The organism is Pseudomonas sp. DP-17, from assembly GCF_022380625.1.
In the GTDB taxonomy this organism is placed as follows: domain Bacteria; phylum Pseudomonadota; class Gammaproteobacteria; order Pseudomonadales; family Pseudomonadaceae; genus Pseudomonas; species Pseudomonas nitroreducens_A.
Genome location: NZ_JAKSXG010000017.1, coordinates 1 through 113,129, shown reverse-complemented (window position 1 = coordinate 113,129; position 113,129 = coordinate 1). Strand labels below are relative to the sequence as shown.

The 113,129-nt window shown below is 64.8% G+C and carries 104 protein-coding genes and 1 tRNA gene (1 of these 105 running past the window's edge); 61 read left to right on the top strand and 44 right to left on the bottom strand.

All coding sequences use genetic code 11. The annotated features are described in order from the left end of the window. The 4 genes from ntrC to MJ122_RS26650 form a co-directional block, all read right to left on the bottom strand. Positions 1 to 1,134, bottom strand: partial view of a two-component system response regulator NtrC gene (gene ntrC / locus MJ122_RS26665; protein WP_239746756.1) — the 5' portion only. The gene continues 297 nt to the left of window position 1, outside the view; only the first 1,134 of its 1,431 coding nucleotides appear in the window; it begins with the start codon at positions 1,132 to 1,134; the stop codon falls past the left edge of the window. Between the two features lie 2 nt (positions 1,135 to 1,136). After that, positions 1,137 to 2,213 (bottom strand): nitrogen regulation protein NR(II), encoded by a 1,077-nt coding sequence (gene glnL / locus MJ122_RS26660; protein WP_026078815.1) that lies wholly within the window; start codon positions 2,211 to 2,213, stop codon positions 1,137 to 1,139. Positions 2,214 to 2,419: 206 nt separating this feature from the next. Continuing rightward, positions 2,420 to 3,010: a DUF4124 domain-containing protein gene (locus tag MJ122_RS26655; RefSeq protein ID WP_239746754.1), complete on the bottom strand. Its 591-nt coding sequence runs from the start codon at positions 3,008 to 3,010 to the stop codon at positions 2,420 to 2,422. Positions 3,011 to 3,012: 2 nt separating this feature from the next. Further along, a complete protein-coding gene (locus MJ122_RS26650; protein WP_088420239.1) occupies positions 3,013 to 3,561 on the bottom strand; it encodes a DUF4124 domain-containing protein in 549 nt (182 codons plus the stop codon). 192 nt (positions 3,562 to 3,753) lie between these two features. On the opposite strand from MJ122_RS26650, the gene MJ122_RS26645 reads away from it, so the two are divergent. Further along, positions 3,754 to 5,961, top strand: a complete 2,208-nt coding sequence (locus tag MJ122_RS26645; RefSeq protein WP_239746752.1) for a mechanosensitive ion channel domain-containing protein — start codon at positions 3,754 to 3,756, stop codon at positions 5,959 to 5,961. 12 nt (positions 5,962 to 5,973) lie between these two features. On the opposite strand, the gene MJ122_RS26640 is transcribed toward MJ122_RS26645, so the two are convergent. Both MJ122_RS26640 and glnA read right to left on the bottom strand, forming a co-directional pair. Next, positions 5,974 to 6,384 (bottom strand): hypothetical protein, encoded by a 411-nt coding sequence (locus MJ122_RS26640; RefSeq protein ID WP_239746751.1) that lies wholly within the window; start codon positions 6,382 to 6,384, stop codon positions 5,974 to 5,976. 120 nt (positions 6,385 to 6,504) lie between these two features. Further along, positions 6,505 to 7,914, bottom strand: coding sequence for a glutamate--ammonia ligase (gene glnA / locus MJ122_RS26635; protein ID WP_017517179.1), 1,410 nt, complete (start codon positions 7,912 to 7,914; stop codon positions 6,505 to 6,507). A gap of 331 nt (positions 7,915 to 8,245) precedes the next feature. Here glnA and thiI point away from each other — a divergent pair, with 331 nt between their 5' ends. The 9 genes from thiI to MJ122_RS26590 all read left to right on the top strand — a co-directional run bounded on the left by thiI (position 8,246) and on the right by MJ122_RS26590 (position 21,902). Beyond that, entirely contained in the window at positions 8,246 to 9,700 is a 1,455-nt protein-coding gene (gene thiI / locus MJ122_RS26630; protein WP_239746750.1) for a tRNA uracil 4-sulfurtransferase ThiI, read from the top strand. A gap of 170 nt (positions 9,701 to 9,870) precedes the next feature. Beyond that, a complete protein-coding gene (typA, locus tag MJ122_RS26625) occupies positions 9,871 to 11,691 on the top strand; it encodes a translational GTPase TypA (RefSeq protein WP_017517181.1) in 1,821 nt (606 codons plus the stop codon). 339 nt (positions 11,692 to 12,030) lie between these two features. Beyond that, positions 12,031 to 15,747 carry a DUF2339 domain-containing protein gene (locus tag MJ122_RS26620; protein WP_239746749.1) on the top strand — a complete coding sequence of 1,239 codons (3,717 nt, stop codon included), beginning with the start codon at positions 12,031 to 12,033 and terminating at the stop codon, positions 15,745 to 15,747. Next, positions 15,744 to 17,108 (top strand): DUF3999 domain-containing protein, encoded by a 1,365-nt coding sequence (locus MJ122_RS26615; RefSeq protein ID WP_239746747.1) that lies wholly within the window; start codon positions 15,744 to 15,746, stop codon positions 17,106 to 17,108. Before MJ122_RS26620 ends, MJ122_RS26615 begins: the two co-directional genes overlap by 4 nt. Positions 17,109 to 17,209: 101 nt before the next feature. Next, a complete protein-coding gene (estP, locus tag MJ122_RS26610; protein WP_239746745.1) occupies positions 17,210 to 19,117 on the top strand; it encodes an esterase EstP in 1,908 nt (635 codons plus the stop codon). Between the two features lie 232 nt (positions 19,118 to 19,349). After that, positions 19,350 to 20,363 carry a class 1 fructose-bisphosphatase gene (locus tag MJ122_RS26605; protein WP_017517185.1) on the top strand — a complete coding sequence of 338 codons (1,014 nt, stop codon included), beginning with the start codon at positions 19,350 to 19,352 and terminating at the stop codon, positions 20,361 to 20,363. After that, positions 20,363 to 20,968 (top strand): DUF924 family protein, encoded by a 606-nt coding sequence (locus tag MJ122_RS26600; protein WP_239746742.1) that lies wholly within the window; start codon positions 20,363 to 20,365, stop codon positions 20,966 to 20,968. The genes MJ122_RS26605 and MJ122_RS26600 overlap by 1 nt, the downstream gene beginning before the upstream one ends. Before the next feature lie 73 nt (positions 20,969 to 21,041). Then, entirely contained in the window at positions 21,042 to 21,296 is a 255-nt protein-coding gene (gene bamE / locus MJ122_RS26595; protein WP_017517187.1) for an outer membrane protein assembly factor BamE, read from the top strand. A 33-nt stretch (positions 21,297 to 21,329) separates the two neighbouring features. Continuing rightward, the gene (locus MJ122_RS26590; protein WP_239746741.1) at positions 21,330 to 21,902 is read left to right on the top strand and encodes a lipocalin family protein; all 573 of its coding nucleotides are present in this window, start codon (positions 21,330 to 21,332) and stop codon (positions 21,900 to 21,902) included. A gap of 120 nt (positions 21,903 to 22,022) precedes the next feature. Here the strand turns inward: MJ122_RS26590 and MJ122_RS26585 are convergent, their stop codons facing one another. After that, positions 22,023 to 22,901, bottom strand: a complete 879-nt coding sequence (locus tag MJ122_RS26585) for a LysR substrate-binding domain-containing protein (protein ID WP_239746740.1) — start codon at positions 22,899 to 22,901, stop codon at positions 22,023 to 22,025. A gap of 100 nt (positions 22,902 to 23,001) precedes the next feature. Between MJ122_RS26585 and MJ122_RS26580 the strand changes: the two genes are divergently transcribed. Together MJ122_RS26580 and MJ122_RS26575 are read left to right on the top strand one after the other, a co-directional pair. Continuing rightward, positions 23,002 to 23,709: an MOSC domain-containing protein gene (locus tag MJ122_RS26580; protein WP_192435969.1), complete on the top strand. Its 708-nt coding sequence runs from the start codon at positions 23,002 to 23,004 to the stop codon at positions 23,707 to 23,709. A 206-nt stretch (positions 23,710 to 23,915) separates the two neighbouring features. Further along, a complete protein-coding gene (locus tag MJ122_RS26575) occupies positions 23,916 to 25,889 on the top strand; it encodes a PhoX family phosphatase (protein WP_239746739.1) in 1,974 nt (657 codons plus the stop codon). A gap of 64 nt (positions 25,890 to 25,953) precedes the next feature. Here the strand turns inward: MJ122_RS26575 and fnr are convergent, their stop codons facing one another. Further along, complete coding sequence (fnr, locus tag MJ122_RS26570; RefSeq protein ID WP_239746738.1) at positions 25,954 to 26,664, bottom strand: fumarate/nitrate reduction transcriptional regulator Fnr; 711 nt, start codon at positions 26,662 to 26,664, stop codon at positions 25,954 to 25,956. A gap of 327 nt (positions 26,665 to 26,991) precedes the next feature. On the opposite strand from fnr, the gene MJ122_RS26565 reads away from it, so the two are divergent. From MJ122_RS26565 to MJ122_RS26545, 5 genes are all read left to right on the top strand, one after another. Continuing rightward, positions 26,992 to 27,711: a hypothetical protein gene (locus tag MJ122_RS26565; RefSeq protein ID WP_239746813.1), complete on the top strand. Its 720-nt coding sequence runs from the start codon at positions 26,992 to 26,994 to the stop codon at positions 27,709 to 27,711. A 106-nt stretch (positions 27,712 to 27,817) separates the two neighbouring features. Next, the gene (locus MJ122_RS26560) at positions 27,818 to 29,107 is read left to right on the top strand and encodes an FAD-binding oxidoreductase (RefSeq protein ID WP_239746736.1); all 1,290 of its coding nucleotides are present in this window, start codon (positions 27,818 to 27,820) and stop codon (positions 29,105 to 29,107) included. Positions 29,108 to 29,120: 13 nt separating this feature from the next. Then, the gene (locus MJ122_RS26555) at positions 29,121 to 29,672 is read left to right on the top strand and encodes an XRE family transcriptional regulator (protein WP_017516587.1); all 552 of its coding nucleotides are present in this window, start codon (positions 29,121 to 29,123) and stop codon (positions 29,670 to 29,672) included. Between the two features lie 76 nt (positions 29,673 to 29,748). Beyond that, positions 29,749 to 31,098, top strand: a complete 1,350-nt coding sequence (locus MJ122_RS26550) for a glutamine synthetase family protein (protein WP_088420267.1) — start codon at positions 29,749 to 29,751, stop codon at positions 31,096 to 31,098. Between the two features lie 297 nt (positions 31,099 to 31,395). Then, positions 31,396 to 31,554 (top strand): YqaE/Pmp3 family membrane protein, encoded by a 159-nt coding sequence (locus MJ122_RS26545; protein WP_017516589.1) that lies wholly within the window; start codon positions 31,396 to 31,398, stop codon positions 31,552 to 31,554. A 9-nt stretch (positions 31,555 to 31,563) separates the two neighbouring features. Here MJ122_RS26545 and MJ122_RS26540 read toward each other — a convergent pair whose 3' ends face one another. The 10 genes from MJ122_RS26540 to rpsU form a co-directional block, all read right to left on the bottom strand. Further along, positions 31,564 to 32,034, bottom strand: coding sequence for a hypothetical protein (locus MJ122_RS26540; protein WP_239746735.1), 471 nt, complete (start codon positions 32,032 to 32,034; stop codon positions 31,564 to 31,566). Between the two features lie 123 nt (positions 32,035 to 32,157). Beyond that, positions 32,158 to 33,726, bottom strand: a complete 1,569-nt coding sequence (locus tag MJ122_RS26535; protein WP_239746733.1) for a PAS domain-containing methyl-accepting chemotaxis protein — start codon at positions 33,724 to 33,726, stop codon at positions 32,158 to 32,160. Further along, positions 33,723 to 35,903 (bottom strand): EAL domain-containing protein, encoded by a 2,181-nt coding sequence (locus tag MJ122_RS26530; protein WP_239746731.1) that lies wholly within the window; start codon positions 35,901 to 35,903, stop codon positions 33,723 to 33,725. Before MJ122_RS26530 ends, MJ122_RS26535 begins: the two co-directional genes overlap by 4 nt. Before the next feature lie 166 nt (positions 35,904 to 36,069). Next, positions 36,070 to 36,393: a hypothetical protein gene (locus MJ122_RS26525; RefSeq protein WP_017516592.1), complete on the bottom strand. Its 324-nt coding sequence runs from the start codon at positions 36,391 to 36,393 to the stop codon at positions 36,070 to 36,072. Between the two features lie 350 nt (positions 36,394 to 36,743). Beyond that, positions 36,744 to 37,229: a Bro-N domain-containing protein gene (locus tag MJ122_RS26520; RefSeq protein ID WP_239746729.1), complete on the bottom strand. Its 486-nt coding sequence runs from the start codon at positions 37,227 to 37,229 to the stop codon at positions 36,744 to 36,746. Positions 37,230 to 37,640: 411 nt separating this feature from the next. After that, positions 37,641 to 37,717: transfer RNA gene (locus MJ122_RS26515), tRNA-Ile, on the bottom strand. Between the two features lie 16 nt (positions 37,718 to 37,733). Then, complete coding sequence (locus tag MJ122_RS26510) at positions 37,734 to 41,468, bottom strand: EAL domain-containing protein (RefSeq protein WP_239746727.1); 3,735 nt, start codon at positions 41,466 to 41,468, stop codon at positions 37,734 to 37,736. A 103-nt stretch (positions 41,469 to 41,571) separates the two neighbouring features. Next, complete coding sequence (rpoD, locus tag MJ122_RS26505) at positions 41,572 to 43,425, bottom strand: RNA polymerase sigma factor RpoD (RefSeq protein ID WP_026078826.1); 1,854 nt, start codon at positions 43,423 to 43,425, stop codon at positions 41,572 to 41,574. Positions 43,426 to 43,503: 78 nt separating this feature from the next. Then, positions 43,504 to 45,537, bottom strand: coding sequence for a DNA primase (dnaG, locus tag MJ122_RS26500; protein WP_239746726.1), 2,034 nt, complete (start codon positions 45,535 to 45,537; stop codon positions 43,504 to 43,506). Between the two features lie 202 nt (positions 45,538 to 45,739). Beyond that, positions 45,740 to 45,955: a 30S ribosomal protein S21 gene (rpsU, locus tag MJ122_RS26495; RefSeq protein ID WP_003085057.1), complete on the bottom strand. Its 216-nt coding sequence runs from the start codon at positions 45,953 to 45,955 to the stop codon at positions 45,740 to 45,742. Between the two features lie 200 nt (positions 45,956 to 46,155). Here rpsU and tsaD point away from each other — a divergent pair, with 200 nt between their 5' ends. After that, on the top strand, positions 46,156 to 47,181 hold the full coding sequence (gene tsaD, locus MJ122_RS26490) for a tRNA (adenosine(37)-N6)-threonylcarbamoyltransferase complex transferase subunit TsaD (protein WP_239746724.1): 1,026 nt from the start codon (positions 46,156 to 46,158) through the stop codon (positions 47,179 to 47,181). A gap of 94 nt (positions 47,182 to 47,275) precedes the next feature. Here the strand turns inward: tsaD and plsY are convergent, their stop codons facing one another. Next, complete coding sequence (gene plsY, locus MJ122_RS26485; protein ID WP_239746722.1) at positions 47,276 to 47,845, bottom strand: glycerol-3-phosphate 1-O-acyltransferase PlsY; 570 nt, start codon at positions 47,843 to 47,845, stop codon at positions 47,276 to 47,278. A gap of 80 nt (positions 47,846 to 47,925) precedes the next feature. Here plsY and folB point away from each other — a divergent pair, with 80 nt between their 5' ends. After that, the gene (gene folB, locus MJ122_RS26480) at positions 47,926 to 48,279 is read left to right on the top strand and encodes a dihydroneopterin aldolase (protein WP_138525588.1); all 354 of its coding nucleotides are present in this window, start codon (positions 47,926 to 47,928) and stop codon (positions 48,277 to 48,279) included. Further along, positions 48,270 to 48,806 (top strand): 2-amino-4-hydroxy-6-hydroxymethyldihydropteridine diphosphokinase, encoded by a 537-nt coding sequence (gene folK, locus MJ122_RS26475; RefSeq protein WP_088420311.1) that lies wholly within the window; start codon positions 48,270 to 48,272, stop codon positions 48,804 to 48,806. Before folB ends, folK begins: the two co-directional genes overlap by 10 nt. Before the next feature lie 116 nt (positions 48,807 to 48,922). On the opposite strand, the gene MJ122_RS26470 is transcribed toward folK, so the two are convergent. From MJ122_RS26470 to MJ122_RS26415, 12 genes are all read right to left on the bottom strand, one after another. Beyond that, a complete protein-coding gene (locus MJ122_RS26470; RefSeq protein ID WP_239746720.1) occupies positions 48,923 to 50,152 on the bottom strand; it encodes a multifunctional CCA addition/repair protein in 1,230 nt (409 codons plus the stop codon). A 91-nt stretch (positions 50,153 to 50,243) separates the two neighbouring features. Next, the gene (locus MJ122_RS26465; protein WP_088420315.1) at positions 50,244 to 50,753 is read right to left on the bottom strand and encodes a DUF4136 domain-containing protein; all 510 of its coding nucleotides are present in this window, start codon (positions 50,751 to 50,753) and stop codon (positions 50,244 to 50,246) included. Positions 50,754 to 50,811: 58 nt separating this feature from the next. Continuing rightward, positions 50,812 to 52,365 (bottom strand): SpoVR family protein, encoded by a 1,554-nt coding sequence (locus MJ122_RS26460; RefSeq protein WP_017517291.1) that lies wholly within the window; start codon positions 52,363 to 52,365, stop codon positions 50,812 to 50,814. Beyond that, a complete protein-coding gene (locus tag MJ122_RS26455) occupies positions 52,362 to 53,633 on the bottom strand; it encodes a YeaH/YhbH family protein (protein WP_088420317.1) in 1,272 nt (423 codons plus the stop codon). The genes MJ122_RS26460 and MJ122_RS26455 overlap by 4 nt, the downstream gene beginning before the upstream one ends. Positions 53,634 to 53,736: 103 nt before the next feature. After that, the gene (locus MJ122_RS26450; protein WP_017517293.1) at positions 53,737 to 55,659 is read right to left on the bottom strand and encodes a PrkA family serine protein kinase; all 1,923 of its coding nucleotides are present in this window, start codon (positions 55,657 to 55,659) and stop codon (positions 53,737 to 53,739) included. Between the two features lie 288 nt (positions 55,660 to 55,947). Continuing rightward, positions 55,948 to 56,277: a thiosulfate sulfurtransferase GlpE gene (glpE, locus tag MJ122_RS26445; protein WP_017517294.1), complete on the bottom strand. Its 330-nt coding sequence runs from the start codon at positions 56,275 to 56,277 to the stop codon at positions 55,948 to 55,950. Positions 56,278 to 56,319: 42 nt separating this feature from the next. Continuing rightward, on the bottom strand, positions 56,320 to 57,144 hold the full coding sequence (locus MJ122_RS26440; RefSeq protein ID WP_239746718.1) for a symmetrical bis(5'-nucleosyl)-tetraphosphatase: 825 nt from the start codon (positions 57,142 to 57,144) through the stop codon (positions 56,320 to 56,322). Continuing rightward, positions 57,144 to 57,524: a Co2+/Mg2+ efflux protein ApaG gene (gene apaG, locus MJ122_RS26435; protein WP_017517296.1), complete on the bottom strand. Its 381-nt coding sequence runs from the start codon at positions 57,522 to 57,524 to the stop codon at positions 57,144 to 57,146. Before apaG ends, MJ122_RS26440 begins: the two co-directional genes overlap by 1 nt. Next, a complete protein-coding gene (gene rsmA, locus MJ122_RS26430) occupies positions 57,521 to 58,348 on the bottom strand; it encodes a 16S rRNA (adenine(1518)-N(6)/adenine(1519)-N(6))-dimethyltransferase RsmA (RefSeq protein ID WP_239746716.1) in 828 nt (275 codons plus the stop codon). The genes apaG and rsmA overlap by 4 nt, the downstream gene beginning before the upstream one ends. A 116-nt stretch (positions 58,349 to 58,464) precedes the next feature. Beyond that, entirely contained in the window at positions 58,465 to 59,466 is a 1,002-nt protein-coding gene (pdxA, locus tag MJ122_RS26425; RefSeq protein WP_239746714.1) for a 4-hydroxythreonine-4-phosphate dehydrogenase PdxA, read from the bottom strand. 130 nt (positions 59,467 to 59,596) lie between these two features. Further along, positions 59,597 to 60,889 carry a peptidylprolyl isomerase gene (locus MJ122_RS26420; protein ID WP_239746712.1) on the bottom strand — a complete coding sequence of 431 codons (1,293 nt, stop codon included), beginning with the start codon at positions 60,887 to 60,889 and terminating at the stop codon, positions 59,597 to 59,599. Beyond that, complete coding sequence (locus MJ122_RS26415; RefSeq protein WP_088420327.1) at positions 60,870 to 63,638, bottom strand: LPS-assembly protein LptD; 2,769 nt, start codon at positions 63,636 to 63,638, stop codon at positions 60,870 to 60,872. Before MJ122_RS26415 ends, MJ122_RS26420 begins: the two co-directional genes overlap by 20 nt. Positions 63,639 to 63,767: 129 nt before the next feature. On the opposite strand from MJ122_RS26415, the gene MJ122_RS26410 reads away from it, so the two are divergent. From MJ122_RS26410 to MJ122_RS26400, 3 genes are read left to right on the top strand one after another with little or no spacing between them, the layout of a single operon-like run. After that, complete coding sequence (locus tag MJ122_RS26410; protein WP_239746710.1) at positions 63,768 to 64,790, top strand: phosphotransferase; 1,023 nt, start codon at positions 63,768 to 63,770, stop codon at positions 64,788 to 64,790. Beyond that, positions 64,787 to 65,461 carry an N-acetylmuramate alpha-1-phosphate uridylyltransferase MurU gene (gene murU, locus MJ122_RS26405; protein WP_239746709.1) on the top strand — a complete coding sequence of 225 codons (675 nt, stop codon included), beginning with the start codon at positions 64,787 to 64,789 and terminating at the stop codon, positions 65,459 to 65,461. Before MJ122_RS26410 ends, murU begins: the two co-directional genes overlap by 4 nt. A gap of 1 nt (position 65,462) precedes the next feature. Beyond that, positions 65,463 to 66,227: a DnaJ domain-containing protein gene (locus MJ122_RS26400; protein WP_239746708.1), complete on the top strand. Its 765-nt coding sequence runs from the start codon at positions 65,463 to 65,465 to the stop codon at positions 66,225 to 66,227. Here the strand turns inward: MJ122_RS26400 and MJ122_RS26395 are convergent, their stop codons facing one another. Further along, complete coding sequence (locus MJ122_RS26395) at positions 66,228 to 67,277, bottom strand: alpha/beta hydrolase family protein (protein WP_239746707.1); 1,050 nt, start codon at positions 67,275 to 67,277, stop codon at positions 66,228 to 66,230. A 154-nt stretch (positions 67,278 to 67,431) separates the two neighbouring features. On the opposite strand from MJ122_RS26395, the gene MJ122_RS26390 reads away from it, so the two are divergent. From MJ122_RS26390 to MJ122_RS26360, 7 genes are all read left to right on the top strand, one after another. Then, entirely contained in the window at positions 67,432 to 69,843 is a 2,412-nt protein-coding gene (locus MJ122_RS26390) for a sensor histidine kinase (protein ID WP_239746706.1), read from the top strand. 51 nt (positions 69,844 to 69,894) lie between these two features. Further along, complete coding sequence (locus MJ122_RS26385) at positions 69,895 to 70,524, top strand: response regulator transcription factor (RefSeq protein WP_026078829.1); 630 nt, start codon at positions 69,895 to 69,897, stop codon at positions 70,522 to 70,524. Positions 70,525 to 70,688: 164 nt separating this feature from the next. Next, positions 70,689 to 71,726 (top strand): ABC transporter substrate-binding protein, encoded by a 1,038-nt coding sequence (locus MJ122_RS26380; protein ID WP_239746705.1) that lies wholly within the window; start codon positions 70,689 to 70,691, stop codon positions 71,724 to 71,726. Positions 71,727 to 71,905: 179 nt separating this feature from the next. After that, positions 71,906 to 73,015, top strand: coding sequence for an ABC transporter ATP-binding protein (locus MJ122_RS26375; RefSeq protein WP_017517308.1), 1,110 nt, complete (start codon positions 71,906 to 71,908; stop codon positions 73,013 to 73,015). Between the two features lie 68 nt (positions 73,016 to 73,083). Further along, positions 73,084 to 74,133 carry an ABC transporter substrate-binding protein gene (locus tag MJ122_RS26370; RefSeq protein ID WP_017517309.1) on the top strand — a complete coding sequence of 350 codons (1,050 nt, stop codon included), beginning with the start codon at positions 73,084 to 73,086 and terminating at the stop codon, positions 74,131 to 74,133. A gap of 131 nt (positions 74,134 to 74,264) precedes the next feature. After that, positions 74,265 to 75,512: an ABC transporter permease gene (locus tag MJ122_RS26365; RefSeq protein WP_239746704.1), complete on the top strand. Its 1,248-nt coding sequence runs from the start codon at positions 74,265 to 74,267 to the stop codon at positions 75,510 to 75,512. A 16-nt stretch (positions 75,513 to 75,528) separates the two neighbouring features. Then, entirely contained in the window at positions 75,529 to 76,356 is an 828-nt protein-coding gene (locus MJ122_RS26360; protein ID WP_045214142.1) for an ABC transporter permease, read from the top strand. 86 nt (positions 76,357 to 76,442) lie between these two features. Here the strand turns inward: MJ122_RS26360 and MJ122_RS26355 are convergent, their stop codons facing one another. Then, a complete protein-coding gene (locus tag MJ122_RS26355) occupies positions 76,443 to 76,829 on the bottom strand; it encodes a hypothetical protein (protein WP_239746703.1) in 387 nt (128 codons plus the stop codon). Between the two features lie 112 nt (positions 76,830 to 76,941). On the opposite strand from MJ122_RS26355, the gene rpe reads away from it, so the two are divergent. From rpe to trpE, 3 genes are all read left to right on the top strand, one after another. Continuing rightward, a complete protein-coding gene (gene rpe, locus MJ122_RS26350) occupies positions 76,942 to 77,616 on the top strand; it encodes a ribulose-phosphate 3-epimerase (protein ID WP_239746701.1) in 675 nt (224 codons plus the stop codon). After that, entirely contained in the window at positions 77,616 to 78,434 is an 819-nt protein-coding gene (locus tag MJ122_RS26345; protein ID WP_088420345.1) for a phosphoglycolate phosphatase, read from the top strand. The genes rpe and MJ122_RS26345 overlap by 1 nt, the downstream gene beginning before the upstream one ends. A 72-nt stretch (positions 78,435 to 78,506) precedes the next feature. Continuing rightward, on the top strand, positions 78,507 to 80,000 hold the full coding sequence (gene trpE, locus MJ122_RS26340) for an anthranilate synthase component I (protein WP_239746700.1): 1,494 nt from the start codon (positions 78,507 to 78,509) through the stop codon (positions 79,998 to 80,000). Positions 80,001 to 80,178: 178 nt separating this feature from the next. Here trpE and MJ122_RS26335 read toward each other — a convergent pair whose 3' ends face one another. After that, positions 80,179 to 80,505 carry a pyocin activator PrtN family protein gene (locus tag MJ122_RS26335; protein ID WP_088420349.1) on the bottom strand — a complete coding sequence of 109 codons (327 nt, stop codon included), beginning with the start codon at positions 80,503 to 80,505 and terminating at the stop codon, positions 80,179 to 80,181. A 110-nt stretch (positions 80,506 to 80,615) separates the two neighbouring features. Continuing rightward, positions 80,616 to 81,386 (bottom strand): helix-turn-helix transcriptional regulator, encoded by a 771-nt coding sequence (locus MJ122_RS26330; RefSeq protein ID WP_088420351.1) that lies wholly within the window; start codon positions 81,384 to 81,386, stop codon positions 80,616 to 80,618. A 384-nt stretch (positions 81,387 to 81,770) separates the two neighbouring features. Between MJ122_RS26330 and MJ122_RS26325 the strand changes: the two genes are divergently transcribed. From MJ122_RS26325 to trpC, 23 genes are all read left to right on the top strand, one after another. Further along, positions 81,771 to 81,980, top strand: coding sequence for a TraR/DksA C4-type zinc finger protein (locus MJ122_RS26325; protein ID WP_239746699.1), 210 nt, complete (start codon positions 81,771 to 81,773; stop codon positions 81,978 to 81,980). A 19-nt stretch (positions 81,981 to 81,999) separates the two neighbouring features. Continuing rightward, entirely contained in the window at positions 82,000 to 82,359 is a 360-nt protein-coding gene (locus MJ122_RS26320) for a hypothetical protein (protein ID WP_239746697.1), read from the top strand. Between the two features lie 83 nt (positions 82,360 to 82,442). Continuing rightward, positions 82,443 to 82,916: a GNAT family N-acetyltransferase gene (locus MJ122_RS26315; protein ID WP_239746695.1), complete on the top strand. Its 474-nt coding sequence runs from the start codon at positions 82,443 to 82,445 to the stop codon at positions 82,914 to 82,916. 315 nt (positions 82,917 to 83,231) lie between these two features. Further along, positions 83,232 to 83,576 carry a phage holin family protein gene (locus tag MJ122_RS26310; RefSeq protein ID WP_239746693.1) on the top strand — a complete coding sequence of 115 codons (345 nt, stop codon included), beginning with the start codon at positions 83,232 to 83,234 and terminating at the stop codon, positions 83,574 to 83,576. 17 nt (positions 83,577 to 83,593) lie between these two features. Next, a complete protein-coding gene (locus MJ122_RS26305; protein WP_239746691.1) occupies positions 83,594 to 84,124 on the top strand; it encodes a hypothetical protein in 531 nt (176 codons plus the stop codon). Continuing rightward, positions 84,121 to 84,684: a phage baseplate assembly protein V gene (locus MJ122_RS26300; protein ID WP_239746690.1), complete on the top strand. Its 564-nt coding sequence runs from the start codon at positions 84,121 to 84,123 to the stop codon at positions 84,682 to 84,684. Before MJ122_RS26305 ends, MJ122_RS26300 begins: the two co-directional genes overlap by 4 nt. A gap of 110 nt (positions 84,685 to 84,794) precedes the next feature. Next, positions 84,795 to 85,121, top strand: a complete 327-nt coding sequence (locus MJ122_RS26295) for a GPW/gp25 family protein (RefSeq protein WP_239746688.1) — start codon at positions 84,795 to 84,797, stop codon at positions 85,119 to 85,121. Next, positions 85,118 to 86,008, top strand: coding sequence for a baseplate J/gp47 family protein (locus MJ122_RS26290; protein ID WP_239746686.1), 891 nt, complete (start codon positions 85,118 to 85,120; stop codon positions 86,006 to 86,008). The genes MJ122_RS26295 and MJ122_RS26290 overlap by 4 nt, the downstream gene beginning before the upstream one ends. Then, positions 86,001 to 86,615, top strand: a complete 615-nt coding sequence (locus MJ122_RS26285) for a phage tail protein I (RefSeq protein ID WP_239746685.1) — start codon at positions 86,001 to 86,003, stop codon at positions 86,613 to 86,615. The genes MJ122_RS26290 and MJ122_RS26285 overlap by 8 nt, the downstream gene beginning before the upstream one ends. After that, positions 86,606 to 88,936: a phage tail protein gene (locus tag MJ122_RS26280; RefSeq protein ID WP_239746683.1), complete on the top strand. Its 2,331-nt coding sequence runs from the start codon at positions 86,606 to 86,608 to the stop codon at positions 88,934 to 88,936. Before MJ122_RS26285 ends, MJ122_RS26280 begins: the two co-directional genes overlap by 10 nt. A 113-nt stretch (positions 88,937 to 89,049) precedes the next feature. Then, positions 89,050 to 90,210, top strand: a complete 1,161-nt coding sequence (locus MJ122_RS26275) for a phage tail sheath family protein (RefSeq protein WP_239746682.1) — start codon at positions 89,050 to 89,052, stop codon at positions 90,208 to 90,210. A gap of 12 nt (positions 90,211 to 90,222) precedes the next feature. After that, on the top strand, positions 90,223 to 90,726 hold the full coding sequence (locus MJ122_RS26270; RefSeq protein WP_017517328.1) for a phage major tail tube protein: 504 nt from the start codon (positions 90,223 to 90,225) through the stop codon (positions 90,724 to 90,726). Positions 90,727 to 90,737: 11 nt separating this feature from the next. Further along, a complete protein-coding gene (locus MJ122_RS26265) occupies positions 90,738 to 91,079 on the top strand; it encodes a phage tail assembly protein (RefSeq protein ID WP_239746681.1) in 342 nt (113 codons plus the stop codon). A gap of 185 nt (positions 91,080 to 91,264) precedes the next feature. Continuing rightward, on the top strand, positions 91,265 to 93,331 hold the full coding sequence (locus MJ122_RS26260) for a hypothetical protein (protein WP_239746680.1): 2,067 nt from the start codon (positions 91,265 to 91,267) through the stop codon (positions 93,329 to 93,331). Between the two features lie 9 nt (positions 93,332 to 93,340). Further along, the gene (locus MJ122_RS26255; protein ID WP_239746679.1) at positions 93,341 to 94,207 is read left to right on the top strand and encodes a phage tail protein; all 867 of its coding nucleotides are present in this window, start codon (positions 93,341 to 93,343) and stop codon (positions 94,205 to 94,207) included. After that, positions 94,179 to 94,388: a tail protein X gene (locus MJ122_RS26250; RefSeq protein ID WP_239746678.1), complete on the top strand. Its 210-nt coding sequence runs from the start codon at positions 94,179 to 94,181 to the stop codon at positions 94,386 to 94,388. Before MJ122_RS26255 ends, MJ122_RS26250 begins: the two co-directional genes overlap by 29 nt. 55 nt (positions 94,389 to 94,443) lie before the next feature. Next, positions 94,444 to 95,448: a contractile injection system protein, VgrG/Pvc8 family gene (locus tag MJ122_RS26245; protein WP_239746677.1), complete on the top strand. Its 1,005-nt coding sequence runs from the start codon at positions 94,444 to 94,446 to the stop codon at positions 95,446 to 95,448. A gap of 1 nt (position 95,449) precedes the next feature. Beyond that, positions 95,450 to 96,079 carry a glycoside hydrolase family 19 protein gene (locus MJ122_RS26240; protein ID WP_239746676.1) on the top strand — a complete coding sequence of 210 codons (630 nt, stop codon included), beginning with the start codon at positions 95,450 to 95,452 and terminating at the stop codon, positions 96,077 to 96,079. Continuing rightward, a complete protein-coding gene (locus MJ122_RS26235) occupies positions 96,076 to 96,432 on the top strand; it encodes a hypothetical protein (RefSeq protein ID WP_239746675.1) in 357 nt (118 codons plus the stop codon). The genes MJ122_RS26240 and MJ122_RS26235 overlap by 4 nt, the downstream gene beginning before the upstream one ends. Next, on the top strand, positions 96,429 to 96,680 hold the full coding sequence (locus tag MJ122_RS26230; RefSeq protein ID WP_239746674.1) for a hypothetical protein: 252 nt from the start codon (positions 96,429 to 96,431) through the stop codon (positions 96,678 to 96,680). The genes MJ122_RS26235 and MJ122_RS26230 overlap by 4 nt, the downstream gene beginning before the upstream one ends. A gap of 317 nt (positions 96,681 to 96,997) precedes the next feature. Beyond that, positions 96,998 to 97,594 (top strand): aminodeoxychorismate/anthranilate synthase component II, encoded by a 597-nt coding sequence (locus tag MJ122_RS26225; RefSeq protein WP_017517337.1) that lies wholly within the window; start codon positions 96,998 to 97,000, stop codon positions 97,592 to 97,594. Next, positions 97,591 to 98,640: an anthranilate phosphoribosyltransferase gene (gene trpD, locus MJ122_RS26220; protein WP_239746673.1), complete on the top strand. Its 1,050-nt coding sequence runs from the start codon at positions 97,591 to 97,593 to the stop codon at positions 98,638 to 98,640. The genes MJ122_RS26225 and trpD overlap by 4 nt, the downstream gene beginning before the upstream one ends. After that, positions 98,637 to 99,473, top strand: a complete 837-nt coding sequence (trpC, locus tag MJ122_RS26215; protein WP_239746671.1) for an indole-3-glycerol phosphate synthase TrpC — start codon at positions 98,637 to 98,639, stop codon at positions 99,471 to 99,473. Before trpD ends, trpC begins: the two co-directional genes overlap by 4 nt. 60 nt (positions 99,474 to 99,533) lie before the next feature. Here the strand turns inward: trpC and crp are convergent, their stop codons facing one another. Continuing rightward, a complete protein-coding gene (gene crp, locus MJ122_RS26210; RefSeq protein ID WP_017517340.1) occupies positions 99,534 to 100,181 on the bottom strand; it encodes a cAMP-activated global transcriptional regulator CRP in 648 nt (215 codons plus the stop codon). A gap of 375 nt (positions 100,182 to 100,556) precedes the next feature. Between crp and MJ122_RS26205 the strand changes: the two genes are divergently transcribed. Then, the gene (locus MJ122_RS26205) at positions 100,557 to 100,979 is read left to right on the top strand and encodes an OsmC family protein (protein WP_088420392.1); all 423 of its coding nucleotides are present in this window, start codon (positions 100,557 to 100,559) and stop codon (positions 100,977 to 100,979) included. 226 nt (positions 100,980 to 101,205) lie between these two features. Beyond that, complete coding sequence (gene speD / locus MJ122_RS26200; protein WP_088420394.1) at positions 101,206 to 102,000, top strand: adenosylmethionine decarboxylase; 795 nt, start codon at positions 101,206 to 101,208, stop codon at positions 101,998 to 102,000. A 178-nt stretch (positions 102,001 to 102,178) separates the two neighbouring features. Here speD and coq7 read toward each other — a convergent pair whose 3' ends face one another. From coq7 to hemJ, 6 genes are all read right to left on the bottom strand, one after another. Further along, complete coding sequence (gene coq7 / locus MJ122_RS26195) at positions 102,179 to 102,826, bottom strand: 2-polyprenyl-3-methyl-6-methoxy-1,4-benzoquinone monooxygenase (RefSeq protein WP_239746669.1); 648 nt, start codon at positions 102,824 to 102,826, stop codon at positions 102,179 to 102,181. A gap of 100 nt (positions 102,827 to 102,926) precedes the next feature. Further along, complete coding sequence (locus MJ122_RS26190; protein WP_088420396.1) at positions 102,927 to 103,265, bottom strand: histidine triad nucleotide-binding protein; 339 nt, start codon at positions 103,263 to 103,265, stop codon at positions 102,927 to 102,929. Positions 103,266 to 103,336: 71 nt separating this feature from the next. Further along, on the bottom strand, positions 103,337 to 104,125 hold the full coding sequence (locus tag MJ122_RS26185) for an SDR family oxidoreductase (protein ID WP_239746667.1): 789 nt from the start codon (positions 104,123 to 104,125) through the stop codon (positions 103,337 to 103,339). A gap of 55 nt (positions 104,126 to 104,180) precedes the next feature. Then, entirely contained in the window at positions 104,181 to 105,275 is a 1,095-nt protein-coding gene (locus tag MJ122_RS26180; RefSeq protein WP_239746666.1) for a DUF805 domain-containing protein, read from the bottom strand. Between the two features lie 105 nt (positions 105,276 to 105,380). After that, positions 105,381 to 106,349 carry a nitronate monooxygenase family protein gene (locus MJ122_RS26175; protein WP_088420402.1) on the bottom strand — a complete coding sequence of 323 codons (969 nt, stop codon included), beginning with the start codon at positions 106,347 to 106,349 and terminating at the stop codon, positions 105,381 to 105,383. 18 nt (positions 106,350 to 106,367) lie between these two features. After that, positions 106,368 to 106,793 (bottom strand): protoporphyrinogen oxidase HemJ, encoded by a 426-nt coding sequence (gene hemJ / locus MJ122_RS26170; RefSeq protein ID WP_239746664.1) that lies wholly within the window; start codon positions 106,791 to 106,793, stop codon positions 106,368 to 106,370. Positions 106,794 to 107,041: 248 nt separating this feature from the next. Between hemJ and argC the strand changes: the two genes are divergently transcribed. Both argC and erpA read left to right on the top strand, forming a co-directional pair. Next, the gene (argC, locus tag MJ122_RS26165) at positions 107,042 to 108,076 is read left to right on the top strand and encodes an N-acetyl-gamma-glutamyl-phosphate reductase (RefSeq protein ID WP_239746661.1); all 1,035 of its coding nucleotides are present in this window, start codon (positions 107,042 to 107,044) and stop codon (positions 108,074 to 108,076) included. 136 nt (positions 108,077 to 108,212) lie between these two features. After that, on the top strand, positions 108,213 to 108,563 hold the full coding sequence (erpA, locus tag MJ122_RS26160) for an iron-sulfur cluster insertion protein ErpA (RefSeq protein ID WP_017517350.1): 351 nt from the start codon (positions 108,213 to 108,215) through the stop codon (positions 108,561 to 108,563). Between the two features lie 57 nt (positions 108,564 to 108,620). On the opposite strand, the gene MJ122_RS26155 is transcribed toward erpA, so the two are convergent. Then, positions 108,621 to 109,712, bottom strand: a complete 1,092-nt coding sequence (locus MJ122_RS26155) for an anhydro-N-acetylmuramic acid kinase (RefSeq protein ID WP_088420408.1) — start codon at positions 109,710 to 109,712, stop codon at positions 108,621 to 108,623. Between the two features lie 3 nt (positions 109,713 to 109,715). Then, positions 109,716 to 111,161, bottom strand: coding sequence for a peptidoglycan DD-metalloendopeptidase family protein (locus tag MJ122_RS26150; RefSeq protein ID WP_239746660.1), 1,446 nt, complete (start codon positions 111,159 to 111,161; stop codon positions 109,716 to 109,718). A gap of 182 nt (positions 111,162 to 111,343) precedes the next feature. Between MJ122_RS26150 and tyrS the strand changes: the two genes are divergently transcribed. Then, positions 111,344 to 112,543: a tyrosine--tRNA ligase gene (gene tyrS / locus MJ122_RS26145; RefSeq protein ID WP_017517353.1), complete on the top strand. Its 1,200-nt coding sequence runs from the start codon at positions 111,344 to 111,346 to the stop codon at positions 112,541 to 112,543. Positions 112,544 to 113,129 lie beyond the last annotated feature (586 nt).

Genomic DNA, 113,129 nt, shown 5'->3' with positions numbered 1-113,129 from the left:
GTGCACCTCGCGGCCGGATGCCATGACGGTGATCCAGCGGCAGGTGTTCTCCAGTTGGCGCACGTTGCCCGGCCAGCCGAGGTTCTTCAGATATTCCTCGGTTTCCGGCTTGAGCAGCTTGGGCTCCACCGCCAGTTCCTGCGCGGCGCGGGAGAGGAAGTGCCGGGCCAGCGCCGGGATGTCCTCGCGGCGGTCCGCCAGCCGCGGAATGTGCACGCGGATGACGTTCAGGCGGTGGAACAGGTCCTCGCGGAACTTGCCCTCGCGCACCAGGTTCTCCAGATTCTGGTGGGTCGCAGCGATGATCCGCACGTCCACTTTCACCGGCGTATGGCCGCCCACGCGGTAGAACTCGCCGTCCGCCAGCACGCGCAGCAGGCGGGTCTGGGTGTCGGCCGGCATGTCGCCGATCTCGTCGAGGAACAGCGAGCCGCCGTCGGCCTGCTCGAAGCGTCCGCGGCGCTGGTTGGCCGCGCCGGTAAAGGCGCCTTTCTCGTGGCCGAACAGCTCGGATTCCATCAGGTCCTTGGGGATCGCCGCCATGTTCAGCGCAATGAACGGCGAGGCCGCGCGCGGGCTGTGGCGGTGCAGGGCGTGGGCGACCAGCTCCTTGCCGGTGCCGGACTCGCCGTTGATCAGCACCGTGATGTTGGAGTGCGAGAGGCGGCCGATGGCGCGGAACACCTCCTGCATCGCCGGCGCCTCGCCGATGATCTCCGGAGTGCGTGTCTGGTTGGCCGGCGCTTCCAGGCCCTGCTGTTCCTGGGCGTGCTGGTTGGCGCGCTTGACCAGGGAGACGGCCTCGTCGACGTCGAAGGGCTTGGGCAGGTACTCGAAGGCGCCGCCCTGGTAGGAGGCCACGGCGCTGTCCAGGTCCGAGTGCGCGGTCATGATGATCACCGGCAGGCGCGGGTGTACTTCGCGGATCTGCGCCAGCAGGTCCAGGCCGCTGGAGCCGGGCATGCGGATGTCGGAGATGATCACGTCCGGCTGTTGCCGGCCCAGGCGGCTCATCACGCTGTCGGCGCTGTCGAAGCTGACGGTGGTCATGCCTTCCTGCTGCAGGGCTTTTTCCAGTACCCAGCGGATGGAGCGGTCGTCGTCGACGATCCAGACGGTCTCTGATCGGCTCATGGTCAATGGACTCCTTGTTCCAGGGGCAGGAACAGACTGAATACGGTGTGGCCCGGATGGCTGTCGCATTCGATCAAGCCCTGGTGCTGGCTGATGATGTTCTGGGTAATGGCGAGGCCCAGGCCGGTGCCGTCGGCGCGGCCGCTGACCATGGGATAGAAGATGGTGTCCTGCAGTTCGGCCGGGATGCCGGGGCCGTTATCGATGATCTCCACCTTGCACACCAGGCGATGGCGCGTGTGGCCGATGGTGAACTGGCGCAGGGTGCGGGTGCGCAGGGTGATGCGCCCCAGCCTGAGTTCGTTCTGCGCGGCGATCGCCTGCATGGCGTTGCGCACGATGTTGAGTACCGCCTGGATCATCTGCTCGCGGTCGATCAGCAGGTCAGGGATGCTCGGGTCGTAGTCGCGCACCAGCGGGATGCTGCCCTGGGTTTCGGCTTCCACCAGGCTGCACACGCGCTCCAGCACCTCGTGGACGTTGGTCACCGAGAGCTGCGGCAGTTTGTTGGAGCCGAGCATGCGGTCCACCAGATTCCTCAGGCGGTCGGCTTCTTCAATGATGACGTTGGTGTAGTCCTTCAGCGATTCGTCCGGCAGCTCGCGGGAAAGCAGCTGCGCCGCGCCGCGAATGCCGCCCAGCGGGTTCTTGATCTCGTGGGCCAGACCGCGCACCAGCAACTTGGTGGTTTCCTGCTTGGACAGCTGCGCCTCTTCCTTGGTGATCCGCAGCAGCCGGTCGCGCGGGTGCACTTCCAGCAGCAGCAGGGTATTGCGGCGGTCGAGAATCGGCGTCACCGCGTAGTCCACGGTGATGGTCTGGCCGGTCAGCGAGGTCAGGGTCGCTTCGCGCTTGGTGAAGGGGTGTGCCTCTTCCACCGCCTGGCGCAGCGACTGCAGCGCCTCGGGCGATTCGGTGAACAGTTCGCTGATGAACTGCCCATGGCTGCGCTGGCCGCTGACCGCCAGGAGCATTTCCGCCGCCGGGTTCATGTACTCCAGGCGCAGCTCGGCATTGAGCAGGATCACCGCCGTGGTGAGGTTGTCGAGCAACAGGCGGAGCTGGGTTTCTGTAGGCATGGCGTAAGAGATGTCCCAAGACTGTGCGGGAAAATGCAAAAAGCAAACCAGGCCCTGAAAAGACGCGTATTTCGCGGCATCGCGCTGATTTGCGGTGCGCAGGCAGCCGATCCGGTGAGCGGAAGTGACCCGAAATGGGGAGAGTATAGAAAGTGGTGCAGGCGCATGCACCGATATGGTGCGTTTGTGCCGGGCCGCACACCGCGTCAGCGGTCGGCGGCGGTCAGCGGGTGGGAGGTGTCCAGGTCGGCCGCTTCTGCCACCGAAACACGGAACATGTGGAAGGGTTGGCTGGGGGTCTGTTCGATGGTGCGGCCGAGGGTATCGATGATTTCCACCGACAGCTGGTGCGTGCCTCGCTCGACGTTGTTCAGCGGGAACACCGGGCTGCGGCCAGGCTCGCCGACGGGCTTGCCATCCAGCAGCAGGCGGTAGAGATGGCCGGGCAGCAGGGCCGGGTCGCTGGTGGCGGAAACGATCAGCACGCCATCGTTGGCCCGCACCGTGGCATCGGGCTCCGGCACGATGATGCGCAGCAGCTGATAGGCCGGCGGGCCCGGTGGCAGCGCAGGGGTGGCCGGCGCGTAGAGCGGCGGCGGCATGCGAAAGCCATTGGGCGACTTGAGCGGGTCGTTGCGCGGCGTCATGTCGATCTTCTGCGCATTGCCGCGCGGCGGCTGGTCGGTGAAGACGCGGTTACCGTCCTTGTCGATGTAGGTGTAGACCTCGGCGCTGGCCGGCAGGCAGCACAGCGCCGACAACAGGGGCACCGACAGGAGGGTCAGCAGGAAGCGCATCGTCAGCCGCCCGTCCTGGGTTGGACCCGGGGCCGCTGCGGGCTGTTGGTGCTGATGCGCTGCAGGGTGAAGCTCACCGGCGAGCTGGTCTGGATTACACGGCTGCCCTGCAGCACCTGTACGGCCAGGGTGTGATCGCCCCGGTCGATCTCCTGCAGGCCGATGCCGGTGCTGCTGGTCGGCGTACCGTAGGGCTGGCCGTCCAGCAGCAGTTGCAGCTGGTGCTCGGGCGCCAGGGCAGGCTGCACCACGACGTTGACGATGAAGGTACCGTTGTTCTGGCGCATCGATTCATCGTCGGGCAGGTTGCTCAGCGCGAGAATCTGGTAGGCGCCGGTGGCCTGGTTCTCGGTGCCGCTGGTAGCGGGTGCGGCGACCGGCGCCTGCGGGCCGACGGTGTTGGTTGGCGGCAGCTCCACCGGCTTGGCGTCGACATTGGTCGGCGGCTGGTTGGTGAACACCGTCTTGCCGTTGGCATCGGTGTACTTGTAGATCTGCGCGCTGGCTGGCAATGCGGCGGCGAGCAGCAGGGCGGTGAGTATCAGGCGCATGAAGAACCTCCGGATGGTCTGCCAAGCCTTGCACTGCCGACGGCAGCTGGCAAGTTGCCTATTGTCTTTCAGCAGGGCGCCGCGCGTTGTGCGCTGCTGCTCGTGGGGGACCTTTCCTGGGCGGGACGGGTCCGAGCGTGGCGCCGGCGTCTGTATGATGCGCCCGAGCCTGATTTTCCATCCTGGTGGGGTATGCCTGTGAGTCCGATTCGTTACCTGTTTCGTCAATGGCTGCTGCTGTGCTGCCTGGGCCTCGGCTTGTCCGTCGCCGGGCCCGCGCTGGCGGCGCTTCCCGGGCCGCTGGCCGGGGTGACGGGGGGTGGCGAGGCGAAGGTCAGTGACGCCCAGTTGGAACAGTCGCTGAACCAGGTGATCAAGACCCTGGAGAACGATCAGCAGCGCGCCGATCTGCTGAAGAAGCTCAAGCAACTGCGCGACGCGACGAAGAAGAGTTCGGACGACCAGGGCGGCGTGCTCGGCCTGATCGGCGACACCCTGGGCAGCCTGGAGCGTCAGTTCGAGGGCGCCAACAGCCCGCTGGTGCGCTGGTCCGAACTGTTCCAGGGCGCCGGCTTCGAACTGGACGCGCGCACCCCGTCGCTGGCGGAATGGCCGGGAATGGTCCTCGATTTCGCCCTGGTCATCCTTATCTGGGCCTGCGTCGCCCTTGGCCTGCGCTGGATTGCCGGGCGCATGCGCAAGCGCTTCGGCCTGGAAGACGAACTGCCGCAACACCCCAAGACCCGCGACCTGCTGCTGTTCGCCCTGCGCAAGCTCGGCCCGTGGCTGGTGGCCTTCCTGATCACCGTCTACCTCTCGGTGGTGCTGCCCAGCTCACTGGGCAAGCTGGTGGCGATGGTGATTGCCTACACCCTGGTGTGCGGCACGCTGTTCTCCGCGCTCTGTGTGATCTCCCTGTCGCTGCTCGGCGGCCCGCACCGCATGCGCGCGCTGGACATCCTGCGGCGCCGCGCGTTCCGCCCGCTCTGGCTGATCGGCAGCCTCGCCGCGCTGGGCGAAGTGATGCACGACCCACGCGTCATCGAGAGCCTGGGGATGAACATCTCGCTGTTCGTCGGCTCGGTGGCGAACATCTGTGCGGCGCTGCTCACCGCGCTGTTCGTCCTGCAGTTCCGCCGGCCCATTGCCCATCTGATCCGCAACCAGCCGCTGGAGCGCCGCCTGAAGCGCCGCGGGCTGAGCGACCTGGTGGAGCTGATCGGCTCGATCTGGTTCCTGCCGGTGCTGGTGCTGGTGGGCATCTCGCTGTTCGCCACCATAGTCACCGCCGGCGACAGCAGCTATGCCCTGCGTCGCGCCCTGGTCTGCGCCGCCGTAGCGGTGGTGGCGATGACCGTCAACGGCCTGATCCGCCGCGCCCATCAGCGCTCGGCTCGGCGCGGTGCGCGTCGCCATGCGCCGTACATCGAACAGTTGCAGAGCTTCGGCTACACACTGCTGCACATTGCCAGCCTGCTGATCTTCCTGGAGATCGGCCTGCGCGTCTGGGGCATGTCGCTGATTCGTTTCGCCGAAGGCGATGGCTCGCAGATCAGTCTCAAGCTGTTCAGCTTCGGTACCACCCTGCTGGTCGCCTGGCTGGTCTGGATCCTCACCGACACCGCGGTGCAGCACAGCCTCGGCCTGGGCGGCAAGAAGAGCGCCAATGCCCGCGCGCTGACCATGCTGCCGCTGATCCGCAACGTGTTGTTCGTGACCATCGCGGTGATCGCCCTGATCGTTGCCCTGGCCAATATGGGCATGAACGTCACGCCCCTGCTTGCTGGTGCCGGCGTGATCGGTCTGGCTATCGGCTTTGGCGCGCAATCACTGGTGGCGGACCTGATCACCGGCCTGTTCATCATCATCGAGGACTCGCTGTCCATCGACGACTACGTCGACGTCGGCGGCCACCTCGGCACGGTGGAGGGCCTGACCATCCGCACCGTGCGCCTGCGCGACCTGGACGGCGTGGTGCACACCATCCCGTTCAGCGAGATCAAGAGCATCAAGAACTACTCGCGGCAGTTCGGCTATGCCATGTTCCGCTGGCCGGTGCCGGCGAGCATGCCCATCGACGATGCCCTGGCGCTGGTCAAGGAAGTCTCCGGCGAACTGCGCGGCGACCGCACCATCAACCGCGCCATCTGGTCGCCGCTGGAAATCCAGGGCATCGAGAGCTTCGACGCCGGCCAGGCGATCCTGCGCTTCCGCTTCAAGACGGCGCCGATCCGCCAGTGGGAAGTGCAGCGCGCCTTCAACCTGCGCCTGCGGCAGAAGCTCGACAAGGCCGGGCTGGAGCTCTCCATGCCGCGCCTGAACGTGCAGCTCTCGCGTATGCGCAAATCGCGCCGCGAGGACGACGAGGAGCAAGGTGTGCCAGTCGACGGTGGGATCTGAAACCGGCGGGTTTCAGGGCGTCTTCAGCGCGCGGCAGGTACGGCGCAGGTCACGATCATCGATGCCGTCGCAATCAGCCGCGGTGCCGCTGGTCATGGCCCGGCAGGTGCGGCGCATGTCGCGGTCATCAATGCTTTCGCAGTCGCCGGGGTTATTGGTGACGATGGCCTGGCATTGCCGGCTGGTGTCACGGTCATGGATATCGTTGCAATCGGTCCTGCCGTTGTCGGGCGCAACCTTCGCCTCGCAGTACCGCCTCAGGTCACGGTCGCCGATGCTGTTGCAGTCCGTGATGCTTCCGCTCTTCACTGCCTCGCACATTCGCTGCAAGTCGCGATCTTGCACATCGTTGCAATCGGTCAGCGCGTGAGCGGAAAGCGGCAGGCAGAACAGCAGGGGCAGAATTCGGGACAAATAGTGCATCGGAACCCTTCCCGGGTCGTGGCGACGGATTGAAATCCAGCCAGGGTCGATGTGGCCGGCAATAAAAAAGGCCTCCCGAAGGAGGCCTTAATACTGTCGCTATTTATAGGTATTCGTGGATCAGACGCTGTAGTACAGGTCGTATTCCAGCGGGTGCACGAAGGTGCGCACCTTGATTTCTTCTTCCGACTTCAGCTCGATGTAGGCATCGATGAACTCGTCGGTGAACACGCCGCCCTTGGTCAGGAACGCGCGGCCCTTGTCGAGTTCTTCCAGCGCCTCTTTCAGGCTGCCGCAAACCTGCGGGATTTCCTTCGCCTCTTCCGGCGGCAGGTCGTACAGGTTCTTGTCGGCGGCGTCGCCGGGGTGGATCTTGTTCTGGATGCCGTCCAGGCCCGCCATCAGCAGAGCGGCGAAGCACAGGTAGGGGTTGGCAGCCGGGTCCGGGAAGCGCGCTTCGATGCGGCGGGCTTTCGGGCTGGAGACGTACGGAATACGGATCGAGGCGGAACGGTTGCGAGCCGAGTAGGCCAGCATGACCGGGGCTTCGAAGCCCGGAACCAGACGCTTGTAGGAGTTGGTAGCCGGGTTGGTGAAGCCGTTCAGGGCCTTGCCGTGCTTGATGATGCCGCCGATGAAGTACAGGGCGGTGTCGGACAGGCCGGCATAGCCTTCGCCAGCGAAGGTGTTCTTGCCATCCTTGGAGATGGACATGTGTACGTGCATGCCCGAGCCGTTGTCGCCGTACAGCGGTTTCGGCATGAAGGTCACGGTCTTGCCGTAGGCGTCGGCAACGTTGTGCACGCAGTACTTCAGGGTCTGGACTTCGTCAGCCTTGGCAACGAGGGTGTTGAACTTCACACCGATCTCGTTCTGGCCAGCGGTGGCCACTTCGTGGTGGTGAACTTCCACGACCAGGCCCATTTCTTCCAGGGCGTTGCACATGGCGGTACGGATTTCGTGGTCGTGATCGACCGGCGGTACCGGGAAGTAGCCGCCCTTGACGCCCGGACGGTGACCTTTGTTGCCGGTCTCGATGTCGGCGTCGGTGTTCCAGGAAGCCTGCTCGGAGAAGATCTTGAACATCGAGCCGGAGATGTCGGACTTGAACTTCACTTCGTCGAAGATGAAGAACTCCGGCTCCGGACCGACGAATACGGTGTCGCCGATACCGGTGGACTTCAGGTATTCCTCGGCGCGCTTGGCGATGTTGCGCGGGTCGCGCTCGTAGCCTTGCATGGTGCTCGGCTCGATGATGTCGCAAACGATGATCAGGGTCGGCTCTTCGGTGAACGGGTCGAGCACGGCGGTGCTGTCGTCCGGGAGCAGGATCATGTCGGAGGCTTCGATGCCCTTCCAGCCTTCGATGGAGGAGCCATCGAACATCTTGCCGGCTTCGAAGAACTCGTCGTCCAGCGCGTCGCGGGCGGGCATGGTGACGTGCTGCTGCTTGCCTTTGGTATCGGTGAAGCGCAGGTCAACCCACTTCACGTCATGATCTTTGATCAGTTGTTGCGACTTGTACGACATGCTGTCCTCCAGGAGGGATTAGAGCTGGGAGCTTTTTGTGCCCCAGTATCGGGTGATGCCGGCCGGAATACTCCGCCAGGGCAACCTGCCTCACAAGAGAGCAAGTTGCGTGCCAGTGCCCATAAATGGGCAGGGCCCCTGAAATCACGGGCTGTAGCAGGTGTTATAGAGAAATGCGCGATACGGGTGCACTGCTTTGGTGCCTGATCGTGGTGCGCGAGTCCATTTTGGTGCACTAAAAAGAAAGTCTCCGATTTCTGCTCAAGTCTTGAGCAATTTCGGATATAATTCCGCCCCTTTTTTTCAGTCCCATGGCAATCGCCCGATCCGCATGAAACTCATCGTCAAGGTCTTCCAGGAAATCACCATCAAGAGCCGGCCGGTGCGCAAGCGCTTCATCCGGCAACTGGCGAAGAACATTCGCACGGTGCTCCGCGACCTCGACCCCGAGCTGCTGGTCGAAGGCGAGTGGGACAACCTCGAGGTCGAGACCAAAGTCACCGACCCCAGGTCCCTGCGCGAGATGATCGAGCGCCTGACCTGCACGCCGGGCATCGGCCACTTCCTGGAAGTGCACGAGTACCCGCTGGGCGATTTCGACGACATCCTCGAGAAGTGCAAGGCCCACTTCGGCGACAAGCTGCCGGGCAAGGTCTTCTCCATGCGCTGCAAGCGCGCCGGCAAGCACCCCTTCACCTCCATAGATGTGGAGCGCTACGTCGGCGGTGGCCTGCGCCAGCATTGCGGCGCGGCGGGCGTCTCGCTGAAGAACCCGGAAGTGGAAGTGCGTGTGGAAATCCGCCATGACCGCCTCTACGTGATCCACGCCCAGCACGATGGCCTGGGCGGCTACCCGCTGGGCGCGCTGGAGCAGGTGCTGGTGCTGATGTCCGGCGGCTTCGACTCCACCGTGGCGGCCTACCAGATGATGCGCCGCGGCATGATCAGCCACTTCGTGTTCTTCAACCTCGGCGGCCGTGCCCACGAGCTGGGCGTGATGGAAGTCGCGCACTACCTGTGGAAGAAGTACGGCAGCTCCCAGCGCGTGCTGTTCGTCAGCGTGCCCTTCGAGGAAGTGGTCGGCGAGATTCTCACCAAGGTCGACGACAGCTACATGGGCGTGACCCTGAAGCGCATGATGCTGCGCGCCGCCAGTCGAGTGGCCGAGCGTCTGGAGATCGACGCGCTGGTGACCGGCGAGGCGATTTCCCAGGTGTCCAGCCAGACCCTGCCGAACCTCTCGGTGATCGACCGGGTGACCGACACCCTGGTGCTGCGCCCGCTGATCGTCAGCCACAAGCAGGACATCATCGACACCGCGACGCAGATCGGCACCGCCGAGTTTGCCAAGCACATGCCGGAATATTGCGGTGTGATTTCGGTGAACCCGACCACCCAGGCCAAGCCGTACCGCGTCGACCACGAAGAAACCAAGTTCGACATGGCCGTGCTTGACCGTGCGCTGGAGCGTTCCACCCAGATGACCGTCGACCGCGTGATCGACGAGCTGGGCAAGGACCTGTCGGTGGAAATGGTCGACGAAGTGCTGGCCGGCCAGATCGTGGTGGACATCCGCCACCCGGATGCCCAGGAAGATGAACCGCTGGCCCTCGAAGGCATCGAAGTCCTGGCCATGCCGTTCTACGCGATCAACAGCAAGTTCAAGGAACTGGACCCCAACCGCCAGTACCTCCTGTATTGCGACAAGGGCGTGATGAGTCGCCTGCACGCCCACCACCTGGTCAATGAAGGGCACACCAATGTGCGTGTTTACCGTCCGCAATAAAGGCGCGGACCAACGCCGCCAGCCCGGACTGTTCGGCGGCAGTATCCGCCACCGACCTCCCGACACATTCGGTGCGTAGGCTCACGCCCTGACCTTTTGCACCGCCGCGCCACGGCCCGGCCCCCGCTGCCGAAAACGGCAGCCGAAGATTCACTATCGAGACTGACACTGTGATCGAAAAACTGCGCAACATCGCCATCATCGCCCACGTCGACCATGGCAAGACCACCCTCGTAGACAAGCTCCTGCGCCTGTCCGGCACCCTCGACCGCAAAGAAGCGGAAAACGAGCGCGTGATGGACTCCAACGACCAGGAAAAAGAGCGTGGCATCACCATCCTGGCGAAGAACACCGCCCTGAAATGGAACGACTACAGCATCAACATCGTCGACACCCCCGGCCACGCCGACTTCGGTGGCGAGGTTGAGCGCGTGATGTCCATGGTCGACTCCGTACTGCTGGTGGTCGACGCCCAGGACGGCCCCATGCCGCAGACCCGCTTCGTGACCCAGAAGGCCTTCAAGGCCGGCCTGCGTCCGATCGTCGTGGTGAACAAGATCGACCGTCCGGGTGCGCGTCCTGACTGGGTCATCGACCAGATCTTCGACCTGTTCGACAACCTCGGCGCCACCGACGAGCAGCTGGACTTCCCGATCGTCTACGCCAGTGCCCTGAACGGCATCGCCGGCATGGACCACGAGAAGATGGACGACAACATGGACGCGCTGTTCCAGGCGATCATCGACCACGTCCCGGCGCCGAAAGTCGACGTCGACGGCCCGTTCCAGATGCAGATCTCCCAGCTGGACTACAACAGCTTCCTCGGCGTGATCGGCATCGGCCGTATCGCCCGCGGCAAGGTCAAGACCAACACCCCGGTCGTGGCCATCAGCGACGACGGCACCAAGCGCAACGGCCGCATCCTGAAGATCATGGGTCACTCCGGTCTGCAGCGCATCGAAGTCGCCGAAGCCGAAGCCGGCGATATCGTCTGCGTCTCGGGCATGGACGAGCTGTACATCTCCGACACCCTGTGCGACCCGCAGAATGTCGAAGCGCGCCCGCCGCTGACCGTCGACCAGCCGACCGTGAGCATGACCTTCCAGGTCAACGACTCGCCGTTCGCCGGTAAGGAAGGCAAGTTCGTCACCAGCCGCAACATCAAGGATCGTCTGGACAAGGAACTGCTGCACAACGTGGCCCTGCGCGTCGAGCAAGGCGACTCCCCGGAGAAGTTCAAGGTCTCCGGCCGTGGCGAGCTGCACCTCTCGGTACTGATCGAAACCATGCGCCGTGAAGGCTTCGAGCTGGCCGTGGGCCGTCCGGAAGTGGTCATCATCGAGACCGCCGAAGGCGAGAAGCAGGAGCCGTACGAGAACGTCACCATCGACATCGAAGAGCAGCACCAGGGCTCGGTGATGGAGCAGATGGGTCTGCGCAAGGGCGATCTGACCAACATGATCCCCGACGGCAAGGGCCGCGTGCGCCTGGAATACACCATCCCGGCGCGTGGCCTGATCGGCTTCCGTAACAACTTCCTGACCCTGACCTCGGGCACCGGCATCCTGACCTCGACCTTCAGCCACTACGGCCCGATCAAGGCCGGCGAAGTGACCAACCGTCAGAACGGCGTGCTGGTTTCCATGGCCACCGGCACCGCGCTGACCTACTCGCTGGAAACCCTGCAAAGCCGCGGCAAGCTGTTCCTCGGCCCAGGCGACGAGATCTACGAAGGCCAGCTGGCCGGCATCAACAGCCGCGACAACGACCTGGTGATCAACCCCACCAAGGGCAAGAAGCTCGACAACATGCGCGCTTCGGGCAAGGACGAAGTCATCGCCCTGGTTCCGCCGATCCGCTTCACCCTGGAGCAGGCGCTGGAATTCATCGCCGATGACGAGCTGGTGGAAGTGACGCCGAAGTCGATCCGTCTGCGCAAGAAACTGCTCAACGAAAACGACCGCAAGCGCTACGAACGCGCCAAGGTCTGATTCGACGGGTAACAAGGAAAAGCCGGGCATCTGCCCGGCTTTTTTTTTGCCTGTCTTCCAGGCAGCTTCACTGGGTCTGTCGGAGCGGGCTTGCTAGCGAAAGGATTCTCCGGCGGCAGTTAAGCTGGGCGGTTCGCGAGCAAGCTCGCTCTTACGAAAGGCAGCCCCGTCTTTGAAATTTCAGTGAGGCGTGGCTACGAGGCAACTTCGCGACGTCAGAATATTCGAAGCTGAGAGTCAGTGGACGCAGGCCTGGGAGTCAGGCCGATATACTCTGCTCGCCGGACGTTGCCGTCCGGCTTGGGATGGATTCGCACAGAACCTCAAGGATTTGAAAGCATGCAATGGATTTTCATGCTGGTCGGTCTGGTCATCGGCGCCGCTGCGGGCGAATCGATCACCGGCGCGGTACTGGGCGCGGTGGTCGGCCTCGCGCTGGGGCAGACCTTCGCGCTGCACAGCCTGCAACGGGAGAACGCCAGCCTTCGCGGTGAGCTGAAGGCCTTCGGCGAGCGCTTCGACCAGGGCACCAGGGTTCTGTATGAGCGGCTGCTGCAGGTGGAGCGGGGCGCGGCCGGGCAGGCGCCTTCGCCGGCCAGCGTCGGGGACGTCGCGCCGGAGATGCCGGTCGGGCCGACCGGGGACGAGCCCGAGGTCGAGGCGCCCGTCAGCGCACCCGCTGCCACTGAGCTGGACTGGAACATCGAGCTGCCCACCGACGAGTTGGCGCCTGTCCCGGCGGCTGCCGCACGGGTGGAAGCGCCCATCGAGTGGTCCGATCCGGTGCTCGAGCCGATGGAAAAGCCAGTTGCCCAGGCCCGCGACGAGGAGCCCATGGCTCAGTCGCAGCCGGCTCCTGCCGCTCCTGCGCTGCCACCGCCGCCGCCCGTTCCATCCTTGTTCGATCGTGCCTTCGGCGCCGCCCGTGACTGGCTGCTGGGTGGCAACACCGTGCTGCGCGTCGGCGTGGTGCTGCTGTTCCTCGGCCTGGCCTTCCTGCTGCGCTACGCCACCGAAGGCATGACCATGCCGCCGCAAGGGCCGTACCTCGGCACCGCCGCTGCTGCGCTGGCGCTGCTCGGGCTCGGCTGGTGGCTGCGCCACCGGCGCCCGGCCTATGCGCTGATCCTCCAGGGCACCGGCGTCGCCGTGCTCTACCTGACGGTGTTCGCCAGCATCAAGCTGTACCCGGCGATGAACCACGGTGAAGTGCTGATCGACCCGAAGGCCGGCTTCGTGCTGCTGGTGGCGGTCACCCTGTTCTCGGCGATCCTCGCCGTCCTGCAGGATGCCGTGGGGCTCGCCGCCGCTGCCGCACTGGGCGGTTTCGCCGCGCCGATCCTGGCGTCCACCGGCGGTGGCAGCCATGTCGCGCTGTTCAGCTACTTCGCCCTGCTCAACGCCGGCATCTTCGCCATCGCCTGGTTCAAGGCCTGGCGGATGCTCAACCTGATAGGCTTCTTCGGCACCTTCGGCATCGGCCTCGCCTGGGGGCTGCGCTCGTACAAGCCGGAGCTGTTCGGGACGACCGAGCCGTTCCTGATCCTGTTCTTCCTCACCTACGTCGCCATCGGCCTGCTGTTCGCCCGCCGTCGCCTGCGCCAGGCGGCTGGTGCGCCGGAGGACGATTCCCGTGAGGCGCTGCTGCGCTGGTCGGCGCGGCAGACCGACTATGTCGACGGCACCGTGCTGTTCGGCACGCCGCTGGTGGGTTTCGGCCTGCAATACGCGATCATCCAGCACCTGGCATTCGGCGCGGCGTTCAGCGCCCTGGTGCTGGGCCTGTTCTACATGGTGCTCGCCCGCCTGCTGGCCGGGCGCACCGCCGGCCGCGCGCTGCTGCTGGTGGAAACCTGCCTGGCGCTGGGCGTGGTATTCGGCACGCTGGCGATCCCGCTGGGGCTGGATGCGCGCTGGACCTCGGCCGCCTGGGCCGTGGAAGGCGCCGGCATCTTCTGGCTCGGCTTGCGCCAGCAGCGGCCGTTGGCTCGGATCTTTGCCTTGTTGCTGCAAGTGGGCGCGGCGCTGGCCTTCCTTGCCGGCCTGGAGATGAACCCGCTGTCGCTGACCCTGCTCGACGGCGCACCGCTAGGCGCACTGATGCTCGGCGTGGCGCTGCTGTTCAGCTTCTGGAACCTGCGCAATGCCGATCCGCAGACCCTGCGCAGTTGGGAGCCGAACGCCCGCCCGCTGCTGGCGGCCTTCGGCCTGGCCTTCCTCTACCTGATCGCACCCCTGCTGATGGGCGCGGACGGCACGGCCATGGCCTGGGCCGTCGCCGGGCTGGCGACCCTGTTTGCCGCGCTGCGCCTGCGTTCGCGTACCTTCCTGGCCTGCGCCTTCGCGGTACAGCTGCTGGGCGGTGCGGTGTTCCTGCTGCATCTGCACGGCGCCCAGGAAGGTAGTGGTGTGCTCGGTTCGGGCTGGCGCGGGCTGGTCACCGCCTCGCTGATCGGCCTGGCGCTGATCGCCGCCATGCTCATCGCAGCACGTGATTCGATGGTGCGCGATGATCGCCGGCTGATGCTCGGCCTGAGCGTCGTCCTGCTGCTGGGCCTGGCCTTCATCAACCTCGCCGTGCTTTTCGTGCTGCCGTGGCAGACCGCCGCCGCCGTCTGGGCCGGCAGCGGCCTGCTGATCCTCTGGCTGAGCCTGCAATTGCAGCAGCGCGCCGCGTTCGTCTTCGGCCTGGTGCTGCAGGTGATCGGCGCCGGGGCCTTTCTGCTCGGCGGCTCGGTATTGTTCGGCGACCTGCCCAGCGAGGGGCTGGCGCCCTTGGCGCACATGGGCTTCTGGACCCCTGCGGTGCTGGCGCTGGCCGCGTTGATCGGCGCCTGGCGCCTGCATCGCGCCAGTGAGCGCGAGCACAACCTGGCGCTGGGCGGCCTCGGGCTGGAGCAACTGTCGCAATTGCTGCTCGTGTGGGGCGCTGGCTGGTGGGCGCTGACCACTGTCTGGGAAGTTGCCCGCTTCGTGCCCGGCGAGATGCGCGAGCATGTGGCGCTGCTGGTGGCGGCGGTCAGCGTCGGTCTCTGGTCGCTGCTGGCGCGCCGCGAGCAGTGGCGCGCGCTGGCGCTGCTGTGCCTGGCGCTGGTGCCGGTGTCGCTGGTGGCGCTGGCCAGTGCCTGGAACCTGGACTATCACCCGCTGGCACAACTGGGCTGGCTCGGCTGGCTGGCGGTGTTCGCGGTGCACTTCCTCACCCTGCGCCGACTCGACGCCTTGCTGCCGCAGCGTGCGGCACAGGCAGCCCATGTTCTGGGTTGCTGGCTGATCCTCGGCGTGCTGGCGCTGGAGCTGCGCTACCTGTTCTTCGCCCTGGCCGAGCATTACAACGCCTGGCGCTGGCTGGGCTGGGCGCTGGTGCCGAGCCTGTTCCTGATCCTCATGGGGGGCGTGGCGCGCCTGCCGTGGCCGGTGGCGGCCTTCGAGCGCGAGTACCGCGCGATCGCTGCCGCCCCGGTGGCCCTGGCGCTGCTGGGCTGGTTCTGGTTGGTCAACCTGTTCAGCAACGGCGCCGCCGACCCGCTGCCGTACCTGCCCTTGGTGAACCCGCTGGAGCTGGGCATGCTCATCGTGCTGGCGGCGATCTTCCAATGGACGCGCCTGGGCCTGCCGCAACTGGGCGTCGCCGAATCGACCCTGCGCCTGCCGGTACAGGCGGTGCTCGGTGCTTCGCTGTTCGCCCTGCTGACCATGGCTGTGTGCCGCACCGCGCACCATTGGGGCGGCGTGCCGTTCGAGTTCGATTCCCTGAGCCAGTCCATGCTGGTACAGGCCGGGTTGTCCATCGTCTGGGCGCTGATTGCGCTGGGCCTGATGATCGCCGGGCACCTGCGCGGTCGCCGCGACTTCTGGCTGGTCGGGGCGGTGCTGCTGGTGGTCGTGGTGATCAAGCTGTTCCTCGTCGACCGTGCCAGCGGCGGCAGCCTGGAACGCATCATTTCCTTCATCGGCGTCGGCGTGCTGATGCTGATCGTCGGCTACTTCGCGCCGCTGCCGCCGCGCCGGTCGGCGGCCGAAGAACTCTCGCAACAGGAGCAACCCTCCGCATGAAGCTCATCCCCCTTGCCCTGCTTGCAGGTGCCTGCCTGCTGGGCAACCAGGCCAGCGCCGCACCCACTCCGGCGGACTTCGCCCATCGCGTTCCGCTGGAGGTGTCCGGCAACGGCCCGTGGTACCGCGTGCAGTTGCCCATCGAGGTGCTGTTCGCCGCCCGCCATGGCGACCTGCGCGACGTGCGCATCTTCAACGCCGAAGGCGAGGCGCTGCCCTACAGCCTGCGCACCAGTGCGGCCAGTGAGAAGCAGGTACGCAGTGAAGTGCAGGCGCGCATCTTCCCGTTGCGCGGCGCCTCTGGCAGCGCGGCCGGCGACAACCTGAAAATCGTCCGCAGCACCACCGGCACCATCCTCGAAATCACCCCGAACGCACCTGCCCAGGACAAGACCCAGGTGCTGCGCGGCTGGCTGCTGGAAACCGGTTCCGGCGACCTGCCGCTGGATCGCCTGCAACTGGACTGGACCGCGGACAGCGACGGCTTCCAGCGCCTGCGCATCGAAGCCAGCGACGACCTGGAGCACTGGCGCTCCCTCGGCGAAGGGCAGCTGGCGCGGCTGGACTTCAACGGCCAGCGCATCGAGCAGAACGACATTGCGCTGCCCGGCGAGACGGCGCGCTATCTGCGCCTGTGGTGGGAATCGCCGGAGCAGGCCGCGCAACTGGTCGGCGCCACGCTCAGCGGTAGTCGCAGCAGTAGCGGCCCGGTGCCGATGCTCTGGTCCGAGCCGCTGGCGGCCAAGGCCGACAACAATGGCGACTTCAGCTGGAGCCTGCCGTTGGCGCTGCCGGTGGAACGCGTGCGGATTCCCCTGCAGCAGGACAACACCCTGGCGCCAGTGGTGATCTCCGGCCGCCACGACGGCAACGTGAAATGGACGCCGCTGGCGCGCGGCGTGCTGTATCGCCTGCCGGGGCAGGGCGGTGAGATCACCCAGGAGGAGCTGCAACTGCCCGGCACTCCCCTTGGCCAGCTGCGTCTGCAGGTGGATGCGCGCGGCGGCGGCCTGGGCGGTTCGACGGCGCACCTGAGCGTGGGTGTTCGTGCCAGCGAACTGGTGTTCCTCGCCCGCGGCGGCGAGCCTTATGAACTGGCGGTGGGCAGCGGCTCCCTCAGCGATGCCAGCCTGCCACTGACCACCCTGGTGCCCGGCTACGAGCCCAAGCGCCTGGCGAGCATGGGCGAGGCGCGGCTCAAGGGCACTCTGCAGGCGCCGGCGACACCATTGCCTGCCGATGTCGCGAAAGCCGATACCAGCTGGAAACGCTACGGCCTTTGGGCGCTGCTGCTGGCGGGCGTCGGCCTGCTCGCGCTGATGGCGCTGAGCCTGCTGCGAAATAACCGCCAGGCGGGCTGATCGACGCGGATCGCCGCAAGATAGGGGTGTCGCTTGTAGAAATTCTGATACTGTCTTGCTTGTTCTGATTGCCGAATAACAACAAAGCATGGAGTAGCAGAATGATCAGAAAGGCGCTCACCCCGCTGGCGGCTGCATGCGCGATGGCCATTGCCACTCAGGCCTCCGCAGCCCCTTCGCCGTATTCCACCCTGGTCGTCTTCGGCGACAGCCTGAGCGATTCCGGCCAGTTCGCCGATGCCGGCGGCCCCGCCGGTGCCAGTACCCGCTTCACCAACCGCGTCGGCCCGACCTATCTGGACGGCAGCGGCGAAATCTTCGGCCCCACCGCACCGATGATCCTGGGCGGCAAGCTGGGTATCGGCGGCACCGACCTGAACCCTTCGACTTCGCTGGTCCCCGGTACGGTGGACGGCAACAACTGGGCGGTCGGCGGCTACCGCACCGACCAGATCTACGATTCGATCACCGCTGCCGGCGGTTCGGTGGTGACTTCCGGCTCCACCAGCCGCACCCGTGATGGCTACCTGGTGAACAACCGCGCCGATCCGAATGCGCTGTACTACCTCACCGGTGGCGGCAACGACTTCCTCCAGCTGCGCATCACCAACGACCCGACGGCCCGTGCTGCAGCCGGCCGCCTGGTGGACAGCGTGGATGCGCTGCACAACGCCGGTGCGCGCTACATCATGGTCTGGCTGCTGCCCGACCTTGGGCAGACGCCGGCCACCAACGGAACCGCGCTGCAATCCTTCGGCACCCAGCTGTCGGGCATCTTCAACGAGGAACTGGTCAGCCAGCTCGCGGCCTCCAACGCCAACGTCATCCCGCTGAATATCCCGGCGATGTTCAAGGAAGTGCTGGCCACCCCGGGCGCCTATGGCCTGGCGACCGACCAGAACCTGATCGGCACCTGCTTCAGCGGCAACAGCTGCCCGGAGAACCCGGTGTACGGCCGCCACGGCACCCAGCCCGATCCGACCAAGCTGATCTTCAACGATGGCGTGCACCCGACCATCGCCGGCCAGAGCCTCATCGCCGACTACGCCTATTCGGTGCTCTCCGCCCCCTGGGAAGCGACCATGCTGCCGGAAATGGCCCTGGGCACGTACAACGCCTACCAGGACCAACTGCGCAGCCAGTGGCTGGCGGACTGGGAAAACTGGCAGGGCGTCAACCAGTGGCGCGGCTTCGTCACCGGGGGAGCGCAGCACCTCGATTACGACGACCAGGGCAGCGCAGCCGATGGCGACGGCTATGGCGCCAACCTGACCCTGGGCACCAGCTATCGCCTCGACGAAGCCTGGCGCATCGGCGGCTCGCTGGGCTTCTACCGGCAGAAGCTGGAGCTGGGCGCGGACGACTCCGACTACAAGCTGGGCAGCTACCTGGGCAGCCTGTTCGTGCAGTTCCAGCAAAACCGCTGGTGGGCCGATGCCTCTGTCACGGGCGGCAAGCTCGACTTCGATGAGGCAAACCGCAAGTTCACCATCATCAACCACGAGGTCGAAGAGAAGGCCGACACCGACGGCAACCTGCTGGCCTTCAGCGGTCGCCTGGGCTACGACATCGCCCAGGGTGGCGAGAATTGGCACCTGTCGCCGTTCGTCAGCGCCGACTGGGCGCGGGTGAAAGTGGACGGCTACGAAGAGGACAGTGGCCGTTCCACCGCGCTGGCCTATGACGAGCAGAAACGCTACTCCCGCCGCCTCGGCGTCGGTCTGCAAGGCAAGCTGGAGCTCTCCCCGGACACCCAGCTGTTCGGAGAGGTCGCGGTGGAGCGCGAGTACGCTGACGATACCCAGAACGTCGGGATGAACTTCACCAGCCTGCCGGACGTCGGCTTCAGCCTGCAGGGCTACACCCCGCAGAGCCACCTGCAGCGCGCCACCATCGGCTTCGCCCAGAAGCTGACCCCGGAACTCTCGCTGCGCGGCGGCTACAGCGCGCACCGCAGCAGCGACGATCTGGCCCAGGGCGTGAACCTGGCGCTGAGCCTGGACTTCTGATCGGCTGATCCGAGCGTCGCGGGGTGACGGGCGGTTGCGGCCGTCACCCCGTTTTCTTTCCACTGTACTGCTCGCCGCGCGGCCGAAGGTCGCGGGGCCGATCGCCTTTGGGGAACTGCCCGTGCGCGGCGGGCTCCAAGCATTCGGCGACCCTACCGTGCAGGAGGCGTCGCGGTCTTTTCCACGCTAGAATGCGCCCTGATTTTTTCTACCTTCTCCCCTGGAGCCTTCCATGTCCCGCGTTACCCTGAGCCGCTATCTGATCGAGCAGACCCGCAGTCACAACACCCCGGCCGACTTGCGCTTCCTCGTCGAGGTGGTCGCGCGCGCCTGCAAGGAAATCAGCCATGCCGTTTCCAAGGGCGCCCTGGGCGGCGTGCTGGGCAGCATGGGCACCGAAAACGTGCAGGGTGAGGTACAGAAGAAGCTGGACGTGATCTCCAACGAGATCCTCCTTGAAGCCAACGAGTGGGCCGGCAACCTGGCTGGCATGGCTTCGGAGGAGATGGATCACCCCTACCAGATCCCGGGCAAGTACCCCAAGGGCGCCTACCTGCTGGTCTTCGATCCGCTGGACGGCTCCTCCAACATCGACGTCAACGTCTCGGTCGGCACCATCTTCTCCGTGCTGCGCTGCCCCCATGAGTACCTCAGCCAGAACGACAGCCTGCGCGAGGAGGCCTTCCTCCAGCCGGGCACCACGCAGGTTGCCGCCGGCTACGCGATCTACGGCCCGCAGACCATGCTGATCCTGACCCTGGGCAACGGCGTCAAGGGCTTCACCCTGGACCGCGAGCTGGGCAGCTTCGTGCTGACCCACGAGAACATCACCGTCCCCACCAGCACCGCCGAATTCGCCATCAACATGTCCAACGAGCGCCACTGGGAGGCCCCGGTGAAGCGCTACGTCAACGAACTGCTGGCCGGCAAGGAAGGCCCGCTGGGCAAGAACTACAACATGCGCTGGATCGCCTCCATGGTGGCCGACGTGCACCGCATCCTGACCCGTGGCGGCGTATTCATGTACCCGCGCGATTCCCGCGAGCCGGAGAAGCCCGGCAAGCTGCGCCTGATGTACGAAGCCAACCCGATGTCCTTCATCATCGAGCAGGCTGGCGGCGCCGCCACCAACGGTCACCAGCGCATCCTCGACATCCAGCCGGAGAACCTGCACCAGCGCGTCGCGGTGTTCCTGGGCTCCAAGGAAGAAGTCGAGCGCGCCACTGCCTACCACAAGGAAGGCTGATGACCACCACGCCCTGGCAGATGCTGCTCGACTGGTGGTTCGGCACTGCGCTGGATGCCAATGAGGTCGCCGCCCAGCGCAACGCGCTGTGGTTCGGCAAGAGCGCCTGCCAGGACGTGGACTCGGAAAACCGTTTCGGCGGCCTGGTGCGCCAGGCCCTGGACGGTGGTCTGCAGGAGTGGGAGCGCGAGCCACAGAGCTGGCTGGCCCTGATCCTGCTGCTGGACCAGCTGCCACGCATGGTCTTCCGCGATTCTCCGCGAGCCTACGCCGGCGACGCCCGCGCCCAGCAACTGGTGCGCCAGGGGCTGGAGGCCGGTTTCGACCGCCAGTTGCCGCGTATCGAGCGTGTGTTCGTCTACATCGTCCTGGAGCACGCCGAGGACCTGGCCAGCCAGAACGAGGCGGTGCGCCTGTTCGAAGCCCTGCAGGCGGAATCCAGCGACAGCGAGAAGGTCGTGTTCGCCGGGTACCTCGCCTATGCACGCAAGCATCAGGTGGTGATCGAGCGCTTCGGCCGCTTCCCCCATCGCAACGCCATCCTCGGCCGTGAGTCCACCGCTGAAGAAGCGGTGTTCCTCACGGAACCTGGCTCACGTTTCTGACTCCAAGCCGGCGGCCTTTCCGGCTGCCCTGTGCCAAGCTGTGGGCTGGGCCCCTCAAAAAATGGAGTTGTCGATGTCCTTCCGCCGCCTCGCGCTCGTCGCGTTCTGTGTCGTCCTGGCCGCTTGCAGCAAAGTGAACCAGGAGAACTATTCGAAGATCAAAACCGGCATGAGCAAGGCCGAAGTCGAAGACCTGCTCGGCAAACCCACCGAATGCTCTGGCGCTCTGGGCGTTTCCAGCTGCACCTGGGGCGACCAGAAAGCCTTCATCAGCATCCAGTACGCCGGCGACAAAGTGCTGCTGTTCTCCGCCCAGGGTCTGAAATAAGCACGCCCGGGCAGGGCAGCCAAGGAGGAGCGAATGCGTCGATACACGAGTCGATACCTCAGTCGATCCATCACCTGGCTGGCCTGCCTGGCCGCTCTGAGTGGTTGCGCCGGCTCGGCCCAGCAACCGCCGCAGACCGTGCAGGTGGACCTCAAGCGCTACGAGGGCACATGGTATGAGCTGGCGCGCAAGCCGATGTTCTTCCAGCGCCAGTGCGCGCAATCCGAGGCCCGCTACCGCCTGCAGGAAGACGCCAGCATCGCGGTGACCAACCGCTGCCTGACCAAAGACGGCGAATGGGACCAGGCCACCGGCCGCGCCGAGGCTCAGGTGCCAGGCCGCACCGACAAGCTCTGGGTGCGTTTCGACAACACCTTCTCGCGGATCTTCCCCGGCCTCGCCAAGGGCGATTACTGGGTGCTCTATGTCGACGACGACTACCAGACTGCACTGGTGGGCAATCCGAACCGTGAATACCTCTGGCTGCTCTCGCGCCAACCGGTGGTGCCGGACGCCACCCGCATGAAACTGCTGGAGCTGGCGCACGAGCGCGGTTACCAGACCGACGACCTGATCTGGCGGACGGGGGAGAATTCCGTACCCTGACGAAAAACGCCCCGAGGGGCGTTTTTTCATGGTGGTTAGTTCCTGCGGGCTCGCTCCTGCAGGCTCAGTCCCGATTCCTGGGATGGGTATCGCTGCGATACCCATCAGCGATGCTTGGCGTCACACCGCCCCGTCCAGCAGCGAGCGCAACAGCTCCACCGTCGGCTGCTGCCGCTGCGCATCGCGATAGACCAGCCCCACGCTCAGCGGAATGCGCGGCTCGCTCAGCGGCTTCCAGAGCAGGTCCTTGTGCCCATGCATCTGCCGGGCGCGGCCGGGCAGTACAGTGGCGAAGCGGCTCTGCGGCAGGCTGTCGAGGATGCCGCCCATGTGGTTCAGCTCCGCCTGCACCCGCGGTCGCCGGCCGATGGCTGCCAGTTGCTCCTGCCAGATCTGCCGGGCGCGGAATTCCTCGCCGAGCAGCAGCATCGGCAGTTCCGCCGCCTGGGCCAGCGACACCTTCTTGAAGTCCTTCAGCGGATGATCCGCCGGGATTACCAGTTGCAGCTCGTCCGGGTACAGCTCCACGCCGTGGAGCGCCGGTTGGCGCGGGGGCAGGAAGCCGATGCCGATGTCCAGCTGGCCGATCAGCAGGCGGCGCTCGATCTCCACCCCCGAGAGTTCGTAGATGCGCACCTGCACGTGCGGCTGCGCGGCGTGCAGGCGTTCCACCAGGTGCGGCACCAGGCTTGCGTTGACCGTCTGCAGCACACCGATGGCCAGGCTGCGTGCACTCTGCCCGCGAAAACCGCGCAGTGCCTCGCGGGCCCGCTCCAGGCCCTCGAGCAGCGGCACCGCATGGTTGTACAACGTGTGTGCGGCGGCGGTGGGCAGCAGGCGCTTGCCGCTGCGCTGGAACAGCGCCACGTCGAGGTTCTGCTCCAGGTGGCGGATCTGCTGCGACAGCGCCGGCTGGGAAATCGCCAGGCGTTCGGCGGCGCGCCCGACGTGGCCTTCCTCATACAGCGCAACGAAATAGCGGAGCTGGCGGAAATCCATAAGGTCTGCTTATCAATGAAACTGGAAAATCGAAATGGAGTAATGCCTATCCAGGCCTCTACTCTAGCGCTTGTCCGCTGTCTCAGATGGGTAGACAAAGGTGGAAAGCATCGTCATCCAGGGCGTTTTCATAGGCAAAGTCGAAGAAAGCTGGGGAGGTCTGCTCAGCGACATCGGCAAGCTGGAAACGCATCAGGAAGTCTGGCTCGGCGCCGAAGGGCTGCCGGGCGACGCACGGGCCGATCTGCGCCGCGACGGCGGCCTGGACCGCGCGCTGCACCACTACCCGGCCGAGCACTACCGCCACTGGCGCAAGCAGCACCCGCAGACGCGCTGGCGACAGCCGGCCTTCGGTGAGAACCTGTCGACCTTCGGCCTCAATGAACAGGAGGTCTGCATCGGCGACCTGTTCCGCTGGGGCGAAGCGCTGATCGAAGTGAGCCAGCCGCGTTCGCCCAGCTATCGCCTGGCCAAGCGCTGGAACCTGCCCGAACTGCCTTTCGAGGTGCAGGAGCAGGGGCGCTGTGGCTGGTTCTACCGGGTGCGCCGTTCCGGCATGGTCGCCCCCGACGCACCGCTGGAGCTGGTGCAGCGGCACTACCCGCAGCTCACCGTGGCGAGCCTGCTGGACTGGTACTTCGGCCACCCGCTGGAACGTACCGGACTGCGCCTGATGATGGCCTGCGACGCGCTCTCCCTGCGCTGGCGCAAGACCGCCGCGCAACGCCTCACCAGTGGCGTGCTGGAAGACTGGACGGCCCGCCTGGCGGGCCCCGAATGTTCGGAGCAGGGCGGCCTGCAGAGCTGAGCCGCACTGTTTCGCAAATGTCCTCGCGCCCGCCCCCGGACGTCGTCTTGGTCCTGCGGGGCGGCTTTTATCGCCGCCGCCGAGCCTGTCACAGGGTTCGGCGGCGTTGTCATGCCGACGTAACACCGCGTTCCTAACCTTCCGCCGATAGCTTTTACTGACAACCCGAGCCGTCAGAAAGACGGCCGCGCGGAAGGAACCATCTGATGAGCGAGCGTTTCCAGGATTTCCACGACCGACTGGCCGCCTTCGACGACCAATCGATCAACCCCTCCGGCAACCTGCCGATGAGCGAGCTGATCGACGCCTCGCGCCGCCGCCTGCTGAAGAACAGCCTGGTGCTGGGCGCGGTCGGCTTCCTCGGCGGCGGCCTGTTCCCCGGCCGCTCGCTGTTCGCTGCGGACGCCCCGGTACCCACCGCGCTGCTGGGCTTCAAGAGCGTGCCGGTGCAGCAGGACCCGAAATTCGACAGGGTGATCGTCGCCGAAGGCTACAGTGCCCGGCCATTCTTCTCCTGGGGGGACGCCGTGGTGACCGGCTCGCCGGCCTGGAAGGGCGATGCCAGCGAGGACTGGAAAGCCCAGGAGCTGCAGGCCGGCGACAACCATGACGGCATGCACTACTTCCCCTTCCCCGATGCGCCGGACAGCCACGGCCTGCTGGTGATCAACCACGAGTACATCAACCCGACGCTGCACCCCAAGGGCCAGACCTTCGAGGACCGCCCAGATGGTTCGCGCGGCCGCCCGGAAGGCGAGGTGCGCAAGGAAATCGCCGCCCACGGCCTGAGCGTTATCGAGGTGAAGAAGGACGCCGGCGGCCAGTGGCAGCGCGTCGAGGGTTCGAGCTACAACCGCCGCATCACCGGCAGCTCGCCGCTTGACCTGTCCGGCCCTCTGGCCGGCCACGACCTGCTGCGCACCGCCAGCGACCCTGAGGCCAGACAGGTGCTCGGCACCCTGAACAACTGCTCCATGGGCGTCACGCCCTGGGGCACTTACCTGGCCTGCGAAGAGAACTGGCACCAGTACTTCGTCAACCGCGACAAGGACGACTACACCAAGCGCGTTGCGCACAAGCGCTACGGCCTGTCCAACGGTCAGTTCAGCAACTACTACGCCTGGGAGGCGGTGGACGCGCGCTTCGACGCCACGCCGAAAGCCGACCAGCCCCACGGCGGCCACGTCAACGAGCCGAACCGCTTCGGCTGGGTGGTGGAGATCGACCCGTTCGACCCGACGTCCACGCCAAAAAAACGCACCGCGGTGGGCCGCTTCTGCCGCGAGTGCTCGACCCTGTCGCTGGGCGCCGACAACCGGATGGCTTTCTATTACGGCGATGACACCAAGGGCGAGTACATCTACAAGTTCGTCCCGGCCGGCACCTATAACCCGGACAACCGCGCGGCCAACCGCGACCTGCTGGACGAGGGCACCCTCTACGTCGCCCGCTTCAACGCCGACGGCAGCGGCCAGTGGCTGCCGCTGGTGCATGGGCAGAACGGCCTGACCGCCGAAAACGGTTTCCCCAGCCAGGCCGAGGTGCTGGTCAACGCCCGCGCCGCCGCCGACAAGCTCGGCGCCACGCCCATGGACCGCCCCGAATGGGTCGCCGTACAGCAGACCACCCGCGAGGTGTACGTCAGCCTCACCAACAACGACGGGCGCGGCAAGAAGCAGCCGGTGGACGCCGCCAACCCGCGCCAGGAGAACCTCCACGGGCAGATCCTGCGCTGGAACGAAACCGGCGGCGATCCGACCGCCACCACCTTCCAGTGGGAAATCTTCCTGCTGGCCGGCGAGCACAAGGGTTCTGGTGCGCCGGAGAACCTGGTCGGCACCATCAACGGCGACATCTTCTCCTCGCCGGACGGTCTCTACTTCGACACTGCCGGCCGCCTGTGGATCGAGACTGACTATGACGACGCCGAAGCGCCGATGCAGGCCATGGGTTGCAACCAGCTGCTCTGCGCGGACCCGCACAGCCGCGAGGTGCGGCGCTTCCTTGTCGGCCCGCGCGGCTGCGAGCTCACCGGCATCACCCAGACACCGGATGGCAAGACGCTGTGGGTGAACATCCAGCACCCGACTATCAGCTTCCCGGCCAGCGACGGCAGGAGCATCCCGCGCTCCACGACGCTGGTGATCACCAAGGATGATGGGGGCGTGATCGGGACTTGATGGGCCGAGCGGTTAGGGTGAGGAGCGTTGCGGAAGCGCGCCGCTCGGGCGGTCCGCTGGAACCTTAAAGCTCGACCTCACCCCCCGCCAATGCACACAGCTCGGTAAAGTCGACGATCTCCGTTTCCCGTCCATCCACCCGGATCAGGCCGTGCTTCTGCAGGCGGGTGAAGCTGCGCGATACGGTCTCCACCGCCAGCCCCAGGTAGTCGCCGATCTCGTTGCGCGACATGCTCAGGCGGAAGCGCGTAGCGGAAAAGCCGCGCTCGCGGAAGTGCGCGGAAATATTCAGCAGGAAGGCCGCGATGCGCGAGTCCGAATTCAGCCGCGAGAGCAGCAGCTTCATCTGCTGATCCTCGCGGATCTTGCGGCTCATCATCAGCATGATCTGGTGCGACAGCCCCGGTATCTGAAGCGACAGCTCCTCCAGTTGGCTGAACGGAATCTCGCTGCACAGGGTGCTTTCCAGTGCCTGCGCCGATACCGGGTAGCTGCCTTCGCCCATGCCGGAGAAGCCGAAGATCTCGGTGGCGAAGTAGAAGCCGGTGATCTTCTCCAGCCCCTGCTCGTTGGTGGTGAAGGTCTTGATCGAACCGGAGCGCACCAGGAACACGCTATGGAACGGATCGCCCTGGCGGAACACGAAGTCCCCCTTGTGCAGCAGGTGCCCCGGCTTGATGATCGCCTCCAGCTCCAGGACCTTGTCGTCGCTCAGGGACGGCGGCGCCAGCCGGCAGTTCTTGCAGTACGGTTGCGGTTTGATCATCTGATTCATCCCTATCCCCATGCGCCACGCGCGAAGTGAAGCGGTCCCCGGGCGCATCGCCCCCACGTGAAACCATAGCAACTGAACCTGATCTGTCATCCGTCGGCCGGCGCAGAAGCGAAATTGGCCAATGGATTTTTCATACCGGCTTGACCCTTTCTTCACTGCGCCGCCTTCAGTCTCCACGAGCATGCGCCAGGGGGTTATCGGGGGAGACCGCCAACTCCGGGGTGCATCGACGCACCTTGTCATCAAGGGCACGCGTCGATCCCACTCATTTCCGGAGACAAACCCGTGAACAACAAACTGCCTCAGATCACCCTGGCCTTCTGGGTGATGAAGATCTGCGCCACCACCCTGGGGGAAACCGCCGGCGACCTGCTGTCGATGACCCTCAACGTCGGCTATGCGATCAGCTCGCTGATCCTCATCAGCCTGTTCCTCGTTACCCTGGTCGGCCAGCTCGCCAGCAAGCGCTACGTGCCCTGGCTGTACTGGCTGGTGATCCTCTCCACCAGCACCGCCGGCACCACCATGTCGGACTTCATGGACCGTACCCTGGGGCTCGGCTACGCCACCGGCTCGGCGATCCTGATCAGTATCCTGGTGGCGATCTTCGCGCTGTGGCGTTTCAGCGGCACCTCGCTGTCGGTGGACAACATCCGCAGCCTCAAGGGCGAGATGTTCTACTGGATCGCCATCCTCTTCTCCAACACCCTGGGCACCGCGCTGGGCGACTTCCTCGCCGACGACTCGGGCCTGGGCTTCGCCGGCGGCGCACTGCTGATCGGCAGCCTGATCGCCGGGGTGGTGGCGCTGCACTATTTCACCAAGCTGTCCTCGGTGCTGCTGTTCTGGGTGGCCTTCGTGCTGACCCGTCCGTTCGGCGCGACCCTGGGCGATGTGCTGACCAAGTCCCACGAGAAGGGCGGGCTGGACTTCGGCACCATCGGCTCCTCGGCCATTCTTGCCGGCATCCTGGTAGCGCTGGTGGTGGTGGTCAGCATAAGGCAGAAGCGCGAGGAGCAGAGCAGCGCAGCGGTGCTGTCATCCTGACGGTTTGACATGCAGCCCGTCCCGTGGAAACGCGACGGGCTAGCCTTGTGAAATTTGTTCTGTTATTTTTCATGAAAAATAATCAGAACAATTTCACGAGGTCGCGATGTTCCTGCGTTCGCCCGAACCGGTCGGCACCTACTACGCCGGCGCCAACCCCGAGCTGATCCAGCCGCGCGATACGCTGCGCGAACCGCTGGAGTGCGAAGTCCTGGTGATCGGCGCCGGCTTCAGCGGCCTGCATACGGCGCTGCAGCTGGTCGAAGGCGGCCGCCAGGTCTGCATGATCGAGGCCAGCCGCATCGCCTGGGCTGCCTCCGGACGCAACGGCGGGCAGGCGCTGCCGGGCTGGTCCAGCGACCTGGGCCCGATCGAGGACGACCTTGGCCACGAAGGCGCGCTGCGCCTGTGGCAGGGCATGCTCTGGGCCGCCCACGAATTGCGTGACCTGCCGCAACGCCACGGCTTCGACTGCGACTACCGCATCGGCCACCTGTGGACCGCCGTGCTGCAACGCCGGGTCGGTTCGCTCTACGACTGGCAGGCCGAAGCCAATCGCCGCTGGGGTTATGAAGGCCTGCAGTTCATCCCCCGTGAAGACCTGCCGCAGTGGATCGCCAGCGACCGCTACCAGGCCGGACTGTACGACCCGAACTCCGCGCACCTCAACCCGTTGAAACTGGCTTACGGCCTGGCCTGCGCCATCGAGCGCGCCGGTGGCCGCATCTTCGAGCAGACCCGCGCACTGAGCTTCCGTGAAACTTCCGGTGGCTACGAAGTCACCACTGAACATGGCAGTGTGCGCTGCGCCTCCCTGGTGCTGGCCTGCAACGCCTACATCGACGGCCTCGACCGCGACGTCTCCGAACGCATCCTGCCGGTGGGTACCTACCAGGTCGCCACCGCACCGCTGGGCGAGGAGTTGGCCCGCTCGCTGCTGCCGAAAAACTGCTGCGTGACCGACAACCAGTTCGTCCTCGACTACTTCCGCCTGACCCCCGATCATCGCCTGCTGTTCGGTGGTGGCTGCACCTACCTGGGCGGCATGCCGTCGGACATACGCGCCGCCACGCGGCCCTATGTCGAGCGGGTATTCCCGCAGCTCAAGGGCGTGGAACTGGAATACGCCTGGGGCGGACACATCGACTGCAGCATGCGGCGCACCCCGGACATCGGCCGGCGCGGCGATCTCTACTGGCTGCAGGGCTATTCCGGCCACGGCGTGCTGCCGAGCCTGGCTGCCGCCCATGCCGTGAGCGAAGCCATGTTCGGCCGCAGCGACGAGCTTGACCTCTATCAACGCATCCGCAATCCCGGGTTCCCCGGCGGCCAGCGCTTCGCCGCGCCACTGGAAGCCGTCGGCAAGGCCTGGTATCGATTGCGGGATTTCATCTGAATCGGATTTCGCCATGACCCAGACGGTTGCCAATGACCACCTTGCCACGCTGATCCGCGACCTGCGCAAGCACAAGAATCTCACCCTGGGCGAGCTGGCCGAGCAGATCGGCCGCTCGGTGGGCTTCCTTTCCCAGGTCGAGCGCGGCCTGTCGCAACCCACGGTCGCCGACCTCACCGCCATCAGCGAAGCCCTGGGCGTGCCGACCACCTACTTCTACGCCGGCGACACCCGCCGCGAGCGTGATTGGGTGACCCGCCCGAACGACCGCCGCACCCTGTATTACGCCGGCGGCGTCACCGACATCCTCGCCTCGCCGAACATGTCCGGTGGCTTCTCCGTGCTCGACAGCATCCTCGCCCCCGGCGCCACCAGCGGCGAAGGCCACCTGGACGACAGCTCGGAGCAGGGCGGCTTCGTCCTCGAAGGCGAGCTGACCATCTGGTACGAGGACGATACCGTCACCCTCTATCCCAACGACAGTTTCCAGCTGCCGCCGCACAGCCAGTTCCGCTACGGCAACCTCACCGACAAACCGACAAGGGTGCTCTGGATCTTCACGTGATTTCCCAAGCCAGCCCGCGAGGGTTGGTTTAGGAAAACGATCCGGCCGCGCCCCGCACAAAGGCCCTATAGAAATCATGAACCGCCCCATGCATCCCGACCTGCTCAGCGAAGTCCGCGCCTTCCGCCAGCAATACCCGGACATCCGCTACGTCGACCTGATCTGCCTGGACATTCCCGGCCACTTCTACGGCAAGCGCTACCCCGTGGACATGCTCGAGAAGGTCGCCGCCGGCAGCCCGCTGAAACTGCCGCAGAACTGCGTACTGCTGGGCGCGCAGGGCGGCCTGCACCCCATCGGTGACTATTGCTTCAACGACGGCGACCCGGATGCGCCGCGCCGCCTGATCCCCGGTTCGCTCAAGCCGGTGCGCTGGGAGAACCAGCCGCTGGGGCAGATGCTGATCAGCTCCGACGGCACCGAGGCGCCCATCGAATTCGAACCGCGCGAAGTGCTCGCCCGCGTCATGCAGCGCCTGGAATCCAAGGGCATCCGCCCGGTGGTGGCCTTCGAGCTGGAGTTCTACCTGTTCGACAGGAAGCTCGATGCCGGGCTGCCGCAGTACCCGCGCGACCCGCTGTGCGACGACGAGGATGACCAGCCGAACATGCACATCGAGCGCCTGTCGCGCTTCTCCGATGTGCTCCATGAAATCGTCGAAGCCTCCCGCGAGCAGGGCGTCGACGCCAACGTCATCACCGCCGAGATCGGCCCGGGCCAGTTCGAGATCAACTTCGCCCACTGCGACGACGGCCTCCACGCTGCCGACCAGGCCGCGCTGTTCACCCGCGCCACCCGTGGCGTCGCGCTCAAGCACGGCTATCGCGCCAGCTTCATGAGCAAGCCTTACCTGCATGCACCGGGCAGCGGCATGCACGTGCACGTCAGCCTTTACGACCGCGACGGCAACAACCTGCTCGATCGCGACAACCAGCAGGCCCTGCGCCACGCGGTGGCCGGCTGCCTGGAACTGCTGCCGCACTGCATGCCGATCTTCGCTGCCAACCACAACGCCTACCGCCGCTACGGCTCCCGCGTGAACGCCGCGAGCAAGGCCAGTTGGGGCTTCGAAGACCGCGATGCGTGCATCCGTATCCCCGAGTCCGATGGCAGGAACCTGCGCATCGAACACCGCCTCGCTGGCGCGGACGCCAACCCGTACCTGGTGCTGGCGGCGATCCTCACTGGTATGGAACACGGCCTGGAAGCTCGCCAGGAACCGATCCCGCCGCTCAACGAAGACCGCTCCAGCGGCATCGACTTCCCCCGCGACATGCTTGGCGCCGTCGCCGAGATGGAAGACCACCCGGTGGTGAAGGAAGGCCTGGGCAGCGAGTTCGTCTTCGTCTACTGCGAGAACAAGCGCCATGACCACCTGGACTTCATGAACGAAGTCAGCGCGCGGGAATATCGCTGGTTCCTCTGACGCCTGTGGCAGATCTGCCTTGCAGGAGCGAGCTTGCTCGCGAACCGGCCGCTCCCCTGCGGACCGAATCATCGCGGACAAGGTCCGCTCCTACGCGCGGGACCAGCACCGATGCCCCCGGGTGCGTAGGAGCGGACTTCGTCCGCGATTGTCTACCCGCTGGAACCGTTATCACCGGCGGGCATGCGATCTCCGATGCCATTCGCCGCGCAATGCACCAACGCCAATTTCTCTGAACCCGCTCCGCTTGCCCGCGGTCCATTTCCTGCACGAGGCAATCTTACAAGGAGCCACCGCATGGACTTCATCCGCATCCTCATCGCCATTCTTCTGCCGCCGCTGGGCGTGTTCCTCCAGGTCGGTTTCGGCGGAGCGTTCTGGCTCAACATCCTGCTGACGCTGCTCGGCTACATCCCCGGCATCGTCCACGCCGTGTACATCATCGCCAAACGCTGAGTCTCCGGCTCAGGCCGTCTCGGTCAGGGCGATGCGTTCGCCGTCGCCGAACTCGTCATGTACGGCGAGGGTGAGCGCAACAGGCCAGCTCCAGCCACCGGCCTTCCACCAGCATTCGGCGAACCATGCCTTGAGCGTGTTGGCGATCAAGGCAACGCCATCGAAGTCTTCTCCGAAGTACGCTGCATCAAATTCCGGGGTGTTTTCCAGGGCTAGCTGCAGGTCGAGTGCCTTGCCGGCGAACAGGCCGGGGGCGGCCGCATCGACCTTGTTGTTTTCTCCGCTGAGATACAGCCACGCTTCCGGCGTATCCAGACCGTCCTCACCCAGGAACAGCTGAACCTCACCGGTCAGTGACTCATCGGGCAAGCTGCGCTGCAGGAGTGTGCGCAGCTTGTCGATGGTGGCCGGTGCCGCGCGTTGCAGGAAACGCCGGTAGCGAGTGCGGAACTGGTCGGGGCTCAGGCCGTAGGGAATCATGCTGCGAACTCGTTGCGGCGGCGTGCCGGCAGAGTGGCCGGCGCCGGGTGATGGAAGGGTGCCATTCTTCCGCAAGCACTTCACTGCGCCAAGTGGGCCGGTTGAGCGGGTCCATCTTCAGTGCTAACCGGCCCGGCTGCCCTCCCAGAAATGCTCCGCCAGCATCCGTAGCTCCGCTGACAGTTCCGCCATGCGCGCGGCGCTGCGCTGGCAGGTGTCGACCTTCGCTGCGTTGCTGTCGGCCGAGCCGCGAATGGCGTGCAGGCTGCGCTGCACGTCTTCGCTGGCGACGCCCTGTTCCTCGATGGCTTCGGCGATCTCCAGACTCATGCGTTGGATCGCCGAGACCTGTTCGCTGATCTTCTCCAGCGTGCCCGCCGCCTGGCCGGCCTGCTCCAGGCTGGCCACCGCCTGGTCACAGCAGTGCCAGAGCGCCCGTACCGAATCCTCGGCGCCTTGCTGAAGGTTGCCGACCAGCGACTGGATGTCCCGCGCGGAATGCTCCGTGCGCGAGGCCAGTGCGCGGACCTCGTCGGCGACCACCGCGAAACCGCGTCCGCTTTCCCCGGCGCGCGCCGCCTCGATGGCGGCGTTCAGCGCCAGCAGGTTGGTCTGCCCGGCCACATCACGGATCACGTCGAGCATCCGCGAGATCGCCTCGCTGTGTTCCTTCTGCTGCTCCACCGCCGTGCTTGCCGCGCGCACGCCGGCTTCCAGCGCGGCGAGTTGTCCGCGCGTGCCCTGCACATCCTGATGCCCGGACTGGGTGATGCGTTCGCTGCACTGCGCCGCCACCGCGCTGTGCTGCGCATGGCGGGCGACCTCCTGGACGCTCTGTGCCAGTTGCTGCATGGCGCTGGCAACCTGCTCGGTCTCGCGCTGCTGCAATTGCGAAGCCGCGCTGCCGCCGGCCATGGCGTCGGCCAGGGCAGCGGAATGTTCGGCCAGTTGCCGCGAGGCGTCCGCCATGCGCCCGACCACCGCGGCGGTCTCCGCCTCCAGCATGCGGAAGGCGAAATCCAGCTCGCCGAATTCGTCGGCTCGGCCCGAGTAAAGCTGCTGGCTCAAAGGATTGTCGGCGATCTTCCGCGCCCGCAGGATCAGCGCCCGCAGTGGTTGCAGGCGCAGTACCAGCCAGGCGCCAGAAACGCCCAGCGCCAGCACGAAAGCCAGCGCCGTCAGCTTGGGCGACAGTAGTGCGAGCAGGGCGCCGCCGGCTTCGGCCAGCAGCAGGCCGAGCAGTAATTGCGCTATCAGCGGCAGGCGAGGACGACCCCGTTTCGCGCCTTCGCGCAGGCGCGCGTAGAGGTTCTCCGCTTCGGCGATCTGCTCGGCACCGGGCCGCGTGCGCACCGACTGGTACTCCACGATCTTGCCGCCATGGCGGATCGGCGTAACGAAGGCGCTGACCCAGTAGTGGTCGCCGTTCTTGCAGCGGTTCTTCACCAGGCCCATCCAGCTGCGCCCGGCCTGCAAGGTCTGCCAGAGATGGGCAAAGGCGGCGGGCGGCATGTCCGGGTGGCGAACGCGGTTGTGGTTGAAGCCCAGCAGTTCCTCGGCCTCGAAGCCGCTGATTCGCAGAAAGTCCGGGTTCACATGGGTGACCGCGCCCTTGAGGTCAGTGGTGGAGAGGATGTTGGCGTTGGCCGGCACTTCCACCTGGCGACCGGTGATGGGCAGGTTGAGCTTCATCGCTGATGCTCCAGGCGGGACTGAAACAGTTGCTCCGGCGCCAGCGGCTTGCTGAACAGGTAACCCTGGGCGTGGCGGCAGCCTTCCTGACGCAGGAAGTCGAGGTGCTCCTGGCGTTCCACGCCTTCGGCCACCACCTCCAGGCCCAGGCTGTGGCCCAGGCCGATGATCGCCCGGCAGATGGCGCTGAGTTCCGGGTCGTCCGGCACGCGGGTGATGAAGCTGCGGTCGACCTTGAGGATGTGCAGCGGGTAGCGCTTGAGATAGCCCAGCGAGGAGTAGCCGGTGCCGAAGTCATCCAACGCCAGGCGCACGCCCTCGGCGGCCAGTTCGCGCAGGCAGGCGAGGGTTTCCGCGCCGTCCTGCATCAGCAGGCTCTCGGTGATCTCCAGCACCAGGCTGCGCGGCGACAGGCCGCTCTCGGCGAGGATGTGCTGCACCCGCGCGGCGAAGCCCGGCTGCTGCAACTGGCGGCTCGACAGATTGACCGAGCAGTACAGGTTTCTATGCCCCTGACGCTGCCAAAGCGCCGTTTGCCGGCAGGCCTGGCGCAGCACCCAGTCACCGACCGGGACGATCTCGCCGGACTCTTCCAGCGCGGGAATGAAGTCCAGCGGCGAAACCGATTCGCCGTTGTGCTTCCAGCGCAGCAGTACTTCCACCGCTTCCCAGTGCGGCGAGTCGCGGTCCAGGCGGACGATGGGCTGGTAGTGCAGGCTGAACTCCTCGCGGCGCAGCGCCTGGGCCAGCGCGCTTTCCAGGTCCAGGCGGCGCTGCGCCTCAGCCTGCAGCTCCAGGCTGAAGCGCGCGTACTGCGCCTTGCCGGCCTCCTTGGCGCGGTATAGCGCGAGGTCCGCGGCCTGCAGGGTGTCGATGGCCTGGCCGTCGGTCATCAGCCCGGTGATGCCGATGCTGGCGCTGACCACCAGCGTGCGGCCATCCACGTGCAGCGGCTGGCGCAGGCAGTCGAGCATGCGCTGCGCGACCTGCTCGGCGTCGGCCAGGCTGGCGAGGTCGTCCAGCAGCACGACGAACTCGTCGCCACCGAAGCGCGCCAGGTGATCGCCCGGCCGCAGGCAGCGCAGCAGGCGCTGGGAGACCTCCACCAGCACGCGGTCACCCACGGCGTGGCCGAGGCTGTCGTTGATCAGTTTGAAGCGGTCCAGGTCGATGAACAGCAGGCCGGATTCGCGCGCGCCGGGGCGGCGCTGGCGCATCAGTGCCTGTTGCAGCAGTTCGTCCAGGCGCAGGCGGTTGCCCAGACCGGTGAGCGGGTCGTGCCGCGCCGCGTGGCTGAGTTGGTGTTCGCTGGCCTTGTGCTGGCTGATGTCGGTCTGCGAGCCGGCCATGCGGCCATCGGTGATTACGCCGCGCGCCAGCACCCAGAGGTAATTGCCGTCGCGCTGGCGGATGCGGTACTCGTGGCTGAGCAGCGCGCTGCTACCGCGCAGGTGCGCGTCGATGGCCTTGCGCAGGCCTGGCAGGTCGTCCGGGTGCACGCGGGCGAACCAGCTGGTGCTGCCCTCGCCCAGGTTGTCGCGGGTCAGGCCGAGCATGCGTGCCCAGCGCTCGGAGACGTAGAGACGGTCATTGCCCAGGTCCCAATCCCAGATGCCATCATTGGCGCCACGCAGCGCCCGGGCATAACGCGCCTCGCTGTCTTCCAGCGCCTGGCGCTGGGCGGCGCCATAGGTGTCGATGGCCAGCGACATATCGAAGAACACCCGCTTGAGCAGGCTGGCGTAGGTCTTCGCTTCCGGCGCATCGCCCATCAGGTCGGCGAGCATCTGGTCCAGGTACAGGCGATAGGCACCCAGGTACCACTTCAGCTCGACGCCCACCTGCTGGTGCACCAGCCCGATGCGCAGGCGGTCGCGCACGTAGTCGGCATCCTGCGGGGCGTCCCACAGCTGGCGGTAGTACTCGAGCTGGCTGCACTTCAGGCGCGCCAGTGTAGCCGGCTCGGCGAGGATAGCCCCCAGCGGCGGGTAGTTGCGCAGGTGATCGTAGAGCTGCTCGATGAAGCGTTGGTGGCAGCCTTCCAGTTCGGCGGCGCGGCCGTGGAGATGGCAACCATCGTCCTCGCGCCACTCCAGGTAACTCAGGCGCTGATCGACTTCCATCGTCGACAGGCCGATGCGCTCGAGCACGCTCTCGAGCTTCGGTCCCAGGCCCATGTTCGGCTCCTTGCGGGTTTGCTGTTTTTGTCGGGCATGAAAAAAGCGCCGGCTCGTCGACCGTCGAAATCGACGGCGACCCACTCGGCGCTTTGTCTTGCAGGCCCACAAGTCCTGCCCGGCAAAGCCAGCTTCCGCAATGGCGGAACGCGGGGTGGTTTGTTTTTTACACCAGCGGGCGGGGGCCCGACAACTCCTGCAGCGCGCCGCTCAGGCGCTGGCGCAGCTCGCCCAGCTCGCGGGAGCGGAAGGCGTGGCGGGTCCTCTCCAGCACCCCGATGGCATCGGCCAGCAGCGCCTGCAGGCGCGCCGAATCGCTCAAGGGCGCGTCCTTGAACCATCGGCACAGCGGCGCCTGCTCGCAGTTGCGCGGTCCTTCCATCACCGCGCAGGGCAGTTCGTACGCCGCCAGCAACGCACGAACCTGGCGCGCCAGCGCCGGGTCCTGGGAAGTGACCAGCAACTGGACTGGGTACCGGTGGAGAGTCATGACGGATTCGCTCATATCAGGGAGATGCCAATTTAGTGGCTGGTGGCAATCTGATATTGACGCCTGTCATGTCCGTGAGACGTGCTCGGCAGGGATTCGACAGCGGGTGTGAAGTGACTCGCATTGGTGGTGGGGAACATCCATCCATGCCGGCTGACGCCAAGCTTCCAACTTGCACCGAACGGTCCCCTCTCCCTTCAGGGAGAGGGTCAGGGAGAGGGCCGCACCTCGCTGGAATCACCTGGGAGCGGTCGCCGTTCACAGACTTTTTGGGCACACCCTCAGCGGCGGCGTGAAGCGATGGGTATCGCTTCGCTCCACGCCATCCTACGAGGGGCACCTGCGGCGCTTCAGTGCAGCGAACGCGCCTGATCTTCCATCATCCGCACCGCATCGCTCCAGCGCACCCAGAGCTTGCCCTGCCAGTCCATCACGCTCATCTGCTGGCCTTCCAGCTGCTCCATCCGCCGTTGCGGCAGGTGCGGATTGTGCTGCTGCGCATCCCTCAGCGCCGGCAGCACCTCGTTGCTCAGCCACTGGCGCAGGCTGCGGTTTTCCGGGTGGTAGAAGTGCACCATCAGCAACGCGTACAGGCCGCTTTCGCTGACCAGGTAGAGCTTTTCGTCGCAGCCTGCCAACTGCTCATGGCGAAGCTGGTCCGGGTCGAGCTTGCTGGTGACCCGTTCACCCAGGTGACTGTTGGTCAGCTTGGCCAGATCGCGCAGGACGAACCACGCCTGCCGCTCGATCAGCAGCCCGCGCAGACGACGGTTGTAGCGTTGGAACACGGTAGGAATCAGGCCTTCGTCGGCCGACATCGAATCGGAAAACTTCATGCTGTCTCTCCATGTACATCCAGAAGCCGCCGCCCGAACAACCGAAGAGGGAGGCGGACCGTGCAAGGGTGGAATGCCGGAAACGAGTACGAACCGGTAGGGCAATAGCCCACCTCACACGGTCCGCCATAGACCGCGAGACAGTGAATGCTAGTCGGCAATCGCTCTCTGCAGATGGCTTGCGTGTCGTACTCGTTTTCAGGATTCCACTCCTGACCACGGCGAACCGTGGTAGACGGAACGCTACGCAGAGCCCTTGTAGGACAGCAACGCAGTTGGTGCGTAGGGCGATTCGCAAGTTGCCGCGATGCGCTATTCGGCTCATTTCCTGAGCCGAATAGCGCAATCAATCGGCTCATCTGCGCCAGAAACGCAAAAGCCGCGCATCCGCGCGGCTTTTTGCTGAAAGGGTGGTGGGCCCACACGGACTTGAACCGTGGACCAAAGGATTATGAGTCCTCTGCTCTAACCAACTGAGCTATAGGCCCCCAGAAGGCGGGCGGATTATACCGGGGCGTTCTGGCTTGCGCCAACCGGATGCAGCGGGACCAGGAAGCGGTTGGCAAAGGCGTCGGCCGGCAGCGGTGCGCTGAGGGCGTAGCCCTGTATCTGGTCGCAGCCTTCGGCTTCGAGGAAGCGTTCCTGGGCTTCGTGCTCCACGCCTTCGGCGATCACCGTGAGGTTCATGCTGCGGCCCAGGGCGATGATGGCGCGGGCGATGGCGGCGTCGTGTGGGTCGTCCGGCAGGCCGTGGACGAAGGACTGGTCGATCTTCAGAGTGTCCAGCGGCAGTTGCTTGAGGTAGCTGAGCGAGGAGTAGCCGGTGCCGAAGTCGTCGATGGCCAGTTGCACGCCCAGGTGCTTGAGGCTGTGCAGGATCGACAGGGCTTCCTCGGTCTGGTGCATGAGGAAGCTTTCGGTGATTTCCAACTGCAGCCGCGAGGATTGCAGGTTGTAGTGGGCGAGCAGTTCGCGGATGCGTTCGACCAGGTTGGTCTGGCGCAGTTGCGCACCGGCGAGGTTGACCGACAGCGGGCCGAAGGCGGCGTGGCTGTCCTGCCAGTGGCTCATCTGTCGGCAGGCTTCGCGCAGCACCCAGTCGCCCAGCGGGAGGATCAGGCCGTTTTCCTCGGCCAGGGGGATGAAGCGGTCCGGAGAAATCGCGCCGAACTGAGGATGCTTCCAGCGGATCAGCGCCTCTGCTCCTACAAGTTGCCCGCTGGCGAGGGAGAGCTTGGGTTGGTAGTAGAGCTGCAGCTGGTCGCTCTCCAGGGCGCGGCGTAGTTCGTGCTCCAGGGCCATGCGCTCGGTGGCCTGGAAGGTCAGCTCGCGGGTGTAGAACTCGACGCGGTTGCGTCCCTGGGCCTTGGCCCGGTACATGGCTGCGTCGGCGTTCTTCACCAGGGTGGCGACGTCGCTGCCATCGCCGGGGTAGAGACAGATGCCGATGCTCGCGCTGACGAAGAATTCCTGTTCGCCAGCGATGAACGGCTTGCCGAAGCAGAGCAGCAGCTTGTTGGCGACATGCTCGGCATCCAGCGCGTGGTGTAGGCCGGGCAGCAGGATGATGAACTCGTCGCCGCCCTGGCGGGCCACGGTGTCGACATCGCGAAGCTGCTCGCGCAGGCGGGTGGCGATGGATTTCAGCAGCAGGTCGCCCACCGGATGGCCGAGGCTGTCGTTGATGTGCTTGAAGCGGTCGAGGTCAAGGAACAGCACGGCGCCCTGTTGATGGTCTTCCTGGGCCTCCTTGAGCGAAGCGGTGAGGCGGCTCTCGAACAGCAGGCGGTTGGGCAGGCCGGTGAGCGGGTCATGGTGGGCCTGGTAGTCGAGGCGCGCCTGGGCGTACTTGAGGGTGGAAATGTCGGCGAACACGCCGACATAGTGCGACAGTTCGCCATCGGCGTTGCGCACGGCGCTGACGGTCAGCCACTCCGGATACAGCTCCTGGTTCTTGCGGCGGTTCCAGATTTCGCCTTGCCAGTGGCCTTCTGCGTTCAGCTGGTGCCAGAGGGCGACGTAGAAACTGCTGTCGTGCTGGCCGGAAGCGAGCAGGCGCGGCGAGCTGCCGAGGGCTTCCTGTTCGCTGTAGCCGGTGATCTCGCTGAAGGCGCGGTTGACGGCAACTATCCGCTGACGAGCGTCGGTGATCATTACGCCTTCGGCGGTGCTTTCGAATACGGTCGCGGCCAGCTGGAGTTTTTCCTGCATCTGCTGGCGCTCGGTGATGTCGCGGGCGACGGTCAGCATGCAATCGTCGTTGCCGATGGTGATGCGGTGGGCGGAGAGCTCGCACAGGCGCAGGCTGCCGTCACGGGTGCGAATCTGGGCGGTGAACTCCGGTGCGCTGGCTTCGTTGGCGAGGATGCCCAGTAGCCGGGTGCGGTCGGCCGGGTTGGCCCACAGGCGCATGTCCAGGGTGGAGCGCTCGGCGGCTTCTTCGCGGCTGTAGCCGGTGATACGGCTGAAACCGCGGTTCACCTCCACCAGCCGGCCATCGCTGATACGCGAGATGAGCATGCCGTCCGGGGAGGCGTGAAAGGCCTTGGCAAATTTCTCCTCGGAGACGCGCAGCTGCTCCTGGGTTTCCTTGACCTGGGAGATATTGCGCACTACCACGACCAGCGCCGGGGTGTCGTCGAGGACGATGTGCTGAGCCGAGAGCAGCGCAGTAAAGCGCGTGCCATCGCGGCGGTTGAGCGGGATCTCGACGTTGTTCAGCGGCTCGCCCTGCAGGCGCGCCAGCATCGCCGGGCCCATGCCCGGTTCGCCCCAGATGCCCAGTTCGGTGGAAGTCTTGCCCAGCGCCTCGCTGGCGGGAATGCCGATCTGCTGTTCGAAGGTGCTGTTTACCGCCAGCAGTTGCCCGTCGACGCGGCGGGCAAGGACGATGATGTCCGGGCAGTGGTGGAACACCGAGGCGAATTTCTGCTCGGACAGGCGCAGGGCCTGCTCGGTGGACTTGGCATCGGTGATGTCGATCATCAGGCCACGCAGGATCAGGTCGTCGCCGTGGCGGATCAGCGTGACGATGTCGCGAATCCACACCATGCGCCCGTCGGCCGCGAGCATGCGGTAGTCGAAGCTGTGGTTGCGCCCGGCCTGGCTTTCGCTGAGGCAGAAATTGATCGCGTGTTCGGCGTCCTCGGGGTACAGCGTACGTTGCCAGAAGCCTGGCTCGAGCCAGTCCTTGATCGGATAGCCGAGCAGTCGCTGGGCATGGGGGGAGACGTAGGTGAAGCGGTTTTCCGCCAGGCGCATTTCCCAGGCAATGGCGGTCAGGCTTTCGACCAGGCCGCGGTAATGTTGCTCGCTGTCGCGCAGGGCCTGTTCGAGCTTCTCGCGGCGCTGCATTTCGCCACGCAGGCGGCGGTTCATGGTGAACAGCACGAGCAGCGTGAGGGCGGTGAGCAGGACGATGGGGACGACCACCCGCAGTACGGCGGGCCAGATACTGCGGCTATCCACCAGGCCGCCGACCCAGGGCGCCTGGAGGGCATCGATCTGCTCGGTCGTCAGGTCGGCCAGGACTTTGTCGATGAGGCCGGCGAGGATCGCCTGGCCCTTCGGCACGGCCATTGCCAGTTGGTAGCGATAGGGTGTTTCGCCGCTGATTTGCACACCGTCGAGTCTGAGTTGACGCAGATTCCAGACCGCGGAGGCGAGATCGCCGACGAACGCGTCCACTTGCCCGGTGGCCAGAGCCTGCAGCCCGGCGGCCACGCTGGGCAGGGGTTGCAGGTTCAGGTCAGGGTGCTTGGCAATCAGCAGTTCATGGGCCGCGTAGTTCGCCACGACACCGACCTTGAGTCCGTACAGCTCCTTGAGACTGTCGGGGGCGGGGCCGTCCTTGCGGGCAAGAATGATGATCGGGAAGTCGAGGTAGGGGCGGGTGAAAGTCAGGTAGTCGAGGCGCCCGGGGGTGGCCATGACTCCCGGCAACAGGTCGATGCGGTTGTCGCGTGCCTGTTGCAGCACTTCGCTCCAACTGGTCGGCTCTACCGGCTGCAGTTGAACCTTGAGCTGCTCGCTGATGAGCTGCACATAGCTGGCGGCGAGCCCCTGGTAGCTACCGTCGGCATCGCGGAATTCAAAGGGCGGCCAGGAGGTGTCGATGCCCAGGCGCAGGCTGGGGTGCTCCTGCAGCCAGCGCTGTTCCTCGGGCGTGAGGCTCAGGGCGAACGCCTGACCTGCCCAGAATGCAAGGCACCACAGTAGAACTGCCTGCAGACGCGGCATGAAGGGCCTCACTCCTGGGAAGACTACGCCGAAGTGTAGACGTGGCACTTTGCCCAGTGGAAGGCCCAAAGAAAAACCCCCGGTTCTGGCCGGGGGTTTTTCGTCACTCGTCGAGGAAGGAGCGCAGGTGCTCGCTTCGCGACGGGTGGCGCAGCTTGCGCAGCGCCTTGGCTTCGATCTGGCGGATCCGCTCGCGGGTAACATCGAACTGCTTACCCACTTCCTCGAGGGTGTGGTCAGTATTCATGTCGATGCCGAAGCGCATGCGCAGGACCTTGGCTTCGCGGGCGGTGAGGCCGGCGAGGACTTCGCGGGTGGCTTCCTTGAGGCTCTCGCTGGTCGCCACTTCGATTGGCGACTGCATGGTGGAGTCCTCGATGAAGTCGCCCAGGTGCGAGTCTTCGTCGTCACCGATCGGCGTCTCCATGGAGATCGGTTCCTTGGCGATCTTCAGGACCTTGCGGATCTTGTCTTCCGGCATGTCCATGCGTTCGCCCAGCTCTTCCGGGGTCGGTTCGCGACCCATCTCCTGCAGCATCTGGCGGGAGATGCGGTTGAGCTTGTTGATGGTCTCGATCATGTGCACCGGAATGCGGATGGTGCGGGCCTGGTCGGCGATCGAGCGGGTGATCGCCTGGCGAATCCACCAGGTGGCGTAGGTCGAGAACTTGTAGCCGCGACGGTATTCGAACTTGTCCACCGCCTTCATCAGACCGATGTTGCCTTCCTGGATCAGGTCGAGGAATTGCAGGCCGCGGTTGGTGTACTTCTTGGCGATGGAGATCACCAGACGCAGGTTCGCCTCCACCATCTCCTTCTTCGCACGACGGGCTTTCGCCTCGCCGATGGACATGGCGCGGTTGACGTCCTTGATCTCGGCAACGGTCAGCTGCGAACTGGTTTCCAGGTCGACCAGCTTCTGCTGGTTGCGCAGGATGTCGTCACGCAGGCGCTCGATGGCCTCGGCGTACTTGGGCTTGCCCTTGAGTACGGAGTCGACCCAGGCGGTGTCGGTTTCGTGGCCGGGGAACTGGCGCAGGAAGTCGGCACGTGGCATGCGGGCATCACGCACGCACAGCTGCATGATGGCGCGTTCCTGGCGACGCACGCTGTCCAGCGCATCGCGGACCTTGGCGACCAGCACGTCGAACTGCTTGGGCACGAGCTTGATCGGCATGAACAGCTCGGCCAGGGCGACCAGCTCTTCGGTCGCCTGCTTGCTGCCACGGCCATGCTTTTTCAGGGCCTTCTTGGCTTTCTCCAGTTGCTCGGAGACGGCGCCGAAACGACGGGCGGCTTCTTCCGGATCCGGACCACCGTCGCCTTCTTCTTCCTCGCTGTCGCCGTCGGACTCTTCGTCCTCTTCGTCCTTATCCTTGTCCTTGGCTTCGGCGTCGTCTTTCAGGCCGACCGGCTCGACTTCCTCGGCCGGCAGGGTGCCGTCATCCGGGTCGATGTAGCCACTGAGGACGTCCGACAGGCGGCCGCCTTCGGCGACGATGCGGTTGTACTCTTCGAGAATACCGTCCACCGCACCCGGGAACTGGGCGATGGCGCTCATGACCTCGCGGATGCCTTCCTCGATGCGTTTGGCGATTTCGATCTCGCCTTCGCGGGTCAGCAGTTCCACGGTACCCATTTCACGCATGTACATGCGCACCGGGTCGGTCGTGCGGCCAACGTCGCTCTCTACCGCAGCGAGGGCGGCAGCAGCTTCTTCGGCGGCAGCTTCATCGGTATCGGTTTCCGCCAGCAGCAGGGCATCCGCATCCGGGGCTGTCTCGAATACGTTGATCCCCATGTCGTTGATCATGCGGATGATGTCTTCTACCTGTTCCGGATCAGAGATATCCTCCGGCAGGTGGTCGTTGACCTCCGCGTAAGTCAGGTAACCCTGCTCACGACCACGGGTGATCAACTCTTTGAGACGAGATTGCTGTTGCGCTTTTCCGGACATAACACCCTATCCACTGAAGGTCTTGGCGGGCTGAAATAAGCCGAGGATTATACCAGATTCGAGGCTTCAGACGCCAGTTCAGCTCTGGCTGCCTGTTGAAGAGGGGGTGCTGTAGTGCTCCCGCAGTAACGCTTTCTCTTCGTCGGTCAGTTCACTGGGATTCTTTCGCAGCACGCTGTGCAGGCGGGCTTCGCGGCTGCTGAGCAGCTGGTTGTGTGCAAGTGTAGTAATGGTGTCGACGAACTGCTTTTCAAGATTGCCGTCGTCGATCAGCCATTCTTTCCCCGCCAGCACCTGCAGCAGGCGCCCTTGGGGGGTTCCGTGCCAGCGCGCGATGAGGTGCATCGAGCTCTGTTTCGGATTCTTCTGCAACGCTTCGACCAGTGCGGCGAGCAGTTGCGAATAGGTTTGTCCCTCGTTGGAGAAGTGGCTCGCATCCTCGACGCTCTGCGCCAGTTGAGGATGGTGCAGCAGGGTGCGCAGCGCGGTCAGGGTCGGCGATTCGACGCTGATCTCGGTGCGTGGCTGGCGTGGCGCGAAGTCGCCTTTCCTGCCTTTGCCGTCCCATTTGCGATCGCCCTTCCAGGGCTTCTTGCCCTGCTTGGCACCGCCATTGCCGGCGGAAAATTCCTGCGGCGCTTCAAAGTAATTCGAAGCATCCTGGTAGTGACTGTCGCCATGCTCCGCGAATTGGCCGGCGAACTGGCCCATGTCGTAGTCGGCGTATTCGTGGGCGTGGTCCGAGCCGTGCGCCTGCACCGGAGCGGGGTTATGGCTCGGCTTAGCCTGGCCGGCGAGGCCGGAGCGTGGCGCGCTGATCTGGCTGAGCGCGTCGGCGGACAGGCCGGTGATCTCGCCCAGGCGCTGGCGCATCAGCAGGCGCAGGGTGTTGCCGGGGATCTTCTCCAGCAGCGGCCCGGCCAGGGTCGCCAGGTGCGCCTTGCCTTCGAGCGTGCTGGGATCGGCCTCCTGGGTCAGCTGCTGGAAGAAATAGTCCGCCAGCGGCTGGGCCTGGTGGGCGAGGCGGGCGCGGAACGCGTCCGGGCCTTCGGCGCGTACCAGGCTGTCCGGGTCTTCGCCCTCGGGCAGGAACAGGAAGCGCACCTTGCGCCCATCCTGCAGGTTGCTCAGGGCCGATTCGAGCGCGCGCCAGGCGGCGTTGCGGCCGGCCTGGTCGCCGTCGAAGCAGAAGAGGATGTTCGGCACAATGCGGAACAACCGCTTGATGTGTTCTTCGCTGGTGGCCGTGCCCAGGGTCGCGACCGCATTGCGGATGCCCTGCTGGGCCAGTGCGATGACGTCCATGTAGCCTTCGACCACCATGATCTCGTCGAGATCCCGGTTGTTCTTCCTTGCCTCGTACAGGCCGTAGAGCTCCTGCCCTTTATGGAAGACCGGGGTTTCCGGCGAGTTCAGGTATTTCGGCTTGTCGTCGCCCAGTACCCGGCCGCCGAAGGCGATCACCCGCCCGCGGCTGTCGCGGATGGGGAAGATCACTCGGTCGCGGAAGCGGTCGTAGCGCTTGCCGCTGTCGGGGTTCTCCACCAGCAGGCCGGCGTCGAGCATGGCCTTGAGCTGCAGGTTGTCGCCGCCCAGGTTCTTCAGCAGGTTGTCCCAGCCCGGTGGAGCGAAGCCCAGCCCGAAGTCGCGGGCGATCTCACCGGTCAGGCCGCGGCCCTTGAGGTATTCCACCGCGGCCTTGCGCGCCGGGTGGCTTTTCAGCGCCTGGCGGTAGAACTCGGCGGCACCGGCGAGCAGCGGGTAGAGCGGCGAGTCGACCGGCTGGCGCGGCTTGTTGCCACGCCGGCCTTCCTCGCGGGGTACGTCCATGCCGGCGCGCTTGGCGAGGTCCTCGACTGCCTGGACGAAGTCCAGCTGGTCGTGGTCCATGACGAAGCCGAGCGCGTTGCCGCCAGCGCCGCAGCCGAAGCAGTAGTAGAACTGCTTGTCCGGACTGACGGTGAAGGAGGGCGTCTTCTCCTTGTGGAACGGGCAGCAGGCGCTGTAGTTCTTGCCGGTCTTCTTCAGCTGGATGCGCGAACTCACCACATCGAGAATATCGGTGCGGTTGAGCAGGTCATCGATGAAGGATTGTGGAATCAGGCCGGCCATAGACTCATCGGGACGCAGGGTGGACCCAAGCATAGCGCGGGGCGATGAGGCCGCGAGCGGGGCTTGAGACTAAGCATGGGGCTTGAAAAAGCAAAAACTCCGAAGTCCGCGAGTGCGAATCGGAGTTGTCGTGCCTTGAGTCAGGCACTCGCCCGGCGAGTGGGCCGGGCGATGCGGAAAGCGTGCGACGAGGCGCTGTAACTCAGTACAGGCGCTCGCGGCGGCGCTGTTCGCGCTGCACTTTCTTGGCGTGACGCTTAACAGCGGCAGCGGCCTTGCGCTTACGCTCGGCGGTCGGCTTTTCGTAGAATTCGCGGCTACGGACTTCGGCCAGTACGCCTGCTTTTTCGCAGGAGCGCTTGAAACGACGCAGAGCTACGTCGAAGGGTTCGTTCTCTTTAACTTTGACGGCGGGCATCCAGGTCGTACCTTCAATGATTACCGGAGGATTTATCGCGCTCCTGACGGTTGTTCGGAGTCGGCGGTTTTCAAGGGTTGCGGATATTAAACGTTCGGAAGGAGGAATGCAAAGCCTCCGATCGAAAAGCACTGGTCCGAAGCCCAGCCGCCGATTATGATGCGCGGCTTCAATTTTGCCCAGAGTAAAGGCTCAAACCCATGCTAGTGCTGGGGTTGGAAACCTCCTGCGACGAGACCGGCGTCGCCCTGTACGACAGCGAAAAGGGCCTGCTGGCCGACGCGCTGTTCAGCCAGATCGACCTGCACCGCGTATACGGCGGCGTGGTTCCCGAGCTGGCTTCCCGTGATCACGTCAAGCGCATGCTGCCGCTGATTCGCCAGGTGCTGGCCGAGTCCGGCCGCACCGCCCAGGACATCGACGCCATCGCCTACACCGCCGGCCCCGGCCTGGTGGGCGCGTTGCTGGTCGGCGCGTCCTGCGCCCAGGCCATGGCGTTCGCCTGGGGCATACCGGCCGTCGGCGTGCACCATATGGAAGGTCATCTGCTGGCGCCGATGCTCGAAGAGCAGCCGCCGCAGTTCCCGTTCGTCGCCTTGTTGGTGTCCGGCGGCCACACCCAGCTGGTGCGGGTGGATGGCATCGGCCGTTACCAGGTGCTCGGCGAGTCGGTGGACGACGCGGCCGGCGAAGCCTTCGACAAGACCGCCAAGCTGCTGGGCCTGGCCTATCCCGGCGGCCCGGAGATCGCGCGCCTGGCCGCGAGCGGCACGGCGGGTCGCTTCATCTTCCCGCGGCCGATGACTGACCGCCCGGGCCTGGATTTCAGCTTCAGCGGCCTCAAGACCTTCGCCCTCAATACCTGGCAGCGCTGCGTGGCCGAAGGTGACGACAGCGAACAGACCCGCTGCGACATCGCCCTGGCGTTCCAGACGGCAGTGGTCGAGACCCTGACCATCAAGTGCAGGCGCGCGCTCAAGCAGACTCACCTCAAGAGCCTGGTAATCGCCGGGGGCGTCAGTGCCAACCAGGCGCTGCGCCAGCACCTGGAAAAGATGCTCGGCGAGATGAAAGGCCAGGTGTTCTACGCGCGCCCGCGCTTCTGCACCGATAACGGCGCGATGATTGCCTATGCCGGCTGCCAGCGACTGCTGGCCGGGCAGCAGGACGGCCCGTCGATTGGCGTCCAGGCGCGTTGGCCAATGGAGTCGCTGCCGGCGATCTGAATAATGAAGCTGCAAACGACGCGGCACATGCTCTGAGCGGCATGGGCCGTTTTTTCGCTTGCAGCGCGGTACGTGGGCCGGGAAGCTCGCTGCTTTAGAAGTGACGCTCGCGGCCGGCGACCAGGTCGCGCAGGTTGCTGCGGTGACGCCAGACGATCAGGCCGGTAAGCACGGTCATCGGCAGCAGTGCCGAGGGCTCCTGCCAGGCCAATAGGGGCAAGGTCAGTGGCGTGGCTACCAGGGAGGCCAGCGAGCTGGTGCGCGACAGCTTGAAGGTCACCAGCCAGGCCGCTGCTGCGAGCAGGGCCGCCGGCGGGTACAGTGCCAGCAGCATGCCGGCAGCGGTGGCGACGCCCTTGCCGCCACGGAAGTTGAAATACAGCGGGTAGAGGTGACCGATCACCGCTGCCAGCCCGACCCAGGCCTGTTCCACGTCGGACAGGCCGATCATCCGGGCGATGAGTACCGGCAACAGCCCCTTGGCGAGATCGCCGAGCAGGGTGAGGATGGCGATCTTCCTGCCGGCCAGGCGCAGCATGTTGGTGGCGCCGGGGTTGCCCGAGCCGCTGGCGCGCGGGTCGGCGGTGCCGAACAGGCGACTGAGGAGTACCGCGAAGGACAGTGATCCGAGCAGGTAGGCGAGGATCGCCAAGAACCAGAACATGGTTTCCACCGGAGACGAGGTCGTTTCCGATTCTAACGGGGCGCCGGCCGCTTGTCGTGTCGCCTTGGAGCATGCAGTCAGTGGACAGAGTTTTCATCGAGGGGCTGGAAGTGGACACCGTGATCGGCGTCTACGACTGGGAACGGGGTATCCGGCAGTGCCTGCGCCTGGACCTGACGCTGGGCTGGGACAACCGCCCGGCAGCGGCCGACGACGATATCGCCAAGGCCCTGGACTACGCCGTGCTCTCCGAGCGGGTCATGGCGTTCGCCCGTGACGCGCACTTTCAGCTGGTGGAAACCTTTGCCGAGCGCCTGGCCGCGTTGCTGATGGCGGAGTTCGGCATTCAGTGGCTGCGCCTGAAAGTCACCAAGCCTGGCGCCGTAGCGGCCGCCATCGGCGTGGGTGTGGAGATCGAACGCGGATGCCGCTGACCACGGTCTACCTGGGGCTTGGCAGCAACTTCGAGCGTGAGCGCCACTTGCTTGCCGGGTTGGAGGCGCTGGACGGCTTCCTCGAGGACATCCGCTGCTCGCCGGTGTTCGAGAGCGAGCCGGTGGGCATTCGCAGCGGCCCCTTCTACAACTTCGTGATCGTCGCCCGCACCGACCTGCCGCTGGCGGAGCTGAGCCTGCGGCTCAAGCACATCGAGGCGGACAATGGCCGTTATGCACCCGAGCGCAAGGGCCTGCCGCTGGACATCGACGTGCTGCTGTATGGCGACCTGCACGGCGAATTCGACGGCCTGACGCTGCCGCGCGCCGAGGTGCTGAAGAATGCCTTCGTACTCTGGCCGCTGGCCTTGCTGGCGCCTGAGGTGAAGCATCCGGGAGCGCAGCTTTCGTTTGCCGAATTGTGGGCTGGCGCGCAGATCGGGCAGAAGCTCTGGCCGGTGCCCTTCCAGTGGCGCGGTACTGAGCTGACGCCGGCGGACTTGATCGCGGCGCATCCGGCGGCTTGAGCTGGCGCTCCGCGGCGGTCTCTGGCGCGATGCGGACCGATCGCGGACGGAGTCCGCTCCCACGCAGGTTTGGCATCGGCGCCGGCATCTGACCGCGAGCGGTCAGATGTCCTGCGTTAGTCCGTATGGTTTTCCTTATAGGCTTTCAGGGCATTCAGACGCTCGCGCTTGAGCGCTTCGCCCAGCTCGGCGCCCTTGTATCCCTTCTCCAGCAGCGGCTGCACCGCGACCTCGCGGGCGGCCTGCGCTGCGCCGCGCAGATAATCGGCCTGAGGATAAGCACGATCCTCCAGCCCGTGCCGGCCACGGGCGTCCATTTCGCTGGCGGCAAGGAACTCCTCGAAGCGTTGCGGCCGGCGGTAGACGTCGAAGGACTGCAGCAGCTCCAGGAGGGTGTTCGGTCGCAGTTCCAACGCGCGGTGGCAGTGGGTGTGGTACTCGCCCACCAGGCGCGCCAGCTCCTGGCAATCCCGCGGGACCTTGAAGCGTGCGTTGATCGCATCGATCAGCGGGAGGCCCAGATGTTCGTGGGCATGGTGCTTGGGCCATTCTTGCTCGCGGGTCTCGCCCTTGCCGACGTCGTGCACCAGGCAGGCCCAGCGCACGCTCAACGGCTGCTCGTACTTCGCACACTCACGCAATACGGCCAGTACGTGCTCTCCGGTATCCACTTCCGGGTGGTGCTGCGGCGGTTGCGGCACGCCGAACAGTGCGTCGACTTCCGGCATCAGCACGGCCAGGGCGCCACAGTCGCGCAGCACCTGGATGAACACGTCGGGGCGGGTTTCCATCAGGGCGCGGGAGATTTCCTTCCAGCTGCGTTCGGCGGTCAGCGCTTGCAGCTCGCCCGACTCGGACAGCTCGCGCATCAGCGCCAGGGTTTCCGGGGCCACGGAAAAGCCCAGCGGGGCGTAGCGCGCGGCAAAGCGAGCGACGCGCAGCACGCGTAGCGGGTCTTCAGCGAAGGCTGGCGAGACGTGGCGCAGCAGGCGGGCTTCGAGGTCTTGCTGGCCGTGGTAGGGGTCGACCACCTGGCCGTCGTTGTCCTCGGCCATGGCGTTGATGGTCAGGTCGCGGCGGATCAGGTCTTCTTCCAGGGTGACGTCGGGGCTGGCGTGGAAGGTGAAGCCGCCGTAGCCGCGTCCGCTTTTGCGTTCGGTGCGGGCGAGGGCGTATTCCTCGCCGGTCTTGGGGTGGAGGAATACCGGGAAGTCGGCGCCGACCGGGCGGTAGCCCTGGGCGAGCATCTCGTCGGCGCTGGCACCGACCACCACCCAGTCGGTGTCGCTGAAGGGGATGCCGAGCAGGCGGTCGCGCACGGCGCCGCCTACTTTGTAGATCTGCATGAAGCTGTCTCCTGTTCTGGGGGATAGCTTCGGGGTTTGCGGCGGGTGGGGCAAGCGTAGCGGGAGGTTGAGCAAGTCTGCAGGAGCGGGATTATGGTGCAGCGGCGGGGATTTGCTGGAGCAATGTGCCAATGGCGTCCTGCAGCAAGGCGGCGCTGGAATGCGCGGGGCTCAGACCGGTGCTGACGGTGCCTTCCCACAGGGTCTGTTCCTGCGCGTCGGTCAGGCGCAGGCGCAGGGTGCCGGTTTCATCGCGCAGGCGGTGGATCGCGAGGTAGGGGCCGAGCGGATTCGGCGGCGGCGTGTCGACCTTGAACTCCAGCGGCGCATCCTGCAGTGCCAGCCAGTAATAGACGCGCAGCTGCGGCGTGGCGCTTTCGCGGTAGCCGCGCTCGATCAGGCCCTGGCGCACCTGGGCGTTGATCAGCGGATAACGGCTGCGGTAGGGCAGGGCATCGACGGCGTTTTCCGGTGGCATCAGCTGGAAATCGCGCAGCCCCGCCAGGCGCGCATCGGCGGGATGCGCGACCTGGGCGTGGGGGATAGGGTTGCTGCAGGTCGCGACAGCAAGGCAGAGTAGGAGAATGGCGAACAGTCGCATGGCGGTCTCCAGCGGGGTTGCCGCCATGCTTGTCGCGCCCACTGCGTCGGTCAACCGATCAAATGGGTGGGATGATCAGGTCGAGACGCGGGTAGCCCTCCTCGCTGTCGCGTTCACCCTTTGGGGGCATATGGAAGGTGTTGACGATGTTCTCGCCCTGCAGGGTTTCCAGGTGGATGTCGAAGCCCCACAGGCGGTGCAGGTGCTTGAGCACGTCGTCGGTGGATTCGCCCAGGGGTTTGCGGTCGTGCTGCTGGTGGCGCAGGGTCAGCGAGCGGTCGCCACGGCGGTCCACGTCCCATATCTGGACGTTCGGCTCGCGGTTGCCGAGGTTGTACTGGGCGGCCAGGGTTTCGCGGATCTTGCGGTAGCCGTCATCGTCGTGGATGGCGTCGACCAGCATGTCGTCCTTCTGGTCGTCGTCGAGGATGCTGAACAGCTTGAACTCGCGGATCACCTTGGGCGAGAGGAACTGCAGGACGAAGCTCTCGTCCTTGAAGCTCTTCATGGCGAACTTGATGGTGGCCAGCCAGTCGCTACCGGCGATGTCGGGGAACCAGCGCTTGTCTTCCTCGGTGGGGTTCTCGCAGATGCGGCGGATATCGCGGTACATGGCGAAACCCAGCGCATAGGGGTTGATGCCGCTGTAGTAGGGGCTGTCGAAGCCGGGCTGGTAGACCACGCTGGTGTGGTACTGCAGGAACTCCATCATGAAGCCGTCGCTGACCAGGCCTTCGTCATAGAGGTCGTTGATCAGGGTGTAATGCCAGAAGGTCGCCCAGCCCTCGTTCATGACCTGGGTCTGGCGCTGCGGGTAGAAGTACTGCGCGACCTTGCGCACGATGCGCACCACCTCGCGCTGCCAGGGTTCGAGCAGCGGGGCGTTCTTCTCGATGAAGTAGAGGATGTTTTCCTGCGGCTCGCTCGGGTAGCGGGCCAGGCCCTGCTCCTTGTCCTTGCCGCTTGCCTTGGGGATGGTTCGCCAGAGGTCGTTGACCTGGCGCTGGATCTGCTCCTCGCGCTCCTTCTGGCGCTGCTTCTCTTCCTCCGCGGAGATCGGATAGGGCCGCTTGTAGCGGTCCACGCCGTAGTTCATGAGGGCGTGGCAGGAGTCCAGCAGGTCCTCCACCGCATCGATGCCGTAGCGCTCCTCGCACTTGTTGATGTAGGACTTGGCGAACACCAGGTAGTCGATGATCGAGGTGGCGTCGGTCCAGGTGCGGAACAGGTAGTTGCCCTTGAAGAAGCTGTTGTGCCCGTAGCAGGCGTGGGCGATCACCAGCGCCTGCATGCACTGGGTGTTCTCTTCCATCAGGTAGGCGATGCAGGGATCGGAGTTGATCACGATCTCGTAGGCGAGGCCCATCTGGCCGCGCTTGTAGTTCTTTTCCGTGCTGAGGAAGTGCTTGCCATAGGACCAGTGGTTGTAACCGATGGGCATGCCGACGGAGGCGTAGGCATCCATCATCTGCTCGGCGGTGATCACCTCGATCTGGTTGGGGTAGGTGTCCAGCGCGTAGCGCTCGGCGAGACGGCTGATCTCGCGGTCGTATTGCTGGATCAGCTCGAAGGTCCACTCCGAGCCGGTGGCGATGGGCTGGCGCTTGCTCATGCGACGAGCCTCCTCTGGAACAGCTCGCGGAACACCGGGTAGATGTCCGAGGCGGAGACGATCTGCTGCTGGGAAAAACTGTCCTCGAAGGTTTCGCGGATCTTGTCGTACTCGAACCACAGCGCCTGGTGTTCGCGGGGGGTGATCTCGACGTAGGTGTAGTACTGGACGAACGGCATGATCTGCTTCATCAGGATGTCGCGGCAGACCGGCGAGTCGTCGTTCCAGTTGTCGCCGTCCGACGCCTGGGCGGCATAGATGTTCCATTCATTGGTGGGATAGCGCTCGACCATCACCTCCTGCATCAGTTTCAGGGCGCTGGAGACGATGGTCCCGCCGGTCTCGCGGGAATAGAAGAACTCTTCCTCGTCCACTTCGCGGGCGCTGGTGTGGTGGCGGATGAACACCACCTCGATCTTCTCGTAGTTCCGCTTGAGGAACAGGTAGAGAAGGATGAAGAAGCGTTTGGCGATGTCCTTGGTGGCCTGGGTCATGGAGCCGGATACGTCCATCAGGCAGAACATCACGGCCTTCGAAGTCGGGTTGGGCTGCTTCACCAGCAGGTTGTACTTGAGGTCGAAGGTGTCGAGGAACGGTACCTTGTCGATGCGCGCGCGCATGGCGGCGATCTTCTGTTCCAGTTCCTGAATGTCGCCGAGGTTGTCCGGTTCCTCGCGCTTCAGGCGATCCAGCTCCGCCAACGCCGCGCGCAACTTGCCGCGGGTAGAGCCGGACAGGGCGATGCGCCGCGCATGAGCCGAGCGCAGGGTGCGCACGATGTTGATGCGCGAGGGGTTGCCCTCGTTGCTGATGCCGGCGCGCACGGTCTTGAAGGTATCGCTGCCGGTGAGGTGGCGCTTGACCAGGTTCGGCAGTTCCAGGTCCTCGAACATGAAGTCGAGGAATTCCTCCTGGGTGATCTGGAAGACGAAATCGTCCATCCCGTCGCCCTGGTTGCTCGCCTTGCCGGCGCCGCGGCCACCGCCGCCGCCCTGGGGGCGCGGGATATGCTCGCCGGTGGTGAATTCCTTGTTGCCGGGGTGGATTACCGTCTGGCGGCCGCCACGGCCATGGTGCAGGACCGGCTCGTCGATATCGCGGCCAGGAATACTGATCTGCTCACCGTGTTCCATGTCGGTGATGGAGCGGCGGCTGACGGCCTCTTCGACGGCCTTCTTGATGTGCTCACGGTAACGCCGCAGGAAGCGCTGGCGGTTCACCGTGCTCTTGTTCTTGCCGTTCAGACGCCGGTCGATGACGTAGCTCATGAATGCTCCTCAGGGCCTGCTGCGCAGCGGCGTGGAGCCGCCACGGACAGGTCCGAATGCGACGGCGACCGGCGCGGCGGAATACCGCCGCGCCGATGGCAGACTACTGCGACTTGCGAACCCGCAGATACCATTCCGACAGCAGGCGCACCTGCTTCTCGGTGTAGCCGCGCTCGACCATGCGTTTGACGAAGTCGTTGTGCTTCTGCTGATCCTCCTTGCTTGCCTTGGCGTTGAAGCTGATGACCGGCAACAGGTCCTCGGTGTTGGAGAACATTTTCTTCTCGATCACTACGCGCAGCTTCTCGTACGACAGCCAGCTGGGGTTCTTGCCGTTGTTGCCGGCGCGGGCACGCAGCACGAAGTTGACGATCTCGTTGCGGAAATCCTTCGGGTTGCTGATGCCGGCTGGCTTCTCGATCTTCTCCAGTTCTTCGTTGAGTGCGGCGCGGTTGAGGATTTCGCCGGTTTCCGGGTCGCGATATTCCTGGTCCTGGATCCAGAAGTCGGCGTACAGCACGTAGCGGTCGAAAATGTTCTGGCCGTACTCGCTGTAGGACTCCAGGTACGCGGTCTGGATTTCCTTGCCGATGAACTCGACGTAGCGCGGTGCCAGGTACTCCTTCAGGAAGCGCAGGTAGCGCTCGCGGGTTTCCGGCGGGAACTGCTCCTGCTCGATCTGCTGCTCCAGCACATAGAGCAGGTGTACCGGGTTGGCGGCGACTTCATGCGGGTCGAAGTTGAACACCTTGGAGAGGATCTTGAAGGCGAAGCGGGTGGAAAGCCCGGACATGCCTTCGTCCACGCCGGCGGTGTCGCGGTACTCCTGGATCGACTTGGCCTTGGGGTCGGTGTCCTTGAGGTTTTCGCCGTCGTAGACCCGCATCTTCGAATAGATGTTGGAGTTTTCCGGCTCTTTCAGGCGCGACAGCACGGAGAACTGCGAGAGCATCTTCAGGGTGTCCGGCGCGCAATGGGCGTGCGCCAGGGAGCTGTTGATCAGCAGCTTGTCATAGATCTTGATCTCGTCGGAGACGCGCAGGCAGTACGGCACCTTGACGATGTAGATCCGGTCGATGAAGGCCTCGTTGTTCTTGTTGTTGCGGAAGCTGTGCCATTCCGATTCGTTGGAGTGGGCAAGAATGATGCCGCTGTAAGGTAGCGAACCGAGACCTTCGGTGCTGTTGTAGTTGCCTTCCTGGGTCGCGGTGAGCAAGGGGTGCAGGACCTTGATCGGCGCCTTGAACATCTCGACGAATTCCATCAGGCCCTGGTTGGCCCGGCACAGAGCGCCCGAGTAGCTGTAGGCGTCGGCGTCGTTCTGCGGGAACTCTTCCAGCTTGCGGATATCCACCTTGCCGACCAGGGCGGAGATGTCCTGGTTGTTCTCGTCCCCCGGCTCGGTCTTGGCGATGGCGATCTGGTTGAGGATCGAGGGATGCAGCTTGACCACGCGGAACTGGCTGATGTCGCCACCGAACTCGTTGAGGCGCTTGGTCGCCCAGGGCGACATCACCGAGCGCAGGTAACGCCGCGGGATGCCGTAGTCCTCTTCGAGGATGGCGCCGTCTTCGTCCGGGTTGAACAGCCCCAGGGGCGATTCGAACACCGGCGAGCCCTTGATGGCATAAAAGGGCACGTGCTCCATCAGTTGCTTGAGCTTTTCGGCAAGGGAGGATTTACCGCCGCCGACCGGGCCGAGCAGGTAAAGGATCTGTTTCTTCTCTTCCAGACCTTGGGCGGCGTGGCGGAAGAAGGAGACGATCTGGTCGATGCACTCTTCCATGCCATGGAAGTCGGCAAAGGCCGGGTAGCGGCGGATCACCTTGTTGGAGAAGATCCGCGACAGGCGGGAATCGACGGATGTGTCGAGTAGTTCAGGCTCGCCGATGGCCATCAGCATCCGCTCGGCGGCGGTGGCGTAGGCAATCTTGTCCTGCTTGCAGATGTCCAGGTACTCCTGGAGGGAGTATTCCTCTTGGCGGGTCGCTTCGAAGCGTTCCTGGAAGTGACTGAAAATGCTCATGACGTCTCCTCGCTCGATGCATGGAGCCGGCGCCGGATCGGTCTGTGCGGGTGCGGTCGGGCTGCCAGCGCTGCCGGCGAGAATCCCCCAGAACTCCAACGGAACCTGGCCTCTGCCCTGATCCGCCCCCAATGGTCACTGCCGATTAGCCGGAAGCCGGTGTGCCGGCTCTCCCTTTTTTGGATGGCCTGAGGGAAAGGATAGTTCGTTCTTTGATGTGTAAAGGACGAAAGAGCGAGAAGTTACAGATTTTTTGAAGGGGCTATTCCGCCCCTTTCGTAGGGGCTTTCAGTCAGCTTCGCCAGTGCTGGTATGCGCGGGATAGACGCTGCGCCACAGTTCGAAGCCGCCGTCGAGGCTGTAGACTTCTGAGAAACCCTGCTGGATGAAATAGGCCGCCGCGCTCTGGCTGGAGTTGCCGTGGTAGCAGACCACGACCAGCGGTGCGTCCATGTCGGATTCGCGGATGAAATCGGCCACCGAGTGGTTGTCGATATGTCGGGAGCCGCTGATGTGGCCCGACGCATAGCTTTGCGGGTCGCGGATGTCGACGACCTGGGCGCCGCTTTCGCGCAGTTGCTGGGCCTGGTCGGGGGCGATGCGCTTGAAGTCGCTCATGGGGTTACCTCGCAAGGCGCGGAGCCTTCGGCCCCGCTGCATTCATTCTGGTTTATCGGCGCAGCTGCAGTGGATGCGCTCGAGGGTATCGACGTTCATCAGCGTCATGCTGCCGCCCCACACACAGCCGGTGTCGAGGGCGAACAGGCCGGGGACGTCGCACTGGCCTTCCAGTGCAGCCCAGTGGCCGAAGATGATCTTGCGCCCGGCTGCCTTGCGCTGGGCATAGCTGAACCAGGGCGCGTAGCCGGGCGGCGCGGTGTCCAGGCCTTCCTTGGATTTCAGGTCGAGCTTGCCGTCGGGCGTGCAGAAGCGCATGCGCGTGAAGTAGTTGGTGATCACCCGCAGGCGTCCGATGCCGTGCAGCTTCTTGTCCCACTTGGCGGGCTCGTTGCCATACATGCCGTCGAGGAACATCGGCAGCTGGGTGTCGTCGCGCAGGGCCTTCTCGACCTCGGCGGCGCGCAGCAGCGCCTTCTCGATGGTCCATTGCGGCGGAATGCCGGCATGCACCAGGGTGATGTCGCGCTGCGAATCGTGGTGGATCAATGGCATCTGCCGCAGCCATTCGATCAACTGCGGGCAGTCCGGCGCCTCGACGATCTCACGCAGGGTGTCATTCTTCTTCAGGCGCTCGGCGTTGTAAGCCACGGCGATCAGGTGCAGGTCGTGGTTGCCGAGCACGCAGACCAGCGAATCGCGCATGGCATAAAGGAAACGCAGGGTCTCCAGCGACGCCGGGCCGCGGTTGACCAGGTCGCCGACCAGCCAGAGCTTGTCCTGGACAGGGTCGAACTTTACCTGCTCCAGCAAGCACTTGAGCGGTTCCAGGCAGCCCTGCAGGTCGCCGACGGCGTAGGTGGCCATCAGTGCAGCGCGCCCGGTACGGCAAGGCGGAACGCCGGTATCTCGGCGTCGAAGTGGTGGCCGTCGGTGGCGACCATCTGGTAGCTGCCGTGCATGCTGCCTACCTTGGTCGCCATCACGGTGCCGCTGGTGTAGGTGTGGCTGGCGCCCGGTTCGATCAGCGGCTTCTCGCCGACGACGCCGGCGCCGCGCACTTCCTGCACGTGGCCGTCACCATCGGTGATGATCCAGTGGCGCGTCAGCAGCTTGGCGGCCAGCTCGCCGTGGTTGTGGAGGGTCACGGTGTAGGCGAACACGTAGCGCTGCTGCTCTGGCTGGGACTGCTCGGGCAGGTGGCGGGTGGTGACGCTGACGCTGACCTGATAGCGCGGATCGCTCATGCGGACGGCTCTTGTTCGGCTTCCGGGTGGGTGTCGCTGTAGCGGTTGGCCAGGCTCACGAAGTCGGCGACGCTCAGCTGTTCGGGGCGCAGGGTCGGATCGACTCCGGCGGCTTCGATGTCCTCGACGCTCATCAGCGTACGCAGGGTGTTGCGCAGCGTCTTGCGGCGCTGGTTGAAGGCTTCGCGGACGATACGTTCCAGCACGCGATGATCCTTGGCCGGATGTGGCGGTTCGGCGTAGGGCACCAGGCGCACAATGGCCGATTCGACCTTCGGCGGCGGGTTGAACGCGCCGGGGCCAACGGTGAACAGGTAATCCACGCGGCAGAAGTACTGCACCATGATCGACAGGCGGCCCCAGTCGCCGTTGCCCGGCTCGGCTGCCAGACGCTCCACCACTTCCTTCTGCAGCATGAAGTGCATGTCCTGGATCAGCGAGGCGTGGTCCAGGAGGTGGAAGATCAGCGGGGTGGAGATGTTGTAGGGTAGGTTGCCGACGACGCGCAGCTTGTCCTCGGGGGTGGCGACGAGGCTGGAGAAGTCGAACTTCATGGCATCGCCCTGGTGCAGGCTGAAGTTGGGCTTCAGGCCGAAGCGATACTTCAGTTGGGGAATCAGGTCGAGGTCGAGTTCGATCACGTCGAGCTTCGCGTTGCTGTCCACCAGGCCTTCGGTCAGGGCGCCCTGGCCCGGGCCGATTTCCAGCAGGTGCTGGCCTTCCTTGGCGGCGATGGCGCGCAGGATCTTGTGAATCACCCCGGCGTCATGCAGGAAGTTCTGCCCAAAGCGTTTACGGGCGCGGTGCTGGAAGAGTTCGGACATCGAAGGCTCCGGAGAGCAGCCGGGCGCTGCTGGCGGCCGGCTGGAGGCGGAAAAACCATCAGTTTACCAGCCCGGCGCGGCCAGCACGAAACGCTGGCCGAACGGAGTGCCCGGGATCAGCGCGCACCGGCGCCGGCTTCGGCCATCTGGTAGGCCGTTTCCAGGGCGACCTGCAGGCTGCCGCTGTCGATCCGAGCCGTGCCGGCCAGATCCAGCGCGGTGCCGTGATCCACCGAAGTGCGGATGATCGGCAGGCCCAGCGTCACGTTCACCGCCGCGCCGAAACCCTTGTACTTGAGCACCGGCAGACCCTGGTCGTGGTACATCGCCAGCACGGCGTCGCAGTGCTCCAGGTGCTTGGGGGTGAACAGTGTATCGGCCGGCAGCGGGCCGATCAGTTGCATGCCCTCGGTGCGCAGGCGCTCCAGGGTGGGTTCGATGATGTCGATTTCCTCGCTGCCCAGGTGGCCGCCTTCGCCGGCATGGGGGTTCAGGCCGCAGACCAGGATGCGCGGGGTGGCGATGCCGAACTTGTCGCGCAGGTCGGCATGCAGGATGCGGGTGACACGCTCCAGGCGATTGGCTGTGATGGCGTCGGCGATCTGTCGCAACGGCAGGTGGGTGGTTACCAGCGCCACACGCAGGCCGCGGGTGGCGAGCATCATCACCACCTGGGCGGTATGGGTGAGGTCGGCGAGGAATTCGGTGTGGCCGGAGAAGGCGATGCCGGCTTCGTTGATCACGCCCTTGTGTACCGGGGCGGTGATCATTCCGGCGAAGTGCCCATCCAGGCAGCCCTGGCCGGCACGGGTCAGGGTCTCCAGCACATAGGCGGCATTGGCCGGGTTCAGCTTGCCCGGCTCGACGGGGGCTGCCAGCGGGGTGTCCCAGACATACAGGGTGCCGGCCGGTGCGGCGGCGCGGGGCCACTGGCCGGGGCGGACGTCCTGCAGGTCGATGTTCAGCCCCAGCAAAGCGGCGCGCTGTTCCAGCAGCTCACGGCTGGCAATGGCGACCAGCGGGTGCGGCTGCGCTTCTCGGGCCAGCAACAGGCAGAGGTCGGGGCCGATGCCGGCGGGCTCGCCAGGGGTGAGGGCGAAAAGGTGGGAAGTGCTCATCGGGGATTCTCGAATCGGGATTTGCAGCGGAGGGCTCTACTCTACGACGAAGCCCTTGTTCTTCGAAGCTTTCGGCGGGCAAAAAGAAACCCGGCCAAGGCCGGGTTTCTTCTGGAGCGTCTGGCGCTGCTTACTGCTTGATCTCGACGTAGGCTTCGTCGCGGATCTGGCGCAGCCAGGCCTGCAGTTCCTCGTCGTACTTGCGTGCGCGGAGGGTCTGGGCGGCTTGTTGTTCGCGGAACTTGTCGCTGCTGTCGGTGGCGCGACGGCCAAGGACTTCCAGCACGTGCCAGCCGAACGGCGAGCGGAAGGGCTTGGTGACCTGGCCTTGCGGCGCATTGTTCATCACCTCGCGGAATTCCGGTACCAGGGATTCCGGGTCGACCCAGTTGAGGTCGCCACCGTTGAGCTTGGAGCCTGGGTCTTCGGAATACTTCTTCGCCAGATCGCCGAAGCTTTCGCCAGCCTGGATGCGCTCGTAGAGCTTCTCGGCCAGGCGCTGGGTCTCTTCTTCGCTACGAATTTCGCTGGGCTTGAGCAGGATGTGGCGGACGTGGACTTCGTCACGCAGCATCTTGCTGCCACCGCGCTTCTCTTCCAGCTTGAGGATGATGAAGCCACCGGGGCCACGCAGGGGCTCGGTGACGTCGCCCACAGCGAGGCTGCCGACCATGGTGTCGAACGGGGAGGGCAGCTGGGCGGCCTTGCGCCAGCCGATCTCACCGCCCTCCAGGGCGTTGTCGCCGGCGGAACGGGCGACGGCCATCTGGTTGAAGTCGGCGCCCTGCTTGAGCTGCTGGTACATCTCGGCAGCTTGACGGGCAGCGGCCTGGACGGTTTCAGGCGAAGCGCTGTCCGGAACCGGGATCACGATATTGGCCAGGCGATACTCTTCCGAGAGCTGGATCTTGCCCAGGTCCGAAGCCAGGAAGTTCTGCACTTCCTGCTCGCTGACCTGGATGCGCTCGGCCACGCGGCGCTGGCGCACACGGCTGATGATCATCTCGCGGCGCACCTGCTCGCGGGCCTCGTCATACGACAGGCCGTCGTGGGCGAGGGCGGCGCGGAACTGATCCAGGCTCATGTTGTTGCGCTGGGCAATGGTGCCCATGGCCTGGTTCAGCTCTTCGTCGGTGATGCGCACGCCGGAGCGGTCGCCGATCTGCAGCTGGATGTTCTCGATGATCAGACGCTCGAGCACCTGCTGGGTCAGCACGTGCTCGGGCGGCAGCGGCGCGCCGCGCTTCTGGATGGTTGCACGGACTTCGCGCAGGCGCTGGTCCAACTGGCTCTGCATCACCACGTCGTTATCGACGATGGCGACCACACGGTCCAGCGGAACCACTTCGGCGTGCACGACGGAACTTGCCAACAGCGCGCCCAGCATCAGCGGGCGCAGGGCCTTACATAGCATTGTCTTCACGTTGACGATAACCCTGGATACCTTGGTCGAGGAAGCCTTCCACCTGGTTGCCAACCACGCCGCCAAGGCCTTTCAAGATGATTTGAAGGAATACACCGCGGTCGGCCTTGGACGTGGAGGTCACGAATTCCTCGTCGTCGTAGTCGACCCAGTAGCGATTGATCAGGCGCAGCTTCCAGCAGCAGCTGTCGTACTCGAAGCCACCGAATGCTTCCAGCGTGCGGCTCTGGTTGTAGTCGAACTGCCAGCGGCCGATGGCGGCCCACTGCGGCAGAACCGGCCAGATGAACGAGAAGTCGTGCTGTTCGATCTTGTACTCGTCGCTGCCGTACTCGAACTGGCCGGTGTTGGGGTTGAAGCGCTTGCTGTCCGCACGGTAGCGGTAGCCGGCGTTCAGCACCTTGCGAGGATCGGCTTCGGGCTGATAGTGGAACATCAGGTTGCCGTTGTCGGTGTGGTGCGTGTTCGGGTTCCAGTTGAAGTCCGAGCTGGCGTACCAGTCGTGGTTGAAGCGGTAGATACCGGTGAGCGCGTAGGGCGAGCGCCAGGTGTCTGCGTCCGGGTTTTTCTTGCCGCTGGCAGCCAGATCGTTCTCGGTCAGGCCAGGCAGTTGTACCCGGCGATCGCTGAAGTAGTAGATCTGGCCGGCAGCGATGTAGGCGCGCTCAAAGCCGTCGTCCTCGATGAAGCGCGAACCCAGGCCGAGGGACAGCTGGTTGGCGTCGCCGATGCGGTCACGACCGGTGAAGCGGTTCTCACGCCACAGCGAGTCGTAGCTGAAGGTGAACTCGCCGGTATCGAAGGTCGGCAGGTTGTCCTGGTCCTTGTACGGGACGTACAGGTACATCGCGCGCGGTTCCAGGGTCTGACGGAACTTGGTGCCAGCGAAGGTGGTGTCGCGGTCGAAGTACAGGCCGGAATCCAGCTTGGCGAGGCCGAGGGAGCGGTCCGGACTGCTGTCGTAGTCGATGTATGACGGCAGCGTAGCCTTGCCTTTGCCGTCCAGGTCCAGGTCGTACTTGGTGTACAGCGCCTTGACGGTCGGGGTCATGAAGCCCCAGCTGCGGTTCATGGGCAGGCTGATGCCCGGCTCGGCGTGGAAGCGATCGCCGGTTGCGCGTGCCAGGCCCAGAATGTTGTTGTCCGGGCGCGGGTAGCGGGTCGGATCGTTCACATCGATGCGGTAGTAGCCTTCATCCAGGTCGCGGTCGAAGCGCACGGCTTCGGTGCTGTAGGTGAAGTCCAGGCCGCCCGGGTTGAACGGCAGCTTGCCGTCCAGGGTGAGCTGCGGCAGACGGTCGTAAGGGGTGACGTCGGTCACGGTCGCCAGCTGGTAGGACTGCGCGTTCAGTTTGGCGGTGTAGCTGTCGCCGCGGTAAGTCAGGATGCCTTGCTGGTTGACATAGGTCGGCGAGCCGATGCCCAGCGAGGTGTCAAGGTCCTGGAAGTAGTACGGGTCGCTGATACGCGTGTAGTCAACCTGCGCCATCAGGCGCTCATCCAGGCCGCTGACGTTCTTCCAGCCGTACAGCCAACGGGTGTCGGTGTACTGCGGGAAGTCCTCGCGATCGTCGTTCTTGTCGTTCAGGTAGGCCGCTGTGACCTGGCCTTCGCTGCTGTGGGTCAGGTAACGGAACTCGCCCTCCATCAGCAGGCCGCGCTTGACCATGTAGTGCGGGTACAACGTGGCGTCGTAGTTGGGCGCCAGGTTGAAGTAGTACGGCGTGGTCAGTGTGAAGCCGGTGTCGGTCGAGCTGGCGAAGGAAGGCGCCAGGAAGCCGGATTGACGACGGTTGTCGATCGGGAAATAGATGTACGGGGTGTAGAAGACCGGAATGTCCTTCACCCGCAGGGTCGCGTTGGTCGCGGTGCCGAAGCCGGTGGCCGGATTCAGCTTGATGTTGTTGCCCTTGACGACCCAGGCGTTGCTGCCGGGTTCGCAGCGGGTGTAGGTGCCGTCCTTGAGCTGGATGATCGCGTTTTCCTGGCGCTTGGCATACAGCGCGCTGCCGCGGATCTGCGCCTGGTGCATGACGTACTCGGCGTTGTCGATCTTCGCCTCGCCATTGTCCAGTTGCAGCTCGGCGTGGTCGCCGACGATCAGCGCGCCGTTGTCGCGCAGCTTGACGTTGCCGACCAGCTCGCCGCGGTTCTCGGCCTGGTGCAGGTTGGCCTCGTCTGCTTCCACCTGCATGCTGCCCTGGCGCAGGACCACGTTACCCGCGAGGGTGGCGACCTGCTTTTCCTGCTCGTAGCGGGAAACCTTCGCCGAGACGTAGGTCGGGGCCTCGTCGTTCGGCGTCTTGTCGTTCATGCCCGGGCGGATCGGTTCGACGTATTCGCCGCCGCAGTACGGGCCCATTTCCGCCTGCTGGGCAGGGGTGAGCTTGTCGCGCGGGATCCAGTCGAGGTGGCTGTAGTCGCTGCTGCGCGACTTCAGGCCGCGGCCGCCGGACTCGGTGACCAGTTGTTTCGGCTCTTCGCCGGCGCTGCTCGAGCCGCTCGAGGACTTCGAGCCGCTGGCAACGGCCGCGCCACCGGCGCTGACCGAGCTTGCGCCGTGCTGCGGGCGCGGTACGCTGCTGGCGCTGCTCTGCGAGGAGCAGTCCCAGGCGCCGGACGCGGAGGGCTGGCAGGCGAACTGCTCACCGGGTGCCGCGGTCACAGAGGCGAGCGGCTGCATAGCCAGCAGGCCACCGGTCACCAGTAAGGGGAATTTTCTACGGAACACGGGGAAATTCACTGCCATCTTGTTAATCCGGGCTTCCTGCGAGCCATCGGCCCAAAGCGGACCGCACGCCTCTCGATGGGCTCAAAAAGATGCTGGATAATAAAGCATGACCCGCGCAACGGCTAGGGCCGTGGAGAACCCATAAAGATGTCACAGGATGCCCGTTACCAGCAGATGATCGGCTGGTTGGACTTGAGTTTGCCCGCAGTGTTCACCGCCCAGGGCTGGGGCCCGGTGCCCGAGGCCAGCTTCACCGCGGCCAGCAGCGATGCCAGTTTCCGCCGGTATTTCCGCTGGCAGGGGGAAGGCCGCAGCCTGATCGTGATGGACGCCCCGCCCCCCCAGGAGAACGTCCGACCCTTCATCAAGGTCGCCGGCCTGCTGGCCGAGGCCGGCGTGCATGTGCCGAAGATTCTCGCCCAGGACGTGGAGCAGGGCTTCCTGCTGCTCGATGATCTGGGGCGCCAGACCTACCTGGATGTGCTCACCGCGCAGAACGCCGAGGACCTGTTCGAGAATGCCCTCGACGCCCTGGTGGCCTTCCAGCAGGTCGATGTCGCCGAGCGCTTGCCGGCCTACGACGAGGCCCTGCTGCGCCGCGAGCTGCAACTGTTCCCCGACTGGTACCTGCAGCGCCACCTCGGCGTGACCCTCGAAGGCGAGCAACTCGCCCGCTGGGAGCGCACCTGCGATCTTCTGGTGCAAAGCGCCCTCGAGCAGCCACGCGTGTTCGTGCACCGCGACTACATGCCGCGCAACCTGATGCTCAGCGAGCCGAACCCCGGCATCCTGGATTTCCAGGATGCGGTCTACGGTCCGGTGACCTACGACGTGACCTGCCTCTATAAGGATGCCTTCCTCAGTTGGCCGGAGCCGCGCGTGCACGACGGCCTCTCGCGCTACTGGCGCAAGGCCCGGGCGGCTGGTATTCCCCTGCCGGACAGTTTCGAGTCCTTCCTGCGCGCCAGCGACCTGATGGGCGCCCAGCGCCACCTGAAGGTGATCGGCATCTTCGCGCGCATCTGCCACCGCGACGGCAAGCCGCGCTACCTGGGCGACGTGCCGCGTTTCTTCCGCTACCTGGAAAGCGTGATCGCACGCCGTCCTGAGCTTGCCGACCTCGCCGCATTGCTGGCAGACCTCCCCAAAGACGAGACACACCCCGCATGAAGGCCATGATCCTCGCCGCGGGCAAGGGCGAACGCCTGCGCCCGCTCACCCTGCACACGCCCAAGCCGCTGGTGCGCGCCGGCGGCGTGCCGTTGATCGAGTATCAGCTGCGGGCGCTGCGTTGCGCGGGATTCGACCAGGTGGTGATCAACCACGCCTGGCTCGGTCAGCAGATCGAGGATCACCTGGGCGATGGCTCGGCCTTCGGCGTGAGCATCCGTTACTCGCCCGAGGGCGAACCGCTGGAAACCGGCGGCGGCATTTTCCGGGCGCTGCCGCTGCTGGGCAGCGAGACCTTCGTCGTCGCCAACGGCGACATCTGGACCGACTTCGACTATGCCAGCCTGCACAGCGCGCTGGGCGATGACGATCTCGCGCACCTGGTGCTGGTGGATAACCCCGGTCACCACACTCGCGGCGATTTCTGTCTGAGTGAAGGCCGCGTCAGCGATTACCGCGAGGGCCGGCCGAGCCTGACTTATAGCGGTATCGCCATCCTGCGCCCCGAACTGTTCGAGGATTGTGCGCCCGGCGCCTTCAAGCTGGCGCCACTGCTGCGCCAGGCGATGGAAGCCGGCCGTGTGAGCGGCGTCCATCATCGTGGACGCTGGATCGACGTGGGCACCCACGAGCGTCTGGCTGAAGTCGAACGCCAACTGGCGGAGGGCTGAGGTGTTCTGGCCAGGCACCTTGGTGGGCGTCATCGCCGGCTGGGCGCTGGCGAGTATTCCTGGGGCGATGCTCGGTGCGCTGCTGGGCCAGGTGCTCGACCGGCGCCTGAAGAAGCGCACCTGGCGCGGGCTCTTCGAACAGCTGCGTGGCGGGCCGCAGATCAGCGATCAGGAGCTGCTTTTCCTGCTGCTCGGTCGCCTGGCCAAGAGCCGCGGCCGCGTGGTCGATGCGCACATCCAGCAGGCGCGGGCCGAGATGCAGCGCCTGCAACTGGATGACAGATCGCGTCGACAAGCCATCGATGCCTTCGGCCGCGGCAAGCTGGGCGGCGAGCTCCTGGACGTTGGCCTGCGCCAGCGCCACGGCCGGCAGGCCACTGCGGAAGGCTTGATCCAGGCCTGCTGGCGTATGGCCTGGGCGGGCGGCACGCCGAACGCTGCGCAGAAGAACCTACTGCTGCAGTGGGGTGAATCGCTGGGGCTTTCCCGCACCAGGGTCCTCGCGTTGTCGGCGGGCGCCGAGCCACCCAGGCCGCCGTCCACGCCGCGCGAATCCTATACCGGCGCGCTGCGGCTGCTGGGAGTGACGCCGGAGAGCGAGCCGGAAGAGATCAAGCGTGCCTACCGCAAGCTGATCAGCCAGAACCACCCGGACAAGCTCGAAGGCATGGGGGCAAGCGCCGAGCGCATCGCTGCGGCGACCCAGAAAACCCGCGAGATCCAGGCTGCCTATCTGCTGGTGCGCCAGCGTCGCGGCTTCCGCTGATCAGGGCTGCTCGTTCGGCTCCAGGTGCATCGACAGCCAGCCGCGAATGCGCCGGTAGAGTTGGTCCTGCTCGGTGCCCAGGTCGGCGGGCAGGGCGTTCATGCCGATCTGCACGTAGTTCGGCGCCTTCTGCCGCTTGCTCGCCTGCAGACGCAGCTTGGCGGCTGCCACGTCTGGCGCCTTGTCCTTGTAATAGAAGTCGCCGGTGGCGAGGTTCAGCAGCGGCACGGTCTCGTCCAGCGACGGCTTGAAGTCGCGCGGCATTTCCGGCGCCACCAGCAGCAGGTTCCTGATCTCGGCCGGCGTGCGCTCGCCCAGGTAACGGGTGGCCCAGTAGGCGCCGGTGCCGTGGCCGAGCAGGACGATGGTCCGGGGGTTGTGCTGCTGGGCCAGTTCGACGGCTGCCTGGATGCGCGCGAGCACGCGCTCAGCGTGGGCCTTGCGCAGTTCCACCGGGTCTGTGGGCGGCGGCGGAGCTTCGGGGCTGGCCTGGGCCGGCTCGGCGCTGCCGGTTTCGGCGGTGCTTTCCGGTGTCGGTGTCGCGCTGCCTTCACCGCCCTTCACTTCGGGTTTGCTGGCGCTGTCGGTGGCCGTGGCATCGGTGTCGGCGCTGGCCTTGTCCGGCGACTCCTTCGGGCGCGGGATGGGGGCGGTGCTTTGCGGATCGGGCAGGGTGACGGCCAGGGTCTGCCAGCCGGCGTCGGGCAACTTGCGCCGCAGCGGGCCGATCGCCACTGGCCAGTCGGCGCTTTCGCCATCGCCGGGAATCAGGATCACTGCACCCTCGGCATCGGCGGCGTTGGCCGGCAGCCAGAGGGCGAGGAAGGTTTCGTCGCCGGCCTTGAGTTCCTGGCGCTCGCTTTCGGGCAACTGGCGCACCAGGCCGCTGGCTTCGTCCTGGCTGCGCTCGGTCACTGCGGGGCGCACGGCTGCCGCTGCAGCAGGCTTTTCTTCGACGGCTGCCTTGGTGTCTTCGCCGCTGGCGGCCAGCGGCGAAAGGCCCAGCGAGATGCAGAGGGCTAGAAGTGTCGGGCGAAGCGGGTTTGGCATCGATGGTATCCCTGTCACGGCAGGCGCGGGTGCGGCCAGCCTAGCGGCTTGTCCTAGCTTTGTCAGGCGCATGGCTGCCGGGTTCAACCGGGCTTGCTGTAAGGTATGCCGGCCATTTGCTTTGACGTGATCGAACACCCGGGGTGCTGTGGGCATGAGTCGTCTGTTCTGGAAAGCCTGTCTTTTCTGGCTAAGTTGCCTGCCGCTGCTGGCAGTGGCGGAACCTCCCGTGCCGCCGCTGACGCTGGACGACGCGCAGCGCGCATGGCTCGCTGAACACCCGCGGCTGCGCGTCGGCGCCGTGCTCGAGGCTCCCTACGTGCAGCAGGACCGCCGCCTGCAGCAGCTCTCCGGAGCCAACGTCGAACTGTTGGAATGGCTGGCCAAGGCACTGGGCGTCGGTCTGCAATGGCGTACCTATCCTGACCAGGCGACGCTGGAAAAAGCGGTGCGTGCCGGGGAAATCGATCTCGCCCCCGGCATCAGCCAGACGCCTTCGACCCTGCGCGACTGGCTGTTCTCCGACCCCTATCTGCGTGTGCCGCGTCTGGTCGTGGGCGATCGCGGAATGGGGACTTCGGTGGAACTGGACGCCCTTCGCGAGGGGGAATCCGTTTCCGTGCGCGGGCCCGGGCCGGTGGTGGATTACCTGCGCGGGACCTATTCGGGGCTGACCCTGCAAGTCGTCGATAGCGACCGAGAAGTACTGCGCAAGGTGCTCGGCCGCGAAGCCAGCTACGCGGTGATCGACGAGGCGCAACTGGCGCGCCTGACCCGCGAAGCCGAATTCACCGGGCTCTCTGTGGTCGCCGATATCGGCTACCCGCAATTGCTGCGCGTGGCGACGCGACGCGGCCTGCCGGAGCTGGCCGGGATCATCGATGCCGCCCTGCGCGCGGTGCCGGCCAAGGACCTCGACCGACTCCACGAGCGCTGGCTGCAACCGGTCTACCCGCGCCTGGGTTCTTCGCCCGGCTTCTGGCAGAACCTGTGCATCCTGCTCGGCCTGCTGCTGCTGTTCGCGGTAGCCGCATTGCTCTGGTTGCGCCGCCAGCACCGCGCGCTGGAGTCGCGCCTGCTCGCGGCACGCCGCGATATCGAATTGCGCCAGGCCGCGGAGCAGGCGCTGCGCCTGACCCAGTTCGCCATCGACAGCAGCACCGTCGGCATCCTCTGGGTCAACTGGGACAGCCATGTGCGCTACGCCAACCGCGCCGCCGAGGAGATGCTCGGCTACCTGCCGGGGGCGGTGGTGGACCTGCCGCTGTCGGCCTTCGAGCCAATGCTGGACATGGACCGCTGGCTCAATCTCTGGCGCCGTGCGCGCAATGCCGACGAGGCGCCGCTAAGCTTCGAGACCCGCTGCCTGCGTGCAGACGGCCAGTGGCTGCCGGCGGACGTTTCGCTGAGCTTCCTGCGTTTTGGCGATTCGGAGTACCTGCTGGTGTTCCTCAACGACGTCACCGAGCGCCGCCGTGCCCGTGCCGCGCTGGAGGAAAGCGAGGCGCGCCTGCAGGGCATCGCCGCCAACGTGCCGGGTCTGGTGTTCCGCCTGGAGCCCAACGCGCCGGACGACGACTCCGATTTTGCCTACATCAGCTTCATCACCGGCGGCAGCGAAACCTCGCTGGGCTACTCGCCCGGATACCTGCGCGAGAGTGGCCTGGGCATCATGGGGCTGGTGCATCCGTCCGAGCGCGAAGGCTACCTGGCGAGCCAGCTCGAAGCGGTGGAGGGCCGACGCAACTGGCTGTGGCAGGGGCGCATCCTCACCCGCAGCCACGAGCCGCGCTGGGTCGACATCAAGGCGACGGTGCGCACCCTCGACGACGGTCGCCCGGCCTGGGACGGGGTGGTCTGGGACATCACCGAACACAAGCAGATCGAACGGGAGCTGCAGGATTCCCGCGCGCAGCTGCGCGAGCTGTCGGCGCACCTGGAGAGCGTGCGGGAGGAGGAGAAGGCGCGCATCGCCCGCGAAGTGCACGATGAATTGGGCCAGGTGCTCACCGTGCTGAAGCTGGAAACCTCCATGTGCGAACTGGCCTACGCCGAGCTCGACAGCGGTCTGCGCGAGCGCCTGGACAACATGAAGCGCTTGATCGCCCAGTTGTTCCAGCTGGTGCGTGACGTGGCCACCGCGCTGCGCCCGCCCATCCTCGATGCCGGCATCGGCTCGGCGGTGGAATGGCAGGCACGCCGGTTCGAAGCGCGCACGCAGATTCCCTGCCTGGTGCAGGTGCCGGAGAACCCGCCGGAACTGTCGGATGCCAAGGCCATCGGGCTGTTCCGCATCCTCCAGGAGGCGCTGACCAATGTCATGCGCCATGCCCAGGCGCATACTGTGGAATTGCAGCTGAGCGTCGAAGGGCGCGAGCTGTGCCTGCGCATCGCCGACGACGGCGTGGGCTTCGACCCGAACGCCACGCGGCAGGGCGTTTCCTTTGGCCTGGTGGGCATGCGCGAGCGGGTGCTGATGTTCGGTGGCACCCTGCAGATCGACAGCCAGCCCGGGGAGGGCACCACGCTGTGGATTCGGGTGCCTCTGCGCTCGGCAAGTACGTAACCGGGCGACAAACATAACGACAATGACAAGAGTGGATCGGGAGGAAGGGCGGTGATTCGAGTGCTGGTGGCGGAAGACCATACGATCGTGCGCGAGGGCATCAAGCAACTGATCGGCATGGCCAAGGACCTGCAGGTGGTGGGCGAGGCCACCAACGGCGAGCAGTTGCTCGAAACCCTGCGCCAGACGCCCTGTGAAGTGGTCCTGCTGGATATCTCCATGCCCGGAGTCAACGGCCTGGAAGCCATCCCGCGGATCCGCGCGCTGAACAGTCCGCCGGCGATCCTCATGCTGTCCATGCACGATGAAGTGCAGATGGTCGCCCGCGCGCTGAAGGTCGGCGCCGCCGGCTACGCCACCAAGGACAGCGATCCGGCGCTGCTGCTCACGGCGATCCGCAAGGTGGCCAGCGGTGGTCGCTACATCGATCCCGATCTCGCCGACCGCATGGTCTTCGAAGTCGGTCTCACCGATTCCCGTCCGCCCCATGCGCTGCTTTCGGAGCGCGAGTTCTCGGTGTTCGAGCGCCTGGTGCAGGGCGAGGGCGTCAACGAAATCGCCCAGCAACTGGCGGTCAGCAGCAAGACCATCAGCACACACAAGGCGCGGCTGATGCAGAAACTCAACGCCAACTCGGTGGCGGACCTGGTGCGTTACGCCATGGAGCACAAGCTCGTCTGAGCGTCCCGCGCAGCCGCTTTGACCTGCGGCAGATCGATCGCTGAATTTTCCCTCCACTCTGTGCGACGTGTCCGATTTCTGTAACGAACCGTCTATCTAGCGGGCGTGAGGCAGGGAATGATTGCCGGCTTCATGCAGTACGTCGTGATAACAAGGAGAAGAAGATGTTGCGAGCGGTAAGGGGAGGGCTGCTGTTCGGCCTGCTGGGGAGCGCTGCGATGCCGGCGCTGGCGGACTACGTCACGGTGATTTCCTTCGGTGGCGCCAACAAGGAAGCTCAGGAGGCGGCCTTCTACAAACCGTTCAAGGAAGTGACCGGCAACGCCGTCGTCCACGGCTCCTACAACGGCGACCTGGCCAAGCTCAAGCGCATGGTGGAGATCAGCCATGTGTCCTGGGACGTGGTGGAAGTCGAGGCCCCCGAGCTCGCGCGCGGCTGCGAGGAAGGGCTGTTCATGAAGCTCGATCCCAAGACCCTGGGCAACACCGCCGATTTCGTTCCCGGCGCGGTGCAGCCGTGCGGCGTCGGCATCTTCGTCTGGACCACGCTGCTGGCGTACAACCAGAGCAAGCTGCAGGGCACGCCCAGCAGTTGGGCGGATTTCTGGGACACCAGGAAATTCCCCGGCAAGCGCGGCCTGCGCTGGGGCGCCAAGTACAGCCTGGAATTCGCCCTGATGGCCGACGGCATCGCGCCCAAGGACGTCTACAAGGTGCTCGCCACCGACGAGGGGGTCGATCGCGCCTTCCGCAAGCTCGATGAACTCAAGCCGAACATCAACTGGTGGAAGTCCGGCCAGGACCCGGTGCGCGACCTTGCCGACGGCACCGTGGTGATGAGCTCCGCCTACAACGGCCGGATCGCCGCCGCGCAGGCCGAGCAGAAGGGCTTCCGCATGGTCTGGGCCGGCGGCATCTACGACTTCGACTTCTGGGCGCTGCCCTCGGGCGTGTTCAAGAAGGAGCTGGCCGAGCAGTTCGTCAACTTCGCCGGCCAGCCGCAGCAGCAGAAGGCGTTCGCCGAAAACATTTCCTACGGTCCGACCAACCGCAAGGCCGTGGAATTGCTGGCACCGGACGTGGCCGCCAACCTGCCCACCGCGCCGCAGAACATCGCCCATGCCGTGGGCATGGACGTAGCCTTCTGGACCGAGCATGGCGATGCGCTGGAGAAGCGCTTCCAGGCCTGGGCCAAGCGCTGATCGAGGGACTGCCGGCCACAAGCTGGTCGGCAGTCTGTTTCGCTATTTTTTGTAGGGCGATCCCTACAAAGCATCCTCTCTAAGCCTTATAGCAATCTCTCATACCGCCCGATTTGCGTGCCGGTCCAGCTTCTCTAGGCTTGATTCAACGGCATTTACAAAAAAACAAAGGTGCGGTGATGGCCGAGAATCAGGCAAACGATGTACTGGTGAGTTTCCGTGGCGTGCAGAAGAGCTACGACGGCGAATCCCTCATCGTGAAGGACCTCAATCTGGACATTCGCAAAGGCGAATTCCTGACGCTGCTGGGGCCCTCGGGTTCCGGCAAGACCACCAGCCTGATGATGCTGGCCGGTTTCGAAACGCCCACCGCCGGTGAAATCCAGCTCGCCGGGCGCGCCATCAACAACGTCCCGCCGCACAAGCGCGACATCGGCATGGTGTTCCAGAACTATGCCCTGTTCCCGCACATGACGGTGGCCGAGAACCTGGCCTTCCCGCTCTCCGTGCGCGGCATGAGCAAGACCGACGTCAGTGAGCGCGTGAAGCGCGCGCTGTCGATGGTCCAGCTCGACACCTTCGCCGGTCGCTATCCCGCCCAGCTCTCCGGTGGCCAGCAGCAGCGCGTGGCCCTGGCCCGTGCGCTGGTCTTCGAGCCGCAACTGGTACTGATGGACGAACCCCTCGGTGCGCTCGACAAGCAGCTGCGCGAGCACATGCAGATGGAGATCAAGCACATCCACCAGCGCCTGGGCGTGACCGTGGTCTACGTGACCCACGACCAGGGTGAAGCCCTGACCATGTCCGACCGAGTGGCGGTGTTCCACCAGGGCGAGATCCAGCAGATCGCCCCGCCCGCCGAGCTCTACGAACACCCGCGCAACTCCTTCGTCGCCAACTTCATCGGCGAGAACAACCGCATTGCCGGCCAGCTCCAGGCCCGCGATGGCGACCGCTGCACCGTGGGCCTGGCCCGTGGCGAGAAGGTCGAGGCGCTGGCGATCAACGTCGGCAACGTCGGCGACACCGTCAGCCTGTCGATACGCCCCGAGCGCGTGCGCCTGAACGGCCACAGCGAAAACTGCGTGAACCGCTTCTCCGGCCGCGTCGCCGAGTTCATCTACCTGGGTGACCACGTGCGCATTCGCCTGGAGGTCTGCGGCCGCACCGATTTCTTCGTCAAACAGCCGATCGCCGAGCTCGATCCTGCGCTCAGTGTTGGCGACGTGGTTCCGCTGGGCTGGGAAGTCGAGCACGTCCGCGCGCTCGACCCACTGTCCGCGGCGTAACAGCGCGGCCCGGCCACTCCCGGACGCATCCAAGAAAAACAAACCTGCACACTGTGGAGACAACAATAATGTCGAAGTCCTTGAAAGCATCGGGGCTCAAACTCGCAGCGCTGACTCTGGGCGTGGCCTTCGCGGCCCAGTCCATGGCCGCCACCGACCTGACCGTGGTGTCTTTCGGCGGCGCCAACAAGAACGCCCAGGTCAAGGCGTTCTACGGCCCCTACGAGAAGAGCACTGGCAACAAGATCGTCGCTGGCGAATACAACGGCGAAATGGCCAAGGTGAAGGCCATGGTCGACACCAACAGCGTCTCCTGGGACCTGGTGGAAGTCGAGTCGCCGGAACTGGCCCGCGGTTGTGACGAAGGCCTGTTCGAAACCATCGACCCGGCCATCCTCGGCAAGGCCGAAGACTACGTACCGGGCGCCGTGACCAACTGCGGCGTCGGCTTCTTCGTCTGGTCCACCGTGCTGGCCTACAACGCCGACAAGCTGAAGACCGCACCGACCAGCTGGGCCGACTTCTGGGACACCCAGAAATTCCCGGGCAAGCGCGGCCTGCGCAAGGGCGCCAAGTACACCCTGGAATTCGCCCTGATGGCCGACGGCGTTGCGCCCAAGGACGTCTACAAGGTGCTGGCGACCAAGGAAGGCCAGGACCGCGCCTTCAAGAAACTCGACCAGATCAAGCCGAACATCCAGTGGTGGGAAGCCGGCGCCCAGCCGCCGCAGTACCTCGCTTCCGGTGACGTGGTCATGAGCTCCGCCTACAACGGTCGCATCGCCGCCGTGCAGAAAGAGAGCAACCTGAAGATCGTCTGGAACGGCGGCATCTACGACTTCGACGCCTGGGCCATCCCCAAGGGCGCCAAGAAGGTCGACGAGAGCCTGAAGTTCATTGCCTTCTCGGTTCAGCCCGAGCAGCAGAAGACCTACTCCGAGAACATCGCCTACGGCCCGGTCAACAAGAACGCCGTACCGCTGCTGAGCAAGGACCTGCTCAAGGACATGCCGACCACCCCGGAAAACATGCAGGGCCAGGTCGGTATGGACGTGACCTTCTGGGCTGACTACGGCGAGCAGCTGGAACAGCGCTTCAACGCCTGGGCTGCCAAGTAAGACGCAGCAGTGCCAAACCGTCGCGGCCACCCGGACCGCGACGGACCGGGACCGCCGCTCCTCCTCGCGGCGGTTCCTCCTGACACCACACCTTGGCCGCTTTCGGGCGGCCTGTTTTACCGGAGTTCGCTATGGCCACCGCTGTGTCTCTGAACGAGGTCGCCGGCCCCACCCTCAAGCAGCGCCTGGCGCGCGCGGAGCGGATGAACCGTCTGAAGTCCCAGGCGCTGGTGCTGCCCCTGCTGGTCTTCCTGCTGCTGACCTTCCTGGTGCCCATCGCGGCGCTGCTTTACAAGAGCGTGAACAACCCCGAGGTCGTCGGCGCGCTGCCGCTGACCGTCAACGCCATTTCCGAATGGGACGGCAAGTCGCTGCCTTCGGATGCGGTGTACAAGGCGCTGAGCGACGACCTGGTCGCCGCGCGCAAGAACCAGACCATCGGTGATCTCTCCAAGCGCCTGAACATGGAACTGGCCGGCTACCGCAGCCTGCTGTCCAAGACCGCGCGCGCATTGCCGTTCAAGGAGCAACCGGCGTCGTACAAGGACGCCATGGAAGCCCTCGACGAGCGTTGGGGCGATCCGGCCTACTGGCAGGCAATCCGTCGCAACGCCAGCTCTGTCACCCCCTATTATCTGCTGGCGGCGCTCGATCACCGCATCGACGACCTGGGCGAAATCGCCCGTGCCACGCCGGACCAGTCGATCTACCTGGACATCTTCGCCCGCACCTTCTGGATGGGCGCGGTGATCACCCTGATCTGCCTGGCGCTGGCCTACCCGCTGGCCTATCTGCTGGCGATCCTGCCGACCCGCAAGTCCAACCTGCTGATGATCATGGTGCTGCTGCCGTTCTGGACCTCGATCCTGGTGCGTGTCGCCGCGTGGATCGTGCTGTTGCAGTCCGGTGGCCTGATCAACGGCGCGCTGCTGAAGATGGGCCTGATCGACCAGCCGCTGCAGTTGGTGTTCAACCGCACGGGCGTTTACATCTCCATGGTCCACATCATGCTGCCGTTCATGATCCTGCCGATCTACAGCGTGATGAAGGGCATTTCCCCCAGCTACATGCGCGCCGCGATCTCGCTGGGCTGCCATCCGTTCGCCAGCTTCTGGAAGGTGTACTTCCCGCAGACCGTGGCCGGTGTCGGCGCCGGCTGCCTGCTGGTGTTCATCCTGTCGATCGGCTACTACATCACCCCGGCGCTGCTGGGCAGCCCGAACGACCAGATGGTCAGCTACTTCGTCGCCTTCTACACCAACACCACCATCAACTGGGGCATGGCCACGGCCCTGGGCGGCCTGCTGCTGTTCGCCACCCTGGTGCTCTACGTGATCTATGGCTGGCTGGTGGGCGCGAGCCGCCTGCGCCTGGGCTGATGAGGAGAACAAGAAGATGCTGAGCCCCTACATGTCCCCGGTCGAGCGCGTGTGGTTCTACACCCTGCGTATCCTCTGCGGCCTGATCCTGCTGTTCCTGGTGTTGCCGGTACTGGTCATCGTGCCGCTGTCGTTCAACTCCGGCACCTTCCTGGTCTACCCGCTGCAGGGCTTCTCCCTGCGCTGGTACGCCGACTTCTTCAACTCCGCCGAGTGGATGCGCGCACTGACCAACAGCATCATCGTCGCCCCGGCGGCCACCGTGCTGGCGATGGTGTTCGGCACCCTGGCGTCTATCGGCCTGACCCGCGGCGAGTTCCGCGGCAAGGCGCTGGTCATGAGCCTGGTGATCTCGCCGATGGTGGTGCCGGTGGTGATCATCGGCGTGGCCAGCTACCTGTTCTTCGCGCCGCTGGGCCTGGGCAACAGCTACATCTCGCTGATCATCGTCCACGCGGTGCTGGGTGTGCCGTTCGTCATCATCACCGTGTCGGCGACGCTGCAGGGCTTCAACTACAACCTGGTGCGCGCCGCCGCCAGCCTGGGTGCGCCGCCGGTGCTGACCTTCTTCAAGGTCACCCTGCCGCTGATCGCTCCCGGTGTGATCTCCGGGGCGCTGTTCGCCTTCGCCACCTCCTTCGACGAAGTGGTGGTGACCCTGTTCCTCGCCGGCCCCGAGCAGGCCACCCTGCCGCGCCAGATGTTCAGCGGCATCCGCGAGAACCTCAGCCCGACCATCGCCGCTGCGGCGACCCTGCTGATCGGCTTCTCCGTCGTGCTCCTGCTGACCCTCGAGTGGCTGCGCGGCCGCAGCGAGAAGCTGCGCACCGCACCGACTTCCTGATTCACAGTGTTTCGCGGACGGTTGCGTCCCTGTGCTCACCCACAGGGGCGGGATCGATCCGCGATTTTTTTGCCTACAGAGCGATCTCATTTCACTCTGTCGATGACCTTTCCGTCTTCAATCAGCCACTCGGTCTCCGGAATGCCGTGAGTGCCATCTTCAGTGAGTAGAAAGTATCCACTTGGAGAGATGGCGTAATCATCAGTCTGCACAACAAGTCTTGCCAGACCCTCCACCTGAGCTCGGATGTAAGGCAGGGCATGGGTTCTGATCTGAGCGCCAAAGAACACAAATCGAGTGCTGTTTATGCTCCTGGGTTGGATCATCCAGCCGTCCCGATAGAGCCCCATCTGCTGATCGGTTACGAGACCTGCAGCTCCGGGAACAGGAGCTTTTAGCTGTCCTTCAATTTCCTCCATCGGCAATGATTGGTCCAACTGAAGCCAACCAGCCACCGTTATGTAGGCTCCCATCTCTGCATTCTCCTAGGCTGCGTAAAGGGCTGAACGTCGCCATTGTCACCGGGGTAAATCGATTGCGGCTACAATGCGCGCCATCCGTGATTTCCGCCCACAGAGGTGCGCCATGCAACCCTACGCCATCGCTCCGTCGATCCTTTCCGCCGACTTCGCCCGCCTGGGCGAGGATGTGGACAAGGTGCTCGCTGCCGGCGCCGACATCGTCCACTTCGATGTGATGGACAACCACTACGTGCCGAACCTGACCATCGGCCCGATGGTCTGCACGGCGCTGCGCAAGTACGGCGTCACCGCACCCATCGACGTGCACCTGATGGTCTCCCCGGTGGACCGCATCATCGGTGACTTCATCGAAGCCGGCGCCACCTACATCACCTTCCATCCCGAAGCCACCCAGCACATCGACCGCTCCCTGCAACTGATCAAGGACGGCGGCTGCAAGGCCGGCCTGGTGTTCAACCCGGCCACCTCGCTGGACGCGCTGAAGTACGTGATGGACAAGATCGACATGGTCCTCCTGATGAGCGTGAACCCCGGCTTCGGCGGGCAGAAGTTCATCCCCGGCACCCTCGACAAGCTGCGCGAAGCCCGCGCGCTGATCGACGCTTCCGGCCGTGACATCCGCCTGGAAATCGACGGCGGGGTGAACGTGAAGAACATCCGCGAGATCGCCGAAGCGGGCGCCGACACCTTCGTCGCCGGCTCCGCCATCTTCAATGCAACGGACTACGCCGAGGTCATCCGCGCCATGCACGCTGAGCTGGCGCAGGCGCGCAAGTGATGAGCGCTGCACAACTGCCATTCGCCGGGCTGCCGCGTCTGGTGATGTTCGACCTGGACGGCACCCTGGTGGATTCGGTCCCCGACCTGGCCGCCGCGGTGGACAAGATGCTGCTGGCGCTCGGTCGCCAGCCGGCCGGCCTGGACGCGGTGCGTCACTGGGTCGGCAACGGCGCGCGGGTGCTGGTGCGTCGCGCCCTGGCCAATGACATCGAGCACGATGGGGTCAGCGAGGAAGACACCGAGCGCGCCCTCGAGCTGTTCATGGACTTCTACGCCGACAGCCATGCGCTCACCCTGGTCTACCCCGGCGTGATCGAGACCCTGAAGTGGCTGAAGAAGCGCGGCGTGGAGCTGGCGCTGATCACCAACAAGCCCGAGCAATTCGTCGCGCCGTTGCTGGACGAGATGAAACTGGGCAAGTTCTTTCGCTGGATCATCGGTGGCGATACCCTGCCGCAGCAGAAGCCCGACCCGGCCGCGCTGCTGTTCGTGATGAAGATGGCCGGCGTGTCGGCGGAGCAGGCGCTGTTCGTTGGCGACTCGCGCAATGACATTCTCGCTGCCAAGGCCGCCGGCGTGCGCAGCGTGGGTCTGAGCTACGGCTACAACCATGGCCGCCCCATTGCCGAGGAAACCCCGACGCTGGTGCTCGACGACCTGCGCCATCTGCTGCCTTGCTTCGATTCGGGCAAAGCGATAGTGTTGCCCGACTCCGCCTCAACTCCCGCTCAGCGAGACAGCACCGTGGAAACGGCTCCCCACACACTCTGGATGAAGGTCATCAAGGCCCTGGCCCGCTGGCGCTGGCGCGCCTGACATCCTTTGGCCGGTACGCCCGGCGCGTGTGTGCAACCAAGTCCGTTACCTCCTCACTCCACGAGGCTGATCATGACCCGCGAAGAATTCCAGCGCCTGGCCGCCGAAGGCTACAACCGCATTCCGCTGACCTGCGAAACCCTTGCCGACTTCGACACCCCGCTGTCGATCTACCTGAAGCTGGCCGATGGCCCCAACACCTACCTGCTCGAATCCGTGCAGGGCGGCGAGAAGTGGGGGCGCTACTCGATCATCGGCCTGCCCAGCCGCACCGTGCTACGTGTGTACGGTCACCAGGCGAGCATCAAGGTCGACGGCGTCGAGACCGAGAGCTTCGAATGCGCCGACCCGCTGGCCTTCGTCGAGGAGTTCAAGGAGCGCTACCGCGTACCGACCATTGCCGGTCTGCCGCGCTTCAACGGTGGTCTGGTCGGCTACTTCGGCTACGACTGCGTACGTTACGTCGAGCAGCGGCTGGCGCAGTGCCCGAACCCGGACCCGCTGAACAATCCCGACATCCTGCTGATGGTCTCCGACGCGGTGGTCGTCTTCGACAACCTCGCCGGCAAGATGCACGCGATCGTCCTCGCCGACCCGGCGCAGGCCGACGCCTACGACAAGGGCCTGGCCCAGCTGGAAGAACTGCTGGAGCGCCTGCGCCAGCCGATCACCCCGCGCCGCGGCCTGGACTTCAGCGCCGTGAATGCCCCGGAGCCGCAGTTCCGCGCCAGCTTCACCCGCGAGGACTACGAGCGCGCCGTCGGCACCATCAAGGAATACATCCTGGCCGGCGACTGCATGCAGGTCGTGCCGTCGCAGCGCATGTCCATCGACTTCAGTGCGGCGCCCATCGACCTGTACCGTGCGCTGCGCTGCTTCAACCCGACGCCGTACATGTACTTCTTCAACTTCGGCGACTTCCATGTCGTCGGCAGTTCGCCGGAAGTGCTGGTGCGCGTCGAGGACGGCGAAGTCACCGTGCGCCCCATCGCCGGCACCCGCCCGCGGGGTGCGACCGAAGAAGCCGACCGCGCGCTGGAAGAAGACCTGCTTTCCGACGCCAAGGAAATCGCCGAGCACCTGATGCTCATCGACCTGGGGCGCAACGACGTCGGCCGCGTGTCGCAGACCGGCAGCGTGAAGGTCACCGAGCAGATGGTGATCGAGCGCTACTCCAACGTCATGCACATCGTTTCCAACGTAAACGGCCAGCTCAAGCCATCGCTTTCCGCGATGGACGCCCTGCGTGCAATCCTGCCGGCGGGCACCTTGTCCGGCGCGCCGAAGATTCGCGCGATGGAAATCATCGACGAGCTGGAGCCGGTCAAGCGCGGCGTCTACGGCGGTGCCGTGGGTTACCTCGCGTGGAACGGCAACATGGACACCGCCATCGCCATCCGCACCGCGGTGATCAAGAACGGCGAACTCCACGTCCAGGCCGGCGGCGGCATCGTCGCCGACTCGGTGCCGGCGGCAGAGTGGGAGGAAACCATCAACAAGCGCCGCGCGATGTTCCGTGCCGTGGCGCTGGCGGAGCACACCGCCAAGGTGCACGGCAAGGGTTGAGTCGCTGACTCGATAAAAAGCCCCGCTTCGGCGGGGCTTTTTGTTGGGGCCCTGCGCTAATCAACAGGTTCAGGTGGACAGAAGAGTTCTCGCTGGCACTGTAAGGCTCCCGCTCCCTTCAGGGAGAGGGGGCCGTCCGGTGCGGGAGCTGGCTCTGGTGTCTGTGGCGGCTCCATGGTTACCCCGCCTGCCGCGCTTCCACCACCTGCAGGTTCGCCTTGCGCCGGGCGAGGGCGGCGTCCGCCTGTTGCGAGCGCTCCTCCACATAGGCCGCCAAGTGGTCCACCGCGACGTACTGCATCGCCTTGTGGCTGTCATCCAGCGTGGTCACCGGCAGGGCGATGCGTCCGCAGGACAGCGCCTTGCTGAAATTCTCCCGGTTCAGGTTGCGAAACCAGCGCTCGCGCACCTGCTCCAGCGGCACCAGGACGTCCCCGAAGATCTGGTAGACCAGGCTCACCGTCTCCGGGCGAGGGGCGGGGCGAATATCGGCGGTCGACTGCATGGGACTCTCCTGTTCCGATGGTGGTGGCGACAGGTATAAATATAGCAAAGGTTGTATTTGTCTTCAATCGCCAGCCAAAGAAAACCCCGCCGAAGCGGGGCCTGTCCTGTCTAGCGCACCAGCGTCGGTGCGCGACGATGGCGCACCGTGGACCACCAGAAGACCCAGCCGATCATGCGGATCTGCCCGCTGTCGAACTGCTCCGGCGGGTATTCCTCGTCGGGGTACTCATCACGGTTGAAGCTGCGCAGGCGGATGCCACCGCCCGGCAGGCGGTAGACGAACTTCACCCGCAGCATGCCCTCGTGTTCCAGGGCGTAGATCTCGCCGTCGGTGATGTGCGTGGTCGCGGTATCGATGCCGATGGTGGAGCCATCCATGATCAGCGGCTCCATGCTGTTGCCGGTGAGCTGGGCGCAGATTGCCGCCGCCGGATCGACCCCTGCCGCGCGCAGCGTGGCGTACGAGAAACGCAGCTTGCGCCCCTCTATCTCGCGCACTGCGGTGCGGCCGGCACCGGCCGCCAGTTCCACTTCCTTGTACAGGCGTAGTTCCACTTCGTCCTCGTCCAGCGGTGTGTCGCTATCCCATGGGTGCAGCGGTTCCAGCCGCAGCGGGCTGCCATCGGCCGGGCGCGGCGCGGGGGCACTGGGGCCCGGTGCCGGTGTGCCTTCTCCGGTGGCCAGCCAGGTCGGCGAGACCCCCAGCGCGCTGGCGATCTCGATCAGCTTGCGCGTGCTCTGCGCCTTGCCCGAGGTCAGCTTGTGGATGGTGTTCTGCGAAACCCCGGCGGCTTCGGCCAGGGTTTCCTGCTTGAGATTGCGCGAGGCCATCGCCTGTTTCAGGCGGTCGGCCAGCGTCGATGAGGGTGAGTTTTCCATGGCGGCACTCTACCTCCTGGGTTGTAGCGTGTAAATAGCTTTGGTGTTGACTAAATATAGCTATAGTTGTAATCATGAAAACCAGCAGCCCACCGGGGAGACGAAGACCGGTTCGGCTGACGGGAAGCGAACGACTTCCCCTTCACCGCGGCAAGGAGGCCGTGGGTTGCCTGCGAGCAGGCTGGAGGACGCGGGTGGGCCAGGGAGGCGCCGCCCGCGTACCGGCAGGGGATGCCGTCTGATGACTCGGCGCCCGCGACGAACAGATCGCGACTGACCACCCAGGCGGCCGAAGGCTCGGCGACCACGGAGGGTACGTCGCCAGGAGGACCTTCATGAATCAACCACCGAAACACACACGTACCGTTACTGCGGAGGTGCGCCATGGCTGACATCGCCGACTACGCCAATGACCTGATGCTGGAGCGCATCGAGGACATGCTGCACAGCCGCCGCTCCTCGGCGGCCATCAGCTCCGCCGAGTACTGCGAGGATTGCGGCGACGACATCCCGCCGGCGCGCCGCCTGGCCGCGCCGGGTTGCACTCGCTGCATCGACTGCCAGGCAATCGACGAACTGGAGCGGCGGCACTGAGCCGCCAGGGAGACACGCCGTGATCAAACCCATCGACGAAATGCTCAAGCTCTGGGCCGAAGAGATGCACAACCCGGGCAGCGCAGGCGGCGGTTATGCCGGCGGTAACCTGCTGGCGATGATGATGGCCAACAAGGGCGAGATGATTCGTGGCACACGAGGTAGCAAGGTGATCCTCGACCGCGTCGCGGAACTGGACCTGATCATCAACCACCTGCCTGACGAGCAGAAGGACGTAGTCACCGAGCACTACCTCAATCGCGACAGCGAAGCTTCGCAGAAATACCGGCACTGCCGCTGCAGCCGCAATACCTTCTACCTGCGCCTGCATGTGGCACACCAGAGTATCCAGTCGCGGCTGATGTGCCGCGTCGCCTGACCTTTCCTTTCTTTTTCCGAAGCCCGGCCCTGCGCCGGGCTTCGTGCTTTATCACGGGTCGCGTTGCGTTATGCTGGCTGCCCATGACGACTCCAATCCTCATTCGCCCCGCTGGAACCGAAGACGCCGATGCCATCCTGCGCATTCTCGGCGAAACCTACGAAGCCACCTGGAAGCCCGAGCTGACTGCCGAAGCCATCGCGCGTTTCGAGTCCTCCGCGCATACCGCCGCCTACGTGCGCGAGCGGCTGCCGTTCTTCCAGGTCGCCTGCATCGACGGCAAGGTCGTCGGCCTGCTCGACTGGCGCGAGGACTTCATCGATGCGCTGCATGTGTCTCCCCAGCATCAGCGCCTGGGAATCGGTGCGGCTCTGCTGCACCACGCCGAAACCGCTATCGCCCGCGCGGGCCATGCGCGCATTCGCCTGGAGACCGACACCTTCAACCAGCAGGCGCGTGCCTTCTATGGCAAGCACGGCTATGCGGAGGTCGATTTCTACCCGGACGAAGAGTGGCACAGCGGCTTCACCACTGTGCTGATGAGCAAGGGCCTCTGAAATTTCCGAAGCTGGATTTCCGCGTTTCGACAGCACATTGCGGTGTGTCATCTGCGTATTACCGCGCATTCCCCGAGAGGCCTTGTTCCGGCGGGAATCGGGGGGTAAAAAGTAGTCATTCTTGTAAAGGTGCATCCCCAGGGAGCACAACGCAAAACCCGAAAAGCCCGGCCACTGAGCCGGGCTTTTTCATGCCCGCGTTTTTTCGACCCGCCGTCGCGGCGGGTGGCCGGCGAGTGTGCCGGCAGTCATCCCCGGCTGGCTGATAGCCACCGGTTTCGCCCGTTCGCGGGCGTCTTTATTCAAGGTGAGCCAATGGGCAACGAACCTCAGACCCTGGCCGACGTGCCTTTGTGGGGGCTGATCCTGCTCGCGGTCGCGGGCGGCATCAGCGGTGAAATGTGGCGTGCCGACAAGGCGGGCCTGGGTGGTTGGAGATTGCTGCGGCGGCTGGCGTTGCGCTCCGGCGCCTCCATCGTCTGCGGCATGGCGGTGATGTTCCTGGCCATGGCTTGCGGCGCTTCGCTGACCCTCGCTGCGGCTATTGGCAGCCTGACGGCAGCGGCTGGTGCCGAGATCGCCGTCGGCCTTTATGAACGCTGGGCGGCGAAACGCCTGGGTGTCTGCGAGTTGCCGACCAGCGAGCGCGGACAAGAGTGAAGCAGCGAGGAGACGACATGTCCGAACAACCTTTGACCCTGGCGCTATTGCTCGACACGGTGGAGCAGGCGTTATCCACGCGCTTGACCGAGATCGGCGCCTTTCTGCGCGGCCCACTGACGCAAGCGCCGGTGACACTTCCTGCGCTGGCGCTGGAGTATGCGGGCCTGCTACCCGGTCGCGACCCCGGTAATGGCCAGACCGCTCTCATCTGCCGCCTCCAGGCGCGCATTCTGGTGGCCAGAGATGATGCGCAGGCGGAGGCCTTGGCACTGCGCACTGTCGCCGCGCTGGCCGTGCTTTTACGCGGTCAGAACTGGGGGCTGGAGTTGGAACCGGTGAGTTTCATCCAGGCCCAGCCGGAGCTCGACAATCCGGCGCTCGCGGCCTGCCGCGTGTGGCGGGTCGAGTGGCAGCAGCCGGTGCTGCTGGGCGAGACCGAGTGGCCCTGGGAAGACCAGCCGCCGGGCAGCCTCATGCTGGGTTTCGACCCGCAGACAGGCCCCGGCCACGAGGACGACTACTTCGACCCGGGAGCCGTGCAATGAACCAGGATTATGTGAGCGCCGAACACGACCGCATGCTCGCCGCCCTGGTCATGCCCTGCGAAGTGGTGGCCGTGGACCTGGCGACAGCGCGGGTGCGGGTGCGCTCGGGCGAGTGGACCAGTGCCTGGGTGCGCTGGCACGCACAAGCCGCCGGTGCCGCCCGCCACTGGCGGGCACCGAGCCTGGGCGAGCAGGGCGTGCTGCTGAGCCCGTCCGGCATGGCCGCCATGGGCACCTTCGTGCCGGGGCTGTTCGGTGCCGAGTCGGCGCCCCCGAACAATCGCGGCGAGGTCGAGAGCTGGCATTTTCCCGATGGCGCGGTGCTCAGCTACGACTGGCAGGCCCATCGCTATGACCTGCAGCTGCCTGCCGGTACCGCCACGGTGAAAGTCGGCGGCACGCAGGTGGTGATCGATCCCGGAGCGGTGAACGTCACCGCCGCCAGCATCCAGCTGACCGGCCCGGTGACCATCAAGGGCGCGCTGACGGTGAACGGCAATATCAGCAGCACCGGCTCGATCATGGACACCGCCGGCAACAGCAACCACCACACCCATTGAAGTCGCTTCGACTTCCAACCCAGGCCCGCCTCGTGCGGGCCTCTGCATTTCTGGAGACCTGCCATGGGCAACTTTTCCCGTGCGCACCCTGAGCGACGGAGGGCGCGGCCATGATCGGCATGGATCGACGCAACGGCCAGCCGCTGAGCGCGCTGGCGCACCTGAAGCAATCCATCGAGGACATCCTCACCACCCCGCTGGGCAGTCGGCGCATGCGTCCCGAATACGGCAGCCGCCTGCGGCGCATGGTCGACCTGCCGGTGACCGAAGGCTGGAAGGGCGCGGTGCAGGCTGAAGTAGCCCGTGCCATCGGCCGCTGGGAGCCGCGCCTGCGACTGAGTTCGGTGCAGGTCGTGGCAGTGGTCGCCGGCAGCGTTTCGCTGCGCCTGCGCGGCGTCTACCTGGGCGACGAAGTCGGCCTGGAGGTGGCGGCATGAGCATCATCGACCTGTCTCAACTGCCTGCCCCGGAAGTGGTGGAGGACCTTGACTACGAGAGTCTCTACGAGGAGCTGCTGGCGAACTTTCGCGGTGCCATGGGAGAGGGTTGGAACGCCGCGCTGGAGTCCGATCCGGTGGTCAAGCTGCTGGAACTGGCGGCCTACCGCGAGCTGTTGTTGCGCGCCCGGATCAATGACGCCGCTCGTGCGGTGATGCTGGGGTATGCGACCCAGGGAGATCTTGACCAATTGGCCGCTGGCTACAACGTGAAACGCCTGGTGATCCAGGAGGCAGATGCCACGACTTCGCCACCGACTCCGGCCGTGCTGGAAGGCGATGACTCGCTGCGCAATCGCACTCAACTGGCTTTCGACCAGCTTTCCGTCGCCGGTCCGCGCAATGCCTACGTGGCCTTCGCCCTCGGCGCCGACGGGCGCATCGCCGATGTCTCGGCGATCAGCCCGCAGCCGTGCGAGGCGCTGGTCAGCGTGCTGTCCTCCGAGGGCAATGGCGTCGCTTCGGAGGAGTTGCTCCAGGCGGTGCGCAATGCGCTGAACGATGAAGATGTGCGCCCGGTGGGCGACCGTCTCACGGTGCAGTCCGCCGCTATCGTGCCGTACCAGGTCGACGCAGTGCTCTACATCTACCCGGGCCCGGAGGCCGAGCTGATCCAGCAGGCTGCCGAGGCTTCGCTGCAGACCTACATTGCCACCCAGCGCCGCATCGGCCGCGACATCCGCCGCAGCGCGCTGTTCGCCGCCCTGCATGTGGAAGGCGTGCAGCGTGTCGAACTGGCCAAGCCGGCGGCCGACGTGGTGCTCGACGCCACCCAGGCGGCGTACTGCAGCGGCTACCAGATCCGCGTGGGAGGCTCCGATGAGTAGCCGCCTGCTGCCGATCAACTCGACGCCGCTGGAGCGCGCGCTGGCTGACGTGCAGGTCGGCGATCTGCCTGTGCCGCTGCGCGAGCTCATGGACCCGCAGCGCTGCCCGGTGGCGTTCTTGCCGTACCTCGCCTGGGCCTGGTCGGTGGACCGCTGGGACCCGGCCTGGAGCGAGACGGTGAAGCGCAAGGCGGTGGCCGCGGCGTTCCGCATCCACCAGCACAAGGGCACCATCGCCGCGCTGCGGCGGGTGATCGAGCCGCTGGGTTACCTGATCGAAATCATCGAGTGGTGGCAGGGCGCGCCCATGGGCGAGCCGGGCACCTTCCGCCTGCGCATCGGTGTGCTCGACAGCGGCATCAGCGAGGAAATGTACCAGGAGGTGGAGCGTCTCATCGATGACGCCAAGCCGCTCACGCGGCACCTCATCGGGCTGGACATCAGCCTGGAATCCCAGGGGCGGATCACCGTCGGCTCCGGGCAATACGACGGCGACATCGTCACCGTCTACCCCTACCTCCCGGACGTGATCGAAGCGATCGGCAGCCACGGCTTGCCGGGCCGGGAACACACCATCGATAGCTTGAGTGTCTACCCATGGCAGTAACCTACTACGCACTTCTCACCACGATCGGTGCCGGCAAGCTGGCGAACGCCACCGCGCTGGGCACCACCCTGAAAATCACCCAGCTCGCCGTGGGCGACGGCGGCGGCAACGTGCCGACTCCCGACGCCAGCCGCACCCAGCTGGTCAACGAAGTCCGCCGCGCGCCGCTGAACCGCCTGAGCGTCGACCCGGCGAACAGCTCGCAGATCATCGCCGAACAGGTCATCCCCGAGGACGTGGGTGGCTGGTGGATCCGCGAGATGGGCCTGTACGACGAAGCCGGCGCGCTGATCGCCTACGCCAACTGCGCGCCGTCCTACAAACCGCAACTGGCCGAAGGCAGCGGCCGCACCCAGACCGTGCGCATCGTGCTGATCGTCAGCAATGCGGCGTCGGTGGAATTGAAGATCGATCCGAGTGTGGTGCTGGCGACGCGGGAGTATGTGGATAACTCCATTGTCACGGCGCTGAACCGGCTGGACTACAAGCAGTCCGTTCTGGCGGCCACCACGGCAAGCATCACGCTGAGTGGTTTGCAGACGGTAGATGGCGTGGCGCTGAAAGCTGACGACCGTGTGCTGGTGAAGAACCAGAACAATGCGGTGGACAATGGCTTGTATGTCGCTGCCCCTGGCCCCTGGAAACGTGCCTCCGACGCCGATGAAAATAGCGAGGTCACTGCGGGCCTCACCGTTACCGTGGAGAGCGGTACGGCCCAGGCGGACAGCGTCTGGCAGTTGGTGACGGATGGGCCGGTTGTGCTGGGAACTACGGCGCTGACGTTCCAAAACATTACCAATGGATTGGCGAAGCTGGCGTCGCCGGCATTTTCCGGAACGCCAACTGCGCCCAACCCGGCGCAGGGCGATCTGTCCACTCGCCTAGCGACGACTTCCTATGTCCGCAACTTGGTGGCGGGAAGCATGAGCAAGTCGGTGGCGGGTGGCATCGATGTGACTCTCACAGCAGACGAGGTCGGCTACGGGATGTTGACGTTCACGGGCGCGTTGACGGCCAACATCAATGTGATTGTGCCTAACGTGTATCGGCAATGGGTGGTGCATAACCGCACCACTGGTGCGTTCAGTCTGACGCTGAAGACTGCCGCCGGCACGGGGGTGGCTGTGAGCCAGGGGCGGCAGCGCATGCTAGTCTGCAATACAGTAGATGTGTATTCGCCCGAACTCGATTTTGTGAATACGGCGTTGACCGGAAGCCCTACTGCGCCTACTCCGGGAACTTCAAGCAACGACAGCAGTGTTGCGACTACTGCGTTCACAGGGAACCTGCTTCGCAGTTTGGGCCTGGGTGGTAATAGCAAGCAGAATGGTGTCGCCAATATGAATGCCGCAGCTTTGGGCTCCGTCGAGAACTTTAACGGGACGGAGTCTGACGCTGCGGCCAACAACTGGCCTGTTTTGGGTGTCACAGCGACCACAGCGGTACATTACAACGTACTTACTCTTGGCTTGGCTAATCGCATTACTCAAGTTGCCGTACAGGTTTATCAGGGCGGCAACGAGAACCGAACTTTTTTCCGAAGTAAGCATGACACTACGTGGTCGGCCTGGACGGAACAGGCGCCACTCAGCTCTCCGAAGTTTATTGGTAATCCTACAGCGCCAACTGCTGCAGCATTCGACAATGACACTTCGGTGGCAACGACGGCTTTCGTGCAGCGGGCTCTCGGGAACTTCGCATCTGTACTCTACATCACCGCGGCGACTACCCTGACTGCAGGCGATACCGGTAAGTACATTCTGGCCTCGGGGTCAGTGAGCTTCAGTATTGCGTTGCCTTTGGTTGCATCCGTCCCGGAAGGTGCCTGTTTCGGGATCGGCACCAGTAACGCCGGCCTTGTGACAGTTCAGACACAAGGCTCCGACAAGCTCTATCCCTTGGCTGGAGGGCCTCTGTCCCAGTTTGCCATGGGGGCCGGTGAGAATGTCTTGTTGGTCAAGTCTGGGGGCAGCTGGATTATCGCGTCGGGCACCGCGAGTAATTTCTTCTCCACCAGTTTTGGTGTTTCGAAGAGCGCAAACGGTTATCAGCGCCTGCCAGGCGGGCTGCTTTTCCAGTGGGGGACCGTAATCGCAAACGCTTCGGGAGTGGCGGCGATTAGTTTTCCAATGGCGTTCAATAACGCCTGTCTGAACGTACAACTTACAGCGTTGTCTGGCGGTCCTGACTCCGGTGCTATTGCTTCGTCTTCGGGTATCTTCACTACAACGGGAGGAACCGCATATGCAATGCGAATAAGCTCAACCCTGGGAAATGGCCCGGCGCCATTGTCAATTCACTGGCTAGCAGTCGGATATTGAATTCCAAACGGGCATACTGCCGCTAGCCCCCCGCAGTTGCCTGCCGCCCTTGCGAACGGGCAAACCACCCCAAACCGCCTCCCGGCGGTTTTTTTATGTCTGGAGAAAACCCTATGAGCTTCTTTCACGGCGTCACCGTGACCAATGTCGACGTCGGTGCGCGCACCATTGCGCTGCCGTCGTCCTCGATCATCGGCCTGGTGGACACCTTCACCCCCGAGGCCAAGCTGACCGCGCAGGCCGATGTGCCGGTGCTGCTCACCAGCTTGCGTGAAGCGGCTGCCGCCTTTGGTACCGCGTCGGCGATCTACAAGTCCTGCACCGCGATCTTCACCCAGTCCGCCGCGGTGGTCGTGGCGGTCGGCGTGGCCAAGGTGGAGGATGCCGCGCAGCTGACCTCCGCGATCATCGGCACCGTCACCGAGGTCGGCCAGCGGACCGGCCTGCAGGCGCTGCTCGACGGCAAGTCGCGCTTCAATGCCCAGCCGCGCCTGCTGATCGCACCGAAGCATTCCGCCACCCAGGCAGTGGCCACCGCCATGGGCGCGCTGGCCGAGAAGCTGCGGGCCATCGCCATCGTCGACGGCCCGAACACCACCGACGAGGCGGCCATCGCCTATGCCGGCGAGTTCGGCAGCAAGCGCATCTACCTGGTCGATCCGGGGGTGCAGTACTGGGACACCGCCAGCAGCGCCACCGTCGGCGCGCCGGCCTCGGCCAACGCCGCCGCGCTGTTCGCCTGGACCGACAGCCAGTACGGCTTCTGGTCCTCGCCGTCGAACAAGGAACTGCTCGGCATCACCGGTACCGGCCGCCCCATCGAGTTTCTCGACGGCGACGAGACCTGCCGCGCCAACCTGCTCAACAACGCCAACATCACCACCATCATCCGCGACGACGGCTATCGCCTGTGGGGCAACCGTACCCTCTCCAGCGACGCCAAGTGGGCCTTCGTGACCCGCGTGCGGACCATGGACATGGTGATGGACGCGATCCTCGCCGGGCACAAGTGGGCGGTCGACCGTGGCATCACCAAGACCTACGTGAAGGACGTTACCGAGGGCCTGCAGGCCTTCATGCGCGACCTGAAGAACCAGGGCGCGGTGATCGACTTCGAGGTCTACGCCGACCCGGACCTCAACACCGCCAGCCAGCTGGCGCAGGGCAAGGTGTACTGGAACATCCGCTTCACCGACGTACCGCCGGCCGAGAACCCCAACTTCCGCGTCGAGGTGACCGATCAGTGGCTCACCGAAGTCCTGGACGCAGCTTAAGGAGAACCCCAGATGATTCCGCAGATCCTTACCAACACCAACCTCTTCGTCGACGGCGTCAGCTTCGCCGGTGACGTGCCCTCCCTGACCCTGCCTGCCCTCAAGGTGAAGACGCAGGAGTACCGCGCCGGCGGCATGGACGCGCCGATCCTGCTCGACATGGGCCTGGAGGCCATGGAAGCCAAATTCACCACCAACGGCGCGCGCCGTGAGGCCATGAAGTTCTTCGGCCTGAGCGACCAGGGTTCCTTCAACGGTACCTTCCGCGGCTCCTTCAAGACCCAGAAGGGCGGCACCGTGCCCGTGGTCGCCACCGTGCGTGGCCTGCTCAAGGAAGTCGATCCGGGCGAGTGGAAGGCCAATGAGCTGGCCGCCTGCACCTACAGCGTGGCTGTCACCTACTACAAGCTGGAAATCGAAGGCCGCGAGATGTTCGAGATCGACCCGGTCAATTCCGTGCGCAAGATCAACGGCGTCGATCAGCTCGCGGCGCTGCGCGCTGACCTGGGCGCCTGAGGAGAACCCTGATGCAAGACTCCGTCAAACAGCCCGCGTGGCTGAACCTGTCCGAAGACGCGGCCGTGGTGAAGCTGTCCCGCCCGACCTCCTGCAACGGCGTCGAGGTCGACGCCCTCACCCTGCGCGCGCCGACCGTGCGTGATATCCGCCTGGCCAGCAAGGTCGCCAGCGATAACGAGGAGCGCGAGCTGCAACTGTTCGCCTCGTTGGTGCAGGTCAGCCGTCAGGACCTGGAGGGGCTCAAGCTCAGCGATTACCAGCGCCTGCAGCACGCCTACTTTCGCCTGGTGCGAGAGGACGCGGATGAGCTTCGCGCTGATGCGCCAGCTGGCGCGGCGGCTGGCGACTGAGTCGGGCTTCACGGCCGGCGAACTGGAGCGCATGACCTTGAGCGACCTGCGTTGGTGGCTGGGGGACTAGGCGGGCTGGTTTGCCCTGGAAAGGGGCGCTGGATGACCGGCGCCCCTTTTTTCGTCAGAGGGGCGAGTGATGAACGATGAATGAATCTACTGAGAGGGTGCCGACCGTGGGTGGAGTGCTCGACACGTCCCTCGGGCAGGCGCTCGCCGATGCGACGGCGCGCATGCGCGGCCTGGAGTTTCTCGGCACCTGGAGCGTCGCGCTGGAGGGCCTGCGCGATGAGTCGCGGCTTATCCGCGACACCCTTGGCCGACAGCTGCAGGTGCTGGAGCGGGGCGCCGGCGAGGTGCGCACCGGCCTGCAACGAATCATCGGGCTGCTGGGGAGTCCGGCGGCCATGCGCGGCGATACGCCCGCGCGCCAGGGCGGCTGGCAACGCGGTGAATCCGCGCTGCCTTCCAGTGGCGTTGTCGGCACGATGTTCCGCAGCCTGCAGTTCAATGGAAAGGTGCAAGAGCTGACGGCGCGCGGTGGGCTGTCCGCGGAGCAGAGCGAGCGGGATCTCGCGCGCAATGTGCGGCAGGTTGCCAATGACAGCGGGCTGTCGAGTGACGATGTGCTCGACCTGATCCGGCTGATGATGAACCAGGGGATGGATCTAAAGACCTCCCTGGCCTTTCTTCCGGATGCGGCGATGTTCTCCTATGGGCAGGGTGTGCCGTTGGAGCGCACCGCCGAATTGACCCAACGCCTCCACGAGGTCGGTGGCGTGACAAGCGTGGGCGATATGCGGGCGCAGTACGCCTCGCTGGCGCAGCGCCACGACCAGGGTGAAGGTTCGGTGGAGTTGCTTGCCCGTCGCCTGTCGAGACAGTTGGACGAGCGCGATCCGTCGGATGCGAAAGGCAATCGCGAGTGGGTACAACAGCAGCAGGCCGAAGGCGCACACACGGAAGGCCGGCGCCGGCTGCAGGAAGACGCGACGACGCGCATGGGCACCCGCCAGGGGCAGAGCGAGTCGCTTGAGAGTGCCTGGCAGCAGTTCTGGCGCAGTGTCAGCGATGCCAATCAGGATGTGTATCGTCCGGCGATCATGCCTGCCACGCAGGCGCTGAACCAGGCCACCGCGTTCGTCGAGGAGAACCCCGGCCTGACCGCCAGCCTGACTGCGCTGAGCGCGGTGGCTGGCGGTTTGAAGGTCCTGAGTGATGTTCGCGGCGTGTACAAGGATGTGAAGGATGTCGTCGGGGCGACGAAGTTGTGGGGCGGGCACGTTCTGGGGCGCGGTGCGGACATCGCCTCAAGTGTCGGCTCGGCGATCCGGCAGGGCGCGGGCCGGGGATACCAGGCCGTTGGCAGCATGGCTGGCGCCGCCTGGCGGCGGACCGTCAACTGGGGCAGTCGCGCCGGTACCTGGGCGGGCAATACCGTGACCGGTGTTCGTCAGAGTGCGGGATCGCGCGCCGCTGCCTTGGCCGGCGGGGCGAAAGATGCCTGGCGAGGTGTTTCCAGTTGGACGGGGGCAGCCAGCCAAAAAGCGGGGGCATATCTGGGCTCCGCGTGGAATGCAGCAGGTCGTGGGCTAGGTTATGTCGGCGAGTGGCTGGGCAGCGCAATGCGCAGTGGAGTTGGCCGCGCGGTGGGCCGGCGGGCACTCATAGCCGTCGGGCCCGCCATCACGGCCTACGAAACCTACACCGGCAATGGCTCGGCCCAGGATAAAGCCAAGGGCTACGGAGATGCGGCGGGCTCCCTGGGCGGGGGGCTTGCCGGGGCGCAGGCCGGAGCCTGGGCTGGCGCGGCAGTTGGTTCGTTGGTTCCGATTGTCGGAACGGCAGCGGGCGCCATTGTCGGCGGGCTGGTGGGCGGTGTACTGGGCGCCTGGGGTGGTGGGGAGGTTGGCAAGTCGCTGGGTGACGGGCTGTATCGAGTGTTCAGCAACGACTCGGACGAAGGCGATTCGACTTCGGCACGGGCATTGGGCCTCGGCGATGCCATTTCGCGCGATACGAGCGTCACGGATGCGCTGCGGCCTTCCCCCATCGCATCCGCACCGGCCGCTCCGCCGGCACCGACGTCCGAAACCTGGACCTTCTCGCCCCAGATCAGCATCAACGTGGCCGGCAACGTCAGCGACCCCGAGCAGTTGGCCAATGAGTTGCTGCCCCGCCTGCGGCGGATGCTGGCGGATTTCTCCCAGGATCGGCAACGCGACGCGCTGTTCGACATGGTCGTGGTGTAAGGAGGCGTTATGGCGTATTGGGAACAGATGCAGAATGGCCTGTCGCAGCTCGCCCGGGCGGCCGAAGATGGCCGCCGCGATCTGGATGAGGTGATCGCACCGGTCAACGGCGCCATCAGCGAAATTCGTGGCGCGGCCGCTGAGCTGGAGGGCCTGCCGGGCGTTTCACCGGCGATGGCGGGCAAGGTCCAGCGCGCGATGCAGGGCATCGAGCGCGCGCAGGTCAAGGTCAACAAGGTGGTCAACACCTATAACAGCGCGACGCGGGCCCTGAAGGGCATCGATGAGGGTATGCAGGGGTTGGGCGAACAGGTGGACCGGGCCAGGAAGGCGGTGGACAAGGTCATCGGCAAGGTCGGCGATTCGCTGGGTTCGATACTGCCCAGTTCGGTGCTGGCGCCGCAGCCGTCGGCTGCTGACTTCATGTGTGCGATTCCCCAGCCCCACCTGCTGGTCATGACCGTCGTGGGTTCGCAGACGCAGTTCTTCTTCAACATCGACACGGTGCCCTTCGAGTCGGCGACTCGCACCAGCCAGCTCACCTGGAAGGAGCAGCCGCGGCTGGGCCGTCGGGGCGCCCTGCAATACGTCGGCGTCGGCTCGGAGACGTTAATGCTGAAGGCGACGCTCATGCCGGCCCTGTCGCGGGTATCGGGTAAGCGCGTTGGATGGAAGATTCCTAACCAGCTGCGCGAAATCGCCTTGAGCGGCAAACCGGTGAGCCTGATCAGCGGCTATGGGGACCCCCTGGGGACCTGGTGCCTGACCAAGGTGACCGAGACGCAGAGTGCTCTGCTCACCAATGGGGCCCCGCGCAAGCAAGCCCTCGACCTGGAGTTCAATCGCTATGGCGACGACGATCTATCGCAGCAGTAATGGCGACGTGCTGGACCCGCTCTGCTATCAGCGCTACGGCCATCTCAAGGGGTGCGTGGAAGCAGTGCTCGATGCCAACCCGGGCCTGGCCGACGAGCCGCAACCGTTGCGTGCCGGCGTGCTGATCCGTATGCCCGATTTGCCGGCTCCGGACCATCCGCAGGTGCGCCTGTGGGATTGATCCGTGTGTTCCAACCAGGCCCCGCAAAAGCGGGGGCTTTTTATTCGGGGGCCCCATGAAACCGGTCTTTCGCATCGTCGCCGATGGGCGCGACATCACGGCACAGGTCAACGACCGCGTGCTCGAGTTAGAAGTGCTGGATAAGCACGGCCTGGAATCGGACACGCTGTCGCTCACCCTCGACGACCGCGCAGGCACCATGGCATTGCCCCGGCGCGGCGCGGAACTTGCGCTGTACTTGGGCTACGAGGAAACGGGCGTGGCGCCGATGGGCCGCTACAAGGTCGACACGATCACCTTCAGCGGCGCGCCGGATACGCTGGTGATCAAGGCCAAATCTGCGGACGCGCGCAACGTGGCGAAATCCATCCGCAGCGACAGTTGGGAGAACGTGACGCTGGCGCAGATCGTCGAGCGCATCGCGGTCCGCAACGGCTGGCGAGCCCAGTGCGAGGTGCAGATGCGGATTGTCCGCGCGGACCAGATCAACGAGTCCGACTATCACTTCATCACCCGCTTGGCGCGGCAGTACGACTGCACGGCAAAGATCGCCGACCTGAAGCTGCTGGTCATGCCGCGCCAGGCCGGCCGAAGCGCGTCCGGACAGCCCCTGGACTCGGTACTGCTCACGCGTGGAGACGTCAGCTCCTTCAGCTTCACCCTGGATGATCGCAAGGTGGTCGCGCAGGTGAGCGTGCCCTACCAGGGGCCCGATGGAGCCTTGCGCACAGTGACGGTGGCCAATCCCAACGCGCCGAAGACGGTGCAGGCACAGTACGTGGAGCGCCATGTCCAGGCCAACGAAGCGGCGGCACAGCAGTTGGCCAGGTCGCGCCTGGCGGACTTCAACCGGCAGACCGCTGGCGTGCGCCTCGGGCTGCCGGGCCGCACCGATCTGTTCGCCGAGTGCCGGGTCGAGCTGAGCGGCTTCAAGGCGGGAATCGACGGCATTTACCTGGTGGACACCGTTACCCAGCACTACGACGCCAGCGGCTGGACCACTCGCGTGCTGTGCAATGGCGGTAACGATGGCAAGGCGCAGGCCGGGGAGGGCGGCTGACATGTTGATCGACGAACATCAGCTGTTGCTGATCCTGCCTGACGCCCGCGCTGTCGCGGGCGTTTTTCTGCCGGCGCTCGATGCGGCCATGGGCGATTTCGGTATCGACACGCCACTGCGCATGGCTGCCTTCATTGCCCAGGTCGGCCACGAAAGTGCGCAACTCACCCGTTGCGTGGAAAGCCTGGCCTACAGTGCGCAGCGCCTGGCCATCGTTTGGCCCCGGTGTTTTCGCAGTGCCGACGGTTCGCCCACGGCGCTGGCGCGGGAGGTGGCCTACCAACCCGAACGCATCGCCAACCTTGTCTATGCCGGGCGCAACGGCAATGGCGATGAGGCGTCCGGTGACGGCTGGCGCTTCCGTGGGCGCGGATTGCTGCAGGTGACCGGGCGCAGCAACTACCGCTCAGTCGGAGAAGGGCTGGCGCAGCCCTTCGTCGCCCGCCCGCAGCTGCTGGCGGAGCCGCGCTGGGCGTGCCGGTCTGCCGCTTGGTGGTGGCAGCGCAATGGGTTCAATGAGCTGGCCGATGGCGCGCGCTTCGAGGAGATCACCCGGCGCATCAACGGCGGGGTGGGCGGCCTGGACGAGCGCGTCCGGTTTTGGCGGCGGGCTCAGGAGGTGCTGGCATGAACCGTTTCTGGCTGGCGCTGGGCATGTCTGGCTTTCTATTGGGCGGATGCTTGGGCGGCTGGCTGACGGCGCGTTTCTATGGCGGCCAGTTGGAAGGCCTGCGCCTGGAACAGGCGCGCTGCAGTGAGGCCGGCGAGGCGTTGGAGTCGAAGCTGGTGCTGCAAAATGCTCAGGTCGAGGCGCTGGAACAGTCTGCCCGCCAGCGTGCGGACTCCGCCGAGCGCGCGCTGGCACTCGCACGCGAACAGGTGCGGAGCCATGAAGTTGCTGCCAGTCGGCTGCTGCTGGAGCGCAGCGAAGGCGATGAATGTGTCGTGGTCCGTCAGCTGATCGACCGGGAGCTGTTGCCATGAAGCTGCTGCGGGTTTTCCCCGTGCTGCTCCTGACGGGCTGCACTTCCATCGCGCCGGCGCCGGTAGAGGTGCGCGTTCCCGTCCCGGTACCGTGCCAGGCGCCGGCCGTCGAAACCCCTCGATTAGCCACTGCCGACCTGCGCCCGGCGGACGATCTGCAAACCAAGGTGCGCGCGCTGCTGGCCGAGCGGCAGCAGCACCTGGCCTACGAAACCCGCTTGCGTGCCGCCCTCGAAGCTTGCCACTGAACCTTCCTACCTTCGTCGGCAGGGGCGCCGCGCGTATTGCGCTGGCGCCCGGCCTTGGGCTACTGTTCGGCCATCGCTAGGCGAGACCGCAACCGTGATCCACCGCACCCGCATCATCACCTCCCTCCTCAAGGCATTCGCCCGTTGGCGCTGGCGCGCCTGATTCCTTCTTTCCCGGCATCGCGCCGGTCTCTTCTTACGCGTCCATTTCTCCCATCCGCTGGCATAATTTCCAGATTCGCGCAGCCCGCGAGGCCGCAACGGGTGTCGACGATGGCGCGATCCGAAAGCAGTGCAATCATGAGGTTCGAGCAGACATGCTGCTGATGATCGATAACTACGATTCCTTCACCTACAACCTGGTGCAGTACTTCGCCGAGTTGAAGGCCGACATCCACGTCATTCGCAATGACGAGCTGAGCGTCGACGAGATCGCCGCGCTCAACCCCGAACGCATCGTCCTGTCTCCCGGCCCGTGCACGCCGAACGAGGCGGGCGTTTCCCTGGAAGTCATCGAGCGCTTCGCCGGCAAGCTGCCGTTGCTGGGCGTGTGCCTGGGCCACCAGTCCATCGGCCAGGCCTTCGGCGGCGACGTGGTGCGGGCGCGCCAGGTCATGCACGGCAAGGTCAGCCCGGTGTTCCACAAGGACCTGGGCGTGTTCGCCGGCCTGAACAACCCGCTGACCCAGACCCGTTACCACTCCCTGGTGGTGAAGCGCGAGACGTTGCCCGATTGCCTGGAAATCACCGCCTGGACGGCGCTGGAAGACGGCTCGGTCGACGAGATCATGGGCCTGCGCCACAAGACGCTGAACGTCGAGGGCGTGCAGTTCCACCCCGAGTCGATCCTCTCCGAACAGGGCCACGAGATGCTGGCCAACTTCCTCAAGCAGACCGGTGGGGTGCGCGCATGAATATCAAGGAAGCCCTCAGCCGCGTGGTCAACCAGCTGGACCTGACCACCGAGGAAATGCGGGACGTCATGCGCGAGATCATGACCGGGCAGTGCACCGACGCGCAGATCGGCGCCTTCCTCATGAGCATGCGCATGAAGAGCGAGACCATCGACGAGATCGTCGGCGCCGTGGCAGTGATGCGCGAGCTGGCCGACCAGGTCGAGCTGGACAGCCTGAAGCACGTGGTCGATGTCGTTGGCACCGGTGGCGACGGCGCGAACATCTTCAACGTGTCCTCGGCGGCGGCCTTCGTGGTCGCCGCAGCGGGCGGCAGGGTCGCCAAGCACGGTAACCGTGCAGTCTCCGGCAAGAGTGGCAGCGCCGACCTGCTGGAGGCCGCCGGCATTTACCTGGACCTCAAGCCGGTCCAGGTGAAGCGCTGCATCGAGACGGTTGGCGTCGGCTTCATGTTCGCCCAGGTCCACCACAAGGCCATGAAGCACGCCGCCGGCCCGCGCCGCGAGTTGGGCCTGCGCACCCTGTTCAACATGCTCGGCCCGCTGACCAACCCGGCCGGCGTGAAACACCAGGTGGTCGGCGTGTTCAGCCAGGCGCTGTGCCGTCCTTTGGCCGAGGTACTCAAGCGCCTGGGCAGCGAGCACATCCTGGTGGTGCATTCGCGCGATGGCCTGGACGAGTTCAGCCTCGCTGCACCGACCCACATCGCCGAACTGAAGGACGGCGTGGTCACCGAATACGAAGTGCAGCCCGAAGACTTCGGCATCAAGAGCCAGAGCCTGATCGGCCTGACCGTGGACAGCCCGCAGCAGTCGCTGGAGCTGATCCGTGATGCCCTTGGCCGGCGCAAGACCGAAGCGGGACAGAAGGCCGCCGAACTGATCGTGCTCAACGCCGGCGCCGCGCTCTACGCAGCCGACCTGGCGACCAGCCTGCACGAAGGCATGCAATTGGCCCACGACGCCCTGCACACGGGGCTTGCGCGGGAGAAGATGGAAGAGCTGGCGGCCTTTACCGCCGTTTACCGAGAGGAGAACGCACAGTGAGCGTGCCGACGGTTCTGCAGAAAATCCTGGCCCGCAAGGCCGAAGAAGTCGCCGAACGCCGCGCCCGTGTCGCCTTTGCCGAGCTGGAGCAACTGGCACGTACGGCGGACGCCCCGCGTGGGTTCGCCCGCGCCATGCTGGAGTGCGCCAAGCGACGGGAGCCTGCGGTGATCGCCGAGGTGAAGAAGGCTTCGCCGAGCAAGGGCATCATTCGCGAAAACTTCGACCCTGCCGATATCGCTCGCAGCTACGAAGAGGGTGGGGCTACCTGCCTCTCCGTGCTGACCGACATCGACTTCTTCCTCGGCAGCGATGCCTACCTGAAGGAAGCCCGCGCGGCCTGCAAGCTGCCGGTGATCCGCAAGGATTTCCTGATCGATCCGTACCAGGTGGTGGAAGCCCGCGCCATCGGTGCCGACTGCATCCTGCTGATCGTCTCCGCACTGGATGACGTGCGCATGGCCGAGCTGGCCTCGGTGGCCAAGGATGTCGGCCTCGACGTGCTGGTGGAGGTGCATGACGCGCCGGAGCTGGAGCGTGCGCTGAAGATCCTGGACACACCGCTGGTCGGCATCAACAACCGTAACCTGCACACCTTCGAGGTGAGTCTGGAGACCACCCTGGACCTGCTGCCGGAGATTCCGCGCGAGCGCATGGTGATCACCGAAAGCGGCATCCTCAACCGCGCCGATGTCGAGCTGATGGAAGTCAGCGACGTGTTCGGCTTCCTGGTTGGTGAAGCCTTCATGCGCGCCGACGAGCCGGGCACCGAACTCAAGCGCCTGTTCTTCCCCGAGCGCAGCAAGGTCAAGCTGGGCGCCGATCCGGACTGACGCTTCCTGCGGACACAAAAAAGCCGGCGATTGCCGGCTTTTTTGCTTTCTGGCGCCTCTTCAGCGGGTGCCGAAGACCACCATGGTCTTGCCTTTCACATGCACCAGGCCCTGTTCTTCCAGGCTCTTGAGCACGCGACCGACCATCTCGCGGGAGCAGCCGACGATGCGGCCGATTTCCTGGCGGGTGATCTTGATCTGCATGCCGTCCGGGTGGGTCATGGCGTCCGGCTGCTGGCACAGGTCCAGCAGGGTGCGCGCGACGCGACCGGTGACGTCGAGGAAGGCCAGGTCGCCGACCTTGCGCGTGGTCTTGCGCAGGCGGTCCGCCATCTGGCTGCCCAGAGTGAGGAGAATCTCCGGATCCTGCTGGCTCAGTTCGCGGAACTTCGCGTAGCTGATCTCGGCAACTTCGCATTCGGTCTTGGCGCGGATCCAGGCGCTGCGCTCCTGGCCGGTGCTGCCTTCCTTCTCGAAGAGCCCCATCTCTCCGAAAAAGTCGCCGGTGTTGAGGTACCCGATGATCATCTCGCGGCCGTCATCATCCTCGATCAGTACGGTGACCGACCCTTTGATGATGAAGAACAGGCTCTCGCAGCGGTCACCGGCGTAAATGATGGTGCTCTTGGCGGTGAAACGGCGGCGATGACAGTGCGCGAGCAACTTGTCGAGGTTCTTGATTTTGGGTGTGAGGGTAATAGCTACCATGCCCGAGTCCCGGAAAGTAGAAAGAGTGGCCTTTGCACAACAGGCGCTAATGATTTTTTATGTTCAGCTGTAGTGCCGTGCGTCCCTGGCGTGATCCCCCTCGATCCCCAGGGCGGCATGATTGCCTTGCTGAGCATTCTTGCGTGTACGTAAATCCGCAAGAGCTTAACAGACGATGTGTTACCAACAATCGGAAAGCTGGAACATTCGTGCGGGCAATTTCTGAGAGTGTGCCAGTAAACCGGCGCCAGCTTAAGTGATAAATGCATACTCGCCGTGTGGAAATGAGACTTGGGTAACAGCGACCGCGCCCGCTGGGCGTGCTAGGGGGCTGTGATAAGCTGTCGCCCCTTTTTTCCGGCGGAGTTCCTTGCAATGAAAGCGCGAATCCAGTGGGCGGGCGAGGCAATGTTCCTTGGCGAGTCCGGCAGCGGCCACGTCGTGGTGATGGACGGCCCGCCGGATGCCGGTGGTCGCAATCTGGGCGTGCGCCCGATGGAAATGCTCCTGCTCGGCCTGGGCGGCTGCACCAACTTCGACGTGGTCAGCATCCTGAAGAAAGGCCGCCAGCCGGTGGAGAGCTGCGAGGCCTTCCTTGAAGCCGAGCGCGCCGACGAAGATCCTAAGGTGTTTACCAGGATCCATGTGCATTTCGTGGTCAAGGGCCGTGGCCTGAAGGAGGCGCAGGTCAAGCGCGCTGTCGAGCTGTCGGCCGAGAAGTATTGCTCCGCCTCGATCATGCTCGGCCGCGCCGGCGTCGAGATCACCCACGACTACGAGATCGTGGAACTCGGCTGACAGCCGTCTTCATCCTTTCATCATCAAGGGCGCGCAAACTCTGGCAGAGGTCGCCTGACCTCTGCATAATGCGCCACCTTTTTTCAGGGCCATCCGGCCCGAAACCAAGCAACCACAATCGCCATCGCGAAGAGGTGTAAACCGTCCTACGCAGGTGCCGCCGTACGCATCTGACGGGCATGCTCAACCACGCGGCAGAGCCGCATTAGATGAGAGTTCTCCCACGGTGAAAAGCAAACTCAAGCTCCACGGGTTCAACAACCTGACGAAGACCTTGAGCTTCAACATCTACGACATCTGCTATGCCGAGACGCCTGAAGACCAGCAGGCCTACGTGCAGTACATCGACGAAGAGTACGATGCCGAGCGTCTCACGCAGATCCTCACCGATGTTGTCGACATCATTGGCGCAAACATCCTGAACATCGCCCGTCAGGATTACGATCCGCAAGGCGCCAGCGTGACCATCCTGATCTCCGAGCAGCCGGTCACCCCGACCGACAGCCAGATCGAGGAATCCCCGGGGCCGCTGCCGGAAACCATCCTGGCGCACCTCGACAAGAGCCATATCACCGTGCACACCTATCCGGAGATCCATCCGGTGGAAGGCATCGCGACCTTCCGGGTGGACATCGATGTGTCGACCTGCGGCGTCATCTCGCCGCTCAAGGCGCTCAACTACCTGATCCACCAGTTCGATTCGGACATCGTCACCGTGGATTACCGCGTGCGCGGCTTCACCCGCGACGTGGAAGGCAAGAAGCACTTCATCGACCACGAGATCAACTCGATCCAGAACTATCTCTCCGACGACACGTACGAGGCCTACCAGATGACCGACGTGAACGTGTACCAGGAGAACATGTTCCATACCAAGATGCTGCTCAAGGAGTTCGACCTGGACAACTATCTGTTCGGCGATGCCACGAGCAACCTCTCGCCCGAGCAGCGCAAGCAGGTGGAAGAGCGTGTGCGGCACGAGATGCTGGAGATCTTCTACGCGCGCAACATGCCGCGCTGATTGAGCTACTGCGCTGGGAGATAGGGCGTTGAAAAGCCGAGCTGACATGCTCGTTTGTTGCAGCAAACTCAGCTTTCATCCGACTTTTCACCTTGTCTCTCCTGCGCTCGCAATGCTCGATAGGAGAAACGAAAAAGGGGCGCCCACTGGGCGCCCCTTTTTTTGGAGGGCGGTCGGATCAGATCCGGTAGGTGGACTTGGTCATCACCTTGGACAGCAGCGTCATGCCGAACTTCACCGGTGCCGGGAAGCGCAGGCCGCCGGCCTCGATGGCGCTGGTGGCGTGGTGTTCCTCGTCCTCGCGCATCTGCTCGAGGATGGCGCGGGACTTCTGGTCCTCGGCGGGAATTTCCGCCAGGTGCTCATCCAGGTGCTTGCACACCTGATCTTCGGTGGCGGCGACGAAGCCCAGGCTGACGCGGTCGCTGATCAGCCCAGCGGCGGCGCCGACGCCGAAGGACAGGCCGTAGAAGATCGGGTTGAGCACACTCGGACGGCTGCCCAGTTCGCGGATGCGCTGTTCGCACCAGGCGAGGTGATCGACTTCCTCGTCGGCGGCTTCTTCCATGGCCTTGCGTACCTTGGGCAGCTTGGCGGTCAGTGCCTGGCCCTGATAGAGCGCCTGGGCGCAGACCTCACCGGTGTGGTTGATGCGCATCAGGCCGGCGACATGACGGGCGTCGCTCTCGTTGAGTTCGACGTCGGGCTGGACGATGGCGGGGGACGGGCGTCCCGGATGGCCGCTGAACGGCAGCAGGGTGCGCAGAGCAGCATCGGCCTGCAGCAAGAAGCGGTCAGCGGGGGAGTAGTGACGGTCGGCGGACATGGCGCACCTCCGAGTAGGAACATTCGCCGGCAGTTTACCGGATGGCGGATGACAGGTCTTGCCGAGGTGCGCGCAGCTTCTTCTGACCGGTTATCGGCGATCAGCCCGGCGGCCAGTGCATCTGCCGCTGACCCAGCACGTGCATGTGGATGTGGTGCACCGTCTGGCCGCCCAGGTCGTTGCAGTTCATCACCACGCGGAAGCCCTCTTCGCAGCCCTGTTCCTGCGCCAGGCGCTGGGCGGTGAACAGGATGTGGCCGGCCAGCGGCTTGTCCGCCTCGGTCAGGTCGTTGAGGGTGGAAAGGTGTTTCTTCGGGATCACCAGGAAATGCACCGGCGCCTGCGGGCCGATGTCGTGGAAGGCGATGACCTGGTCATCTTCGTAAAGCTTGCGCGCGGGTATTTCCCCGGCAACGATCTTGCAGAACAGACAGTCCACGAAAGGCTCCTCCAGCGTGTGGGCAGGAGCAGGAGTTTAGCGTCCGCGCTCAGGCTACGCCCAGTGCCGGCTCAACCGGCCAGCGCCAGCCGGTTGATGCGCCCGGCCAGTTTGCGCATGACCCAGCGCGGCAGCAGGCGCACGCCGCAGGCGAACAGGCGGTTGCGCCAGCCGGGGATGATCAGAGCCGGCGCACGGCGCAGCGCTTTTACCGCAAGGAAGGCGACTTCTTCGGGAGACATGACGCGCTTGCCGTCGTCGAGTTTGCCCAGGCGCATGTCGGCATTGCGGTAGAAGGCCGTGCGGGTCGGCCCCGGACACAGCACCGAGACCTTGATGCCACGGTCTTTGAGCTCCTCGCGCAAACCTTCGGAGAAATGCAGCACGAACGCCTTGCTGGCGTAATAGCTGCTCATCCAGGGGCCCGGCAGCAGGCTGGCCATGGAGGCGACGTTGAGAATGCGCCCGCCGCCGCTGCGCTCCATCATGGCGCCGATGCCGTGGCACAGGCGCGCCAGGGCCAGTACGTTGAGCTCCAGCAGTTCCTGCTCGCGGGGCCAGTCGTGGTCGATGAAGGCGCCGGAGGTGCCGACGCCGGCGTTGTTCACCAGCAGCTCGATCTGTCGCCCGCTTTGCTCCAGTTCGTGCAGCAGGCCCGAGATCTGTAGCGGTTCGGACAGGTCGCAGGCGCGGAACAGCACCTCCACCCCGAAGCGTTGCGACAATTCGCACGCAGCGGTTTCCAGCGCATCGCGCTGGCGCGCCACCAGGATCAGCGCCTGGCCACGACGGGCCAGCGCTTCGGCCAGGGCCAGGCCGATACCGCTGGAAGCGCCGGTGATGAGGGCAAAACGAGGCATTCAGGAGTCTCTGTGACGGGGTGGCGTTCGACCACGCCCGCCACGGGTTGTTGCATTACTGGTCCGAGTCGCCGCCTTCGGTGTCGCCACTGCTGAAATCGCCATCGGACGGCTCTGCGCTGGCCGCCGGATCGGTAGCTTCGTCGCCTTGCTGGTACTGCGAGGCTTGTGCCGCCTGGGCGCGTTCGACGTAGCTTTGGTAGGCCGGGATCGCAATGGCGGCGAGGATGCCGCCAAATACCGGGAACAGCAGCCAGGAGAAGGCCAGGACCTTGACCCCGGTGCTGTTGGGCGGCGGCGGCGGGCCAAAGCGGTTGGCGCTCTGCTCGCCCGGCATGAACAGCATCAGCAGGCTGAGGACCACGTTGACGAACGGTACCATCAAGGCGAGCCAGAGCCAGCCGGACCAGCCCAGGTCATGCAGGCGCTGCACGCCGATGGGCACGCTGAAGACCATGGCGGCGATCACCACCGCGGCGATGGCGACGACGCCCAGCGGCAGAGAGACGGCCATCAGCAGGCTGGCGACCAGGTAAGCGCCGAAGACGATAAAGGACAGCGCGGCGGACCACCCGAGGTAGCGCACCCGGCCGATCCGGCCGGACAGGCTGCGGACTTTCAGCTCGCCAAATTCCGGCAGCTCGTCGCCGACCTGCGCCTGTGGCGGTGCATAGGGGGAGGCAGCATTGGCCGGAGCTGCGGCGGCAGTTGCCGGGCTGGCCGCCAGTTCGGCCTGGCGCGCCAGGTACTTGTCGATGACGATGCCGCAAGCGCTGCATTCGATTGAGGATGCTTGCTCGTGACCGCATTTGGGGCAGGTCATGCGCTCGTTGTCGGCCGACTCACCGGCAGCTCGGGCCGCCAGTGTCGCCTCGCTGGGATGATCTTCGGTTTCCACCAGGCTCAGGCCGGTAATGCCTTCGGCTTCCTTGCGGGCGTTGGCGCCGGCGCCGTGCAGGGCGCGCAGGTACTTGTTGGCTTCGTCATCGGACAGGTCGCGCTTGAGCACGACTGGCTGGCCGCTGAACAGCGCTTCGATCTTCGATGCGTCGCTCTTGAAAAGACGAGCGAGGTTTTCCTTGGCGGTTTCCAGCGGCGTTTGCGGCATCAGCGCGCCGTCGAACACGATCTTGAAGCGGGATTGGTCCATCGGGGCATCCTTGTCTTGTGGCTACGGTGAAATCGCTACAGCGTAATCGGGCCGCCAGGGGCCAACAAGCGGCCCCGGCGGATATATCGTGAGCGGTGCCGCAGCTCAGACCAGCAGTTGGTTGGACAAGCCGGCGCTGCGGGTCAGCGCCTGGCGGTACTCATGATCCAGGCGCGCAATGAGTTCACCCACCGCCGGCAGATCGCGGATGTCGCCCACGCCCTGGCCCGCAGACCACACGGTTTTCCAGGCCTTGGCTTCGTCGCTCACCGGCTTGAGCTTTTCGCCATAATTCAGCGCGCCCTTGTCGTTGAGACGCTGCATGTCGAAGCCAGCGGCCTCCAGGCTCTGGCGCATGAAGCTGGCCGGTACTCCGGAGACGGCAGGGGTGTGGACGATATCGGCGGCGCGGGCGTCGAGCAGCATGTGCTTATAGTCCTCCGAAGCCGCACTTTCGCGGGTGGCGATGAAGCGCGTGCCGAGGTAGGCGAGGTCGGCGCCCAGCACCTGGGCGGCAAGGATCTCGTGGCCATGGTTGATGCAGCCGGCCAGCAGCAGGGTCTTGTCGAAGAACTGGCGGATTTCCGCGATCAGTGCGAAGGGGCTCCAGGTGCCGGCATGGCCACCCGCGCCGGCGGCCACTGCGATCAGGCCGTCGACTCCCGCTTCCGCTGCCTTCTCGGCGTGACGGCGGGTGGTGACGTCATGGAATACCAGGCCGCCATAGCTATGCACCGCATCAACCACCTCGCGTACCGCGCCCAGGCTGGTGATGACGATGGGCACCCTGTGCTCGACGCAGAGCTTCAGGTCTTCCTGCAGGCGCGGGTTGGTGTTGTGGACGATCAGGTTTACCGCATAGGGTGCGGCCTGCGGGTCGGCCGCCAGCCCGGCCTCGATCTCTTCCAGCCAGGCCTTGAAGCCGCTGCTTTCGCGCTGGTTCAGCGCCGGGAAGCTGCCGACGATGCCGCTCTTGCAGCAGGCCAGCACCAGTTGCGGGTTGGAGACCAGGAACATCGGGGCCGCCACCAGCGGGATGCGTAGGCGGCGGTCGAGCAGGGCGGGCAGGGACATGAACGTCTCCTTGTCAGGTCAGAAGGGTTTGACGACCACCAGGATCACGATGGCGATCAGGAACAAGACCGGCACTTCGTTGAACCAGCGGTAGAACACGTGGCTGCGGCCGTTCTCGCCACGGGCGAAGCGCTTGAGCATGGCGCCGCAGGCGTGGTGGTAGCCGATCAGCAGCACCACCAGGGTCAGCTTGGCGTGCATCCAGCCCTGGGTCAGCCAGGCCGGATTGAGATAGAGCATCCAGGCGCCGAGGGCGATGGTGAGGAGCATCGAGGGGCCCATGATGCCGCGGTACAGCTTGCGCTCCATGATGCAGAAGCGCTCGCGGCTGGCGGCGTCCTCGCTCATGGCGTGGTAGACGAACAGGCGTGGCAGGTAGAAGAGGCCGGCAAACCAGCAGACCACGGCAATGATGTGAAAGGCTTTCAACCACAGGTAAAGCATCAGGACTTCCTCGGATCACGGTTGAGCCGATAGTAGTGGCGCCATGCAATGCCGTCATCCCCGCGGCCGCGCCTCTGTGGGAAAGAACGCTGGCCCGCGGCGATATGAATCGGGCGACGCTGATCGGAAAGGACCAACCGCGGCCCAAAGGAAGCTGCGTTCCCGGAGGATTCGCTCTATTCAGCGGGGGCGGTCGCCCATATCATGGTTGCCCCTGAATTTGGCCCCATAGGTGGAGTGACAGGCAGATGATCAAGGTCGGTATCGTAGGCGGTACGGGTTATACGGGCGTGGAACTGCTGCGCCTGCTGGCACAACATCCCCAGGCGCGCGTCGAGGTGATTACCTCGCGTTCGGAGGAGGGCGTGAAAGTCGCCGACATGTACCCGAACCTGCGAGGCCACTATGACGGCCTGGCCTTCAGCGTGCCGGACGTGAAGCGTCTGGGCGAGTGCGACGTGGTGTTCTTCGCCACTCCGCATGGCGTGGCCCACGCGCTGGCCGGCGAGCTGCTGGCAACCGGCACCCGGGTGATCGACCTGTCCGCCGACTTCCGCCTGCAGGACGCCGAGGAATGGGCCAAGTGGTACGGCCAGCCCCACGGTGCGCCGGACCTGCTGCCCGAGGCCGTCTATGGCCTGCCGGAAGTGAATCGCGAGGCGATCAAGTCCGCGCGCCTGATTGCCGTTCCCGGCTGCTACCCCACCGCCACCCAGCTCGGCTTCATCCCGCTGCTGGAGAACGGCCTGGCCGACGCCAGTCAACTGATCGCCGACTGCAAGTCCGGCGTCAGCGGCGCCGGCCGTGGTGCCAAGGTCGGTTCGCTGTTCTGCGAAGCCGGCGAAAGCATGATGGCCTACTCGGTGAAAGGTCACCGTCACCTGCCGGAAATCAGCCAGGGCCTGCGCCGCGCAGCCAGGGGCGATGTCGGCCTGACCTTTGTGCCGCACCTCACCCCGATGATCCGTGGCATCCATGCGACTTTGTACGCACGCGTCGCTGACCGAGGCATCGATCTGCAGAAGCTGTATGAAGAGCGCTACGCCAACGAACCGTTCGTCGACGTGATGCCGGCCGGCAGCCACCCGGAGACCCGCAGCGTACGCGGCGCCAACGTCTGCCGCATTGCGGTGCACCGTCCGCAGGGCGGCGACCTGGTGGTGATCCTGTCGGTCATCGACAACCTGGTGAAAGGCGCGTCCGGCCAGGCGATCCAGAACATGAACATCCTGTTCGGACTGGATGAGCACCTGGGTTTGTCCAACGTTGCGTTGCTGCCATAGGGAAGATTGCCCCGGCGAGGCGGCCAAATTGATCTGGACCAATGGATGAGTCGGATTAGTTGACCGTTTTTCTGGGGTAAGCGGATAATAGTCCGCAATGTTGTAACGTACGGCCTCGGCCGGGAGAGTTTTCACCATGACCATCGAAACCTTCACCCCCACTCCGCTGATGTTCTCGCAAGGCGCTGCGAACAAGGTGAAGAACCTGATCGACGAAGAAGGCAACCCGCGTCTCAAGCTGCGGGTATTCGTCACGGGCGGTGGCTGTTCGGGCTTCCAGTACGGCTTCACCTTCGATGAAGACACCGCGGACGACGACACCATCGTCGAGCGCGACGGCGTCAACCTCGTGGTCGATCCGATGAGCTTCCAGTACCTGGTCGGTGCGGAAGTGGACTACCAGGAGGGCCTCGAAGGTTCGCGGTTCGTCATCAAGAACCCGAACGCAGCGACCACCTGCGGCTGCGGTCAGTCCTTCTCGATCTGACGCCATAGAAACGAAAACGCCGCGCAGATGCGCGGCGTTTTTGTTTGTAGGACGGGTTCAGGCGGGGTAGAGCGCACCGAGGATACGCAGCCCCTGGGCGGCGGTGACTTCCGGGCAATTGCCGGGCTCGCGCTCGAGGAATCGATGCGCCAGCCAGGCGAAAGCCATCGCTTCCATCCATTCCGGCGGTACGCCGCGGTCGAGACTGCTGATCACGCTGGCGCCAGGCATGTGCGCGGCCAATCGCTGCATCAGCTTCGCGTTGAAGGCTCCGCCACCGCAAACCACCACTTCCTCGCAGCCGGGCTGCGCATCCAGCAGGGCTGCAGAGATACTTTGCGCGGTCAACTCCAGCAAGGTTGCCTGCACGTCCTCTTCCTTCACCTGGCCATGCTTGGCCAGCACCGCGTACAGCCAGTTCAGGTTGAAGCGCTCGCGTCCGGTGCTCTTCGGGCCCTTCGCGGCAAAGAAATCATCGGCGAGCATCAGGCGCAGTAGCGCCTGATCGATATGGCCGCTGGCAGCCCAGGCCCCGTCGCGGTCATAGGCTTCGCCGCGCTGCTCCTGAATCCAGGCATCCAGCAGGACGTTGCCAGGGCCGCAGTCGAATCCGTGTACCGGCTTGCCAGGGCTGAGCAGCGAGACGTTGCTGAAGCCGCCTACGTTGAGGATGGCGCACTCGCGACCATCGCTGCCGAACAGCGCACGGTGGAAGGCGGGCACCAGCGGCGCCCCTTGTCCTCCGGCGGCGACGTCGCGGCGGCGGAAGTCGGCCACTACGTCGATGCCGGTGAGCTCGGCGAGAAGTGCCGGGTTGCCGATCTGCACGGTAAAGCCCAGGTGCGGCTCGTGGCGAATGGTCTGGCCGTGGCTGCCGATGGCGCGAATGGCGCTGGCGCTCAGCTTCTCGCGGGCGAGGAGTTCATTGATGCCCTGGGCAGCCAGACGTACCCACCTGTTTTCCGCGAGAGCGGAGCGGGCGATTTCGTCAGGGCCGGATGAGCAGAGAGCCAGAAGATCGGCGCGCAGCACGGCAGGCATGGGGAGGTAATGGGAAGCGAGCAGGGTGATCTGCTCGCCTTGCTCGATCAGGGCGATGTCCAGCCCATCGAGACTGGTGCCGGACATCACCCCCAGATAGAGCGGCATGGATCAGCGCTTGTTCAAGGCCAGGAAGCTTGCTTTCTCCTGGTCCATGCGAGCCATCAGCGGCTGCGCCTGCGCCATGAAACGCTTGCGCTCCGGACCACTCAGCGGATCAGCCGTTGGCAACTTGGCGCTCAGCGGATCGACGTGCTGGCCGTTGACCTGGAACTCGTAGTGCAGGTGCGGGCCGGTAGCGAGCCCCGTCATGCCGACGTAGCCAATGATCTGACCCTGTTTCACCGCCACGCCGGAGCGGATGCCCTTGGCAAAGCGGCTCATATGGCCGTAGACCGTGCGATAGCGCTGGCCGTGCTGGATCACCACGGCGTTGCCGTAGCCGCCTTTTCGGCCGGCTTCGAGAATCTTGCCGTCGCCGGTGGCCTTGATCGGCGTGCCGATCGGTGCCGCGTAGTCCACGCCCTTGTGTGCACGAATCTTGTTCAGGATCGGATGGAAACGCCCTATAGAGAAGCGCGAACTGATGCGGGCGAAGTCCACCGGTGTGCGGATGAACGCCTTGCGCATGCTGCTGCCGTCGGCGCGCAGGTAACTGGTGTTGCCCTGCTTGTTGGTGTAGCGCACCGCGGTGTAGTCCTTGCCGCGGTTGACGAAACGCACCGCGAGGATACTGCCGGTGCCAACTTGCTTGCCCTGCACCTGCTGGGATTCGTAGATCACGTCGAATTCGTCGCCTTCGCGAATATCCTGGGCAAAATCGATGTCGTAGCCGAGGATGTTGGCCATCGACATGATCAGGTCATGGGACAGGCCGGCATTCTTGCCAGCGACGAACAGCGAGCTGTCGATACGGCCGTGGGCATAATTGGCGTGTACCGAGGGCTTGACCATATCGCGCTTGAAGTCATAGCCCTTGGTGGATTTGTTCAGGCTGATGGTTTCGAGGTCGCTGCGCTTGACCTTCAGGCCCTGCAACTCGCCCTTGGCGTCGATGAGGAAGTCTACGTCCTGGCCGATATCCAGACGGGTGAACTGCTTGGCGTCCTTGCTGGAGGCAAGCATGTCGTGCACGACGTTCGCCGGCAGGCCGGCCTTCGCGAACACGGTAGAAAGGGTGTCGCCCTTGCCCACAGTCACGCTTTTCCATGCAGGGTCTGCGGAAGCGGAGGGGGAGGCTGGTTTGTTGGATTCGGCGAGATCGGTGTTCTTTTCGGCGTCTTTTCCGGCGCTGTTCTGGTTGTCCGGCTGGCCTTCTATCTGTGCAAAAGGCGAAGAGCCGTCGTCTTCCGTGACCGCGTTGGGTCGAAGATCGTCTTTTTCCTGGAGTATCTGCTCGGTACCGCTTTCCAGCTCGAGATTGAGCGTGGTCTTCTTCGCCTCGACCTCGGCCGAGGGGAACACCAGCAGAGCCAGGCTGAGGAGCGCTGCTACACCGCTTGCGGCCAGCAGATGGCTCTTCGGGTAATACGGCGCTTTCTGATCGGATTGCGTCATGGCGTGAGTGGTGTTTTTGGAATGTGAAATAACTGCCTAAAATATAACCAAAATCCCTCTGAAGCAACCCTGATGTCGGGCTTCTGACGTCCTGTCCTCTGGCGCTGGGCAAAACTTGTTTTTAGTGCCTGTTCTTGTATCGTTGGTTCCCTTTCGCAATTCGCAACGTACAGGAACCTGCAATGAAGTCGGTCGAAGAGCAGCTGGCGCTGATCAAGCGCGGTGCAGACGAAATTCTCGTGGAGGCCGAGCTGATCGAAAAGCTCAAGCGCGGCCAGCCCCTGCGTATCAAGGCCGGCTTCGACCCGACCGCTCCCGACCTGCACCTGGGTCATACCGTCCTTATTAATAAGCTGCGTCAGTTCCAGGAGCTGGGCCATCAGGTGATCTTCCTGATCGGCGACTTCACTGGGATGATCGGTGACCCCAGCGGGAAAAGTGTTACCCGCCCACCCCTCACCCGCGAGCAGGTTCTCGATAACGCCGAGACATACAAGGCACAGGTCTTCAAGATCCTCGACCCGGCGAAGACCGAAGTAGCCTTCAATTCCACCTGGATGGACCAGCTTTCCCCCGCTGATTTCATTCGTCTGGCTTCCCAGTACACCGTTGCTCGCATGCTGGAGCGCGATGATTTCAGCAAACGCTATGCCAGCAATCAGTCCATCGCCATCCACGAGTTCCTCTACCCGCTGGTTCAGGGCTACGACTCGGTAGCGTTGCGCGCGGACGTCGAACTCGGTGGCACCGACCAGAAATTCAACCTGCTGATGGGGCGCGAGCTCCAGCGCGCCTATGAGCAGGAGCCGCAGTGCATCCTGACCATGCCGTTGCTCGAAGGTCTGGATGGCGTGAAGAAGATGTCCAAGTCCCTGGGTAACTACATCGGCATCCAGGAAGCGCCGGGTGTCATGTACAGCAAGCTGGTTTCCATTCCGGATACCCTGATGTGGCGTTACTTCGAGCTGCTCAGCTTCCGCTCCATGGAAGAAATCGACGGCTTCCGGAAGGACGTCGAGGCTGGCGCCAACCCGCGCGACATCAAGATCAAGCTGGCGGAAGAAATTGTCGCTCGCTTCCATGGCGAAGAAGCGGCCGCCTCCGCGCACAAGTCCGCAGGCAATCGCCTGAAAGAGGGCGAGTTGCCGGAAGACCTGCCGGAGGTGGAGGTGCCGGCAGCAGAAGATCTTCCCATTGGTGCCGTCCTTAATAAGGCTGGGTTGGTGAAGAATTCTGCCGTCGCGCGCGACTTGCTGTCGTCTGGCGGTGTGCGCGTGGATGGTGAAGTCGTGGATCGCAGCTTCATCTTTAAAATAGGCGCGACCCATGTCCTGCAGGCGGGCAAGAAAGCTTTCGCTCGCGTCTCTCTGGTTGCTGAGTGAAGAAAGTTTAAATTAGTCGTTGACGGCCCATTTAAACTCCCTATAATGCGCACCACTCCCAGCGACGAAGCGCTGAAAGAATTTGAAAATCAAGTACTTACAGGGATTCGAAGTTGGGAGTGGTGGTCAGGCTGGTGATTCACTTGCCGCTTTTCTCCAGCTGCTTCGGTGGCTCGCTGAAAAGAAGGTCGCCGAGGTGGTTGACAGTGAGTTTGATCGCTGTAGAATGCGCCTCCCTCTGATGAGAAGGTTTCCTTCGCTGATGCGCAAGCGGTTGAGTAGAAAAGAGATTTTCGAAAAATAAAGCTTGACGAAAGATGAGGTTAGCGTAGAATGCGCGCCTCGGTTGAGACGAAAGCCTTAACCAACTGCTCTTTAACAAGTTGAATCAAGCAATTCGTGTGGGTGCTTGTGATGTAAGACTGATGATCGACTGATTATCAGCAACGCAAGTAACACTCGTGAATTCGAGAGTTTTAGCTCTTTAAATAGAGCATGCGATTGCTGAGCCAAGTTTAGGGTTTTCTCAAAACCCAAGCAGTATTGAACTGAAGAGTTTGATCATGGCTCAGATTGAACGCTGGCG

Coding starts and splice junctions, on each gene's coding strand:
- glnL (WP_026078815.1), bottom strand. CDS start 2,213: ATGCCTACAGAAACCCAGCTCCGCCTGTTGCTCGACAACCTCACCACG.
- MJ122_RS26655 (WP_239746754.1), bottom strand. CDS start 3,010: ATGCGCTTCCTGCTGACCCTCCTGTCGGTGCCCCTGTTGTCGGCGCTG.
- MJ122_RS26650 (WP_088420239.1), bottom strand. CDS start 3,561: ATGCGCCTGATACTCACCGCCCTGCTGCTCGCCGCCGCATTGCCAGCC.
- MJ122_RS26645 (WP_239746752.1), top strand. CDS start 3,754: ATGCCTGTGAGTCCGATTCGTTACCTGTTTCGTCAATGGCTGCTGCTG.
- MJ122_RS26640 (WP_239746751.1), bottom strand. CDS start 6,384: ATGCACTATTTGTCCCGAATTCTGCCCCTGCTGTTCTGCCTGCCGCTT.
- glnA (WP_017517179.1), bottom strand. CDS start 7,914: ATGTCGTACAAGTCGCAACAACTGATCAAAGATCATGACGTGAAGTGG.
- thiI (WP_239746750.1), top strand. CDS start 8,246: ATGAAACTCATCGTCAAGGTCTTCCAGGAAATCACCATCAAGAGCCGG.
- MJ122_RS26620 (WP_239746749.1), top strand. CDS start 12,031: ATGCAATGGATTTTCATGCTGGTCGGTCTGGTCATCGGCGCCGCTGCG.
- MJ122_RS26615 (WP_239746747.1), top strand. CDS start 15,744: ATGAAGCTCATCCCCCTTGCCCTGCTTGCAGGTGCCTGCCTGCTGGGC.
- estP (WP_239746745.1), top strand. CDS start 17,210: ATGATCAGAAAGGCGCTCACCCCGCTGGCGGCTGCATGCGCGATGGCC.
- MJ122_RS26605 (WP_017517185.1), top strand. CDS start 19,350: ATGTCCCGCGTTACCCTGAGCCGCTATCTGATCGAGCAGACCCGCAGT.
- MJ122_RS26600 (WP_239746742.1), top strand. CDS start 20,363: ATGACCACCACGCCCTGGCAGATGCTGCTCGACTGGTGGTTCGGCACT.
- bamE (WP_017517187.1), top strand. CDS start 21,042: ATGTCCTTCCGCCGCCTCGCGCTCGTCGCGTTCTGTGTCGTCCTGGCC.
- MJ122_RS26590 (WP_239746741.1), top strand. CDS start 21,330: ATGCGTCGATACACGAGTCGATACCTCAGTCGATCCATCACCTGGCTG.
- MJ122_RS26585 (WP_239746740.1), bottom strand. CDS start 22,901: ATGGATTTCCGCCAGCTCCGCTATTTCGTTGCGCTGTATGAGGAAGGC.
- MJ122_RS26575 (WP_239746739.1), top strand. CDS start 23,916: ATGAGCGAGCGTTTCCAGGATTTCCACGACCGACTGGCCGCCTTCGAC.
- fnr (WP_239746738.1), bottom strand. CDS start 26,664: ATGAATCAGATGATCAAACCGCAACCGTACTGCAAGAACTGCCGGCTG.
- MJ122_RS26565 (WP_239746813.1), top strand. CDS start 26,992: ATGAAGATCTGCGCCACCACCCTGGGGGAAACCGCCGGCGACCTGCTG.
- MJ122_RS26560 (WP_239746736.1), top strand. CDS start 27,818: ATGTTCCTGCGTTCGCCCGAACCGGTCGGCACCTACTACGCCGGCGCC.
- MJ122_RS26555 (WP_017516587.1), top strand. CDS start 29,121: ATGACCCAGACGGTTGCCAATGACCACCTTGCCACGCTGATCCGCGAC.
- MJ122_RS26550 (WP_088420267.1), top strand. CDS start 29,749: ATGAACCGCCCCATGCATCCCGACCTGCTCAGCGAAGTCCGCGCCTTC.
- MJ122_RS26545 (WP_017516589.1), top strand. CDS start 31,396: ATGGACTTCATCCGCATCCTCATCGCCATTCTTCTGCCGCCGCTGGGC.
- MJ122_RS26540 (WP_239746735.1), bottom strand. CDS start 32,034: ATGATTCCCTACGGCCTGAGCCCCGACCAGTTCCGCACTCGCTACCGG.
- MJ122_RS26535 (WP_239746733.1), bottom strand. CDS start 33,726: ATGAAGCTCAACCTGCCCATCACCGGTCGCCAGGTGGAAGTGCCGGCC.
- MJ122_RS26530 (WP_239746731.1), bottom strand. CDS start 35,903: ATGGGCCTGGGACCGAAGCTCGAGAGCGTGCTCGAGCGCATCGGCCTG.
- MJ122_RS26525 (WP_017516592.1), bottom strand. CDS start 36,393: ATGACTCTCCACCGGTACCCAGTCCAGTTGCTGGTCACTTCCCAGGAC.
- MJ122_RS26520 (WP_239746729.1), bottom strand. CDS start 37,229: ATGAAGTTTTCCGATTCGATGTCGGCCGACGAAGGCCTGATTCCTACC.
- MJ122_RS26510 (WP_239746727.1), bottom strand. CDS start 41,468: ATGCCGCGTCTGCAGGCAGTTCTACTGTGGTGCCTTGCATTCTGGGCA.
- rpoD (WP_026078826.1), bottom strand. CDS start 43,425: ATGTCCGGAAAAGCGCAACAGCAATCTCGTCTCAAAGAGTTGATCACC.
- dnaG (WP_239746726.1), bottom strand. CDS start 45,537: ATGGCCGGCCTGATTCCACAATCCTTCATCGATGACCTGCTCAACCGC.
- rpsU (WP_003085057.1), bottom strand. CDS start 45,955: ATGCCCGCCGTCAAAGTTAAAGAGAACGAACCCTTCGACGTAGCTCTG.
- tsaD (WP_239746724.1), top strand. CDS start 46,156: ATGCTAGTGCTGGGGTTGGAAACCTCCTGCGACGAGACCGGCGTCGCC.
- plsY (WP_239746722.1), bottom strand. CDS start 47,845: ATGTTCTGGTTCTTGGCGATCCTCGCCTACCTGCTCGGATCACTGTCC.
- folK (WP_088420311.1), top strand. CDS start 48,270: ATGCCGCTGACCACGGTCTACCTGGGGCTTGGCAGCAACTTCGAGCGT.
- MJ122_RS26470 (WP_239746720.1), bottom strand. CDS start 50,152: ATGCAGATCTACAAAGTAGGCGGCGCCGTGCGCGACCGCCTGCTCGGC.
- MJ122_RS26465 (WP_088420315.1), bottom strand. CDS start 50,753: ATGCGACTGTTCGCCATTCTCCTACTCTGCCTTGCTGTCGCGACCTGC.
- MJ122_RS26460 (WP_017517291.1), bottom strand. CDS start 52,365: ATGAGCAAGCGCCAGCCCATCGCCACCGGCTCGGAGTGGACCTTCGAG.
- MJ122_RS26455 (WP_088420317.1), bottom strand. CDS start 53,633: ATGAGCTACGTCATCGACCGGCGTCTGAACGGCAAGAACAAGAGCACG.
- MJ122_RS26450 (WP_017517293.1), bottom strand. CDS start 55,659: ATGAGCATTTTCAGTCACTTCCAGGAACGCTTCGAAGCGACCCGCCAA.
- glpE (WP_017517294.1), bottom strand. CDS start 56,277: ATGAGCGACTTCAAGCGCATCGCCCCCGACCAGGCCCAGCAACTGCGC.
- MJ122_RS26440 (WP_239746718.1), bottom strand. CDS start 57,144: ATGGCCACCTACGCCGTCGGCGACCTGCAGGGCTGCCTGGAACCGCTC.
- apaG (WP_017517296.1), bottom strand. CDS start 57,524: ATGAGCGATCCGCGCTATCAGGTCAGCGTCAGCGTCACCACCCGCCAC.
- rsmA (WP_239746716.1), bottom strand. CDS start 58,348: ATGTCCGAACTCTTCCAGCACCGCGCCCGTAAACGCTTTGGGCAGAAC.
- pdxA (WP_239746714.1), bottom strand. CDS start 59,466: ATGAGCACTTCCCACCTTTTCGCCCTCACCCCTGGCGAGCCCGCCGGC.
- MJ122_RS26415 (WP_088420327.1), bottom strand. CDS start 63,638: ATGGCAGTGAATTTCCCCGTGTTCCGTAGAAAATTCCCCTTACTGGTG.
- MJ122_RS26410 (WP_239746710.1), top strand. CDS start 63,768: ATGTCACAGGATGCCCGTTACCAGCAGATGATCGGCTGGTTGGACTTG.
- murU (WP_239746709.1), top strand. CDS start 64,787: ATGAAGGCCATGATCCTCGCCGCGGGCAAGGGCGAACGCCTGCGCCCG.
- MJ122_RS26395 (WP_239746707.1), bottom strand. CDS start 67,277: ATGCCAAACCCGCTTCGCCCGACACTTCTAGCCCTCTGCATCTCGCTG.
- MJ122_RS26390 (WP_239746706.1), top strand. CDS start 67,432: ATGAGTCGTCTGTTCTGGAAAGCCTGTCTTTTCTGGCTAAGTTGCCTG.
- MJ122_RS26380 (WP_239746705.1), top strand. CDS start 70,689: ATGTTGCGAGCGGTAAGGGGAGGGCTGCTGTTCGGCCTGCTGGGGAGC.
- MJ122_RS26375 (WP_017517308.1), top strand. CDS start 71,906: ATGGCCGAGAATCAGGCAAACGATGTACTGGTGAGTTTCCGTGGCGTG.
- MJ122_RS26370 (WP_017517309.1), top strand. CDS start 73,084: ATGTCGAAGTCCTTGAAAGCATCGGGGCTCAAACTCGCAGCGCTGACT.
- MJ122_RS26365 (WP_239746704.1), top strand. CDS start 74,265: ATGGCCACCGCTGTGTCTCTGAACGAGGTCGCCGGCCCCACCCTCAAG.
- MJ122_RS26360 (WP_045214142.1), top strand. CDS start 75,529: ATGCTGAGCCCCTACATGTCCCCGGTCGAGCGCGTGTGGTTCTACACC.
- MJ122_RS26355 (WP_239746703.1), bottom strand. CDS start 76,829: ATGGGAGCCTACATAACGGTGGCTGGTTGGCTTCAGTTGGACCAATCA.
- rpe (WP_239746701.1), top strand. CDS start 76,942: ATGCAACCCTACGCCATCGCTCCGTCGATCCTTTCCGCCGACTTCGCC.
- MJ122_RS26345 (WP_088420345.1), top strand. CDS start 77,616: ATGAGCGCTGCACAACTGCCATTCGCCGGGCTGCCGCGTCTGGTGATG.
- trpE (WP_239746700.1), top strand. CDS start 78,507: ATGACCCGCGAAGAATTCCAGCGCCTGGCCGCCGAAGGCTACAACCGC.
- MJ122_RS26335 (WP_088420349.1), bottom strand. CDS start 80,505: ATGCAGTCGACCGCCGATATTCGCCCCGCCCCTCGCCCGGAGACGGTG.
- MJ122_RS26330 (WP_088420351.1), bottom strand. CDS start 81,386: ATGGAAAACTCACCCTCATCGACGCTGGCCGACCGCCTGAAACAGGCG.
- MJ122_RS26325 (WP_239746699.1), top strand. CDS start 81,771: ATGGCTGACATCGCCGACTACGCCAATGACCTGATGCTGGAGCGCATC.
- MJ122_RS26315 (WP_239746695.1), top strand. CDS start 82,443: ATGACGACTCCAATCCTCATTCGCCCCGCTGGAACCGAAGACGCCGAT.
- MJ122_RS26310 (WP_239746693.1), top strand. CDS start 83,232: ATGGGCAACGAACCTCAGACCCTGGCCGACGTGCCTTTGTGGGGGCTG.
- MJ122_RS26305 (WP_239746691.1), top strand. CDS start 83,594: ATGTCCGAACAACCTTTGACCCTGGCGCTATTGCTCGACACGGTGGAG.
- MJ122_RS26300 (WP_239746690.1), top strand. CDS start 84,121: ATGAACCAGGATTATGTGAGCGCCGAACACGACCGCATGCTCGCCGCC.
- MJ122_RS26295 (WP_239746688.1), top strand. CDS start 84,795: ATGATCGGCATGGATCGACGCAACGGCCAGCCGCTGAGCGCGCTGGCG.
- MJ122_RS26290 (WP_239746686.1), top strand. CDS start 85,118: ATGAGCATCATCGACCTGTCTCAACTGCCTGCCCCGGAAGTGGTGGAG.
- MJ122_RS26285 (WP_239746685.1), top strand. CDS start 86,001: ATGAGTAGCCGCCTGCTGCCGATCAACTCGACGCCGCTGGAGCGCGCG.
- MJ122_RS26280 (WP_239746683.1), top strand. CDS start 86,606: ATGGCAGTAACCTACTACGCACTTCTCACCACGATCGGTGCCGGCAAG.
- MJ122_RS26275 (WP_239746682.1), top strand. CDS start 89,050: ATGAGCTTCTTTCACGGCGTCACCGTGACCAATGTCGACGTCGGTGCG.
- MJ122_RS26270 (WP_017517328.1), top strand. CDS start 90,223: ATGATTCCGCAGATCCTTACCAACACCAACCTCTTCGTCGACGGCGTC.
- MJ122_RS26265 (WP_239746681.1), top strand. CDS start 90,738: ATGCAAGACTCCGTCAAACAGCCCGCGTGGCTGAACCTGTCCGAAGAC.
- MJ122_RS26255 (WP_239746679.1), top strand. CDS start 93,341: ATGGCGTATTGGGAACAGATGCAGAATGGCCTGTCGCAGCTCGCCCGG.
- MJ122_RS26250 (WP_239746678.1), top strand. CDS start 94,179: ATGGCGACGACGATCTATCGCAGCAGTAATGGCGACGTGCTGGACCCG.
- MJ122_RS26245 (WP_239746677.1), top strand. CDS start 94,444: ATGAAACCGGTCTTTCGCATCGTCGCCGATGGGCGCGACATCACGGCA.
- MJ122_RS26240 (WP_239746676.1), top strand. CDS start 95,450: ATGTTGATCGACGAACATCAGCTGTTGCTGATCCTGCCTGACGCCCGC.
- MJ122_RS26235 (WP_239746675.1), top strand. CDS start 96,076: ATGAACCGTTTCTGGCTGGCGCTGGGCATGTCTGGCTTTCTATTGGGC.
- MJ122_RS26230 (WP_239746674.1), top strand. CDS start 96,429: ATGAAGCTGCTGCGGGTTTTCCCCGTGCTGCTCCTGACGGGCTGCACT.
- MJ122_RS26225 (WP_017517337.1), top strand. CDS start 96,998: ATGCTGCTGATGATCGATAACTACGATTCCTTCACCTACAACCTGGTG.
- trpD (WP_239746673.1), top strand. CDS start 97,591: ATGAATATCAAGGAAGCCCTCAGCCGCGTGGTCAACCAGCTGGACCTG.
- crp (WP_017517340.1), bottom strand. CDS start 100,181: ATGGTAGCTATTACCCTCACACCCAAAATCAAGAACCTCGACAAGTTG.
- MJ122_RS26205 (WP_088420392.1), top strand. CDS start 100,557: ATGAAAGCGCGAATCCAGTGGGCGGGCGAGGCAATGTTCCTTGGCGAG.
- coq7 (WP_239746669.1), bottom strand. CDS start 102,826: ATGTCCGCCGACCGTCACTACTCCCCCGCTGACCGCTTCTTGCTGCAG.
- MJ122_RS26185 (WP_239746667.1), bottom strand. CDS start 104,125: ATGCCTCGTTTTGCCCTCATCACCGGCGCTTCCAGCGGTATCGGCCTG.
- MJ122_RS26180 (WP_239746666.1), bottom strand. CDS start 105,275: ATGGACCAATCCCGCTTCAAGATCGTGTTCGACGGCGCGCTGATGCCG.
- MJ122_RS26175 (WP_088420402.1), bottom strand. CDS start 106,349: ATGTCCCTGCCCGCCCTGCTCGACCGCCGCCTACGCATCCCGCTGGTG.
- hemJ (WP_239746664.1), bottom strand. CDS start 106,793: ATGCTTTACCTGTGGTTGAAAGCCTTTCACATCATTGCCGTGGTCTGC.
- argC (WP_239746661.1), top strand. CDS start 107,042: ATGATCAAGGTCGGTATCGTAGGCGGTACGGGTTATACGGGCGTGGAA.
- erpA (WP_017517350.1), top strand. CDS start 108,213: ATGACCATCGAAACCTTCACCCCCACTCCGCTGATGTTCTCGCAAGGC.
- MJ122_RS26155 (WP_088420408.1), bottom strand. CDS start 109,712: ATGCCGCTCTATCTGGGGGTGATGTCCGGCACCAGTCTCGATGGGCTG.
- MJ122_RS26150 (WP_239746660.1), bottom strand. CDS start 111,161: ATGACGCAATCCGATCAGAAAGCGCCGTATTACCCGAAGAGCCATCTG.
- tyrS (WP_017517353.1), top strand. CDS start 111,344: ATGAAGTCGGTCGAAGAGCAGCTGGCGCTGATCAAGCGCGGTGCAGAC.